The 115,343-nt window shown below is 70.8% G+C and carries 82 protein-coding genes, 3 rRNA genes and 1 other RNA gene (2 of these 86 running past the window's edge); 38 read left to right on the top strand and 48 right to left on the bottom strand.

The window, feature by feature from the left end:
• Positions 1 to 854: the 3' portion of an MFS transporter gene (locus ACT1U9_RS19365; RefSeq protein WP_444533965.1), read on the top strand. 436 nt of this gene lie to the left of the window's left edge; the window shows 854 of its 1,290 coding nt (coding positions 437-1,290); the start codon falls outside the window, past its left edge; its stop codon occupies positions 852 to 854.
• A 76-nt stretch (positions 855 to 930) separates the two neighbouring features.
• Here the strand turns inward: ACT1U9_RS19365 and ssrA are convergent.
• The 5 genes from ssrA to ftsE all read right to left on the bottom strand — a co-directional run bounded on the left by ssrA (position 931) and on the right by ftsE (position 4,805).
• Positions 931 to 1,300, bottom strand: a transfer-messenger RNA (tmRNA) gene (gene ssrA, locus ACT1U9_RS19360).
• An 83-nt stretch (positions 1,301 to 1,383) separates the two neighbouring features.
• Positions 1,384 to 1,881 carry an SsrA-binding protein SmpB gene (gene smpB / locus ACT1U9_RS19355; protein WP_101388534.1) on the bottom strand — a complete coding sequence of 166 codons (498 nt, stop codon included), beginning with the start codon at positions 1,879 to 1,881 and terminating at the stop codon, positions 1,384 to 1,386.
• 18 nt (positions 1,882 to 1,899) lie between these two features.
• Entirely contained in the window at positions 1,900 to 3,081 is a 1,182-nt protein-coding gene (locus tag ACT1U9_RS19350; RefSeq protein ID WP_444533964.1) for a S41 family peptidase, read from the bottom strand.
• 68 nt (positions 3,082 to 3,149) lie between these two features.
• Positions 3,150 to 4,067 (bottom strand): permease-like cell division protein FtsX, encoded by a 918-nt coding sequence (ftsX, locus tag ACT1U9_RS19345; RefSeq protein ID WP_444533963.1) that lies wholly within the window; start codon positions 4,065 to 4,067, stop codon positions 3,150 to 3,152.
• Between the two features lie 48 nt (positions 4,068 to 4,115).
• A complete protein-coding gene (ftsE, locus tag ACT1U9_RS19340; protein WP_101388537.1) occupies positions 4,116 to 4,805 on the bottom strand; it encodes a cell division ATP-binding protein FtsE in 690 nt (229 codons plus the stop codon).
• A gap of 280 nt (positions 4,806 to 5,085) precedes the next feature.
• Here ftsE and ACT1U9_RS19335 point away from each other — a divergent pair, with 280 nt between their 5' ends.
• Positions 5,086 to 5,277, top strand: coding sequence for a hypothetical protein (locus ACT1U9_RS19335; protein ID WP_188273879.1), 192 nt, complete (start codon positions 5,086 to 5,088; stop codon positions 5,275 to 5,277).
• Positions 5,278 to 5,372: 95 nt separating this feature from the next.
• On the opposite strand, the gene ACT1U9_RS19330 is transcribed toward ACT1U9_RS19335, so the two are convergent.
• From ACT1U9_RS19330 to ACT1U9_RS19315, 4 genes are all read right to left on the bottom strand, one after another.
• The gene (locus ACT1U9_RS19330) at positions 5,373 to 6,401 is read right to left on the bottom strand and encodes a hypothetical protein (RefSeq protein WP_444533962.1); all 1,029 of its coding nucleotides are present in this window, start codon (positions 6,399 to 6,401) and stop codon (positions 5,373 to 5,375) included.
• Positions 6,402 to 6,697: 296 nt separating this feature from the next.
• Positions 6,698 to 7,801, bottom strand: coding sequence for a peptide chain release factor 2 (prfB, locus tag ACT1U9_RS19325; protein WP_444533961.1), 1,104 nt, complete (start codon positions 7,799 to 7,801; stop codon positions 6,698 to 6,700).
• Between the two features lie 70 nt (positions 7,802 to 7,871).
• Positions 7,872 to 9,101 carry a serine/threonine-protein kinase gene (locus ACT1U9_RS19320; protein WP_444533960.1) on the bottom strand — a complete coding sequence of 410 codons (1,230 nt, stop codon included), beginning with the start codon at positions 9,099 to 9,101 and terminating at the stop codon, positions 7,872 to 7,874.
• A 175-nt stretch (positions 9,102 to 9,276) separates the two neighbouring features.
• Complete coding sequence (locus ACT1U9_RS19315) at positions 9,277 to 10,980, bottom strand: serine/threonine-protein kinase (RefSeq protein WP_444533959.1); 1,704 nt, start codon at positions 10,978 to 10,980, stop codon at positions 9,277 to 9,279.
• A 394-nt stretch (positions 10,981 to 11,374) separates the two neighbouring features.
• Between ACT1U9_RS19315 and ACT1U9_RS19310 the strand changes: the two genes are divergently transcribed.
• The 6 genes from ACT1U9_RS19310 (at position 11,375) to ACT1U9_RS19285 (ending at position 23,269) form a co-directional block, all read left to right on the top strand.
• A complete protein-coding gene (locus tag ACT1U9_RS19310; RefSeq protein WP_444533958.1) occupies positions 11,375 to 14,719 on the top strand; it encodes an FHA domain-containing protein in 3,345 nt (1,114 codons plus the stop codon).
• A 397-nt stretch (positions 14,720 to 15,116) separates the two neighbouring features.
• Positions 15,117 to 16,487, top strand: a complete 1,371-nt coding sequence (locus ACT1U9_RS19305) for an ABC transporter substrate-binding protein (RefSeq protein ID WP_444533957.1) — start codon at positions 15,117 to 15,119, stop codon at positions 16,485 to 16,487.
• 7 nt (positions 16,488 to 16,494) lie between these two features.
• Positions 16,495 to 17,829 carry a carbohydrate ABC transporter permease gene (locus ACT1U9_RS19300; protein WP_444533956.1) on the top strand — a complete coding sequence of 445 codons (1,335 nt, stop codon included), beginning with the start codon at positions 16,495 to 16,497 and terminating at the stop codon, positions 17,827 to 17,829.
• Positions 17,826 to 18,707 carry a carbohydrate ABC transporter permease gene (locus ACT1U9_RS19295; RefSeq protein WP_444533955.1) on the top strand — a complete coding sequence of 294 codons (882 nt, stop codon included), beginning with the start codon at positions 17,826 to 17,828 and terminating at the stop codon, positions 18,705 to 18,707. Before ACT1U9_RS19300 ends, ACT1U9_RS19295 begins: the two co-directional genes overlap by 4 nt.
• A gap of 69 nt (positions 18,708 to 18,776) precedes the next feature.
• Entirely contained in the window at positions 18,777 to 21,017 is a 2,241-nt protein-coding gene (locus tag ACT1U9_RS19290) for a bifunctional glycosyltransferase/CDP-glycerol:glycerophosphate glycerophosphotransferase (RefSeq protein WP_444533954.1), read from the top strand.
• A 38-nt stretch (positions 21,018 to 21,055) separates the two neighbouring features.
• Positions 21,056 to 23,269: a bifunctional glycosyltransferase/CDP-glycerol:glycerophosphate glycerophosphotransferase gene (locus ACT1U9_RS19285; protein WP_444533953.1), complete on the top strand. Its 2,214-nt coding sequence runs from the start codon at positions 21,056 to 21,058 to the stop codon at positions 23,267 to 23,269.
• Here the strand turns inward: ACT1U9_RS19285 and ACT1U9_RS19280 are convergent.
• The 3 genes from ACT1U9_RS19280 to ACT1U9_RS19270 are packed head-to-tail and all read right to left on the bottom strand — an operon-like array spanning position 23,241 to position 26,459.
• The gene (locus tag ACT1U9_RS19280) at positions 23,241 to 23,615 is read right to left on the bottom strand and encodes a hypothetical protein (RefSeq protein ID WP_444533952.1); all 375 of its coding nucleotides are present in this window, start codon (positions 23,613 to 23,615) and stop codon (positions 23,241 to 23,243) included. The two genes, ACT1U9_RS19285 and ACT1U9_RS19280, sit on opposite strands and share 29 nt — an antisense overlap.
• 46 nt (positions 23,616 to 23,661) lie before the next feature.
• Positions 23,662 to 25,200, bottom strand: a complete 1,539-nt coding sequence (locus ACT1U9_RS19275; protein ID WP_444533951.1) for a methyltransferase domain-containing protein — start codon at positions 25,198 to 25,200, stop codon at positions 23,662 to 23,664.
• A gap of 29 nt (positions 25,201 to 25,229) precedes the next feature.
• On the bottom strand, positions 25,230 to 26,459 hold the full coding sequence (locus tag ACT1U9_RS19270; RefSeq protein WP_444533950.1) for a glycosyltransferase 87 family protein: 1,230 nt from the start codon (positions 26,457 to 26,459) through the stop codon (positions 25,230 to 25,232).
• 202 nt (positions 26,460 to 26,661) lie between these two features.
• On the opposite strand from ACT1U9_RS19270, the gene ACT1U9_RS19265 reads away from it, so the two are divergent.
• Genes ACT1U9_RS19265 through rfbD form a run of 3 tightly spaced genes read left to right on the top strand, consistent with a single transcriptional unit; the run spans position 26,662 to position 29,602 of the window.
• Positions 26,662 to 27,729, top strand: a complete 1,068-nt coding sequence (locus ACT1U9_RS19265; RefSeq protein WP_444533949.1) for a glucose-1-phosphate thymidylyltransferase — start codon at positions 26,662 to 26,664, stop codon at positions 27,727 to 27,729.
• On the top strand, positions 27,726 to 28,715 hold the full coding sequence (gene rfbB, locus ACT1U9_RS19260) for a dTDP-glucose 4,6-dehydratase (RefSeq protein WP_444533948.1): 990 nt from the start codon (positions 27,726 to 27,728) through the stop codon (positions 28,713 to 28,715). Before ACT1U9_RS19265 ends, rfbB begins: the two co-directional genes overlap by 4 nt.
• Entirely contained in the window at positions 28,712 to 29,602 is an 891-nt protein-coding gene (gene rfbD, locus ACT1U9_RS19255) for a dTDP-4-dehydrorhamnose reductase (protein WP_444533947.1), read from the top strand. The genes rfbB and rfbD overlap by 4 nt, the downstream gene beginning before the upstream one ends.
• A 3-nt stretch (positions 29,603 to 29,605) precedes the next feature.
• On the opposite strand, the gene ACT1U9_RS19250 is transcribed toward rfbD, so the two are convergent.
• The 3 genes from ACT1U9_RS19250 to ACT1U9_RS19240 all read right to left on the bottom strand — a co-directional run bounded on the left by ACT1U9_RS19250 (position 29,606) and on the right by ACT1U9_RS19240 (position 34,682).
• Positions 29,606 to 30,220: a dTDP-4-dehydrorhamnose 3,5-epimerase family protein gene (locus tag ACT1U9_RS19250; RefSeq protein ID WP_444533946.1), complete on the bottom strand. Its 615-nt coding sequence runs from the start codon at positions 30,218 to 30,220 to the stop codon at positions 29,606 to 29,608.
• Positions 30,208 to 32,475, bottom strand: a complete 2,268-nt coding sequence (locus ACT1U9_RS19245; protein WP_444533945.1) for a glycosyltransferase family 2 protein — start codon at positions 32,473 to 32,475, stop codon at positions 30,208 to 30,210. The genes ACT1U9_RS19250 and ACT1U9_RS19245 overlap by 13 nt, the downstream gene beginning before the upstream one ends.
• A gap of 80 nt (positions 32,476 to 32,555) precedes the next feature.
• Entirely contained in the window at positions 32,556 to 34,682 is a 2,127-nt protein-coding gene (locus ACT1U9_RS19240) for a bifunctional glycosyltransferase/CDP-glycerol:glycerophosphate glycerophosphotransferase (protein ID WP_444533944.1), read from the bottom strand.
• 99 nt (positions 34,683 to 34,781) lie between these two features.
• Here ACT1U9_RS19240 and ACT1U9_RS19235 point away from each other — a divergent pair, with 99 nt between their 5' ends.
• Together ACT1U9_RS19235 and ACT1U9_RS19230 are read left to right on the top strand one after the other, a co-directional pair.
• The gene (locus ACT1U9_RS19235; protein ID WP_444533943.1) at positions 34,782 to 36,785 is read left to right on the top strand and encodes a glycosyltransferase family 2 protein; all 2,004 of its coding nucleotides are present in this window, start codon (positions 34,782 to 34,784) and stop codon (positions 36,783 to 36,785) included.
• Between the two features lie 73 nt (positions 36,786 to 36,858).
• The gene (locus tag ACT1U9_RS19230; RefSeq protein WP_444533942.1) at positions 36,859 to 38,469 is read left to right on the top strand and encodes a hypothetical protein; all 1,611 of its coding nucleotides are present in this window, start codon (positions 36,859 to 36,861) and stop codon (positions 38,467 to 38,469) included.
• Positions 38,470 to 38,566: 97 nt separating this feature from the next.
• Here the strand turns inward: ACT1U9_RS19230 and ACT1U9_RS19225 are convergent, their stop codons facing one another.
• Positions 38,567 to 39,196: a TetR/AcrR family transcriptional regulator gene (locus tag ACT1U9_RS19225; RefSeq protein ID WP_444533941.1), complete on the bottom strand. Its 630-nt coding sequence runs from the start codon at positions 39,194 to 39,196 to the stop codon at positions 38,567 to 38,569.
• Positions 39,197 to 39,396: 200 nt separating this feature from the next.
• Between ACT1U9_RS19225 and ACT1U9_RS19220 the strand changes: the two genes are divergently transcribed.
• Genes ACT1U9_RS19220 through ACT1U9_RS19210 form a run of 3 tightly spaced genes read left to right on the top strand, consistent with a single transcriptional unit; the run spans position 39,397 to position 42,429 of the window.
• Entirely contained in the window at positions 39,397 to 40,338 is a 942-nt protein-coding gene (locus tag ACT1U9_RS19220; RefSeq protein ID WP_444533940.1) for an ABC transporter permease, read from the top strand.
• A 55-nt stretch (positions 40,339 to 40,393) separates the two neighbouring features.
• Positions 40,394 to 41,161 carry an ABC transporter ATP-binding protein gene (locus ACT1U9_RS19215; RefSeq protein WP_444539185.1) on the top strand — a complete coding sequence of 256 codons (768 nt, stop codon included), beginning with the start codon at positions 40,394 to 40,396 and terminating at the stop codon, positions 41,159 to 41,161.
• A 26-nt stretch (positions 41,162 to 41,187) separates the two neighbouring features.
• Positions 41,188 to 42,429, top strand: coding sequence for a glycosyltransferase 87 family protein (locus ACT1U9_RS19210; protein ID WP_444533939.1), 1,242 nt, complete (start codon positions 41,188 to 41,190; stop codon positions 42,427 to 42,429).
• A 127-nt stretch (positions 42,430 to 42,556) separates the two neighbouring features.
• Here the strand turns inward: ACT1U9_RS19210 and ACT1U9_RS19205 are convergent, their stop codons facing one another.
• Positions 42,557 to 47,527, bottom strand: a complete 4,971-nt coding sequence (locus tag ACT1U9_RS19205; protein WP_444533938.1) for an NAD-glutamate dehydrogenase — start codon at positions 47,525 to 47,527, stop codon at positions 42,557 to 42,559.
• A 563-nt stretch (positions 47,528 to 48,090) separates the two neighbouring features.
• On the opposite strand from ACT1U9_RS19205, the gene ACT1U9_RS19200 reads away from it, so the two are divergent.
• Positions 48,091 to 48,657, top strand: coding sequence for a DJ-1/PfpI family protein (locus tag ACT1U9_RS19200; protein WP_188278455.1), 567 nt, complete (start codon positions 48,091 to 48,093; stop codon positions 48,655 to 48,657).
• 54 nt (positions 48,658 to 48,711) lie between these two features.
• On the opposite strand, the gene ACT1U9_RS19195 is transcribed toward ACT1U9_RS19200, so the two are convergent.
• Positions 48,712 to 49,383, bottom strand: coding sequence for an HAD family hydrolase (locus ACT1U9_RS19195; RefSeq protein ID WP_444533937.1), 672 nt, complete (start codon positions 49,381 to 49,383; stop codon positions 48,712 to 48,714).
• 69 nt (positions 49,384 to 49,452) lie between these two features.
• The gene (locus tag ACT1U9_RS19190; RefSeq protein WP_444533936.1) at positions 49,453 to 49,959 is read right to left on the bottom strand and encodes a DUF6912 family protein; all 507 of its coding nucleotides are present in this window, start codon (positions 49,957 to 49,959) and stop codon (positions 49,453 to 49,455) included.
• 267 nt (positions 49,960 to 50,226) lie between these two features.
• On the opposite strand from ACT1U9_RS19190, the gene ACT1U9_RS19185 reads away from it, so the two are divergent.
• Positions 50,227 to 50,691, top strand: coding sequence for an Rv3235 family protein (locus ACT1U9_RS19185; RefSeq protein ID WP_444533935.1), 465 nt, complete (start codon positions 50,227 to 50,229; stop codon positions 50,689 to 50,691).
• Positions 50,692 to 50,707: 16 nt separating this feature from the next.
• On the opposite strand, the gene secA is transcribed toward ACT1U9_RS19185, so the two are convergent.
• Positions 50,708 to 53,560: a preprotein translocase subunit SecA gene (gene secA, locus ACT1U9_RS19180; RefSeq protein ID WP_444533934.1), complete on the bottom strand. Its 2,853-nt coding sequence runs from the start codon at positions 53,558 to 53,560 to the stop codon at positions 50,708 to 50,710.
• 217 nt (positions 53,561 to 53,777) lie between these two features.
• Here secA and ACT1U9_RS19175 point away from each other — a divergent pair, with 217 nt between their 5' ends.
• Together ACT1U9_RS19175 and ACT1U9_RS19170 are read left to right on the top strand one after the other, a co-directional pair.
• A complete protein-coding gene (locus ACT1U9_RS19175; RefSeq protein WP_444533933.1) occupies positions 53,778 to 54,377 on the top strand; it encodes a GNAT family N-acetyltransferase in 600 nt (199 codons plus the stop codon).
• Positions 54,378 to 54,527: 150 nt separating this feature from the next.
• The gene (locus ACT1U9_RS19170; protein WP_444533932.1) at positions 54,528 to 55,703 is read left to right on the top strand and encodes a winged helix-turn-helix domain-containing protein; all 1,176 of its coding nucleotides are present in this window, start codon (positions 54,528 to 54,530) and stop codon (positions 55,701 to 55,703) included.
• Between the two features lie 51 nt (positions 55,704 to 55,754).
• Here the strand turns inward: ACT1U9_RS19170 and ACT1U9_RS19165 are convergent, their stop codons facing one another.
• From ACT1U9_RS19165 to mtnA, 7 genes are all read right to left on the bottom strand, one after another.
• Complete coding sequence (locus ACT1U9_RS19165; protein ID WP_067159746.1) at positions 55,755 to 56,507, bottom strand: response regulator; 753 nt, start codon at positions 56,505 to 56,507, stop codon at positions 55,755 to 55,757.
• A 224-nt stretch (positions 56,508 to 56,731) separates the two neighbouring features.
• Positions 56,732 to 57,421, bottom strand: coding sequence for a ribosome hibernation-promoting factor, HPF/YfiA family (gene hpf / locus ACT1U9_RS19160; RefSeq protein ID WP_444533931.1), 690 nt, complete (start codon positions 57,419 to 57,421; stop codon positions 56,732 to 56,734).
• A 313-nt stretch (positions 57,422 to 57,734) separates the two neighbouring features.
• The gene (locus ACT1U9_RS19155) at positions 57,735 to 58,496 is read right to left on the bottom strand and encodes a ComF family protein (protein ID WP_444533930.1); all 762 of its coding nucleotides are present in this window, start codon (positions 58,494 to 58,496) and stop codon (positions 57,735 to 57,737) included.
• A 132-nt stretch (positions 58,497 to 58,628) separates the two neighbouring features.
• Complete coding sequence (locus ACT1U9_RS19150; protein WP_444539184.1) at positions 58,629 to 60,428, bottom strand: LpqB family beta-propeller domain-containing protein; 1,800 nt, start codon at positions 60,426 to 60,428, stop codon at positions 58,629 to 58,631.
• A gap of 82 nt (positions 60,429 to 60,510) precedes the next feature.
• A complete protein-coding gene (gene mtrB, locus ACT1U9_RS19145) occupies positions 60,511 to 62,559 on the bottom strand; it encodes an MtrAB system histidine kinase MtrB (RefSeq protein WP_444533929.1) in 2,049 nt (682 codons plus the stop codon).
• Position 62,560: 1 nt separating this feature from the next.
• A complete protein-coding gene (gene mtrA, locus ACT1U9_RS19140; RefSeq protein WP_188278465.1) occupies positions 62,561 to 63,250 on the bottom strand; it encodes a two-component system response regulator MtrA in 690 nt (229 codons plus the stop codon).
• 4 nt (positions 63,251 to 63,254) lie between these two features.
• On the bottom strand, positions 63,255 to 64,403 hold the full coding sequence (gene mtnA, locus ACT1U9_RS19135) for an S-methyl-5-thioribose-1-phosphate isomerase (protein ID WP_444533928.1): 1,149 nt from the start codon (positions 64,401 to 64,403) through the stop codon (positions 63,255 to 63,257).
• Positions 64,404 to 64,558: 155 nt separating this feature from the next.
• Here mtnA and ACT1U9_RS19130 point away from each other — a divergent pair, with 155 nt between their 5' ends.
• The 5 genes from ACT1U9_RS19130 to ACT1U9_RS19110 are packed head-to-tail and all read left to right on the top strand — an operon-like array spanning position 64,559 to position 70,030.
• Positions 64,559 to 65,797, top strand: a complete 1,239-nt coding sequence (locus ACT1U9_RS19130; RefSeq protein WP_444533927.1) for a DUF7544 domain-containing protein — start codon at positions 64,559 to 64,561, stop codon at positions 65,795 to 65,797.
• Between the two features lie 4 nt (positions 65,798 to 65,801).
• Positions 65,802 to 66,518: a DUF4129 domain-containing protein gene (locus ACT1U9_RS19125; RefSeq protein ID WP_444533926.1), complete on the top strand. Its 717-nt coding sequence runs from the start codon at positions 65,802 to 65,804 to the stop codon at positions 66,516 to 66,518.
• Positions 66,515 to 67,729, top strand: a complete 1,215-nt coding sequence (locus ACT1U9_RS19120) for a DUF4350 domain-containing protein (protein WP_444533925.1) — start codon at positions 66,515 to 66,517, stop codon at positions 67,727 to 67,729. Before ACT1U9_RS19125 ends, ACT1U9_RS19120 begins: the two co-directional genes overlap by 4 nt.
• Positions 67,726 to 68,709, top strand: a complete 984-nt coding sequence (locus ACT1U9_RS19115) for an AAA family ATPase (RefSeq protein WP_444533924.1) — start codon at positions 67,726 to 67,728, stop codon at positions 68,707 to 68,709. Before ACT1U9_RS19120 ends, ACT1U9_RS19115 begins: the two co-directional genes overlap by 4 nt.
• A 10-nt stretch (positions 68,710 to 68,719) precedes the next feature.
• Positions 68,720 to 70,030, top strand: a complete 1,311-nt coding sequence (locus ACT1U9_RS19110; protein ID WP_444533923.1) for a DUF58 domain-containing protein — start codon at positions 68,720 to 68,722, stop codon at positions 70,028 to 70,030.
• Positions 70,031 to 70,128: 98 nt separating this feature from the next.
• On the opposite strand, the gene rrf is transcribed toward ACT1U9_RS19110, so the two are convergent.
• The 4 genes from rrf to ACT1U9_RS19090 all read right to left on the bottom strand — a co-directional run bounded on the left by rrf (position 70,129) and on the right by ACT1U9_RS19090 (position 76,827).
• Positions 70,129 to 70,245 (bottom strand): 5S ribosomal RNA (gene rrf / locus ACT1U9_RS19105).
• A gap of 76 nt (positions 70,246 to 70,321) precedes the next feature.
• A 23S ribosomal RNA gene (locus ACT1U9_RS19100) occupies positions 70,322 to 73,443 on the bottom strand.
• 280 nt (positions 73,444 to 73,723) lie between these two features.
• Positions 73,724 to 75,249: ribosomal RNA gene (locus tag ACT1U9_RS19095) — 16S ribosomal RNA — on the bottom strand.
• The 16S, 23S and 5S rRNA genes sit together here, the layout of an rRNA operon.
• 570 nt (positions 75,250 to 75,819) lie before the next feature.
• Positions 75,820 to 76,827: a stage II sporulation protein M gene (locus ACT1U9_RS19090; RefSeq protein WP_444539183.1), complete on the bottom strand. Its 1,008-nt coding sequence runs from the start codon at positions 76,825 to 76,827 to the stop codon at positions 75,820 to 75,822.
• A 142-nt stretch (positions 76,828 to 76,969) separates the two neighbouring features.
• Between ACT1U9_RS19090 and ACT1U9_RS19085 the strand changes: the two genes are divergently transcribed.
• Positions 76,970 to 78,079 carry an RDD family protein gene (locus ACT1U9_RS19085; RefSeq protein WP_444533922.1) on the top strand — a complete coding sequence of 370 codons (1,110 nt, stop codon included), beginning with the start codon at positions 76,970 to 76,972 and terminating at the stop codon, positions 78,077 to 78,079.
• Here the strand turns inward: ACT1U9_RS19085 and ACT1U9_RS19080 are convergent.
• From ACT1U9_RS19080 to ACT1U9_RS19045, 8 genes are all read right to left on the bottom strand, one after another.
• The gene (locus ACT1U9_RS19080; RefSeq protein WP_444533921.1) at positions 78,076 to 78,693 is read right to left on the bottom strand and encodes a hypothetical protein; all 618 of its coding nucleotides are present in this window, start codon (positions 78,691 to 78,693) and stop codon (positions 78,076 to 78,078) included. The genes ACT1U9_RS19085 and ACT1U9_RS19080 overlap by 4 nt on opposite strands.
• Positions 78,694 to 79,058: 365 nt before the next feature.
• Positions 79,059 to 80,516 carry an adenosylhomocysteinase gene (ahcY, locus tag ACT1U9_RS19075; protein WP_444533920.1) on the bottom strand — a complete coding sequence of 486 codons (1,458 nt, stop codon included), beginning with the start codon at positions 80,514 to 80,516 and terminating at the stop codon, positions 79,059 to 79,061.
• 348 nt (positions 80,517 to 80,864) lie between these two features.
• On the bottom strand, positions 80,865 to 81,830 hold the full coding sequence (locus ACT1U9_RS19070; RefSeq protein ID WP_444533919.1) for a cation diffusion facilitator family transporter: 966 nt from the start codon (positions 81,828 to 81,830) through the stop codon (positions 80,865 to 80,867).
• Between the two features lie 69 nt (positions 81,831 to 81,899).
• Positions 81,900 to 83,066, bottom strand: a complete 1,167-nt coding sequence (manA, locus tag ACT1U9_RS19065) for a mannose-6-phosphate isomerase, class I (protein WP_444539182.1) — start codon at positions 83,064 to 83,066, stop codon at positions 81,900 to 81,902.
• A 166-nt stretch (positions 83,067 to 83,232) separates the two neighbouring features.
• The gene (locus ACT1U9_RS19060) at positions 83,233 to 84,375 is read right to left on the bottom strand and encodes an SIS domain-containing protein (protein WP_444533918.1); all 1,143 of its coding nucleotides are present in this window, start codon (positions 84,373 to 84,375) and stop codon (positions 83,233 to 83,235) included.
• Between the two features lie 108 nt (positions 84,376 to 84,483).
• A complete protein-coding gene (locus ACT1U9_RS19055; RefSeq protein ID WP_188277401.1) occupies positions 84,484 to 84,666 on the bottom strand; it encodes a Trm112 family protein in 183 nt (60 codons plus the stop codon).
• 230 nt (positions 84,667 to 84,896) lie between these two features.
• Positions 84,897 to 86,258: a phosphomannomutase/phosphoglucomutase gene (locus tag ACT1U9_RS19050; protein WP_444533917.1), complete on the bottom strand. Its 1,362-nt coding sequence runs from the start codon at positions 86,256 to 86,258 to the stop codon at positions 84,897 to 84,899.
• A gap of 287 nt (positions 86,259 to 86,545) precedes the next feature.
• Positions 86,546 to 86,965, bottom strand: a complete 420-nt coding sequence (locus tag ACT1U9_RS19045) for a DUF3499 domain-containing protein (RefSeq protein WP_444533916.1) — start codon at positions 86,963 to 86,965, stop codon at positions 86,546 to 86,548.
• 273 nt (positions 86,966 to 87,238) lie between these two features.
• On the opposite strand from ACT1U9_RS19045, the gene ACT1U9_RS19040 reads away from it, so the two are divergent.
• A complete protein-coding gene (locus ACT1U9_RS19040; protein WP_444533915.1) occupies positions 87,239 to 87,709 on the top strand; it encodes a metallopeptidase family protein in 471 nt (156 codons plus the stop codon).
• Positions 87,710 to 87,769: 60 nt separating this feature from the next.
• Here ACT1U9_RS19040 and ACT1U9_RS19035 read toward each other — a convergent pair whose 3' ends face one another.
• From ACT1U9_RS19035 to ACT1U9_RS19025, 3 genes are all read right to left on the bottom strand, one after another.
• Positions 87,770 to 89,359, bottom strand: coding sequence for a DUF5719 family protein (locus ACT1U9_RS19035; RefSeq protein WP_444533914.1), 1,590 nt, complete (start codon positions 89,357 to 89,359; stop codon positions 87,770 to 87,772).
• Positions 89,356 to 93,081, bottom strand: a complete 3,726-nt coding sequence (locus ACT1U9_RS19030) for a glycosyltransferase family 2 protein (protein ID WP_444533913.1) — start codon at positions 93,079 to 93,081, stop codon at positions 89,356 to 89,358. The genes ACT1U9_RS19035 and ACT1U9_RS19030 overlap by 4 nt, the downstream gene beginning before the upstream one ends.
• A 198-nt stretch (positions 93,082 to 93,279) precedes the next feature.
• The gene (locus tag ACT1U9_RS19025) at positions 93,280 to 93,543 is read right to left on the bottom strand and encodes a WhiB family transcriptional regulator (RefSeq protein WP_067159810.1); all 264 of its coding nucleotides are present in this window, start codon (positions 93,541 to 93,543) and stop codon (positions 93,280 to 93,282) included.
• 720 nt (positions 93,544 to 94,263) lie between these two features.
• Here ACT1U9_RS19025 and ACT1U9_RS19020 point away from each other — a divergent pair.
• Genes ACT1U9_RS19020 through ACT1U9_RS19010 form a run of 3 tightly spaced genes read left to right on the top strand, consistent with a single transcriptional unit; the run spans position 94,264 to position 97,092 of the window.
• A complete protein-coding gene (locus ACT1U9_RS19020) occupies positions 94,264 to 94,764 on the top strand; it encodes a cysteine dioxygenase (RefSeq protein WP_444533912.1) in 501 nt (166 codons plus the stop codon).
• Between the two features lie 13 nt (positions 94,765 to 94,777).
• Positions 94,778 to 95,734 carry a 2-phospho-L-lactate transferase gene (gene cofD, locus ACT1U9_RS19015; RefSeq protein ID WP_444533911.1) on the top strand — a complete coding sequence of 319 codons (957 nt, stop codon included), beginning with the start codon at positions 94,778 to 94,780 and terminating at the stop codon, positions 95,732 to 95,734.
• Positions 95,735 to 95,784: 50 nt separating this feature from the next.
• Positions 95,785 to 97,092: a coenzyme F420-0:L-glutamate ligase gene (locus ACT1U9_RS19010; protein ID WP_444539181.1), complete on the top strand. Its 1,308-nt coding sequence runs from the start codon at positions 95,785 to 95,787 to the stop codon at positions 97,090 to 97,092.
• Positions 97,093 to 97,172: 80 nt separating this feature from the next.
• Here ACT1U9_RS19010 and ACT1U9_RS19005 read toward each other — a convergent pair whose 3' ends face one another.
• The 3 genes from ACT1U9_RS19005 to ACT1U9_RS18995 form a co-directional block, all read right to left on the bottom strand.
• Complete coding sequence (locus ACT1U9_RS19005; protein WP_444533910.1) at positions 97,173 to 98,180, bottom strand: DNA-3-methyladenine glycosylase family protein; 1,008 nt, start codon at positions 98,178 to 98,180, stop codon at positions 97,173 to 97,175.
• A 112-nt stretch (positions 98,181 to 98,292) separates the two neighbouring features.
• Positions 98,293 to 99,375: a sugar phosphate nucleotidyltransferase gene (locus ACT1U9_RS19000; RefSeq protein ID WP_444533909.1), complete on the bottom strand. Its 1,083-nt coding sequence runs from the start codon at positions 99,373 to 99,375 to the stop codon at positions 98,293 to 98,295.
• A 120-nt stretch (positions 99,376 to 99,495) separates the two neighbouring features.
• Positions 99,496 to 100,734: a peptidoglycan recognition protein family protein gene (locus tag ACT1U9_RS18995; RefSeq protein WP_444533908.1), complete on the bottom strand. Its 1,239-nt coding sequence runs from the start codon at positions 100,732 to 100,734 to the stop codon at positions 99,496 to 99,498.
• Positions 100,735 to 100,862: 128 nt separating this feature from the next.
• Here ACT1U9_RS18995 and ACT1U9_RS18990 point away from each other — a divergent pair, with 128 nt between their 5' ends.
• From ACT1U9_RS18990 to ACT1U9_RS18975, 4 genes are all read left to right on the top strand, one after another.
• Positions 100,863 to 101,615, top strand: a complete 753-nt coding sequence (locus ACT1U9_RS18990) for a TIGR03089 family protein (protein ID WP_444533907.1) — start codon at positions 100,863 to 100,865, stop codon at positions 101,613 to 101,615.
• 322 nt (positions 101,616 to 101,937) lie between these two features.
• Complete coding sequence (locus ACT1U9_RS18985; protein ID WP_444533906.1) at positions 101,938 to 103,272, top strand: LCP family glycopolymer transferase; 1,335 nt, start codon at positions 101,938 to 101,940, stop codon at positions 103,270 to 103,272.
• Positions 103,273 to 103,492: 220 nt separating this feature from the next.
• Positions 103,493 to 105,205 carry an LCP family protein gene (locus tag ACT1U9_RS18980; protein ID WP_444533905.1) on the top strand — a complete coding sequence of 571 codons (1,713 nt, stop codon included), beginning with the start codon at positions 103,493 to 103,495 and terminating at the stop codon, positions 105,203 to 105,205.
• 56 nt (positions 105,206 to 105,261) lie between these two features.
• Entirely contained in the window at positions 105,262 to 106,980 is a 1,719-nt protein-coding gene (locus tag ACT1U9_RS18975; protein WP_444533904.1) for an LCP family protein, read from the top strand.
• 85 nt (positions 106,981 to 107,065) lie between these two features.
• On the opposite strand, the gene ACT1U9_RS18970 is transcribed toward ACT1U9_RS18975, so the two are convergent.
• A complete protein-coding gene (locus ACT1U9_RS18970; protein WP_444533903.1) occupies positions 107,066 to 108,091 on the bottom strand; it encodes a glycosyltransferase family 2 protein in 1,026 nt (341 codons plus the stop codon).
• 119 nt (positions 108,092 to 108,210) lie between these two features.
• On the opposite strand from ACT1U9_RS18970, the gene ACT1U9_RS18965 reads away from it, so the two are divergent.
• Entirely contained in the window at positions 108,211 to 109,698 is a 1,488-nt protein-coding gene (locus ACT1U9_RS18965; protein WP_444533902.1) for an LCP family protein, read from the top strand.
• Between the two features lie 120 nt (positions 109,699 to 109,818).
• Here the strand turns inward: ACT1U9_RS18965 and ACT1U9_RS18960 are convergent, their stop codons facing one another.
• Positions 109,819 to 110,343 (bottom strand): acyl-CoA thioesterase, encoded by a 525-nt coding sequence (locus tag ACT1U9_RS18960; protein WP_444533901.1) that lies wholly within the window; start codon positions 110,341 to 110,343, stop codon positions 109,819 to 109,821.
• A gap of 218 nt (positions 110,344 to 110,561) precedes the next feature.
• Here ACT1U9_RS18960 and ACT1U9_RS18955 point away from each other — a divergent pair, with 218 nt between their 5' ends.
• Both ACT1U9_RS18955 and ACT1U9_RS18950 read left to right on the top strand, forming a co-directional pair.
• A complete protein-coding gene (locus ACT1U9_RS18955) occupies positions 110,562 to 111,902 on the top strand; it encodes an LCP family protein (protein ID WP_444533900.1) in 1,341 nt (446 codons plus the stop codon).
• 246 nt (positions 111,903 to 112,148) lie between these two features.
• The gene (locus tag ACT1U9_RS18950) at positions 112,149 to 113,435 is read left to right on the top strand and encodes an LAETG motif-containing sortase-dependent surface protein (protein WP_444533899.1); all 1,287 of its coding nucleotides are present in this window, start codon (positions 112,149 to 112,151) and stop codon (positions 113,433 to 113,435) included.
• 71 nt (positions 113,436 to 113,506) lie between these two features.
• Here the strand turns inward: ACT1U9_RS18950 and ACT1U9_RS18945 are convergent, their stop codons facing one another.
• Positions 113,507 to 114,664: an acyl-CoA dehydrogenase gene (locus ACT1U9_RS18945; protein WP_444533898.1), complete on the bottom strand. Its 1,158-nt coding sequence runs from the start codon at positions 114,662 to 114,664 to the stop codon at positions 113,507 to 113,509.
• A gap of 188 nt (positions 114,665 to 114,852) precedes the next feature.
• On the opposite strand from ACT1U9_RS18945, the gene ACT1U9_RS18940 reads away from it, so the two are divergent.
• Positions 114,853 to 115,343 carry the start of a UDP-glucose dehydrogenase family protein gene (locus tag ACT1U9_RS18940; protein ID WP_444533897.1) on the top strand. Its footprint extends 835 nt past the window's final position, so only the first 491 of its 1,326 coding nucleotides appear in the window; its start codon is at positions 114,853 to 114,855; its stop codon lies beyond the right edge, outside the window.

Raw genomic sequence — 115,343 nt, 5'->3', positions numbered from 1 at the left:
CGTACGCCGCCACCGCCACCACCCCCAACACCGGCGGGATGTCGCGGGCGCGCTGGGCCCATGTCCACCGGGGCGACGCGGCCGCCGTGCACACCGCCAACTCCTTCGAACAGGCCGTGGACGAGCTGTGCTTCATGCTCGGCCCGGTGGCGGCCGCGTTCCTGTGCACCGCGCTGTTCCCGGAGGCGGGCACGCTCACCGGCGTGGTCCTGTTGATGACCGGCATGCTGATCTTCGCGGCCCAGCGCTCCACCGAACCGCCGGTCGCCGCGCGCACCGACCGCGCGCCTTCCCCGCTGCGCTCCCCCGGGCTGCCCGCCCTGCTCGCCGTCTTCCTCGCCACGGGCGCGGTGTTCGGCGCGATGGAGGTGGTGACGCTGGCGTACGCGGACCGGCTCGGCCACGGTTCTGCGGGCGGCGCGGTCCTCGCGCTCCAGGCGGCCGGGTCGTGTGTGGCGGGCCTGGTCTACGGGTCGGTCCGCCCGGCGCGCGCGGTGTCCCGGCGTCTCCTCGTCTGCACGGGCGCGATGACGGCCCTGATGTGCCTGCCGCTGCTCGCGGCCCGTACGGGTTCGCTCCTCGTCCTGGCAGGCGCCCTGCTCCTCGCGGGCGCGGCCACCGCGCCGACCATGGTCACCGGGATGACCCTGGTCCAGCGGCTCACCCCCGAGGGCCGCTTGAACGAGGGCATGACCCTCGCGGTCACCGCGATCCTGGGCGGCATAGCACTGGGCTCGGCCACGGGCGGCTGGCTCGCCGACCACACGAGCACGACGACGGCCTACCTCGCCCCGGGGTGCGCGGCGGCGCTGGCGACGGTGGTGTGTGCGGCGGGTCCGGCTCGGCGCCGGTGATGGGTGCGGCTGCGTACCGTACGTACGACAAAGGCCCGGCTGCTTGATGCAGCCGGGCCTTTGCCTCACATGGGAATTGTGGAGATGGCGGGAATCGAACCCGCGTCCAACGGTGCGGAATCAGGGCTTCTCCGTGTGCAGTTCGCTGCGATTTTCTCAGCCCCGGAGATCACGCGAACAAGTCTCCGACGGGCTCAGCCACTGTTTGATTTCCTCCTGGGCCCCGTGACCGGGCTCAGAAGTTTAGATCCCTTGATGATGCCAGGATCCGGGTCGGGATCACCCCCGGGCTGACACTTCGCAAGTCGCTACTTAGGCAGCGAGGGCGAAGGAATCGCGCTTGGTGTTGGCGATTATTGGTTGCGACATATGGTTTACGAGATCATTGCCGCTTCCTCGACACGCTTCCCCTGCTTCGACATCCGCTGTCGAAACCGATCATCCCCATGTTTTGTTAACAATGTGCTCCACCCCGGGGGGCGGCGCTGAAGCCATCGTACGCGAAGCGGACGGCGGCCCGCCAGGACATTTACGCGCGCTGGCGCCGCTTGGCCGCCGCGATGGCGCGGTTCGTCTCGCGGGTGTCCTGCTTCTCCCGCAGCGTCTGGCGCTTGTCGTACTCCTTCTTGCCCTTCGCCAGCGCGATCTCGATCTTCGCCCGGCCCTCCTTGAAGTACAGGACGAGGGGCACGATCGTGTGACCCGACTCCTGCGACTTGGACTCCAGCTTGTCGATCTCGGCGCGGTGCATCAGCAGCTTCCGCTTGCGCCGCGCGCTGTGGTTGGTCCAGGTGCCCTGGGCGTACTCCGGCACGTGGACGTTGTGCAGCCAGGCCTCGCCCCCGTCGATCTGGACGAACCCGTCGACCAGCGACGCCCGTCCCTGGCGCAGCGACTTCACCTCGGTGCCCGTGAGCACGAGACCGCACTCGTAGGTGTCGATGATGGTGTAGTCGTGCCGCGCCTTCTTGTTCTGCGCGACCAGCTTGCGCCCGCTGCCCTTGTCCTTGTCTTTTGCCTTAGCCATAGTGCGGCCATTTTCGCACTACGACCGCCCCCCGAGGCCACTCAATACTGTCTCGGCCCGCTCCTTGGCCCGCTCGGTGACCGGTACGTCCGGGGTGATCCCCTTCCCGTCCACGCTGTGGCCCGCCGGGGTGCGGTAGTGGCCGACGGTCAGCTCGGCGACCGAGCCGTCCGGCAGGTCGGTCGGCATCTGGACCGAGCCCTTGCCGAAGGTGCGCGAGCCGACGGTGACCGCGCGGCCCCGGTCCTGGAGGGCCCCGGTCAGCAGCTCGGCCGCGCTCATGGTGCCGCCGTCGACCAGGACGACCAGCGGCTTCGAGGTGTCGGCGCCGTCCGCCGGGTCCGCGTAGAGGGCGCGCTGCCTGCCGTGCACGTCGTACGTGGCGACCAGGCCGCCATCGAGGAAGGCGGAGGCGGCCGAGGCGGCCTCGTCGACCAGGCCGCCGGTGTTGCCCCGCAGGTCGAGCAGGACTCCGGCGCCTTCGGGGGCCTCGCGGACCGCCGTGCGCACCCGCTCCCCCGAGCCCTTGGTGAAGGCCGCCACCTTGATCATCACGTCCCCGCCGGGCAGTTCGCTGACCGTCACGGCCTCGGTGGTGAGCAGGGCCCGGCGCAGCGACTCGGCCCAGGTGCGCCCGGCCCGCTCCATGCCGAGCACGACCCGGCTGCCGGCGGCGGCCCCGTCGCCGCGCAGCAGCGAGACGACCTCGGTGACCGGCCGCTGGTCGACCGCGCGGCCGTCGATCATACGGAGCCGGTCGCCCGCCTCGATCCCGGCGCGGGCGGCCGGTCCGCCGGGCTGGACGCGGGTCACCTCGACGCGGCCGTCGCCGGTGCGCCGGGCCCACAGGCCGACGCCGGTGTAGCGGCCGTCGAGGGCGTCCTCGAACTGCTCGTAGGCGCTCGGGTCGTAGACCGCGCCCCACCGGTCGCCGCTGCGGCTGACGACCTCGGCGGCGGCAGCCGTTGGAGACTTGCCGTCGGCCACGGCCTCGGCGGCGGCGCGGGCCACGTCCTCGCCGCCGTCGGAGGCGGGGGCCTCGGCCGAGGCGGGGCGGGCGCGCAGCGGGGTGCCGCGTTCGTCGGCCCGGGGCAGCGAGCCGGTCACGGCGGCGGTCGCGAGGACCGAGACGAAGACCAAGGTCAGAGTCGCCCCGCGGCGGACTCCGCGGGGCCTGGGACAGCGGTCCGGACCTGACATGGCGTCGAGTCTAGGACAACGCGAGGGCGCCGCAGGGGCTGTTGCCCCTACGGCGCCCGGGGCGCGTGTCACACCTTGAGGTACTTGCGGAGCGCGAAGAAGGCCGCGAGGGCGGGCATCAGCACGCTCGCCGCGAGGACCAGCGGCAGCTTGGCCAGGACCGCGTCCCAGCCGATGAAGTTGATCAGATTCAGCTTGTGCGACAGGTCGAGGCCGTGGTCGATCATGAAGTAACGGCCCACGAGCAGCATCCCGGAGGCGGCGATGCCGCCGAGCACTCCGGCGAAGGCGGCCTCCATGATGAACGGCGCCTGGATGTAGAAGCTCGAAGCACCGACCAGGCGCATGATGCCGGTCTCGCGCCGTCTGCTGAACGCGGACACCCGGACCGTGTTGACGATCAGCATCAGCGCCACGACCAGCATCACCGACATGACCAGGACGGCCGCCACGTTCATGCCGTTGAGCAGCCCGAACAGGTTCTCCAGGATGCCCTTCTGGTCCTGCACCGACTGCACGCCGTCGCGCCCGGCGAAGGCGGTGGCGACCACCTTGAACTTCTCGGGGTCCTTCAGCTTGACCCGGAACGACTCCTGCATCTGGTCCGGCGTGATCGAACCGGCCATCGGGGAGTCGCCGAACTGCTCCTTGTAGTGCTTGAACGCCTCGTCGGCCGACTCGTACGTGACGGTCTGGACGATGTCCAGCTTCTTCAGGTCGCCCTCGATGTCCTTCTTCTGCTGGGCGGTGACGGCGCCCTTGGAGCACTTGGCGACCTGTTCGGCGTCCGCCTTGTTGCAGAGGAAGATCGAGACGTTGACCTTGTCGTACCAGTAGCCCTTCATGTTGTTGACCTGGTCCCGCATCAGCAGCGAACCGCCGAACAGGGCCAGGGACAGGGCCACGGAGACGATGACGGCGAACGTCATGGTCAGATTGCGGCGGAGACCGACGCCGATCTCCGAGAGTACGAACTGCGCGCGCATGGCGACTGGTTAAGCCTTTCCGTGCTTTCGGGCTCGATGCTCAGCGCATCAGTGCTGGTAGCCGTAGACGCCGCGCGCCTGGTCACGTACGAGACGGCCCTTTTCGAGCTCGATAACACGCTTGCGCATCTGGTCGACGATGTTCTGGTCGTGGGTCGCCATGATCACGGTCGTCCCGGTCCGGTTGATCCGGTCCAGGAGCTTCATGATGCCGACCGAGGTCTGCGGGTCCAGGTTGCCGGTCGGCTCGTCCGCGATCAGCAGCATCGGCCGGTTGACGAAGGCCCGCGCGATGGCGACGCGCTGCTGCTCACCGCCGGAGAGCTCACCGGGGCGCCGGTCCTCCTTGCCGCCGAGCCCGACGAGGTCGAGCACCTGCGGCACGGCCTTGCGGATCTCGCCGCGCGGCTTGCCGATGACCTCCTGGGCGAAGGCCACGTTCTCGGCGACCGTCTTGTTCGGGAGCAGCCGGAAGTCCTGGAAGACGGTCCCCAGCTGGCGCCGCATGTGCGGCACCTTCCAGTTGGAGAGCCGGGCCAGGTCCTTGCCGAGCACGTGCACCTGGCCTTGGCTGGCGCGCTCCTCGCGCAGGATGAGTCGGAGGAAGGTCGACTTCCCGGAGCCGGACGAACCGACGAGGAAGACGAACTCACCCTTCTCGATGTCGAGGGAGACGTCCCGCAGAGCGGGGTGGCTCTGCTTGGGATAAGTCTTGGAGACGTTGTCGAATCGGATCACGGTGCACCACGGTCGCCGGGAATAGGTGTGCGTGACACTACGCGAACCCGCCTCGGCCGCGCAGGCGCCGTCCGAGGATGTTCCGGGGATGCGCCTTATGTCCCGTTGACGGATCGCTTCGGGGCGTCCTCGGGCTCCCCTGCGGGTGCAGAATCGGGCGGGGCGCGCCGAAACGCGCGGGAGCTGGCACAGTGGTAGGGGGAACGGTTGCGTTTCCCTGAGCGTTGTGCGGAGCAGTACGTGCATGCAGCGGCTCCGCCGCGCGGGAGGAGGAAAGCGCATGACCTATGACCGATTGGTGTGCGCCAACTGCGCGGCGCCCGTCAGCGAGGGCCGCTGCCCCGTGTGCCGGGCCAACCGGGAGCGGCTCCAGCAGGAAGGCCCCTGGGGCGGCCTGAGCCCGGTGGCCCTGGTGACGCTGCTCGTGGTGCTGGTGGCCGCGGTGGCCCTGCTGGCCCACCAGGGTGTGTAGCGAGCTTTAAGGCGTTTACGCAGGTGGGGCCCGGGGTGCTGGATTGCACCCCGGGCCCCATCTGCGTACTGCTTGGTGACTACCGTCCGTGACGCTTAGGCGACGGTACGGCCGCCGACCAGGCGCGGCATGATCCGGAAGCCGATGCCACCGGCGATCATCGTCGCGGCGCCGACCAGCAGGAACGTGGTCTCGCCCGCACCGGTCTCGGCGAGCTCGTCCTTGGCCTTGCCCTGCTCGACCGGCTTGGAGCCACCGCTGTCGGGGGTGGTGTTGTCCGGGCAGCTGGCGCCGTCGAGCGAGACGGTGCAGGTGCCGCCGGAGGTGGAGCCACCGGTGCTGGAGCCGCCGGTGCCGCCGGTCGCGGAGGAGCCGCCGGAGGTGGCGGAGCCACCCGTGGAGGAGCCGCCGGTCGCGGACGAGCCGCCCGTGGTGGAGGAGCCGCCGGTCGACGAGCCACCCGTGGACGACGTGCCGCCGGTGGACGAGCCACCCGTGGTGGAGCCGCCGGTCGACGAGGTGCCGCCGGTGCTCGACGTGCCGCCCGTGGACGAGGTGCCACCGGTGGACGAGCCGCCGGTCGAGCCGCCAGTGGTGCTGCCACCGGTCGTGGACGAACCGCCGGTCGAGCCGCCCGTGGTGGACGAGCCACCCGTGGTCGAGCCGCCGTCGGTGGTGCTGCCACCGGTCGTGGACGTACCACCGGTGCTCGACGAGCCGCCGGTCGACGACGAGCCGCCCGTGCTGGACGAGCCGCCGTCGGTCGTGGTGCTGCCGCCCGTGGAGGACGAACCACCGGTCGCGGACGAGCCGCCCGTGGTGGACGAACCGCCGGTCGAGCCGCCCGTGGTGCTGCCACCGGTCGTGGACGTACCACCGGTGCTCGACGAACCGCCGGTGTCGACACCGCCGATGCCGCCGACCGTGCCCGTGCCGCCGTCCGTCTCACCCTGGACGCCGACGCCGACGCCGCTCTTGTTGACCTCGGCCTTGGCGCTGAGGCCACCGATGTTCACGTCGACACCGACGGCCGAGGCCGCCCCCGCAGCGGTCAGGGACGCGCCGGCGGCGATCACCGCGCCGGCGGCTATCCGCGCGACACGCAGCCGCGTCTTCTTCGTCATATGTCTGCTACCCCCAGTAGCTGAATCGTCATGGGGCAGCGCCCGGGGGCCGCGGGACCGGGGGAGGCCGCTTGCGTCGCCCCCGTCACACGCGCCCCGGATATACGCATGCCGCGCGCCACCTTTCCGCACACCTAAGAATCACGTCAAGGTCGTTTAGGGATCGATGTCGCAAATGGCGCCAGTTGTCCGGTACATGGGGTTGCAACTGTGACGAAACAAGGGAACTGCCGCTCGGTGAGCGGCAGTTCCCTTGTCGACAAAGCCTCAAAAACGCGGCGGCACCTTCCCGCCGGTTACTTCTCCTGCTGCTTGCGCCAGCGAATTCCCGCTTCCAGGAATCCGTCGATCTCGCCGTCCAGGACGGACTGCGGGTTGCCGACCTCGAACTCGGTGCGCAGGTCCTTGACCATCTGGTACGGGTGCAGGACGTACGAACGCATCTGGTTGCCCCAGGAGCTGCCGCCGTCCTTGAGCGCGTCCATCTTCGCCTGCTCCTCCTGGCGGCGGCGCTCAAGGAGCTTGGCCTGGAGGACGTTCATGGCGCTGGCCTTGTTCTGGATCTGCGAGCGCTCGTTCTGGCAGGAGACGACGATGCCGGTCGGCAGGTGCGTGATGCGCACGGCCGAGTCGGTGGTGTTGACGCCCTGGCCGCCGGGGCCGGAGGCGCGGTACACGTCGATGCGCAGCTCGGACTCGTCGATCTCGACGTGGTCGCTGGACTCGACGACCGGCAGCACCTCGACGCCCGCGAACGAGGTCTGGCGGCGGCCCTGGTTGTCGAAGGGCGAGATGCGCACGAGGCGGTGGGTGCCCTGCTCGACGGAGAGCGTTCCGTACGCGTACGGCGCCTTCACCACGAAGGTGGTCGACTTGATGCCGGCCTCTTCCGCGTACGAGGTCTCGTACACCTCGGTCGGGTAGCCGTGGCGCTCGGCCCAGCGCAGGTACATGCGCTGGAGGCGCTCGGCGAAGTCGGAGGCGTCGACGCCGCCGGCCTCGGCGCGGATGTTGACGAGGGCCTCGCGCTCGGCGTACTCGCCGGACAGGAGGGTGCGGACCTCCATCTCGTCCAGCGCCTTGCGCACGGAGACCAGCTCGGTCTCGGCCTCGGCGAGGGTGTCCGCGTCGTCCATCTCCTGGGCGAGCTCGAACAGCACCGCGAGGTCGTCGATGCGGCCGCGCAGGCTCTCCGTCTTGCGGACCTCGGCCTGGAGGTGCGAAAGCTTGCTCGTGATCTTCTGGGCGGCCTCCGGGTCGTCCCACAGGGACGGCGCGGCGGCCTGCTCCTCAAGCACGGCAATGTCTGCCCTCAGCTTGTCGAGGTCCAGGACGGCCTCGATCGACCCCATGGTCGAGGAGAGGGACTTCAGCTCTTCGGATACATCGACGACTGCCACGGGTCCAGCGTAACGGCTGCGCGCAAGGACGTTTCCCCCTGTGCCCCGGCACGGCCGCGGGGCCCCGGGGTTACGGCGTCGTCGGCGCGGAGTGCTTGGAGTCCTGCGGGGGCTTGTCGTCGCCGCCGGAGACGGCCAGCCAGGCGCCGATGCCCAGGGCCGCGGTCAGGGCGGCCGCCGAGGCGCCCAGGACGATGCGGCGTCTGCGGAGCTGGTCCGCGCGGTGGCGGGCCGAGCCGGGGCGGGGGGTGCCGGCCGGGCGGGGGGCGCGGGCCGTGCCCAGGGGGCCGCCCGCGAGTTCGTCGGGGCCGGGCACGCGCATGCTCGTGTGGGTGTCCCGGTTGGAGTCCAGGGGCGCGCCCGGCACCAGCGGCACGGCGCCCCGGCGGGGCGAGCCGGACGGGGGCGCGGGCTCCTCGTACGGGGGCTCCTCGGGCTCCTCCGACCCCGGCTCGTCCACGTCCAGCGGGGGCATCCCCGCGACCAGGGGGAGGAGTTCGCGCAGGCGCGCGGAGAGTTCCGAGGCGCGCAGGCGCGAGGCGGGAGCCTTGGCGAGGCACTGGACGATCAGCTGCCACAGCTCGTCCGGGATGCCCGGCAGCGGCACGACCGTCTCGGTGACATGGCGGCGCAGGACCGCGCCGGGGTGGCCGCCGCCGAACGGCGTGAAGCCCGCGAGGAGCTCGTAGAGGACCGTCGCCAGGGCGTAGATGTCGACCGCCGCCCTCGGCGGCAGGCCCTCGACGATCTCCGGGGCGAGATAGTCCGGCGTACCGATGATGCGGGTCGCCTTGGTGCGGCGCGGCGTGTCGATCAGCTTGGCCACGCCGAAGTCGGTGAGCAGGGCAGGGTGCGCGCCGCCGGGGCCGAGCGGGCCCTGCATGTCCAGGAGGATGTTCTCGGGCTTCACGTCCCGGTGCACGACTCCGGCCGCGTGCGCGGCGGCCAGGCCGTCGGCGACGTCCGCGACGATCGCCACCGCCGCCTCGGGGGCCAGGCGCCGCTCGCGGTCGAGCCGGGTGCGTACGTCCGTACCCCTCACCAGGTCCATGACCAGGGCGAGGTCGTTGCCGTCGACGACGAGGTCGCGTACCCCCACGACGTTGGGGTGGTCGAGGCCGAGCAGCGCGGTGCGCTCCTGCACGAAGCGGCCGACGAGCTCCTGGTCGGCGGCCAGGTCTTCGCGCAGCAGCTTGATGGCGACGGGCCCGTCCGGCCCCTCGCCTAGCCACACCGTGCCGGCGCTGCCCCGCCCCAGGATCTGGTGGGCGGTGTACCGGCTGCCGATATTCCGTGCCAAGACTGCTCCCTCAGCGGCTGGCTGTGCACGCCGAGGCTACGCGGCCGGGACGCCAACCTTCACTTCCGAGCGGGAAATCACCCCCTGGAAGTCGACATATAGATGAAGTGGGTGTCCTGGACCGCGTACGAGGTGCGTACGAGGGGTTTTACGTACGGCCCTCGTACGCGACTCATCAGCCGCCGGACTTGCCGCCCAGCTCGCCGATCCAGCCCGTGACCTTGTCGATCGCGTCGCCGATCGCCTGCCAGTAGCTCTTGCCCTGGGCCACCCAGTCCTGGAGCGGGGTCAGCTCCCAGACCAGCCAGCCCGCGACGAACAGCAGGATGAAGGTGAACAGGCAGCCCTTGAGGCAGCCGAGCCCCGGGATGTGCATCGGGTTCGCGCTGCGGCGGCGCGGCTCGCGGGGCGCGGGGGCCTGCGGCTGCTGGGGCGGATGGGACTGCTGCGGGGGCGCGTACTGCTGGTGCTGGGGCTGCGGCGCGTACTGCTGATGCTGCGGCGGCTGGGCGTACGGCTGCGGCTGCTGGCGGTACGGCTGGGGCTGCTGCGGGGCGTACTGCTGCGGCCCGGGCCGGTGGCCCTGCGGCGGACGCTGCTGCTGGGGCTGCGGGGGCTGCTGCTGGCGGTGCGGGCGGCGGCGCAGCGGGTCCTCGGCGGGGTCCAGGTACTGGAGCTGCGTCTGCTCGTTGCGGTCGCGGGCCGCCTGGAGCTGGGACTGCCAGGGGTGCGGCTGCTCGGGCTGCTGCGGGTTGTACTGGCCCTGCGGAACGGGCTGGCCCGGCGGTACGGGGGGCATGACCGCGGTCGGGTCGGCGGCGTTCCGGTCGGGCAGGACCGACGTCGGGTCCGCCGCGCCCGTGTTCGGCAGCACCGAGGTCGGCGCGGCCGGGTCGTACGCGCGCGTGGTGCTCGGCAGGACCTGGGTGGGGTCGGCCGCGCCCGGGGTCCCGGGGACGGCGGCGGGCGCCGGGTCGGGCGCGAGCAGGGCGCCCACACCGTCGGCCGCCTCGACCTGCGCCGGGGTCGAGTGGACCCCGATGCCGGCCGCGACGACACGCAGTCCGCGCGCGAGGTTCTCGGCGCTGGGCCGCTCGTCCGGGTTCTTGCGCAGACAGCGCTCGATGACCGTCCACAGCGGGCCGGGCACGGTCGTGGGGCGGCGCGGCTCCTCGCTCAGGTGCCGGTGCAGCACCTCAAGAGCGGTCCCGCCCGCGAACGGCGGACGCCCGGTGATCAGCTCGTACAGCAGGATCCCGGCGCCGTAGATGTCGACGGCGGAGGTCTGCGGGCGGCCCTCGGCGGACTCCGGCGCCACGTACGCGGGCGTGCCGACGAACTCGTGCGTACGGGTCAGGCCCGGGGAGTCCGCCAGGCGCGCGATGCCGAAGTCGGTGAGCATCGGGTGCATCGCGCCGTCGCGCTCGTCCAGCAGGACGTTGGCGGGCTTCAGGTCGCGGTGGACGACGCCGTCGGCGTGGCTGGCGGCGAGCGCGTCGGCGATCTGCGCGGTGAGCAGGGAGGCGGCGACCGGGGTGAGCGGGCCGCTCTCGCGCAGGTAGCGGTGCAGGTCCGGGCCGTCGATCAGGTCCATGACCAGGGCAAGGAGGTCGCCCTCGACGACGAGGTCGCGGGTGCGCACGATGTTGGGGTGCGTCAGGCGCAGCAGCACCGAGCGCTCGCGCAGGAACCGCATCACGACGTCGGCGTCGTTGGCGAGCTCCTCCTTGAGGACCTTGATCGCGACGGTCTCGCCGGGCTGGCCGGCCACGGCCGCCTCGGCGCCCGCGGCCTCTCTCTGGCGGGCGCGCCAGACCGTGCCCGTGGCGCCACGTCCGAGCGGCTCCTCAAGCAAGTACTTGCTGCCTACCGGCCGCACGTCATGCGCTCCCTGCTGGTCTGGCTGTTCTGGCTGATCCGGGGTGCACCGGACGGGTGCCCCGGGCGGCCCACTGTAGTGCCGTCGGCTGTGCCGACGCGGGCTCACACGTTCTGGCTGTTCGAAGGAAAGACGTCACCGTCGCACGGAAGGTTGCCGAACGGCCGTACCGAAGCGGCGCGGTCGATTCCGGCGGGGTGCGCAACCAGCCACTTTGCGGCCACATTTGCGTCGAGAGCCGATCATTCAAGATCACTTGGAGGTGGGTGACGGGCGTGTTGTCAGTGGCAGGTGCGAGGATGCCCTCAGCACGACATGTGTGCCTGGTGGGGGGAATCACAAGGGCGTTTCCCTCCTGGCCCGGCACCCCCGCGCAGAAGGGACCGCCGAGGCGATGCAGATCCGGCTGACCGTCCTCGCGCCGCGCAGCGGCCACGCTGCGGCGCGCGCCTGCGACGTGCTCGTGACCGCGCCCGCGGGGACCACGCTCGCGGCCGTCGCCTCCGGCCTCGCCACGGCCGCGTCGGGCTCCGAGGTCTCCAGCGCGGTGGTGCTGTACGCGGGGCGCGAGCGGCTGGATCCGCAGCGCCGGGTCCTCGGCGAGCCCCCGCTGGTCGACGGCGCGGTGCTCGCGCTCTCCTCCCCCTCCTCGTCCCCGGCGGCCTCCGCCTCGTACGCGGCGTACGCGTCGGAGCACGGGGAGGCCGCCCAGGCCCGGCTCTGCGTGATCGCCGGACCCGACGCGGGCGGGGTCCATCTGCTGCACGGCGGCCAGATCCGCATCGGCCGCTCGGCGGACGCGGACGTGCCGCTGGACGATCCGGACGTGTCCCGGCTGCACTGCGCGGTGACGGTCGGCGAGGACGGCCGGGTCGCGGTGGCCGACCTTGGCTCGACGAACGGCACGCGCGTGGACGGCGCCCCGGTCGGCCCGCACCCGGTGCGGCTGCCCGCGGGCGCGCTGCTGCGGCTTGGCGAGTCGGCCCTGCGCCTGAGCCCCGGCACCCCGTCCCCGGACGCGCTGGCGACGGTGCCGGACGGGGAGGGGCATGTGCGGGTGGCCGTGCCCGGGGCGCCGGAGGCCGTGGTCGGGGGCGAGGTGTACGGGGAGGGTTCGGCTGTCGGGGCGGGCCCCGGTCCTGGAACACCTTCGGTTCCGTACGGCATGGAGGCCGGGCGCGTTCCGGGCCAGCGGGTGTCCACGGAGCCGGGTTCCGGTCCGCCTTCGGGGTACGGACCGACCACTCATGGCACGGGCACGGCGCCCGGGGCCTATGGCCAGGGAAGCGGCGATACGTACGGTCCCGGCGGCGGTGATCCGTACGCGGCGGAAGGCGGCCATCCGCACGCCCCGAGCGGCTCCACGGCGTACGGCCAGGGCCGCGCGGGCGACGGTCGCGGCTGGTACGGCGAGGAGGCGGAGGTTCCGCAGCAGCCCGGCCACGACGACGGGTACGACCCGCGAGTCGCCGAGCCGTACGGGGACACGACCGAACCGCGAGGCGGCGACGCGGGCGGTCGTCGGGGCGGGACGCCCGCGCGGGGGACGCGCGTGCCGGACGAGGTGCAGCACGCGCGCGTCGAGGACGGGGTGCCCCGGCGGCGCGGCGGGCTCGGCGCCTGGGCGCGGCGGCTGGCCGGGGGCCGGGGCGAGGCCGCGTACGAACCGGCTCCCGTGCAGGCCGAGGCCGCGCCGACCGGCGTCGCGCCCGCGCCCGAGCGGTGGCCCGACCCGGCCGCGCTGCTGCTGACCGCGCTCGGCCCCGGGCCGCGCCTGTGGGAGCGGCGGCCCGGGCACCAGGAGGCGCTGGCGGTCCGGGTCGGCACGGCGGACCGGGGCGAGCTCGCGGCCGTGCCGGTCACCGTGGGGCTGCGCGAGGCGGGCTCGCTGGGCCTGGCCGGTCCCCGCCCCCGGCTGAACGGTCTGGCGCGGGCGGTCGTGGCCCAGCTGGCCGCGCTGCATTCGCCGGGCGACCTGGAGATCGTCCTCATCAGTACGGAACGCGGCCGCAGCCTCCAGACCCGGACCGCGGAATGGGGCTGGCTGGGCTGGCTCCCGCATGTGCGGCCCGGGCACGGCCAGGACTGCCGCCTGCTGCTCGCGTACGACCGGGAGCAGGCCACGGCCCGTACGACCGAGCTCGTGCGGCGCCTCGACGACAGCCCGCTCGGCCCGACCTGGGCCTCGGCCGAGGCGTCCGCGATCGCCGACGCCACCCGCCGCTACTCGGGTCCGTACACGGTGGTGATCGTCGACGGCGACCCCGGCTCGTCGGTGCTGCGCGAGACGACCGCGCGGCTCGCGTCGGCCGGGGGCGCGGCCGGGATCCATCTGCTCTGTCTCGCCGAGGCACCGCCCGCCTCGCCGACGTCGCCGGTGGAGGCGACGTACGAGTCGGCGTGCGCGGTGTCGCTGGCGTTCCGCGAGTGCGGGGCGGCAGCACTGCTCAGCGGCGATGTGGCCACCGCCCTGCGGCTGGTGCGCACGGCGGGCGGGCGTCCGGCGGGGCACGGCACGGTGGCGGTGGTCGACGCGGTCTCGGCGGCGTGGGCCGAGCGGTTCGCGCGGGCGCTCGCGCCGTTGCGTGCGGGCGACGCTTCAGCGGTACGGGCGCGTCCTGCGGTGGCCCTGCCGCCCTCGTCCCGGCTGCTCGACGAGCTGGGCCTCGCGCGCGCCACGCCCGCGTCCCTGATGGCGCGTTGGGAGTCGGCGCCGGACGGCGCGGCCGTGCTCGGCACCGGGCCGCGCGGCCCGGTCGGCGTCGACCTCGCGTCCGACGGGCCGCATCTGCTGGTCGAGGGACCGGCGGGCAGCGGTCGTACGGAGCTGCTGCGGGCGGTCGCCGCGTCGCTCGCGGCCGGGGCGCGGCCGGACCGGCTGGGGATGATCCTGGTCGACGGGGCGGGCGGGGAGCGCGGCGACGGCCTGCGCGCCTGCACCGAACTCCCGCATGTCTCCACGTACTTGGTGGCCTCCGACCCCGTCCGCATGCGGGAGTTCGCGCAGGCGCTCGGGGCGGAGCTGAAGCGGCGGGCCGAGCTGCTCGACGGCGTCGGGTTCGCGGAGTGGGTGGCGCGGGCCGCCTCGGACGCGCAGGAGGTGGCCGGGCGATCCGTCGGTGAGCAGCACGGATCCGAGCAGCGCGGGGATGTGGACGGGCCGTCCACCAGCACGCTGCGGCTGCGCCCGCTGGCCCGTACGCGTACGGAGGCGGGGCCGCCGCCGCTGGCCCGTCTCGTCGTCCTCGTCGACGACCTGGACGCGCTGGTCGCACCCGCGCTCGGCAGCCCGGGGCGGCCCGCGGCGGGGTCCGTGGTGCGGGCGCTTGAAGCGGTGGCTCGGGACGGGGAGCGGCTGGGGGTGCATCTGGTGGCGACGTCGGCGCGGGCGGAGCGTACGGCGGATACGGAGCTGGCGCGGGGTGTACGTCAGGTGGTGCGGCTGGATGCGCCGCCCGTCGCTCCTTCGCCGGACGAGCCGTCGCCCGGGCGGGGGCGGTTGTTCGGGGCGGACGGTGTTGTCACGCCCTTCCAGGGTGGGCGGGTCACTGGGCGTATACCGCGTACGGCGACTTTGCGGCCCACGGTGGTGCCCCTGGAGTGGGAGCGCATGGGCGACCCGCCGGCCCGCCGGCCGGTACGCGAACTCGGCAACGGGCCGACGGACTTGGCGCTGCTTGCGAGTGCGCTCGACCGGGCGGCGAGGCTGGTCCACGCGACCCCGCCTGCGGCGCTTTAACCCCCACCCCACCCCTTCCCTAAACCCTGCCGGGGGCGGGTGGGGGTTGAGGGGGGTTTCCCGGGGGGCTGCGCCCCCGGACCCCGTTCGTCTGCGGATCGTGCTGGGTTGCTCGCGCAGTTCCCCGCGCCCCTAGGTAGTCAGGGGCGCGGGGAACTGCGCGACAAGCCCCCACCGGCGGCCAGCCGACGAACCCGGCCGCCCGCCCAGGCCACGCGGCGGAGCCGCAAAATGTCACAGCCGGGAAGGGGTGGGGTGGGGACCAAACCTCCCTGACGCCACGTCACGAGCCCATCACGATCGGCCCGTTGGGGGCGAGAGCGGTATTGCGGGGCCCCCGCGCCCGGCGTAGGACTGTCCGGACGGGACGACCTCGGCGGCGAGAGGCGGACAGCTCATGCGTACGGGTCGGACAGGTCGGATAGGACTGGCAGGGGTGGCCGCCATCGGCGCGCTCGCCCTCGTCGCCACCGCGTGCAGCAGCGACAAGAAGGCGAATGGTGGTGTGGGCACACTCCCGCCCTCCAAGAGCGGCGCCGCCCCCGCCCTACAACTCCCCCGGCTCGACGGCCAGAAGATCGAGGTCGCCGCCGTCTGGACCGGGCCCGAGCAGGCCAACTTCCTGAAGGTGTTGAAAGAGTTCGAGGGCCGTACCGGGGCGAGCGTCACCTTCGTCCCCGCCCAGGACCCCATCGTCAACTTCCTCGGCACCAAGATCGCCGGTGGCAGCCCCCCGGACGTCGCCATGCTCCCGCAGGTCGGCGCCATCCAGCAGGCCGCGCAGAAGAAGTGGCTCAAGCCCGTCGGCGCGGACGCCAAGGCGCAGCTCGACAAGAACTACGCCAAGGTGTGGCGCGACCTGGGGCAGGTCGACGGCACGCAGTACGCCGTGTACTTCAAGGCCGCCAACAAGTCCCTCGTCTGGTACAACACCAAGGTCTTCGAGACCGCGGGCGCCCAAGTCCCCAAGACCTGGAAGGACTTCCTCAGCACCGCCGACACCATCTCGGCCTCCGGCGTCACCCCGGTCTCCGTGGGCGCCGCCGACGGCTGGACCCTCACCGACTGGTTCGAGAACGTCTACCTGTCGCAGGCGGGGCCGGACAAGTACGACCAGCTCGCGCAGCACAAGATCAAGTGGACCGACCCGTCCGTCAAGGACGCGCTCACCACCCTCGGCCAGCTCTTCGGCAAGCCGGATCTCATCGCTGGCGGCACCACCGGCGCCCTGCAGACCGAGTTCCCGGCCTCCGTCACCCAGACCTTCACCGGCGGCGACCAGCCCAAGGCGGCCATGGTCTTCGAGGGCGACTTCGTGAGCGTCAACATCGCGCAGACCTCGGCGAAGATCGGCACCGACGCCAAGGTGTTCCCGTTCCCGGCCGTCGGCGCCAAGGCGCCCGTCGTCACCGGCGGCGACGCGGCCGTGGCGCTCAAGGACACCAAGGGCGCCCAGGCCCTGCTGACCTGGCTGGCCTCCCCGGACGCGGCGAAGATCTGGGCGGCGGCGGGCGGCTACGTCTCGCCCAACAAGGCGACCGACCTGGCCGCCTATCCCAATGACGTGCAGCGCGACATCGCCAAGGCGCTCGTCGGGGCCGGGGACGACGTCCGGTTCGACATGTCCGACCAGGCCCCGCAGTCCTTCGGCGGGACCCCGGGCAAGGGCGAGTGGAAGGACCTTCAGGACTTCCTGAAGAACCCCAAGGACGTCACCGGCGCCCAGGCCGAACTGGAGGCCGACGCGGCCGCGGCGTACAAGAACTGATCCGGCGATGACCACCGCGCCCACCGCCGGTGCCGCCGCCCCGCGTCCGCGCCGCAGCGTCACCGGCACGCGCAAGTACCTCGCCGCCGGATTCCTGCTGCCCGCGCTCGTACTGCTCGGCGCGCTCGTCGTGTATCCGATCGGCTACTCGGTCTACCGCTCGTTCTTCGACCAGTCCGGCGACGGCTTCGCCGGGTTCGACAACTACAAGACGCTCTTCACCGACGACACCATCCGTACGGCGGTCAAGAACAACGCGATCTGGGTCGTCTGCGCGCCCACCATCGCCACCGCGCTCGGCCTGATCTTCGCCGTCCTGACCGAACGGGTGCGCTGGGGAACGGCGTTCAAGCTGATCGTCTTCATGCCGATGGTGATCTCGATGCTCGCCGCCGGGATCATCTTCCGGCTGGTGTACGAGCAGGACCCGGACCGGGGCGTCGCCAACGCGGTCTGGGTGGGCGTGCACGACACGTTCGCGCAGTCCGCCGGGTTCCCGCGCGCCCATCCACTGCCCTCCGCGCCCCTGAAGGCGGGCGGCGGCGGCTCGTTCATCACGAAGGACGTGGTCCACGCCGGGCAGCCCGCGCTGCTCCCGCTCGTCGGAGTGGCCGCCGACAAGATGCCGTCCTCGGCCAAGCCCGCGAAGGCCGCACAGCCGGAGCCCGGCCAGATCACCGGTACGGCCTGGCTGGACTTCACCAGGGGAGGCGGCGGCACCCCCAACGTCGTCGACCCCAAGGAGCTCGGCCTCAAGGGCCTCAAGATCGAGGCCGTGAAGGACGGCTCGGTCGTCGCCACCGCCACCGCCCGCTCGGACGGCACGTTCACACTCCCCGCCAAGGCCGACGGGGCCCGACTCCGGCTTCCGCAGAGCAACTTCCACGAGCCGTACAACGGCGTCAACTGGCTCGGCCCGAACCTCGTCACCCCGGCCATCATCGGCTCGTACATCTGGATGTGGGCCGGTTTCGCGATGGTGCTGATCGCGGCCGGGCTCGCGGGGCTTCCGCGTGAGCTGCTTGAGGCGGCGCGGGTGGACGGCGCCAACGAGTGGCAGGTGTTCCGGCGCGTGACGGTGCCGCTGCTCGCGCCCGTCCTCGCGGTCGTCCTGGTCACGCTGGTGATCAACGTACTGAAGATCTTCGACCTGATCTTCATCATCGCCCCGGGCTCCAGCCAGGCCGACGCCAATGTGCTGGCGCTCCAGCTCTACCGCTCCTCGTTCGGCACGGACGCGGACCTCGGCATCGGCAGCGCCATCGCCGTACTGCTGCTGATCCTGGTCCTGCCGGTGATGCTCTTCAATATCCGCAGGATGCGGCGGGAGGCGCGGCGATGACGGCTGTCGACGGAATCGTCCGGGCCAAGCAGTCGCTGCCCGCCAGGATCGCCGCCCGCGCCGGCGGCGGGGCGATGCGGGTCTTCCTCATCCTGGTCGGGCTGTTCTGGCTGATGCCGACCGTCGGGCTGCTGCTCTCCTCGCTGCGCGGCCCCTCCGACATCGCCTCCAGCGGCTGGTGGAAGATCTTCAGCCACCCCTCCCAGCTCACCTTCCACAACTACTCCACCCTGCTCGACAACAAGACCGTCACCGACTCGCTGCTCTCCACGGTGATCATCACCGTCCCGGCCACCGTCCTGGTCGTCGTGATCGGCTCGCTCGCCGGATACGCCTTCGCCTGGATGGAGTTCCCCGGCCGCGACTGGTGGTTCATGGTCGTCGTGAGCCTGCTCGTCGTCCCGGTCCAGATCGCCCTCGTACCGGTCGCCAAGCTCTTCGGCAAGATCGGGATCTTCGAGACGACGGTCGGCGTGATCACCTTCCACGTCGCCTTCGGACTGCCGTTCGCGATCTTCCTCTTACGGAACTTCTTCGCGGAGATCCCGCGCGAGCTCCTGGAGGCCGCGCGGCTCGACGGGGCGGGCGAGATACGGCTGTTCACCCGGGTCGTGCTCCCGCTGGGCGGCCCGGCCATCGCCTCGCTCGGCATCTTCCAGTTCCTGTGGGTCTGGAACGACATGCTGGTCGCACTGATCTTCGCGGACTCCAAGCACCCGCCGATCACGGTCGCCCTCCAGCAGCAGGTACGGCAGTTCGGCAACAACATCGACGTCCTCGCGCCCGGCGCCTTCGTCTCGATGGTCATCCCGCTGGCCGTCTTCTTCGCCTTCCAGCGCCAGTTCGTCTCCGGGGTGATGGCGGGCGCCGTCAAATAGCCGCCGCGGCTTTACCCCGTCTGCCGCGAGCGGCGTAACCCGCTCGCGGCATTCGCCGTTCTACGGGCCATGCCCCGGTTCAGCGTGATCGTTCCCGTGTACAAGGTCCAGGCGTATCTCCACGACTGCCTGGGTTCGGTACTCAGTCAGTCCTACGACGACCTGGAACTGATCGCGGTGGACGACTGCTCACCGGACGCGTGCGGGGCGGTCATCGACGAACTCGCCGCCCGCGACCGCCGCGTCACCGCCGTCCACCTAGACGTCAACACCGGTCTCGGCCCCGCCCGCAACGCCGGACTCGCCCACGCCACCGGCGACTACATCGTCTTCCTCGACGGCGACGACACCCTCACCCCCGGCGCCCTCCAGGCCATCGCCGACCGCCTCAAGGAGACCGGCGACCCGGACGTGCTGGTCTACGACTACGCGCGTACGTACTGGAACGGCGAGCGGGTCCGCAACAAGTCGGCCGCCCAGCTCGCCGAGACCGGGCCCGCCACCTGCACGCTCGCCGACCGGCCGGGGCTGCTCAAGCTGCTCAGCGTGGTCTGGAACAAGGCGTACCGGCGCGAGTTCGTCGAGGAGCAGGGCTTCCGCTTCGCGCCCGGCTTCTACGAGGACGCGCCGTGGACGTATCCGGCGCTGATGGCGGCCGGTTCGCTCACCACGCTCGACCGCGTCTGCGTCCACTACCACCAGCGCCGCCAGGGCAGCATCCTCTCGACCACCAGCCACCGCCACTTCGACCTCTTCGACCAGTACGACCGGGTCTTCGCGTTCATCGACTCCCGCCCGGAGCTGGCCTGCTGGCGGCCGCTGATCTTCCGGAAGATGGCCGACCACGTCCTGACCGTGTTCACCACCCGGGTGCGGCTGCCGCGCGGCAGCCGGGCCGAGTTCTTCCGCCGCGCCCGCGCCCAGTACCGCCGCCACCGCTCCCCCGGTGCGGGCCCGCGCACCCTGCGCGTACGGGTGCGGCACGGGCTCGTCCGGCTCGGCGCCCACCGTACGTATCGCAGCCTGGGGGCGCTGGGGGCACTGCGCGCCCGCGTGGTGCGGCACACCCCGGCGCTCGGACGAATGCTGCGCGCCGCCGTGCTGCGGCTGCACTACCGCGTCCAACTGCGCCTGCCGCTGCGGGAGGAGGCGGTCTTCGCCGCGTACGGAAACCGGGGGTACGCCTGCAACCCGGCGGCGATCGAGGCGAAGGTGCGCGAGCTGGTGCCCCGGGTGCGGACCGCCTGGATCGCGGCGCCCGAGCATGTGCACACCGTGCCGCCCGCCACCCGCAAGCTGCGGCCGGCCACCTTCGCGTACTGGACGGCGCTGGCCCGCGCCAAGTACCTGGTCAGCAATGCCGACTTCGAGCACCGGCTGGTCAAGCGGGACGGCCAGACGCTGCTCCAGACCCATCACGGCACCCCGCTGAAGACGATGGGCCTGGATCTGATGGACCGCCCGGCCGCCGCCCGCGACACGGACTTCGCCGCCCTGGTCGCCCGCGCCGACCAGTGGGACTACAGCCTCTCCGCCAATGTGCACTCCACCCTCACCTGGGAGCGCACCTACCCCTCGGGCTACACCACGCTCGAATACGGCTACCCGCGCAACGACGTCTTCCAGGAGGCGAACGCCGCCGATGTGGCCCGGCTGCGCGAGCTGATCGGCATCCCCGCCGACGCCACCGCCGTGCTCTACGCCCCGACCCCGCGCGACTACCGGCGCAGCCAGCACCTCCCGCTCGACCTGGAGCGCGTGGCCCGCCGGCTCGGCCCCGGCTTCGTCCTGCTCACCCGCGCCCACTTCTCCTACGGCGCCCCGCTGACCGGCGACGACACCCACCCCCGGGTCATCGACGTCAGCGCCCACCCGTCGGTCGAGCAGCTCTGCCTCGCCGCCGACGCGCTGCTCACCGACTACTCGTCCCTGATGTTCGACTACGCCAACCTGGACCGCCCGATCGTCGTCCACTGCGACGACTGGGAGGCGTACGAGGCGGCCCGCGGCACCTACTTCGACCTGCGCGCCTTCCCGCCGGGCGCGGTCGCCAGGACCGAGGACGAGCTGATCGACATCTTCTCCACCGGCCACTGGCGCGGCTCCCGCTCGGCCCAGCTGCGGGCCGCGTTCCGGGCCCGCTTCTGTCCGTACGACGACGGGCACGCGGCCGAGCGGGTGGTGCGCCGGGTCTTCCTCGGGCAGAGCGCGAACCTGCCCGCGTTCGTCCCCGTCGAGGACCGCCGCCCGGCCCCCTCGGCCGTCCTGCGCTCGGCCGCGGCCCAGCGCGAACTCGCGGGCCTGGTCTGACCCCCCTGTCATCCCCCGACCCCGGAAGAGGTCCCTCCTTGCCCCGTTTCACCGTCATCGTGCCCGTCCACGACGTCCGCGGACAGCTGCGGGAGTGCCTGGAGTCGGTGCTTGGCCAGTCGTACGGGGATGTCGAGGTCATCGGCGTCGACGACGGCTCGACGGACGGCTCGGGGCGCCTGCTCGACGAACTGGCCGCCGCCGACCGCCGGGTGCGGGCAGTACACCTGCCGCTGACGGTGAGCGCCGGGGAGCGTCGGGACGCGGGGGCGGGGCAGGCGCAGGGCGACTATCTGCTCTTCCTGGAGCCGGGTCTCGTCCAGCTCCCGGGCGCGCTCGCCGCGCTCGCGGACCGGCTGAAGGAGGCCGGTGAGCCGGATGTGCTGCTGTTCGGCCACCTCCGTACGCCGTTCCTCGGCACCCCCGAACCCAGCCGCTCCCTGGACGTGCTGCGGGCGGCCGGGGACGCGGTGACCTCGGCGGCCGCGCGACCGGGCCTGCTCGATGTGGCCCCGGTGAGCTGGAACCGGACGGTGCGCCGCACGTTCTGGCGCGCCGAGGGCCTGTCGTTCGGCTCCGGCGAGCGGGCCGAGGCAAGGTGCGCGCTGACGACGCTGATGGCGGCCGAGTCGGTGGCGTGCCTGCCGACGCCGTGCGTGGACCACCGGGGGCAGCGGGCCGTGGCGCGCCCCCGCGTCGACCGCCGTGACATCGTCGCCGAGTACGCGCGGCTGCTCACCGAGACCGCCGAGCGCCCCGGCACCGAGAAGCTGCGCGGACCGCTGTACGCCCTGGCGGTACGGGAGTTGCTCAAGCTGTACCCGGGCGGGCGCCGGGGCCGGGCCGCGTATGTGCGGGCGGTGGCCGCGTTCTGCCGGACCCACCGCCCGGCCGGACACCGCACCCCCGGCGGCCGCGCCGGGCTCCGCGCCCGCCTCTTCACCGAGGGCCGGCCGTGGGCGCTGGCCGCCTTGGACGGGGCCCTGGCGGGCCGTCGCAGGCTGCGCTCACGCGCGCGTGGCCTGCGAAAGTCCGTACTGCGCACGGCATTTCGTCACTACTACCGCTTCCAGCGGCTGCTCCCGCTCGACCCTCGGCTCGCGGTGTACGCCGCGTACTGGAACCGGGGCGTCAGCTGCAATCCGGCCGCCATCCACAGCGCGGCCGCCCGGCTCGCCCCGCACATCAAGGGCGTATGGGTGGTCGGCAAGGCGGAGGCGGCCGCCGGGCACGCGTTCGTGGTGCCGGACACGAGCGCGTACTGGCGGCTCATGGCCCGTGCCACGTACTTCGTGAACAACGTCAACTTCCCCGACCACCTGGTCAAGCGGCCCGGCCAGATCCATCTCCAGACCCACCACGGCACCCCGCTCAAGCGCATGGGCCTGGACCAGCTCGCCCACCCGGCCGCCGCCAAGGGATTCAGCTTCCGCCGGTTCCTGACCCGGGTGGACCGCTGGGACTACTCCCTCTCGGCCAACGCGCACACCACCGAGACCTGGTCGCGCGCATACCCCAGCGCGGTGAAGCACCTGGAGACGGGCTACCCCCGCAACGACGTGTACGCCACGGCCACCGCCGAGGACATCGCCGCCGTCCGCCGCACCCTCGGCATCGCGCCGGGCCGCCGCGCGATCCTCTACGCGCCGACGCACCGCGACTACGAGCGCGGCTTCCACAGCGCGCTCGACCTGGCCCGGGTCGCCGACGCGCTCGGCCCGGACACCGTACTGCTCGTCCGCGCCCACTACTTCTACACGTCGGCCGCCCTGCCCGAGCACCCCGGGCTGCTCGACGTCTCCGACCACCCGCGCGTCGAGGACCTGTGCCTGGCCGCGGACGCGCTGGTCACCGACTACTCCTCGGTGATGTTCGACTACGCCAACCTGGACCGCCCGATCGTGGTGCACGCCCCCGACTGGGAGGTCTACCGCACGGTCCGGGGCGTCTGCTTCGACCTGCTGTCGGGCCGCCCCGGGGACACTCCCGGAGCGGTCACCACCAGTGCGGACGAGCTCATCTCCTGCTTCCGGAGCGGGAGTTGGAGCAGCGACGCCAACGCGGTGCTGCGGGCCGCCTTCCGGGAGCGGTTCTGCGCGTACGACGACGGGCGCGCCGCCGAGCGGGTGGTGCGCACGGTCTTCCTCGGCGAGGAGGCCGACGCGCCGACACCGATGGAGCGAGCCGTGGCGCCACTGCCCGGCCAGAGCGGCGCCCGGCGGGTCACCCCTGCTGGCCGGCCATCACCGTGACGAGCCCGACCACCACGAGCAGCGAGCCCGCCCACGTCCACACCGACGTCCGCTCATGCAGCACGGTGGAGCTGGCCAGCACGATCAGCAGATAGCCCAGCGCGTTGAACGGGTAGGCGATCGACAGCGGCACCCGGGCCAGCGTCGACATCCAGGCGACCGCCGACACCGCGAAGACCACCAGGCCGATCACGATCCACGGGCTGGTGGCCGCCCGCAGCGCGATCGAGCCGCCGCCCCGCTCCACGGCGGCGGCCGCCGTGCGCATCCCGTGCTTGAGCATGATCTGGCCGCCCGCCGAGGAGAACACCGCGAACAGCAGCAGGGCAAGGCTGGGCAGGTTCAACAGCGGTCTCCTGACCGGGACTTCGGACACAGGCGGCGACGCGGGCTCAGACGCCCACGCGGTCGGCGGGGGTGTACTGACGGTTGAGGATGTCCTGTACATCGACGTGCTCCCCGGCGATGATCGTCTCGGCCGCGTGCGGCGTGAGAACGGCGACGTGCTGATAGCCGAACAGGGTGGGCCGCAGCCGGGTCAGCAGCCGCGAGATCCCGCCGAGCGCCGAGGCGAGGACCCCCTTGAGACCGCGCCCGCCGAGCAGGGCCCAGAAGGGCGCGCCGGTCGAGGTCAGATGGAGGACGTCGTACCCCGCGTCGCGGACCGTGCGGCGCAGGCTGGCCCGGGTGAAGAAGCGCAGATGCGTCTCGTCGAGGATGCCGCGCCGGTCGTACCCGAACACCCCGAGGACGACGCGAAGGCGCGCGTACCAGTGCCCGAAGTTCGGTACGGAGAGCAGCACTTGGCCGCCCGGCCGCAGCACACCGGCCATCTCGGCGAGGACGCGCTCGGGCCGGGAGAGGTGTTCGACGACGTCCCCGGCCACCACATAGTCGTAACCGCGCCCGACGCCCTCCGGCAGCCCCTCCTCCAGGTCGGCGAGGAAGAACCGCGAGCACTTCTCGCGCACCCCCGCCACCTCGACGCAGTCGACGCCGGTAACCTCGTGCCCCATCGCCTCAAGCCGCTCGGCGAACAGGCCGCCGGAGCAGCCGAGATCGAGGACGCGGCCCGGCGGCAGGCCCCGCATGCGCTCCAGAATGACGGAGTGCGAGGAGCCGTCGCCCTCCTTGAAGGCGTATCCGTCGGGCTTCGGAATCCACGGGCAGGTGCCGAACCCCTTGACCGCGAGCCGGTATTCGAGGACGTCCTTCACCACGTCCTTGGCGTACTTCAGACCGTTCACATAGCAGATCTCGTCGCCGTAATAGGTGGGGATGGGGATCTCCTGGATCCGCATCCCCGAGTCGAGGAGCTGGACGATGATCTGGGTGTCGAAGTCGAACGCGTCGGTGTTGCGCTCGATGGGGAGCCCCCGCAGCGCGGCCATGCTGTAGGCGCGGTAGCCGGAGTGGAATTCAGTGAGCCGGGAGCCGAGGAGCGAGTTCTCCAGACGGGTGAGAATCCGGTTCCCCAGCCATTTGTAGAACGGCATTCCGCCGCGCAGCGCCCCGCCCTTGTGCATCATGCGGGAGCCGAACACGGCGTCGGCGTCGCCGTTCACGAGGGGCGCGACCATCTCGGGCAGCAATTCGGGGGCGTACTGCCCGTCGCCGTGCAGCAGGACGACGATGTCGAGCCCGCGTTCCGCCGCGAGCGCGTATCCCGCTTTCTGGTTCCCGCCGTATCCGAGGTTCTTGGTGTGCCGCATGACGACGGTCTGCGGCATTCCCTCGGCCTGGGACCAGCGGCATCCGGCGGTGAAGGTCCCGTCGTGGCTGGCGTCGTCGAGGATCAGGATTTCCGCGATACGGGAGCGGAAGTCGACCGGAATGCGGTCGAGGGTCTTCTCCAAAGTGGTCTCGGCGTTGTACGCGACGACGAGGATGCCGATCCGGGGGCTGCGGGCGGGGGCGGGGATTTCCTGCACGGGCGTCTCCAGGGACCTTTGCGGGGCGGTCAGTTGACGGAGGTGGGGGTCTGCTCGGCGCGCGGCGCCGGGGCGAGGGGGGTCGTCCCGGCGGGCTGTGCCCTGTGGTCGGCGAAGATCGCCCGGTACCCGGAGGCGATCCCGAGGAGCAGCGCCGCCCAGGCGTACGCCCCCAGGACCTGCTGGTCGTACGTCCAGCGGGTGGGCTTCTGGATCGTGTAGACCCAGGACGCGAGCACCCCGGCGAGCACGCTGTACGCCAGGCCCTCCCAGACGCCCACGGCGAAGAGCGCGGCGACCGGCCAGGCCAGGTACTGCACGCCGGACGCGGTGCTGAGCAGCAGCAATACGCTCAGGGTGACCGCGACCGCCAGCGGCAGCCGGTCCGGGCGGCGCCAGGCCGGCCAGACGCCCGCCGCCACACAGATCAGGACCACCACGAAGTGGCCGGGGCCGCGCAGCGTGGCGATCGACTCATTGGTGAAGCCCAGCCAGTCGGCGAACTTGACGATCCCCCACAACCGGAAGTTGCCGCCCTTGTATTCGAGGACGTTGGCCCGCAGCGCGCCCGGCACGGTCAGCAGAACCGGCCCCCACAGCACGAGCAGCACCGAGCCGAGCCCCGCCGCAAAGCGCGCGAACTCCCGCCGCCCACCGCGCCAGGCCGCGACCGCGAGCGCGGGCAGCGCCACCACGGGCACGAACTTGATGCTCACGGCGACCGCCGCGCACACCCCGGCGGCGAGCGGTGACTTGCGGTCCGCGAGCAGCCAGGCGGCGGCCAGCGCCAAGGTCACCGCCACCGAATCGGTGTTCCCGTGATATCCCGAGGCGGGAATCAGAACGGGCGAAAGGGTCACGCCGATTCCGCAGGCGACAGCCATCCGTACGGACCGCCGCCGCCGTACGATTTCGAACACCAGCAGCGCGGCGGCGAAGTCGGCCAGGCACGCGGGCGTACGAATGAGGGTGCCGAACTCGACGCCGAGCCGGGCGATGCGGTCGAGCCCGAGGAGCATCCAGCCCGCCAGCGGCGGATGGTTGTAGACCGGCAGCCCCCGCATCGGATGGGCGTAGATGCGGATCGGCCCGACTTTCTCGATGTGCCGTGCGAACTGCGAGAAGAAGTAGACGTCGGCGGGCCCCCGGGTGTTCGCCGCGAGCACCATTTTGGCGAGAAACCCGACCGCGGCGACGGCCCCGACCAGGACCCTGCCCCGCCGTACGTCCCAGTTCATCCCGAATGTCTGCGCGCTCATGGCGGCCGAACGTATCAACCACCGGACGGTACGCGCCGGAGCGATCAAAGCACTTTCACCCCGGGGCAGTTGCTCCGCCTGCGGATCTTGGGCAAAAGCACCATGCGGTGAATCACCCGTATGGTTCACCACCAGGCGTAATCCCCGGCTTCAGCCGTCGTTCACTACCTGTCCCTCGCCTCTCGGAATCCGGTGGTCTGAAGTGAAAGCACTCGTACTCTCCGGCGGCGCCGGCACCCGGCTGCGGCCGATCACCCACACCTCGGCCAAACAGCTGGTGCCGGTCGCCAACAAGCCGGTGCTCTTCTACGGCCTTGAGGCGATCGCGGCCGCCGGGATCACGGACGTCGGCATCATCGTCGGGGACACCGCGGGCGAGATCCGGGCCGCCGTCGGCGACGGCTCGCGGTTCGGGCTCCGTGTCACCTACATCCCGCAGCACGCCCCGCTCGGCCTCGCGCACGCGGTGCTCATCGCCCGGGAGTTCCTGGGCGACGAGGACTTCGTGATGTATCTGGGCGACAACTTCGTGGTCGGTGGGATCACCGATCTGGTCGACGAGTTCCGGGCCGAGCGGCCGGACGCGCAGATCCTGCTCACCAAGGTGCCCGACCCGCGCTCGTTCGGCGTCGCCGAGCTGGACACCGACGGGCGGGTCGCGCGCCTGGAGGAGAAGCCGCTGAACCCGAAGAGCGACCTCGCGCTGGTCGGCGTCTATCTCTTCACCCCGGCCGTGCACCGGGCCGTACGCGCGATCAACCCGTCGGAGCGCGGCGAGCTGGAGATCACGCACGCGCTGCAGTGGCTCATCGACCAGCGCCTGAAGGTGAGTTCGACGGTGATCTCCGGCTACTGGAAGGACACCGGGAACGTCGAGGACATGCTGGAGGTCAACCGCTCGGTCCTGGAGCTGCTCACCCCTGAGGACGAGGGCTCGGTCGACGACGCCACCGAGATCATCGGCCGGGTGCGGATCGGCAAGGGCGCCACCGTGCGGGGCTCGCGGATCGTCGGCCCGGCGATCATCGGGCCGCACACCGTGGTGGAGAACTCCTACATCGGCCCGTCCACCTCGATCGCCGAGAACTGCCGGGTGACCGACAGCGAGATCGAGTACTCCATCGTCCTCAGCGGCTCGTCGCTGCACGGCGTCGGCCGTATCGAAGCATCCCTCATCGGCCGCGACGTGGAGATCACCCCGGCCCCGCACATCCCCGCCGCCCACCGGCTCGTCCTCGGTGACCACAGCAAGGTGCAGATCTCGGCATGACGACCACATCCCGCATCCTCGTCACCGGCGGCGCCGGGTTCATCGGCTCGCACTACGTCCGTACGCTGCTCGGCCCGGCGGGGCCCGGCGGCGTCGCCGTGACGGTCCTCGACAAGCTCACCTACGCCGGCTGCCCGGCCAACCTCGACGCGGTCCGCGCCCACCCCCGCTTCGCCTTCGTCGAGGGCGACATCTGTGACGCACGCCTGGTGGACAAGCTGGTGGGCGAGCACGACCAGCTGGTGCACTTCGCCGCCGAGTCGCACGTCGACCGCTCGATCCTGGGCGCCGCCGAGTTCGTGACGACGAACGTGCTCGGCACCCAGACGCTCCTCGACGCCGCACTGCGCCACCGGCTCGGCCCGTTCGTCCAGGTCTCCACGGACGAGGTGTACGGCTCGATCGCCTCCGGCTCCTGGCCCGAGGAGCACCCGCTGCGGCCGAGCTCCCCGTACGCGGCCTCCAAGGCGTCCGCCGACCTGGTGGCGCTCTCGTACCACCGCACCCACGGCCTGGACGTACGGGTGACGCGCTGCTCCAACAACTACGGGCACCACCAGTTCCCGGAGAAGGTGATCCCGCTCTTCATCACCCGGCTGCTCGACGGCGGCACGGTGCCGCTGTTCGGGGACGGGCTGAACGTCCGCGACTGGCTGCACATCGACGACCACGTCCAGGGCGTCGAGCTGGTGCGGACCGGCGGGCGCCCCGGCGAGATCTACAACATCGGCGGCGGCACCGAGCTCACCAACAAGGAGCTGACCGGACTGCTGCTCACGGCGTGCGGGGCGGACTGGGACCGGGTCGAGTACGTCGAGGACCGCAAGGGCCACGACCGGCGCTACTCGGTCGACTGCGCCAAGATCCGCGCCGAGCTCGGCTACGCGCCCCGCCGGAACTTCACCGAAGGGCTCGCCGAGACCGTCGCCTGGTACCGCGACAACCGCTCCTGGTGGGAGCCGCTGCGCGCGAAGGCCGCCCTGTGAGCGGGAGTTGGCTGGTCACGGGCGCGGGCGGGATGCTCGGCCGGGACGTGGTGGCCCGGCTCGCGGACCGCCCCACGCACGCCGCCGACCGCTCGGCGCTCGATCTCACCGACGCCACGGCGGTACGGGACGCGGTCGCGGCGGCCCGCCCGGCCGTCGTCGTCAACTGCGCCGCCTGGACGGCCGTCGACGACGCCGAGACCCGCGAGCCGGAGGCGCTGCGGATCAACGGCGAGGGCGCGGAACATCTGGCGCGCGCCTGCGCCGAGACGGGCGCGCTCCTGCTGCATGTCTCCACGGACTACGTCTTCGCGGGGGACGCCACCAGCCCGTACCCGGAGTCCGCGCCGACCGCCCCGCGCACCGCGTACGGGCGGACCAAGCTGGCGGGCGAGCGTGCGGTGCGCGCGCTGCTGCCGCACTCCGGCCATGTGGTGCGCACGGCCTGGCTGTACGGGGCGGGCGGCGCCAATTTCGTACGGACCATGATCCGGCTGGAGTCGGCGCGCGAGCACCTGGACGTGGTCGACGACCAGCGCGGCCAGCCCACCTGGACGGCGGACCTGGCCGACCGGCTCGTACGGCTCGGCGAGGCGGCGCTCGCGGGCACCGCGCCCGCCGGGTACTGGCACGGCACCAGCGGCGGCCACGGCACCTGGTGCGAGCTGGCCCGCGAGACGTTCCGGCTGCTCGGCGCGGACCCGGCGCGGGTGCGGCCCACCACGAGCGCGGCCTACGCGCGCCCGGCGCCGCGCCCCGCGTACAGCGTCCTGGGCCACGACCGCTGGCGCGAGGCGGGCCTCGCGCCGATCAGGCACTGGCGGGAGGCGCTGGCCGAGGCGCTGCCCGCGCTCGTGGCGGCCGAGCGCGTGGGCTCGGCCGCCTGAACGTCACTGCTGGGCCGGGATCAGGGCCGCCCGCTGCCGCGCGTACCAGGCCGTGCAGGCCGCGTACGAGGGCAGCAGGCCCCGGTCCAACGCCTCGGCCAGGCTCGGCGCCCCCGCGTCCTTGGGCGAGAGCAGCGGGGTGAGATGGGTCGGCCACTCGATCGCGAGGTCGGGGTCGAGCGGATGGATGCCGTGTTCACGGGTGGGCGCGTACCCCTGGGAGCAGAGGTAGACGACCGTGGCGCCCTCGGTCAGCGCCATGAAGGCGTGGCCCAGGCCCTCGGCGAGATGGACGGACCGGTGGTCGCGGTCGTCGAGCAGGACCGGCTCCCACTGCTGGAAGGTGGGCGAGCCGGTGCGCAGGTCCACGACGACGTCGAGGACCGCTCCCCGTACGCACTTCACGTATTTCGCCTGGCCAGGGGGCACATCGGCGAAGTGGACGCCGCGCAGGGTGCCGCGCGCGGAGACCGAGCAGTTGGCCTGCGCGAGGCCCAGCGCGTGGCCGGTCGCGGAGTGGAAGTCGCCCTCCTTGAACCACTCGTGGAAGCTGCCCCGGCTGTCCAGGAAGACCTGCGGTTCGCTGACCCAGGCGCCCTCGATGCTCAACTCGCGCACGCCGACGCCCCCTTGGAGACGACGAGGACCAGCTGGTCGTGGCTGCGGCGCTCGACGGAGAAGTCCCGTCCGCCGATCCTTCGCGCTGCGGGCAGACCGGGGTGCGCGGCGACCGGGACCCGGACCGGCGCGTCCCCGACGTACAGCTGCCAGGTGCCGTCCGTGAGCAGCGTCAGCGCCTCGTACGCGGACTCGACCCGCAGCCGATCGCCCGCGTGCCGCACCGGCAGCTCGGCCTCTTCCTCGGTGGCGGCGTGACAGAGCCGGAGTGGCAGATCCTCGCCGCCGCCGTAACACCCCTCGACGACCAGCGAGTTGTCGGTCCAGACGATGCTTTCCGCGAACGCGTGCGGGAGCTGGTCGGTGACGAGCGCGTTGCCCCAGGCGCTGACGGTGACGGCGAGTTCGCGGCCGCCGGGGGCCTTGTGGCGGCCCAGCGGGAGCCCTGGGGGTGCGGCGACGGCGAGGCGTTTGCCGTCGGGTCTGACCAGCTGGACGCTGTACGAGTCGGCGGGCCGCGCCTCGCCGTGCGGGGCCCTGACCGGGCCCCGGCCGCGCACCTGGGCGAGTTCGTCGAGCGGCACCTCGGCGGTGAAACGGCCGCCGTCGCGCGCCAGTGGCACCTGGATCGCCGCGTCCGAGTGCCAGTGGCCGAGCCGCAGGGCCACCGCCCGGGTGGTCGTCTCGCCGGTGAGCGTGAGGCGGTCGTCGTGGCTGTCGTGGCCGGTCAGCCAGGTGTGGACGCGCTCGGCGGTCAGCTGGAACCGGCCGTTCACGAAGACCGGGACGACACGGGTGTGCTCGTCGAGGTAGTGCACGCCGAGGTGCGCGCCCTCGTCCGCGACCCCGCCCCGGCGCGCGACGCCATGGCCGAGCACCCCGAGGACGAGCTTCCAGGTGGTGGAGGCGGCCTCGGTGAGCAGCCGCGCCGGATCGACGGTGATCTCGAATCCCGCCCAGTCGTAACCGTGCAGTTCCTGGCCCGAACGGGCCGTGATGGACGGGTCGTTGACGCGCCGCAGGCGCAACGGGAGCGCGCGCCGGTCGGGGGTGCGCAGCCAGGCCGCCTTCAGCGCGTGCCGCCGCACCTGCGCCGGGACATTGCGGACGTAACCGTACCCGGTCAGCTTGAGCGTGCCCTCGTGCCACCCGGCGCCGGTCAGCCGGGCCTCCAGCGGCAGGTCCCCGGGCGCGAGCGCGAGGACGTCGCGCGGGACGGGCGCGGTGAGCGCCGGGTACTCGGCGCTGCGCCGCCGCACCCCGCGCACCCGGTGCGTACGGGGGCTGCGGCGCTCGAACTCAAGCAGCGCGACGAGCTCTTCGAGCCGCTTCTCGCAGGCCAGATGCCACTTCACCCGGTGGTGCAGCGGCAGCCCGGCGAGTACCTCGGGATCCACCTGATCGGTGAATTCACCCGCGTACCGCAGAAACGCTTCCTGATACGCCGGGTCGCCGTCGGGCAGGACCTGCATGAAGTACCAGAGGTCCTCGCGCAGCACGGACTCGTCGTAACGTTTCTTGTGCCCCGGTGTCCCCATGAGCCCCCGGCTCACCCCGAGCACCGCCGCCGTCCGGTCCGCCACCCCGCGGACGACCGCCCGCTTGTTGGTGATCGAACTGTCCCGGAAACGCCAGTAGTAGACGGCGTCCTGGAGCACGTCGACCGAGCGGGCGGCGAAGTGCGCGGGCAGGATGACCGGGATGTCCTCGTAAAGGACACCCTCCGGGAACGAGCGCGCGTCCCAGAACTCCCGGCGGAACACCTTGTTGCAGGCGATCCGGTCGAGCAGCAGCGGCCAGTAGTCGGTCACATGGGTGGCGCGGCGCGTCGAGCGCATCGGCTCGGTGAACAGCGGATGCTGGCGCAGCCGTCCGCCCGCGCCCAGACGCAGCACATTGCCGGACGCGAAGTCGGAGCCGGACTTGTCGAGCGAGCCGACCAGCAACTCGAAGGCGCGCGAGGGCAGTACGTCGTCGCTGTCGACGAAGGCGAGGTATTCGGCGCCGGGCGCGGTGTGCCGCACGCCCGTGTTGCGGGCGGCGCCGAGGCCGCCGTTCTCCCTGCCGACCACGGTGAACCGCTCGTCCCGCGCGGCGAACTCACGGGCGACGGCGGCGCTGGCGTCCGTGGAGCCGTCGTCCACCAGGACCACTTCGAGGTCGTCGAGACTCTGCCGGGCCAGCGACTCCAGACACGCGCCCAGATACTCCTCGACGTTGTGGACGGGGACGACGACGCTGAGGCGGGGCGTCATACGGGGAGTACCTTCCTGCCGACGGGCGGGGCGCTTCCCGCCCCACGCGTGCTCAACCCCCCAGCCCGGGGCCGGTCACCTCAGCCCGTCCATCCGGGTGACGGGGGCGCGGAGCCAGGGGGCGGGGCGGGGCTCGGCATGGGGGCGGGCGCGGGCTGGGGCGGTTCCTCGTCGAGGAAGACGCGGCGCACGACCCGCTCCGCCGCGCGCCCGTCGTCGTACGGACAGAACCGCACCCGGAACGCTGTACGCAGCTTGTCCGTCGCATCCGTGTCCCACGCCCCTTCGCGGAACAGCCCGATCAGCTCGTCGTCGCTGGTGGCGACCGCGCCCGGGGTCTCGCCGGGGCACCCCGAGAGCAGATCGAAGTAGGTGCCCCGGGTGGCCCGGTAGGCGGCCCAGTCGGGGGCGTGCACCACGATCGGCCGGTCCAGGCAGGCGTAGTCGAACATCAGCGACGAGTAGTCGGTGATCAGCGCGTCCGCCGCCAGGCACAGGTCCTCGACGCGGGGGTGGCCGGTGACATCGAGCAGCCTCGGGTCCTCGGGCAGAGCGGCCGACGTCCCGTGGAAGTAGTGCGCCCGCACCAGCAGGACGTACTCGTCCCCGAGCTCCCGTACGAAAGCGGCCAGGTCGAGCGGGGATGCGAACCCGTCCGTCCGCCCGTCGCGGTGAGTGGGCGCGTACAGGATCGCCCGCCTTCCTGGCTCGATGCCGAGCGAGGCGCGGATAGCGGCGATCTCGTCCGAAGTAGCCGTGAAATAGCGGTCGTTGCGCGGGTAGCCGAGGTTGAGATGCGTGTACGAGGACGACGGGTAGACGCGGTCCCAGATCTCGGTGGAGTGGGGGTTGGCGGAGAGGCTGAAATCCCATTGGTCGACGTGGGCGAGGATCTTGTCGAAGTCCATGGTGGCCGCGAGCGCCGGGTAACGCCGCTGGTCAAGCCCCATCGACTTGAGCGGCGTGCCGTGATGCGTCTGGAGATACACCTGTCCGGGCCGCTTGGTGAACCCGCCCGGAAAGCTGGAGTTGTTCACGAGATACGCGGCCGTCGCCATGGCCCGCCAGTACGCCCGCGACCCCGCCACCACGTAATCGATCCCGGGCGGCAGCCGCTCGGCGTACCTCGCCCCCACCACCCACAAGTGCCGCAGCTGAGGCGTGAGTTCGCGCGCCTTGGCATGGATGGCTGCGGGGTTGCAGGTGACACCCCGGTTCCAGTACGCGCCGTGGACGACGAGATGCGGATCGAGCGGCCGGTGGAGATCGGCGCGATAGGCGGTACGCAGAATGCGGGCGCGCGCACTCTTCTTGGCGCGCCCGACCAACTCCCCTGCCGCTCCTTTCCGTTGATCGATTACCTGCTGTGCTCGATGAACGGTGTACGGGCCGAGGGCGCCGTCGAGGAGGCGGTCGGCCGCGTGGTGGAAGGCGCGGCGGCCGGCCGGGGGGATGCGGCCCGGGTCGTCCCGGACGGCCCGCAGGTGCGCGGCCGCCGTCGGGCGCAGCCCGGGGTCGGCGGCGAGCAGCGGCGCGTACGCGTCCAGGACCCGGAAGTGCCCGCGCCCCGGCGTGGCCGCGAAGCCCCCGGCGCGCCGCTCCCGTACGCGCACGCAGACCCGGTCGAGCGAGGCCGCGCGCCCGTAGGCGACCAGCCGCTCGGCCCGTACGACCGGGGCGATCTCCTCGTACGGCCCGTCGGCGAAGGCGAGTTGGTGCCGCAGCCAGAACTCACGCCGGAACAGCCGGTTCCAGGCAACCGGCGGGCTCGGCGCGTCCGGGAACGGCGGGGCGCCCGGAGTGACCCGCTCCCACCAGTCGCTCCGCTCGTGCCCGAACCGCAGCACGTCCAAGGCGTCGTCGCCGCTTTCCCGCAGCCTGGTGGCGAGCGCCCCGAGCGCTCCGGGCAGGAGCAGGTCGTCGCCGTCGAGGAAGAGCAGATGGTCCCCGCACGCGTGCGCCGCCCCGGCGTTGCGGGCCGGGCCCGGACCCTGGTGGACGGACAGGGCCAGGGGCAGCACGCGCGCGTCGGCCTCGGCGCACTCGGCGATGATCGCGCCGCAGCCGTCCGGCGAGCGGTCGTCGACGACGATCAGCTCCAGGTCCCCGTACGACTGGTCGAGCACCGACTCCAGGGTCGCGCGCAGAAAGCCCTGCACGCGGTGGACCGGGACGACGACGCTGAAGAGGGGGCGCGAGCGCGACATGGCAGCCGAGCGTAACCACCGGTCACGGCCCTCCATACGCCCTCTCACCCGATCGGGTCAGCATCGGTAACCAGTACGGTGAGGCCGGGTTGACCTGGCGTGAACCCACCGCACGCCGTTCCCCCGAAGGCGCTTGTGTCCCCCGAGGCGCCCGCTGCGACGAACGCGCTCGCCGCGACGGCCACCGCGCCGAGGCTGAGCGTGGTCGTGCCCGTCCACAACGTGGCCGCGTATCTGGAGGAGTGCCTGGCGTCGCTGGCCACGCAGACGATGGGCGCCCTCGATGTGGTGGTGGTCGACGACGGCTCGACCGACGACAGCCCGCGCATCGCCGAGGAGTTCACCCGCCGCGACGCCCGCTTCCGCTGGCTGAGCCAACCGCACGCCGGACTGAGCGCCGCCCGCAACACGGGCGTCGCGCACACCGCCCCCGGCACCGAATATCTCGCCTTCGCCGACAGCGACGACGTGCTCGCGCCCGACGCGTATGCCCGCCTGACCTCCTCCCTCGACGCGTCCGGCTCGGACTTCGCCTCCGGCAATGTGTGGCGCCTGGACGCCGGGGGCCGCCGCCAGGCCTGGCAGTACCGCTGGCTGACCGCCGACCGGCCGCGCACCCACATCACCCGCGACCCCCGGCTGCTCACCGACCGGGTCGCCTGGAACAAGGTGTTCCGCCGTTCGTTCTGGGACCGTCACGCCTTCTCCTTTCCGGTGGGCAGGCTGTACGAGGACACGCCGGTGGTGATCCCGGCGCACTTCCTCGCTGACGCCGTCGACGTCGTCAGCGAGCACGTCTACTACTGGCGGGTGCGCGAGGGCTCGATCACCCAGCGGCGCACGGACCCGCAGGGCGTCCGGGACCGGATCGCGGGCTGCGAGGACGTCAGCCGCTTCCTGGCCGGGGCCCTGCCCGAGCAGCGCCGCCGCTACGACACCTCCTGTCTGGGGGACGACTTCGGTTACTTCCTCCAGGGCCTGCCGCTGGGCGGCCCGGACTACCGGGAGGCGTTCATGACCGGCGCGCGGGCCTTCCTGGAGCGCGCGGGCACGGACGCCACCCGCTGTCTCTCCCCCGACCTGCGGGTCAAGTGGCAGCTCGTACGCGAGAACCGGCTCGACGAGCTGGTCGAGGTGCTGACCTTCGACCAGGCCAACGGGGTGGGCGTCTTCCCGGTGCGGGCGGGCCGGGTGACGTATCCGGGAGTGGGGCCGCTTACCGGGCGCGCCGCGCGGGTGCGACGCGGCGAACTGCCGGTGGTGGCCCGGCTGTCGGGAGTTCAGCGGCGGCCGGACGGAACCCTGCGGCTGACCGGCTTCGCGTACGTACGCAACGCAGGCCCGGGCAGGTTGTTGCTGGCACTGGGCCAGGAGCGCGGCGGCCGCCGACTTCACCGCTTCCCGGTCCGTGCAATCAGCTTGCCACCCACCACTGACAACGCACCCTCGCAGCCCGCTGACCAGGCCCGATCGGGCTTCGAGCTGACCCTCGACCCGGCCCGCCTCGGCGACGGCGAGTGGCTGGTGGGCGTGGTGCTCGCCGGTGCCGGGGGCGGCGCCGGGACGATCCGACGAGCCGCGCTGCGCCCGCTGGAGCGGTGCGGTGACCCGGCTCTGGTGCAGGAACTGACGGATGGGAGGCGGCTGTTGATCGGGGCGCGGGAGGGGCGGGTCGTGGTGTCCGTGCGGCGGTACGGGGCTGTGGTCGACACGCATCGGCCTGTGGACGCGGACACGGTCGAGCTCGGGGGACCGGTGTACGGGCCGGGGCCGCATCCCACGCAACTGGCGGTGCGGCATGCGCGGTCGGGGGCGGAGTTCGTCTGTGGGGTGCGGGTGGACGGGGGCCGGTTCGCGGTGCGGGTCGCGCTGTCCGGGCTGACCGGTGTGCCGCGTGCGCCGTACGCCGTTCCCCGGGGCGTGCGGGCGCCGGACGCGGACCGGTGGGAGGCCTGGCTGGTCCACCCCGACGGCGCTCGGCACGAGGTCCCGGCGGCGCTGGACCTCGCCCCCGGGCACTACCCCGGCGGCCTGAGCGTGCGGGCGGACGCGTCCGGCCGCCTGGCCCTCGAAGTCGAGGACCGCCGACTCGCCGGCTCCTGACGCACCGACTGCTGATCGGGTGATCGGCGCGGGATGCCGGGACAGAAGCGCGGCCCCAAGGAACCGATGACCTGTGCGCACGTTTCCTCCCACCGGCCCCGCCCGCCTTCCGGCGCCCCGGCGCGCCCCCGCCCGGCCCGCCGACGAGCCCCCGGCCGGGCCGAACTGGCGCATCACGCCGTACCTCGTCCTCGGCGGGCTGTTCTGGGTGGTGGTGTCGGTGGCGGCCTGGCGGGTGCCGATGTGCTGCGACTTCGGGACGCACGCCGCCGTGGTCGAACGGTTGCGGGCGGACCTGCTGCACCCCGCCCACCCGATGGCCGACCTGCCGGGCGCGGGCAGCCCGTACTACTCGCCGTACTCGCTGGTCCAGGGGCTGTTCGCCCGGCTCACCGAGCTGCCGGGCCGGGTGGTGGTGCGGCTGTGGGGGCCGCTCAATCTGCTGGTCCTGATCACCGGGCTCGGCCGCTTCACCCGGCTGTTCTCCAGCCGCCCATGGGCGCCGGTGTTCGCGCTGGCCTTCTCGGTGGTGCTGTGGGGCACCGATGTGACGTGGTGGAGCGGGTTCCTCGGGCTGCTGTCGATGACGGGGAACCTGTCGTACCCGAGCACGTTCGCCATCGGGCTGACCTTCCACATCTGGGCGATGGCGGGTCGTATGACGGGTCGCGTGACGGGTCGCGTGACGGCGACGGAACGTTCATCCCCGACCGCCGCCCGGTCCGCCGGGCCCGCCCGCCCGCTGGAGTACGCGGCGCTCGGCGTGCTCACCGGTGTGGTCGTCCTCGTCCACCCGATCACTTCGATCGGCGCGGTGCTCGGCATGGCCGGGCTCGCCGTCGCGCGGCGCGGGGCGTGGCATCGCGCGGCGGCCGCCCGCTGGGCGCTGACGGGCGCGGCCGCGCTCGTGGTGGCGGTGAGCTGGCCGTACTGCGACATCTTCACACTCGTCGGCGACACCGGCATCGATTCCATGCACAGGGCCCTGTACGAAAATCCGACCGGCCGCTACTGGCTGATCGTCCTGCTGGGCGTGCCCGCGCTACTGCTGCGCCTGCGCCGCGACCGCCGCGACCCGCTGGCGCCGATGACCGTGCTGTTCCTGCTGGTCGTCCTGTACGGCTGGGCCAGCGGCCACTACACGTACGGGCGGCTGCTCGCCCTCGCCCCGGTCCCGGCGCAGGTCGCGCTCGCCGTCGAGCTGGCCCGGCCGCGTCCGTGGTCGACGGCCCGCCGCGTGCTGGCCCCGCTCGCGGCGGCGGGGGCGTGTCTGGGGTTCTTCTGGGCGCAGGCGGGGGCGCTCGCGCCGGGCCTGGGTGTGCGGGGCGTGGAGCGGCCGCCGCGCTGGGACACGTACGGGTGGGCGGCTCGGCACATTCCGCCGGGTTCGACGGTGCTTGCGGACGACTACTACGTAGTCCGTTCGTTGCCGGGTTACGGGCCGTTCCTGGTCGCGCCCGTGTGGCCCGATCCGGCGCTGGCGGAGTCCGAACGCGTCCGTCGCAAGGCGGACGTGACGACGTATCTGGCGACGTCGACGTCTCGTGCCACGCGCGCGTGGATCGCGCGGCGGTATGGGGTGCACTGGCTGTTGCTCACTGCCGCTGAGCGGTTGCCGAGGGAGGCCGTGGTGGTTGCGTTCAATCCGCGCAGCGGAGAAGTGCTGGCTCGCGTGGCGTATTGACCTGGGAGCGGTGTGTTTCGTCTGCGGGCCGGTGGGGGCTTGTCGCGCAGTTCCCCGCGCCCCTTGATGTGCGGGCCGATGTAAGCGCTGGCCGCCCCTACGCGCGCGCCGTCGCCCCCAGTGCCGCCACCGCCGACTTCGCCAGGTCGTCCAGGTAGCCCTTCGGGAGATCCCCACGTACGACCACTAGGCGCCAGTACAGGGGGCCGACGATCAGGTCGAGGGCTCGGTCGGGGTCGGCGCCCTCGGGGAGTTCGCCGCGTTCGACGGCCTCGCGGACCACGACCGCCGCGACGCCCTTCTGGCCGTCGAGCAGCGCTTCCTTGATGGCGTCGGCGATCTCCGGGTGGCGTACGGACTCGACGAGGAGGTCGGGGATCACCTGGGAGGCGACCGGGTGGCGCAGGGCCAGTGAGGCCACCGCGAGCAGCGCCCGGATGTCCCCGTAGAGCGAGCCCGTGTGGGGCACCGGAAGCCCCTGTGCGGCGAACGCGGACACCAGGTCGAGGACCAGGCTCAGCTTGGACTTCCAGCGCCGGTAGACGGCCGTCTTGCCGACTCCGGCCCGCCGCGCGATGCCCTCGATCGACATCCGGGCGAACCCGACCGCCGCCAGCTCCTCGAACACGGCCTTGCGGATGGCCTCCGTCACGTCCGAGCGGAGCACGGCGGCTCCGGCGGGCGTGCGACGTGGGGTTTCCGTTCCGGCGGCGTCCGAGTTGGTCATGTCTTGAGCATAGCGATACGACGAGACGGTTGCGTTGCGACGTGATCACGCCCTACTCTCACCGTTACGACGATACGGACCCGTCCCGTCGTAAGGCGCCGCAAGAGCTCGTACGAACCCGTACGAACTTCTCGTAACACTCGTAAAGCCCGTCGCCCGCGAAGCCCCCCGTCCGCGAAGCCACGTCGAAAGCGACCGTTGTGAGTCAGACCGCAGCACCGCCGGCCCCGCCGGCCTCCGCGCAGGACACCCGGCCGGCCGACCCCGACCAGGGCCTGACCGGCGCCGAACTGGCCGTCAAGTACGGCCTCACCGTCAGCGGCGCCCGTCCGTCGCTGCGCGACTACCTGCACCAGCTCTGGGAGCGGCGCCACTTCATCTCGGCGTTCGCCACCGCCAAGCTCACCGCGCAGTACAGCGAGGCGAAGCTGGGCCAGATCTGGCAGCTGATGACCCCGCTGCTGAACGCGACGGTCTACTACTTCATCTTCGGCATCCTGATGGGCACCAAGCAGGGCGTCCCGGACTACATCCCGTTCCTGGTCACCGGCGTCTTCATCTGGACCTTCACCGCCCAGTCGATCATGACGGGCACCCGTGCGATCAGCGGCAACCTGGGCCTGGTCCGCGCGCTGCACTTCCCGCGCGCCTCACTGCCCATCGCGCTCGCGCTCCAGCAGCTCCAGCAGCTGCTGTTCTCGATGGCCGCGCTTGCGATCATCATGGTCTGCGTCGGTGTGTACCCGTCGGCGTCCTGGCTGCTCGCGGTCCCGGTCCTGGCCTTCCAGGCGATGTTCAACACCGGCTGTTCGCTGGCCATGGCCCGGGTCGCCGCCAAGACCCCGGACATCTCCCAGCTGATGCCGTTCATCCTGCGCACCTGGATGTACGTCTCAGGCGTCATGTGGAGCCTGCCGCTCCTGATGACCCGCAGCTCGCTGCCGCACGGCGTGGTGAAGGTCCTGGAGTACAACCCGGCCGCCGTCTACATCGACCTGATGCGGTTCGCGCTGATCCACAGCTTCAAGGCCAAGCAGCTCCCTGCGCACATCTGGGTCGCCGCGGGCGGCTGGGCGATCGTCGCCCTGGTCGCCGGGTTCATCTACTTCTGGAAGGCAGAGGAGCAGTACGGCCGTGGCTGAGAACACCACCTCCACCGACACCCTTGAAGCACCCGAAGCACCGAGCGAGCCGCGTGTGCTCGGCGCCCCCACCGTGATCGCCGAGGACGTGCACATCGTCTACAAGGTCAACGGCGGCTCCAGCAAGGGCAAGGGCAGCGCCACCTCCGCGCTCAGCCGGATCGCCTCCCGCCGGGCCACCCCGGGCATCCGCGAGGTGCACGCCGTCAAGGGCGTCAGCTTCGTCGCCCGCAAGGGTGAGGCGATCGGCCTCATCGGCTCCAACGGCTCGGGCAAGTCGACCCTGCTCAAGGCGATCGCGGGCCTGCTCCCCACCGCCCAGGGCAAGATCTTCACCCAGGGCCAGCCGTCCCTGCTCGGCGTCAACGCGGCCCTGATGAACGACCTGACCGGCGAGCGGAACGTCACCCTCGGCGGCCTCGCCATGGGCATGTCCCGCGAGGAGGTCCGGGACCGCTACGACGACATCGTCGAGTTCTCCGGGATCAACGAGAAGGGCGACTTCATCTCGCTCCCGATGCGTACGTACTCCTCGGGCATGGGCGCCCGGCTGCGCTTCTCCATCGCCGCCGCCAAGTCCCACGACGTCCTCCTGATCGACGAGGCCCTGTCCACCGGCGACGCCCGCTTCCAGCGGCGCAGCCAGGAGCGGATCGAGGAGCTGCGCGCCGAGGCGGGCACGGTCTTCCTGGTCAGCCACGGCAACGGCACCATCAAGCAGACCTGCGACCGGGCGATCTGGCTGGAGTCGGGCGTGCTGCGGATGGACGGCCCGGCGGACGAGGTCGTCGACGCGTACGAGGAGTACACCAAGAAGAAATAGGGCAAATCTGCCTAAACTGCTGATCGATGACGATCCAGCAGCTGCGCATCCCCGCCCCGTCCGCCGCCCCCGACCCGGGCGCCGCAGGCCGCCGCACCCGGTACGCCGCCGTCGCCGCCGCCTGGCTCGCCACGCGCGCGCTGATGCTCTACCTCCTCGTCGACGACTCGATCGGCGTCGGCGGGGTCACCGGCGAGGTGTACGTCCTCTACCGCCAGTGGTACGACCAGCTGATCACGGGCCACTTCCCGTACGGCGACTCCACCTGGCAGTACCCGCCGGGCGCGGGCGCGGTCATCCTCTCCCCCGCCCTGCTGCCGTTCCTCACCTTCTTCCAGGCGTTCGTCGCCATCACCCTGGCCGCCGACGCGCTCATCGCCTTCGCGCTGGTACGGGCCGGAGCCCGCGCGGGCGGCAGCCCCGCCGGAGCCTGGACGTGGGTCGGCGGCCTGCCGCTGCTGCTGCACCTCCCGTACGGCCGCTACGACGTCCAGGTGACCGCCCTGGCCGTGGGCTCGCTGCTCTGTGTACGGCGTCGGCCCCGGCTCGGCGGGGCGCTCGCGGGGATCGGCGCGCTGGTGAAGGTCTGGCCCGCCCTCACCCTGCTCGGCACCCCGCGCGGCCGCACTACGCGCGCGTCCTGGACGGCGGCTCTCACTTCGGCCACCGCCCTGCTCGCCGTGCTCGCCCTCGGCTTCAGCAACAGCCTGGACTTCCTGCGCCAGCAGGGAAACCGGGGCGTGCAGATCGAATCCGTCGGCGGCACCGCCCTCCAGCTCGCCCGGCTGCTGCTGCACTGGCCCGGCAGGGTCGTCTACCGGTACGGGGCCATGGAGTTCATCGGCCCGTATGTGTCGAGCGTGGCCGCCCTCGCGCTCTCCCTGACCACCGCCGCGTTCTGCTGGCTGCTGCTGTGGCGGGTCAGGGCGTGGCGCTGGACGGCGGCGACCCCGGCGGACGCGGCGCTCTGCGCGGTCCTGCTGTTCACCGTGACCAGCCGCGTGATCAGCCCCCAGTACCTGATCTGGCTGCTCGGCCTCTCGGCCGTCTGCCTCACCTCCCGCCACACGACCCAACGCCCGGTAGCACTCCTCCTACTCCCCACAACGGCCCTGAGCGCGCTGGCGTTCCCGACGCTGTACGGGGAGGTGATGGCGGGAACGGCGCTGGGGACGGCCCTGATGGCGACGCGCAATGCGTTGCTGCTGACAGCGGCAGCACTGTCCTGCCGCCGTCTGTGGCGAGCGACGGCATCCCGCCCGGCTTGAGGGGCGCGGGGAACTGCGCGACAGGCCCCCACCGGCCCGCAGACGAACAACAGGTCCCCGCGTAAGCGGAAGGGGGCACCCACAAAAGTGGACGCCCCCACGCACGTACGCGCGCGTACAGCTCGTACTAGCTGTGCGACCGCAGCAACGTCCGCATGGTCCGCATGGCGACGGACAGATTCGCCAAGTCGAACGCGTCCGAGCCCTGGATCTCCTCCAGCGTGGTGCGGGCACGGCCCAGGATCGCCGCGTTCTTCTCCTCCCACGCCTTGAACCGCTGCTCGGGCGACGACTTGCCGTTGCCGACCGAGAGCACGTCCTGGGTGAGACCCGCGTGCGCCGCGTACAGGTCCTCGCGGATGGAGGCTCGGGCCATCGACTGCCAGCGGTCGGCCCGCGGCAGCTCGATGATCCGGTCCATCAGCTGGGTGATCCGCAGCCGGTCGCCGAGGTCGTAGTACACCTCGGCGACGGCCAGCGGCTGCTTGCCGGTGCGGGCCGCGATCGCCACGATGTCGAGCGTCGGGAAGGCCGAGGAGAACCCGGCGACCCTGCGCGCGAGCTCATCGGGCACCCCGGCGGCGGTCAGCTCGTCCAGGATCGACTGGTACCACTCCAGGTCCGCGCCCTTGAGCAGCTTCGCCAGCTCCGACCAGACCTTCTCGACGCCCTCGCCGAAGTCGGCGATGGTCTCGGCGATCTGGAGCGGCTGCGGCCGGTTGTTGAGCAGCCAGCGCGTGCCGCGCTCGACGAGGCGGCGCGAGTGCAGCCGGATCCGGGTCTGGACGCCGGCGTCGACCTTGTTGTCCAGGGCCTCGACCGCGTCCCACACCCCGTTCAGGCCGAAGATCGCGCGGGCCGCGGTCTGCGCCCGGACGATCTCCTCCAGGGACGCGCCGGTCTCTTCCCGCAGCCGGTGCAGGAAGGTCGAACCACCGGTGTTGACCGTGTCGTTGACCAGGACCGTGGTGACGATCTCGCGGCGCAGCGCGTGCCCGTCGATGGCCTCGGGGAACTTCTCGCGCAGCTGCTGCGGGAAGTACGCGTGCAGCAGCCCCTGCAGATACGGGTCGTCCGGCAGGTCCGTGTGGACCAGCTCGTCGGCCACCGTGATCTTGGTGTACGCGAGCAGGACGGCGAGCTCCGGCTGGCTCAGACCCTTGCCGCTGTTCAGCAGCTCACGGATCTGGCGGTCGCTCGGCAGGAACTCCAGGCCCCGGTCAAGGTGCCCGTCGCGGCCGAGGCGCCGCATGAACCTCTGGTGCGCGTGGAGCAGCGACGGCGACTGCGCGACCGCGTTGGCGAGGGCCACGTTCTGCGCGTAGTTGTTGCGCAGCACCAGCTTGCCGACCTCGTCGGTCATCTGGGCGAGGATCTTGTTGCGCTGCTTGACGGTCATGTCGCCGTCGGCGACCAGGCCGTTGAGCAGGATCTTGATGTTCACCTCGTGGTCGGAGGTGTCCACGCCCGCGCTGTTGTCGATCGCGTCGGTGTTGACCTTGCCGCCGTTGCGGTCGAACTCGATCCGGCCGAGCTGGGTCAGGCCCAGGTTGCCGCCCTCGCCGACGACCTTGACCCGCAGGTCCTCGCCGTTGACGCGGATCGCGTCGTTGGCCTTGTCGCCGACGTCGGCGTTCGACTCGGCGCTCGACTTCACGTACGTACCGATGCCGCCGTTCCACAGCAGGTCCACCGGCGCCTTGAGGATCGCCTTCATCAGGTCGGCCGGGGTCAGCTTGGTGACGCCCTGCTCGATGCCGAGGGCCGCGCGCATGTGCGCGTTGACCGGGATCGACTTGGCGGTACGCGGGTGGATGCCGCCGCCCGCGGACAGCAGCTCCTTGTTGTAGTCGGCCCAGGAGCTGCGGGGCAGGTCGAACAGCCGGCGGCGCTCGGCGTACGAGATCGCCGCGTCCGGGTTCGGGTCGATGAAGATGTGGCGGTGGTCGAAGGCCGCGACCAGCCGGATGTGCTCCGACAGGAGCATGCCGTTGCCGAACACGTCACCGGACATGTCGCCGACGCCGACGACCGTGAAGTCCTCGGTCTGGGTGTCGTGGCCGAGCTCGCGGAAGTGCCGCTCGACGGACTCCCAGGCACCGCGCGCGGTGATGCCCATGCCCTTGTGGTCGTATCCGGCGGAGCCGCCGGAGGCGAACGCGTCGCCGAGCCAGAAGCCGTAGGAGACGGCCACCTCGTTGGCGATGTCCGAGAACGTCGCGGTGCCCTTGTCGGCGGCGACCACCAGGTAGGTGTCGTCCTCGTCGTGGCGCACCACGTCGGCCGGCGGGACGACCTCGCCCGCGACCAGGTTGTCGGTGATGTCGAGCAGCGCCGAGATGAACGTCTTGTACGAGGCGATGCCCTCGGCCAGCCACGCGTCGCGGTCGACGGACGGGTCCGGGAGCTGCTTGGCGACGAAGCCGCCCTTGGCGCCGACCGGCACGATGACGGTGTTCTTCACCATCTGCGCCTTGACCAGGCCGAGGATCTCCGTACGGAAGTCCTCACGGCGGTCGGACCAGCGCAGGCCACCGCGCGCGACCTTGCCGAAGCGCAGGTGCACACCCTCGACGCGCGGCGAGTACACCCAGATCTCGAAGGCCGGGCGGGGCGCCGGCAGGTCCGGGATCGCCTGCGGGTCGAACTTCATCGAGACGTACGCGTGGGGGTTGCCCTCGGCGGTCTTCTGGAAGTAGTTCGTCCGCAGCGTCGCCTTGATGACGGTGAGGAAGGAGCGCAGGATGCGGTCCTCGTCGAGCGAGGCGACCTGGTCGAGCGCCCCGTCCAGCTCCTCCAGGAGGCCGTCGATGAGCTCGGTGCCGGCGCGCTGGCGGTCCGGCGACATCCGCGCCTCGAAGAGCGAGACCAGCAGCCGGGTGGTGTGGACGTTGTCGCGGAGGGTGTCCTCCATGTAGTCCTGGCTGAAGGTCGAGCCGGCCTGGCGCAGGTACTTGGCGTACGCGCGCAGCACCATCGCCTGGCGCCAGCTCAGCCCGGCGCGCAGCACCAGGGAGTTGAAGCCGTCGTTCTCGGCGGCCCCGGTCCAGGTCGCGGCGAACGCCTCCTGGAAGCGCTCGCGGGCGTCGTCGGCGAGGTAGTCGCCGTTGCCGTTGATCTTCTTGGGCAGCCGCAGACCGAAGTCGTAGATCCACGCGTGCGTACGGTCCGCACAGCGCAGCTCGTACGGGCGCTCGTCGGTGACCTCGACGCCGAGCCGCTGGAGCACCGGCAGCACGGCCGACAGGGAGACCTGCTCGCCGATGCGGTAGATCTTGAACCGGCGCTCGCCGGGGGCCGCGTTGACCGGCTCGTACAGCGAGAGCGCGAAGTCCCTGCGGCCGTGGGTGAGCTGCTCAAGGTGGACCAGGTCGGCCACTGCCGCGCGCGGCGAGTGGTCGGCCTTGTAGCCCTCGGGGAAGGCGTGTCCGTAGCGGCGCAGCAACTCGGCGGCGCGCTCCTCGCCGCACTCGGCGTTCAGCGCGTCCGAGAAGCCGTCGGCCCAGGAGCGGGCGGCCTCGACGAGGCGGGCCTCGATGCGGTCGGTGTCCGCGTCGGTGAGGTCGGGCAGCTCGGTGCCGGCCGGCACCCGCACCACGAAGTGGAGGCGGGAGAGGATCGACTCGGTGTTCCAGGCGGTGAAGTCGACGCTGGTGCCGCCGAGTTCTTCCTTGAGGATGTCGATGAGCCGCAGCCGCACGCCCGTGGTGTAGCGGTCGCGGGGCAGGTAGATCAGCGCCGAGTAGTAGCGCCCGTACTCGTCCTGGCGCAGGTAGAGGCGCAGACGGCGCCGCTCCTGGAGGTAGAGCACCGAGGTGACGATGGCGCGCAGCTGGTCGGCGGGGGTCTGGAACAGCTCGTCGCGCGGGTAGGTCTCCAGGATCTGGAGCAGGTCGCGGCCGTCGTGGCTGTTGGGCGAGAAGCCCGCGCCGCGCAGCACCTCGGCGACCTTGCGGCGCACGACCGGGACGCGGCGGACCGACTCGGTGTACGCGGCGGACGAGAAGAGGCCGAGGAAGCGGCGCTCACCGACGACGTTGCCGTTCTCGTCGAACTTCTTCACCCCGACGTAGTCGAGGTAGGAGGGCCGGTGCACGGTGGCGCGGCTGTTGGCCTTGGTGAGCACCAGGAGCTTGTGCTCGCGGGCCTTGGCGCGCGCGTCGGCGGGCAGCCGCTCGAAGGACGGGCTGACCGGGTGGCTGTCGTCGCCCGCGTGGACCGGGTCGGAGCGCAGGATTCCGAGACCGGTGCCGGGCACGGCCGCCAGCGAGTCGTCCTCGCGCAGCTCGTACTCGCGGAAGCCCAGGAAGGTGAAGTGGTCGTCGGAGAGCCAGCGCAGCAGCTCCCGGGCCTCGTCCACCTCCTCGTCCCGCAGGTCCCCGGCCTTGGGCTCCTTGGGCAGCTCTTCGGCGATGCGCAGCGCCGCGTCGCGCATCTTCTCCCAGTCCTCGACGGCCTCGCGGACGTCGGAGAGCACCCGCAGCAGATCGGCGGTGATCTGCTTGAGGTCGGCGCGGTCGGTCTCACGGTCGATCTCGACGTGGATCCAGGACTCGACGAGCGCGTCGTGCGGCAGAGAGCCGGTCTGGGCGCCGGTCTCCAGGATCTCGATCAGCTTGCCGGTGACATCACGGCGGACGACGACCTGGGGGTGGATGACCACGTGGATACCGCGGCCCTGGCGGGACAGCTCGTTGGTGACCGAGTCCACCAGGAAGGGCATGTCGTCGGTGACGACCTCCACGACCGAGTGGCTGCACGTCCAGCCGTTCTCCTCGACCGTCGGGGTGTGCACCCGGACGTTCGCCGTGCCCTGGGGGCGGTTCTCGGCCAGCCGGTAGTGCGAGAGAGCAGCGCCGAAGACATCGACCGGGTCGCGGTCGGCCAGGTCCTCCGGAGCGGTGTGCAGGTAGTAGCGCTGGAGGAACCCGAGAACGGCGTCCTGGCCCGGACCTTCCTCCCCCGTGGACCCGGTAGTGGCTGCCCGGTCCTGGGGGGCGCCCCCCAGACCGCCGGGACCCCCCACCGGGCTGTTCTCAGCTACCCGGGCGGCCCGTGCGAGCAGCTCGGCCTTGGCTTCGTCCAGCTTGGTCTGCATGTCCTCTGGCTCCTGTCGCGCGCCGTTGCGTGACGTAGGTATGCGAAGCGACGCAACGCCTCGACGCGGGGTGTCCGGTCGGAGTCGACGTTATGCCGCGATGAGAGATGCCCGGGTCGTTATTGGCCATCTTCGGCGAAGGGCCCGGGTAGCGGGAATCAGCGAGAGCCCGGGCACTGTGGCACTCCGGGCGCAGGGCAGGGGCGTCAGTGCCCCTGCGGGATATCGCGCTGATCACGGGTCAAGGCTATCGCCCCGCCCCCCCGACCCGTCATGAGCCGTATGTGTACAAAAGCAGGCCCCGAAGTTTGACACTCTGGACAGCGACGCGGAGGCCGGGTCCGCACTCTTGGCAAACAGGCCGGACAGGGGCACGTTTGCGGCGTACGCACCGTGCGCGGAGCGGCACGGTGGGCAGCGCCGTGGGCCCCCCGCCGGACAGGGGATTTCGCGCCAAGCGAAGCCCCGCGCGCGGGACGGCGCACAGAACGTCTTGGAGCATGTCGCACAGCACGACGATTCCCGTACGCATCAGGTACGCACGGTCGACCCCGGGAGCACCCATGGCAGCCAAGATCCTGATCGTGACCGGCGACGCGGCGGAGTCGCTGGAGGTCCTGTACCCCTACCAGCGGCTGCGCGAGGAGGGCTACGAGGTCCATATCGCCGCCCCCGCCCGCAAGAAGCTCCAGTTCGTCGTCCACGACTTCGAGCCGGGCTTCGACACGTACACCGAGAAGCCCGGCTACACCTGGCCGGCCGACCTGGCCTTCTCCGAAGTCGACCCCGGCCAGTACGCCGCACTGGTGATTCCGGGCGGCCGGGCCCCCGAATACCTCCGCAACGACCCCGAGCTCCGCAAGATCCTCAAGGCCTTCTTCGACACGGACAAGCCGGTCGCACAGATCTGCCACGGTCCCCTCCTGACCGCGGCGATCGGCGGCCTCACCGGCCGCCGGGTCACCGCGTACCCCGCCCTCGAACTCGACATGCAGGCCGCAGGCGCCACCTTCCGCGACACGGAGACGGTCGTCGACGGCACCCTGGTCTCCGCCCGCGCCTGGCCGGACCACTCCACGTGGATGCGGGAGTTCCTCACGGTGCTGCGGGCGAAGGCGCCGGTGACGTAGGCGTCGGGGGCGGGCCGGACGGCCCGGGCCCCGGGCGTGGGATGCCTGGCGGCGTCAGCCCGCCAGGCGCTCCGCCACGGCCACCGCTTCCGCGAGCGTGTCCACGACCGGCACGCCCGCCTCCGCGAGGCTGTCGCGGCTGTGCGATCCCCCGGTGTACAGCACCGCGCGCGCCCCGATGTGCGCGGCGGCCACGGCGTCGTCCACCGCGTCCCCGATCACCACGATCCGGTCGGCGGATATCGCCTCGTCCGCCGCCCGCAGCGCCGTCAGATGCCGCACCATGTGCTCGGCCTTGCTGCCGTGGGAGGGGCCGGTGCGCCCGTCCACCCGCAGGAAGTGCTCCGTGATGCCGTGCCGTCGCACGATCGGCACCAGATGCTCGTGCGGTGCCATCGACAGCAGCGACTGGCCGAGCCCGGACGCCGAACGGTCGGCGAGTAGTTCGGCCGCGCCCTGGGTGAGCGCGCAGGCGTCCGCGCGCAGCCAGTAGTGCTTGTGGAAGGCCTCGTCCATGACCAGCCACTCCGCCTCGGACGGCAGCCGCCCCATCAGCCGCTGGTAGAAGCGGGGGATCGGCACGCAGTACAGCTCGCGGTAGCGCTCCAGCGTGATCGGCTCCAGGCCGAGCTCCGCGAAGGCGGCGTTGGTCGCCTCGATGACCGCCCCGATGTCGTCGAGCAGTGTGCCGTTCCAGTCCCAGACCAGATGCGTGCGCTTCCCCATGCCAGAAACGGTACCCACCCCCACTGACAACGGACCGCGCGGCCGCCGCCCGCAGATGGAAACCGCAGGTCAGCCGATCAGGTTGGGAATCTCCTGCACCCCGAACCACAGCAGTTCGTGGTCCTCGGCCCCGTCGACGGTGAACTGGGCGTCGTCGTCGCCCTGGTCGGCCGCGCCCAGCGCGTCGGCCGCAGCGGTCACGTCCGCCACCGCGTCGTCGGAGTCCACGTGCACCGCGGCGGCCTTGGCCAGCGCCACCGGCCCGGCGATCCGCACCTCGCCCAGCGCACTCGCGTCCAGTCCCCGGTCCGGGTCGGCCGAGGCGGCCCCGTCGGGCACGTCGAGGGCGACCACGACCCGGCGCCGGGCGGCCTGCGGGTCCCCGGCGAGCAGCCGCAGCGAGGCCGCGGCGGCCCGGCTGAGCGCCGCGTACTCCAGCTCCTCGATGTCGTCCGAGACGTACCACTCGCGCAGTCCGGGCGTGACGGCGTAGGCGGTCAGCGGCCCGGAGCCGAGCTCTCCCGCCGTGTGCGCCGTCGCGAGACCAGGGAGGGTCAGGGGGAGGTACACGCGCATGACAGGCCGCTCTTTTCTCGTCGGAAGACGCACTCAGGATACGTGCGGGAGTCCCCCTTCGGGTTGCCCGTACGGGGTTGCAGGTATCGGAGGGCCGACGGCCGCTTCCCCGGCCCCCACCGGCCCTCCTGGGCCCTCCATCACCCAGATAGGTGAATCTCCGGAGGCCCCGGGCGCCCGCCCCGCCGCCCTTGCGACCCGCGTCGCCGCCCCCGTACAAGATCCCCAACAGAAAGCTACTCGCCGGTATCAAAGGGGGCGACGGAGATGAACAGGACCGACAGGACGCGAGCGGGCGCGGCGCGGACGGACCGGACCAGGCCCGCGGGGCGCCACGGCAGGGTCGGCCCCGCCAGGCCCGGGGACGTCACCAGCGTCTACGCACGGCGCCAGCGGCTGCCCCGCTACTGGTTCGCCGAGCGCCTGCTCGCCGTGCTCAGCGGCCGACGGCCCGTGCACTGGATGCTGGGCCACACCGTCGGCGAGGCCTACGAGCAGCTGGTGCTCCTCGCCCCGGCGATCCCCCTGGGGGCCGTCTCGCAGCCGGTGGTGCGGCACTGCGACGAGTACGTGCCCCAGGCAGGCGTCATCGAGGCGTTCGCCCGTATCGGCGCGGGCGACCGCGTCCGCGCCATGGCCTTCCGCCTGGAGCAGGGCGCCGATCTGCGCTGGCGCTGCGCGGCAGTAGAAGTGGGGCCGGGCACCCATGCGGTGCCCGGCCCCACCCGGTGACTCTCAGGCCTTACGGCTACTTCTTGCGGCGGCGGCCGGCGCCCTTCTGGGCCTTGCGGCGCTCGGCGCGGGTCATCCCGTCCGCCTCGGAGCGGGACGGCTCGTCGTCGCCGTTGTCGAAGTCGCCCTCGACGACCCCGCCCTCGCCGTCCACCGTCGGCGCCGAGAAGTGCAGCCGGTCCGGACGCTGCGGGGCGTCCAGGCCCTTCGCCCGGATCTCGGGACGCGCGACCCCGGCGGGCACCGCGTCCTCCTTCTCCAGCGAGGCCTTCACCTCGGCGTCCTCGACCGGGACCTCCTCGACCTGCTGCTCGACCTGGACCTCCAGGTTGAACAGGTAGCCGACGGACTCCTCCTTGATGCCGTCCATCATGGCGTTGAACATGTCGAAGCCCTCGCGCTGGTACTCGACCAGCGGGTCCTTCTGCGCCATCGCCCGCAGGCCGATGCCCTCCTGGAGGTAGTCCATCTCGTAGAGGTGCTCGCGCCACTTGCGGTCGAGCACCGAGAGGACCACGCGCCGCTCCAGCTCACGCATGATGTCGGAGCCCAACTGCTCCTCGCGCGCCGCGTACTGCTCGTGGATGTCGTCCTTGATGGACTCGGCGATGAACTCGGCGGTGATGCCCGCGCGGTCGCCCGCCGCGTCCTCCAGCTCCTCCACGGTGACCTTCACCGGGTAGAGCTGCTTGAAGGCGCCCCACAGCCGGTCCAGGTCCCACTCCTCGGCGAAGCCCTCGACGGTCTCCGCCTGGATGTAGGCGTCGATGGTGTCGTCCATGAAGTGCTGCACCTGCTCGTGCAGGTCCTCGCCCTCCAGGACGCGGCGGCGCTCGCCGTAGATGACCTCGCGCTGACGGTTCAGCACCTCGTCGTACTTCAGAACGTTCTTACGCGTTTCGAAGTTCTGCTGCTCGACCTGGGACTGGGCCGACGCGATCGCGCGCGTGACCATCTTGTTCTCGATCGGCACGTCGTCCGGCACGTTGGCCATCGACATGACGCGCTCGACCATCTGGGCCTTGAACAGGCGCATCAGGTCGTCGCCGAGCGACAGGTAGAAGCGGGACTCGCCCGGGTCGCCCTGGCGGCCGGAGCGGCCGCGCAGCTGGTTGTCGATACGGCGCGACTCGTGCCGCTCGGTGCCCAGCACGTAGAGGCCGCCGAGTTCCTTGACCTCTTCGAACTCGGCCTTGACGGCCTGCTCGGCCTTCTCCAGGGCGGCGGGCAGCGCGTGCGCCCACTCCTCGACGTGCTCCACCGGGTCCAGGCCCTGCTGGCGCAGCTCGGCCTCGGCGAGGTCGTCCGGGTTGCCGCCGAGCTTGATGTCTGTGCCTCGGCCGGCCATGTTCGTGGCGACCGTGACGGCGCCCTTGCGGCCCGCCTGGGCGACGATCGTCGCCTCCCGGTCGTGCTGCTTCGCGTTCAGCACTTCGTGCTGGATGCCGCGCTTGGAGAGCTGCTGCGAGAGGTACTCGGACTTCTCGACCGAGGTGGTGCCGACCAGGATCGGCTGGCCCTTCTCGTGCTTCTCGGCGATGTCGTCGACGACCGCCTCGAACTTCGCGACCTCGGTGCGGTAGATCAGGTCGGACTGGTCCTTGCGGACCATCGGGCGGTTGGTCGGGATCGGGACGACACCGAGCTTGTAGATCTGGTGGAACTCGGCGGCCTCGGTCATCGCCGTACCGGTCATGCCGGACAGGCCGGGCTCTTCCTTGCCCTCCTGGTCGTGGCGCTTGTAGAGGCGGAAGAAGTTCTGCAGGGTGATCGTGGCGAGCGTCTGGTTCTCGTCCTTGATGTCCACCCCTTCCTTCGCCTCGATCGCCTGGTGCATGCCCTCGTTGTAGCGGCGGCCGGCGAGGATACGGCCGGTGTGCTCGTCGACGATCATGACCTCGCCGTCCATGACGACGTAGTCCTTGTCCTTCTTGAACAGTTCCTTCGCCTTGATGGCGTTGTTCAAGTAGCCGACGAGGGGGGTGTTGACCGACTCGTAGAGGTTGTCGATGCCCAGCCAGTCCTCCACCTTGGCGACGCCGGGCTCGTGGATGGCGACGGTGCGCTTCTTCTCGTCGACCTCGTAGTCGCCGGTCTCCTCGATGCCCTTGAGCGGGTTCCCCGCCTCACCCTTGGTGAGGCGCGTGACCAGCTTGGCGAAGTCGCCGTACCACTTGGTGGCCTGGTCGGCCGGGCCGGAGATGATCAGCGGCGTACGCGCCTCGTCGACCAGGATCGAGTCGACCTCGTCGACGATCGCGAAGTTGTGGCCGCGCTGGACGAGCTCGTCCTGGGACCACGCCATGTTGTCGCGCAGGTAGTCGAAGCCGAACTCGTTGTTCGTTCCGTACGTGATGTCGCAGGCGTACTGCGCGCGGCGCTCGGCGGGCGACATGTTGGCGAGGATGCAGCCGACCTCAAGACCGAGGAAGCGGTGCACCCGGCCCATCATCTCGGAGTCGCGCTCGGCCAGGTAGTCGTTCACCGTGATCAGGTGGACGCCCTTGCCGGAGAGCGCGTTGAGGTACGCCGGCAGCGTGCCGACGAGGGTCTTGCCCTCACCGGTCTTCATCTCGGCGACATAGCCGAGGTGCAGGGCCGCGCCACCCATCATCTGCACGTCGTAGTGACGCTGGCCGAGGACGCGCTTGGCGGCCTCGCGGACGGTGGCGAAGGCTTCCGGGAGCAGGTCGTCCAGGCTCTCCCCGTTCGCGTACCGCTCCTTGTACTCGTCGGTGAGGGCACGGAGCTCGGCGTCGGAGAGGTTCACGAAGTCCTCTTCGATGGAGTTGACCTGGTCCGCGATGCGGTGCAGCTTGCGCAGGATCTTGCCTTCGCCTGCACGCATGAGCTTTGAAAGGACGGACACGGGGGTTGGTCTCCTTGCCGGTCGGGCCTGGCGCGGTCGAGTACGGTTGATTACTTCTGAGCAACGGCCATCGTATGCGAGGACCCGCCCGCGCCGGGAGGTCTGCCATTACGACAACGGACAGCGGGCCCGGAAGGTGCCGGGAACCTGCCCGGAAGTGTCGGGAACGTGTGAAAAGCCCTGGCGCCCGTTCCGCCCTCGCACGGAGAATCGGCCGATGGAACCAGTCACCCTCAGCACCGAGCGCATGATCCTGCGACCCGTCGGCCCGCAGGACGCGGACGAGGTGTACGCGGCCTGTCAGGACCCCGACATCCAGCGCTGGACCACCGTCCCCTCGCCCTACCTGCGCGAGCACGCGGTCTCCTTCACCGAGACCTTCGGCCCGGGCGGCTGGCGGGACGACTCCGACTACACCTTCGCGGTGCGCCTACGGGACACGTCCGAGGGGGAGGCCGGCACTCGCGAGGGCGCTCTGGTGGCGATGGCCGGCGTGATGCGGCGCGGCGAGGGCGTCGCCGAGCTGGGCTTCTGGGCGACGAAGGAGCACCGGGGCCGGGGCTATATGACCGAGGCCTCGCTGGCGGCGGCCCGCTGGGCCTTCGAGTCGGCCGGGGTCGAACGCCTGGAGTGGCGCGCGGAGGTCGGCAACGCGGCCTCGCGCGCGGTGGCCGAGAAGACGGGCTTCACCATGGAGGGCACCCTGCGCGCCGCCCTCGTCCACGGCGGCACCCGCCGCGACTGCTGGGTGGGCGGCCTGCTCCCCGGCGACCTCGGCCTGCCCACCACGCGCGCGTACCTGCCGTCTCGGGGGTGACGCGCGCGTAGGTGTCGGCACGGGGGTGAGCGGAGGGTGCGCACGGGCCGGGGCCGGGTCGGACGGGCGCGCGGGCGGAGTCAGGGGTTCCGTGCCGTGGGCGGCCTGCGCCAGGGCCCGTTGTCAGTGCCGCCGTCTATCGTGCGGAACATGACCAGCCTGCCGCGCCCCACCGCCGAACTCTCCGCCGACGAGGCCCGCCGCATCGCCCTGCGCGCCCAGGGTTTCCTCGGCGCCCCCGACCGCCGGGGCGGAGTGCGCGGCGTGCTGCGGCACCTGGGCGCGGTGCAGCTCGACACCATCTCCGTGCTCGCCCGGTCGCACGAGCTGATTCCGTACGCCCGCCTCGGCGCCGTCGGCCGCAAGGCGGTGGACGAGGCGTACTGGAGGGACGGCCACGCCTTCGAGTACTGGTCGCACGCGGCCTGCATCCTGCCCGTCGAGGAGTGGCCGCACTTCGCCTTCCGCCGCCGCGCCTACCGCTCTCGCCCGCACTGGAACCACGAGCTGCCGGACGGCTCGTACGAGCAGGTGATCAAGCAGCTCCAGGCCGAAGGCCCACTGACGGCAACGGACTTGGGCGGCGCCAAGAACAAGGGCGAGTGGTGGGACTGGTCGGCCTCCAAAGTCGCCGTCGAACGCGCGCTGATGTACGGCGAGGTGGTCTGCACCGAACGGCGCGGCTGGAAGCGGGTGTACGACCTGGCCGAGCGCGCCATCCCGGAGGCCTTCCTCCACGATGAGCTGGACGACGCCGAGTGCCTGCGCAGGCTCGTACGGCTGGCGGGCCGGTCCCTGGGCGTCGGCACGCGCGCGGACATCGCCGACTACCACCGCCTGAAGGGCGAGCAGGTGGACGCGGTGATCGCCGAGTCGGGCCTGGTGCCGGTCACGGTGCAGGGCTGGGACAAGGCCGCCTGGGCGGATCCGGAGGCGCTGGCCGCCGAGCCGCGCGGCCGCCACCGTACGACGCTGCTGTCGCCGTTCGACTCGCTCATCTGGGACCGCGCGCGCACCGAGCGCATCTTCGGCTTCAGCCACCGCCTGGAGGCCTACACACCCAAGCCCAAGCGGGTGTACGGCTACTTCGCGATGCCGCTGCTGGCGGGCGGCCGGCTGCTGGGCCGAATCGACCCCGCCCGCGAGGGCCGCACCCTGGTGGCCAAGCAGGTCTCCCTGGAATCCCCGAAGGGGATAGAACCCATGGCGCAGGCGCTGTTGGAGGCGGCGAGCTGGGTGGGCTGCGACGCCGTACGCATCGAGCGCACCGACACCCCGGAAATAGCCCGGGCGCTGACGGCGGCGGTCGCGGTTGCGGCGGGCTGACCGGAAGGCCGTGAGGGGGCGGTGGCCAGCAGCGATGGCTAACGGTGTCGGCTAGCGGATCTCCAGGATCTTCTCGCGCATCGCGTACACCACCGCCTCCATCCTGGAGTGCAGTTGGAGCTTCTCCAGGATGTTGCGGACATGGTTCTTCACGGTGTTCTCGGAGATGAACAGCTCTTTGGCGATGTCCCGGTTGTTCATCCCCGTGGCCACCAGCTTCAGCACCTCCAGCTCACGGTCGGTGAGCCGCGGCGCGGGCACCAGCCGACGCTCGTCGGTGCGCTGGATCATCGACTTGAACTCGGTGAGCAGCTTCGACGCCATCGACGGACTGATCTGGGACTGGCCGTCCGCCACCGCCCTGATCGCGGTCGCCACCTCGTCCGTGGAGATCTCCTTGAGGAGGTAGCCCGTCGCCCCCGCCTTGATCGCGTCGTAGAGGTCGGCCTCCTCGTCGCTGATCGTGAGCATGATGATCTTCGCGCTGGGGGCCACCTCCTTGATGGAGGTGCAGGCCTCGATGCCGCCGCGCCGGGGCATCCGTACGTCCATCAGGACGATGTCGGGCAGCAGGTCCGCCGCCTTGTCCACGGCCTCCGCACCGTCGCCCGCCTCGCCGACGACCTGGATGTCCTCCTCGGCGGCCAGCACGATCTCCAGTCCCCGGCGGAAGAGCGCGTGGTCGTCGACGACCAGGACACGGATCGGTTCCTTGCGCGACCCGGCCGCTTCCATGCCGGTGGGAGCCCCGTCAGAACCGTCCGGGGCCGACCCGTCGTGCACCGGCCCGAAGCTGTCCGCCATCGTTCCTCCCCCTGAAGGCCATGGCCCGAGTTGGTGTGGCTGCACCAACCCCGCTCCACGGAGCAGCGGTTGGCGTGCGACGCCATGATTTCATGCCCGGCCGACAGAGCGGTGGTCCAGTGGTCGCACAGTGATGCCCCTGGGGGCGCACAAGCACTCCCGGGGCACCACCACACTGTCGTACGGCGCGCCGCACTCGTCCGTTCAGCGCGCCGCCCACCTGGTCATCCGCCTAGCGCACCGCCGGCGCCGCTCGCGTCCTCACCGGCGAGCGGGTCACTTTCCAGATGAATGACGCCGTAGTCGTAGGCGTGCCGTCGGTAGACGACACTGGGCTGCTTCGTCTCGGAGTCGACGAAGAGGTAGAAGTCGTGCCCGACCAGCTCCATCTCGTAGAGCGCCTGGTCGAGCGTCATCGGGGCTGCCAGGTGGGTCTTCTCGCGGACCACCAGCGGGCCTTCGCCCTGTACTTCGAGCGAGCCCATCCGAGTGGTGGGAACGCGCTCCTCCAGCGAACCGCCCACCGGCTCACCGCTTCCGTTCAACTGAGCCACGCCCGGCACGACGTCGGCCACTTCGGCGGCCGACAGCCGTCCATTGCCCCGGCGGGTGTGGCGCTTGTCGTGCTGCTTGCGCAGCCGCGCCTCCAGCTTGCCGGTGGCCAGGTCGAGGGCTGCGTACGGGTCGCCTGCCGCCGCTTCCGCCCGGATCACGGGGCCACGCGAGTGCAGCGTGATCTCCACTCGGTCGGAACGGTCGGCCTGCCGCGGGTTGTGTTCCTTGGACACCTCGACGTCGAGGCTGATTACCTTGCCGTCGAGCTTCTGGATCTTCTCCAGCTTCAGCTTCTCGGCCACGTGCTTGCGGAACCGCTCGGGCACCTCGGTCTTGCGGCCCTTGACGACGATGTCCACGCAGAACTCCGTTCCCGGATCACTCCGCCTTCACTGCGGAGCATCTCCCTCTTGCACCAGACTCCGGTGGCACCGGAGCCTCGGACTGGGCGACTTTCACCTCCTCCTCCCCCGTCGGGAAGATCGCCACCCCACCAACCTCGGGGCCGGGGACCTACCCGGACGCGAGGCAGTGCATTCAGCGAGGCCGGCTCTCGCCATTCCTCACAACCGAACATAGCTCGGTCGGACGGATGTCGGCACCCGCTACCCGCACGTACCTCCGTTCAGGTGTTTTTCCCCTCTCACTACCTGCAACGATGCAAGTTCGCTGTCAGTTCCGGTTTATTTCGAAAGACGCCGGCGTCGAGGCCACGACAGCAGCCGCCGCCGACCGCCGCACGCGTCCCCCAACGGCGTACGCCGAGCCGCCGTCCGCCGCCCCGGGCACAGTCGCCGCACCCGCCACGGCCACCGCGCGCGCCGCCTCCACCAACGACGCCCCGGTCGTCATGAGGTCGTCCACCAGGACCACCCGACCGCCCTCCAGGAGCCTGTCACCACCCGCCGACACCTCCAGTGCTCCGGTCAGATTCGCCAGCCGCTGCGGGGCGCTCAGCCCCGACTGGTCCAGCACCGCGCGCCGCTGCCGCAGCACGGCCGCCACGCGCGCGTCCGTCCCCGTGCGCCGCAGTTCGCGCGCCGCCGCCAGGGCGATCCGCCGCGCCGCGTCATGCCCGCGCGCCCGCACCGCCCTGCGCGCCGAGGGAACCGGCACGAGCAGCAGCGGCCCGTCCCGAGACACCCCGGCGACCGCGCGCACCACGCCCGCCAGCGCCTGCCCGAGGACCCCGGCCAGCCCCAGGGCCCCGCGCTCCTTGTGCGCGAGCAGCACCGCCCGTACGGCGTCCTCGTACTCGGCCGCCGCGTACACCACCGGCAGCCCCGCGGGTTCGGGGGCCGGCCGGACCCGCCGCGCCCGCACGCCGAGCAGCGCCGCCGTGCACCGCTCGCACAGCGCCGTACGGGGACTGCCGCAGCCACCGCAGGCAACAGGCAGCACCAGCCCGGAGATCTCCTGCCACCATCCCCGCATGGCACCCACTCTGCCAACAGGAAGGCGACCCGGCCACCCCTGTGGAAAACCCGCCCCGCCGTCCTGTGGACAGCGGGGCGGGTTTCGGTTTCCCTGCGCCAACGCGCGTTCCCGGCGCGAGAGGCGCGCTCGTCAGCCCGGGTAGACCGGCGAGGAGCCCGTCTTGACCGCGGTCTTCCAGTTCGCACCGGGCGGCAGCCGGACGATGCCGTCCTCCTTCGAGTGCGCCACCAGCGGCAGCCGCTCGTCGTCCGCGGCGGCGATCTCCGTCACCCGGTTGGCCCCCGGCACATTGCCCGCGGCCGACGTCGAGCCGTCCGTCTGCATATAGCGCAGCTGCTGCTGGAGCCCGCCGGACTCCTTGCCGACCACGACGAGGCGGCTGCGTCCGGCCCACGACACGGCCGTCACGTCTTCCATCTGCGGTGCGCCGGGGCGCAGTTCCACGACGGAGACCTGCGGGTGCTCCGGGTCGCCGATCCGCTCCACGCGCCCGATCCGCAGCGTGGTGTGGCCGCCCTCGGCCACCAGGAGCGCGATCCGCACGCCGTCCGCCGACATCCGCACCTGCTCGATGCGCGCACCGTTCAGACCCGCGACATCGACCTCCTGAGGCTGGCCCGCGCCCTTCTCCAGCCGCAGCAGCCGGGAGTGGTCCGGGTCCCGGTCGGCCACCCACAGATCGCCGCGCCCGTCCCAACTCGGCGCCGAGAGCCCGTCCTTCGCGGGGTCCTTGCTCTGGCTGGTGACCAGCGTCTTGACCAGCTCGCCGTCGGACACGATCGACGCCACGTACAGCGAACGGCCGTCCGTGCCCACACCCGCCGCTTGCCGCTCGTCCCGCGCCACCGCGACCGTACGCAGCTTCTGCTCGCCCCTGCCGAGCGGCCCCGCCACCTGCTGGGTGACGACGTCGCCGTCCGTACCGCCGCTGGTGTCGGTGCTGTCCGTGCTGTCGCGCACGGTGTCCCGCATCCGCGCGAGGCGCCCCTGCGAGTCCAGGAAGTACTGCCCGGGATTGGGGGAGATGTGGTCCGGCGCGTAGTCGGCCTGGTCGCCGCTGAGCACGCACAGCTGCGAGCCGTTGGCCCGGTCCAGTTCCACCTGGCTGACCCGGGTCGCCGTCAGATCCCGCAGCGTGAACAGCAGTTGGGCCGCCATCTTGCGGCACTGCGCACCGCCGACATTGGACGCCCGCTCGTTGAGCGGCACCTTCAGCGCGTTGCGGTCGTCGAACGACAGCGCCGTGGTGCCCTCCTTCAGCTCCGTACCGCTCGGGAAGCGTGAACTCACCACCGGCCGCAGCCAGTTGGTCGGACCCTCCAGGACGGTCATGACCGTCTGGGTGACCAGGTTCATCTGCGTCTCGGGATCATTGCGCTGTCGTACATACACCGGATCGGCGACCAGCAGCCGTTCCTGACCGGACGCGAAGTAGTACTTGTTGACGGAGCGGTAGATGCGCTGGAAGTCCGACTGCCCTAGGAGCAGCCCCTCGGGCAGCGAGTCGATGCGCCACTCCTTGCCGCCGGGCCCGCTCTCCCGTACGAGATGGATCGTCTCGTTGTACGTCGTCTTGGGCCGGGCCGGCTGGTAGGCGTGCTGCTTGTCCACCACGGCCACCGGCTTTCCTGTGACCGTGAAGGTGAAACTCGAACTGTCGCCCTTGTCGTTGGTCCGGTTCGGCTCCGGGTTCGGCCCGTCGGCCAGCACCGTGGTGGCCAGATCCGGCTTCCACGCGCGCGCGGCCTGCGGCGTCAGATACTTGCGGGCCGTCGCGAACTGCGGGTCGTCACTGGTCATCGCCTCCAGGAATCCGGCGACGATCTCGTCGGCCGCCGCCCCCTCGCGCGGCGGCACCGCGTACACCTGCACCTGCGAGTCGGCCCGCTGCGAGGCCTGCACCGCGTGCACGTCCCCGCTGTCGGGCATCGACGCACAGCCCGCCACCAGCACACCGCCACAGCCGAGCAGCGCGGCGGACCGCAGCCGACGGCCGAGCCCCCTCCCCGGATCAGCGCCCACGAGCCGTTTCCTCCTGGTCCGCGACTGCCGGGGCAGCCGCTGCGTCAGCAGCCTGCGATGGTACGGATTCGCCTTCCGCGCGCCCGTCCGCGACCCGGGGCACCACCCGGGCCCCGCCGCCACCGGGCAGCGCGGTCGGATCGGCGGCCGGACCCGAAGTCCTGGGCGGTATCGGGGGCCGGGGCGGCACGGGCAGCGAAGAACGGTCGGCGACCGGCTGGACCGGCACACTCGTCAGCCGCAGCCCGTTGCCCTGCCCGGCGGCCGCACCCTGGCGGGCCCGCTCGCGGGCGGAACGCGAGTCCTCCGGCTCCAGGGGTATGGGCGATCCGCGCAGCGGCTCGTCGGCCGTACGCGGCAGCGTCAGCCGGAACTGGGAGCCGCCACCGGGTTCGCCCCAGGCCTGCAGCCAGCCGCCGTGCAGCCGCGCGTCCTCGACCGCGATCGACAGCCCGAGTCCGGTGCCGCCGGTCGTCCTGGCCCGTGCCGGGTCGGCCCGCCAGAAGCGGTTGAACACCCGGGTCGCCTCGCCGGGCTTCAGGCCCACGCCGTAGTCGCGCACGGCGACCGCCACGGCGCCGCCGGCCGTCGCCATCCGCACCACCACGTCCCGGCCCTCGCCGTGCTCCACGGCGTTGACGACCAGGTTGCGCAGCACCCGCTCGACGCGCCGGGCGTCCGCCTCGGCGACCACCGGCTGGTCGTCGCCGACCACCCGTATCCGGGTGCCCTTGCGCTCGGCCAGCGGCTCGGCGCCCTCGATCACCCGTCGTACGACGTCCCGCAGGTCTATCGGCTCGGCCTCCAGCGCCGCCGCACCCGCGTCGAAGCGGCTGATCTCCAGGAGATCGGCGAGCAGCGACTCGAACCGGTCCAGCTGCCCGGCGAGCAGCTCGGCGGACCGCGCCGTCACCGGATCGAAGTCGACCCGCGCGTCATGGATGACGTCTGCGGCCATCCGTACGGTCGTCAGCGGCGTACGCAGCTCGTGCGAGACGTCCGAGACGAACCGGCGCTGCATCCGCGACAGCTCCTCCAGCTGCTGGATCTTGATCTGGAGGTTCTGCGCCATCTTGTTGAAGGCCTCGCCGAGCCGCGCGATGTCGTCCTCGCCGGTGACCTTCATGCGTTCCTGGAGCTTGGCGGCGGAGAGCCGCTCGGCGATCTGCGCCGCCATCCGCACCGGTGTCACGACCTGTCGCACCACCAGCCAGGCGATCGCCCCGAGCAGCACCACCAGGAACAGCCCCGCGGTCGCGAGGGTGCCCTTGACCAGGCTCAGCGTCTTCTCCTCCTGCGCCAGCGGGAAGAGGTAGTACAGCTGGTACGCCTGTCCGTCGACGTCCTTGAGCCGGGTGCCGATGACCAGACCCGGCTTCGGCTCCTGCCCGTCGAGGTACTTGATCGAGGCGTACGTCTTGTACGCGCCCGTCCCCACGTCGACCGAGTTCCGCAGGCTCTGCGGCACACTCGCGACCGGGTCCACCCCGCCCGAGGCGCGCGGCCCGCGGTTACTGGACCACGAGTCCTCGGAGTCGGCGCTCAGGGCCACCACGTAGAACGCGCCCTGACCGCCACTCGCGAGCTGGGTCACCAGCTCACTGCGCCAGGTCACCGAACTGCCGGCCCGTCCGTCCGAGCTGCCGTCGTCCTGCCCGCCCGGCGCCGCCGGAGCACTCGCCTTGTCCTTGGCCACGGCGAAGCCGCCCGCCGACTGGCTCTCGGCCGCCTTCTCCTTGGTGACCAGAAGTCCGTTGCGCACCTGACCGATGACAACGAACCCGAGCAGCAGCACCACACCCAGCGACATCAGCAGGGTGGAGGCGACCACCCGCAGCTGGATGTTGCGCCGCCACAGCCGCAGCGCGGGCAGCAGCGGACGCCGCACCCAGCGCACGAAAAGGCGCAGCACAGGGCTGCCGGGCGTCCCCTCCTGGAGGATCCGCCCGCCCCAAGACGTCTTCCGTCCCTCACCAGCAGCCCGCCCCCCACGGACCCCGGGCTTCCCGGGCTTCGGAGCAGCACCGCCGCGGGACATGTCAGCTCGGTCCGGCCTTGTAACCGACACCACGGACGGTCACCACGATCTCCGGGCGCTCGGGGTCCTTCTCGACCTTCGAGCGCAGCCGCTGGACATGCACGTTGACGAGCCGCGTGTCCGCCGCGTGCCGGTACCCCCACACCTGCTCCAGGAGCACCTCACGGGTGAACACCTGCCACGGCTTACGGGCGAGCGCGACCAGCAGGTCGAACTCCAGCGGGGTCAGGGCGATGGACTGCCCGTCCCGCTTCACGGAGTGACCCGCCACGTCGATCACCAGATCGCCGATCGCCAACTGCTCCGGCGCCGGCTCCTCCGACCTCCGCAGCCGCGCCCGGATACGGGCGACGAGCTCCTTCGGCTTGAACGGCTTCACGATGTAGTCGTCCGCCCCGGATTCCAGGCCGACCACCACATCCACGGTGTCGCTCTTGGCGGTGAGCATCACGATCGGCACACCGGACTCGGCCCTGATCAGCCTGCAGACCTCGATGCCGTCCCGTCCGGGCAGCATGAGGTCCAGCAGCACCAGGTCCGGCTTGGCCTCACGGAATGCCGCCAGTGCCTTGTCGCCGTCCGCTACGAACGACGGCTCAAAACCTTCTCCACGCAGCACAATGCCGAGCATCTCGGCCAGCGCGGTGTCGTCGTCGACGACAAGGACGCGTCCCTTCATAAACGTCATCATCCCATTAGCTAATCGTTACCTGGCGTGACCTGGCACACAGCACTCTCAGCCCGCCCCCGGTCACAGGGGAGAGCACACCTTCCTCGGTGACGATCGCCGTCACCAACTCGGGGGGTGTCACATCGAAGGCGGGGTTGTACGCCTGCGTCCCGAGCGGCGCCACGGGCAGTCCGCCGCCGGTCCCCCACCCGGCCGCCGAAATCTGCGGTCCGGTGAGCTCCGTCACCTCTTGCCCGGGCCGCTGCTCGACCTCGATCGCCGCCCCGTCGGGCGTCTGAAGATCCACCGTCGTCACGGGCGCCACCACGATGAACGGCACATGGTGGTACTTGGCGAGTACGGCGAGCGGATAGCTTCCCACCTTGTTCGCCACCGAGCCGTCGGCAGCGATCCGGTCCGCCCCGATCAGAACAGCGTCCACCTCTCCCGCCGCGAACAGTGAACCCGCGGCATTATCAGTCAGCAAGCTGTACGCCATTCCACTGCGAGCCGCTTCGTACGCGGTCAGTCTGGCCCCTTGCAGCAGCGGCCGTGTCTCGTCCACCCACAGCCGCCGCAGCCGACCTGCCCGGTGCGCGGCCAGCGCGACCGCGAACGCGGTGCCCTCGCCACCCGACACCAGCCGCCCGGTGTTGCAGTGCGTGAGCACGCTGTGGCTGCCGCCGGGCAGCAGCTCGTCGAGCAGCGCCAGACCGTGGGCCGCCATCCGGGCACTGGCCTCCGCGTCCGCCCGGTGCAGTGCCCGCGCGGCCGCCAGCGCCGCCGCCCCGGCCTCCTGCGGGCCCGCGCCCTTCTCGGCAGCTGCCTGGTACGCCCCGAGGGCCAGCCGCACCCCGTACCCGAGGTTCACCGCGGTGGGCCGCGCCCCCGCCAGCAGCACAGCGGCCTCCTGTACGTCGAAGCCGCGCACCCCGGCCAGCGCCACTCCGTAGGCCCCGGCGATCCCGAGCAGCGGCGCCCCGCGCACCGCCAGCGTCTGGATCGCCCGCACCAGCCCCGGCACATCCGTACAGACCAGCTCGACCTCCTCCGCCGGGAGCCGGGTCTGGTCGAGGAGCACCAGCACCGGCCCTTCGGGCGGCTCGTCCCAACGCAGCTGGGGCAGTCCCTGCGGCTCTGCACCCACGGTGGATCGCACGTCCTGATCAGCCATCCGCCCAGTCTGCCCGGTGAGCCGCCGACAATTGAAGGTGCCAACGAGATACAGGGCCCGGTCCACTGCCCCGAACCGCATGGCACGATGGCTGCCAACCCGAAGGAGCCGGCTCGCCGAGCCGGTCCCGCGACCAAGCCACGAGGTGGACGACCGTGAACGACTCTCCGGGCTGGGCTTCGCCCGGATCGGCCCCCTCCGACGGCGAGGACTCCGGCGCGCCCCGCCCGCCCGAGCCCTCCGACCGGGCCCGCGCGACGTCGCAGTGGTCCCGGAACCAGCCTCCGGCGGGCCAGTGGTCGCCTCCGGCCGGCGCACCGGGCCAGGGTCCTCCGCTGCCTCCGCCGGGCCGTCCAGGGCCCCACCAGGGCGGCGGATGGGGTCAGCCTCCCGCTCCCGGCGGCTGGAACTCCGGCTGGGGCCGGCCGCCGGCCGCCAAGCCCGGCGTCATCCCGCTCCGCCCGCTCGGCGTCGGCGAGATCCTCGACGGCGCGGTGTCGACGATGCGCGCCCACTGGCGCACGGTCCTCGGCCTCACGCTCACCGTCGCCGTGATCACCGAGTTCGGGAACATCCTCGCCCAGCACTACCTGCTCCCGGCCGCGCCGGAGATCGATCCCAACGCCACGGGCACCGAAGCCATCAACCAGGCCTTCGACTCCCTGCGATCGAGCATGCTCGGCCTGCTGCCCATCGCGGTCCTGGGCCTGGTCGGCACCCTGTTCGTCACGGCCGTGCTCACCGTGGTGATCAGCCGCTCCGTGCTGGGCCGCCCCGTGACCCTGCGGGAAGCCTGGGCCGAGGCGAGCCCCCGCCTGCTGACGCTGCTCGGCCTCCTCGTCCTGATGCCGCTCATGGCCGGTGCGATCGTGGGGATCGGCATCCTCCCCGGCCTGCTCATCGGGTCCGACGCGGGTGTGGGCCTGGCCGCACTCGGGGGGCTGGGAGCTTTCGTGGTCGTCGTCTGGCTGATGATCCAGTTCAGTCTCGCCGCCCCCGCGCTGATGCTGGAGCGGCAGGGTCTCGTGAAGTCCCTGCGCCGGTCGGCCAAGCTGGTGCGCGGGGCCTGGTGGCGGATCTTCGGCATCACGCTGCTGACGCTGCTCCTCACCTTCATCGTCTCGATGATCATCGCGATCCCGTTCACCGTGATCGGCACCGTGGTGGACGACGGCGGCGCCAACAGCCTCTTCGGCGGCGCCACTTCCGACTACGGCTGGCCCTTCCTGATCATCACCGGGATCGGCGCGGTCATCGGCGCGGCCATCACCTACCCGATCTCCGCCGGCGTCACCGCGCTGCTCTACATCGACCAGCGCATCCGCCGCGAGGCGCTCGACCTCGACCTCGCCCGCGCCGCGAACCTGCCGGGCTACGAGACTCCCGGGAGCTGATGCGGTGTCCGCAACGGGGGGCACAACCATGGTGCGGCTACTGCTCCATGGGGGCGGCGAGCCACCGGTGGACACTCCGCGCGTGCCGGCCCGCGAGGCGGCGCAGCGCGAACTGTCCAAGCCGATGTACCACGAGAACGACCCCAACCTCCTGCAACGCGCCCTCAACCGCTTCTGGGACTGGGTCGGCGGCCTCTTCGACGCCGCTTCGGGCGCGGCACCCGGCGGCGCGCTCGGCCTGGTCGTCATAGTGTTCCTCGTCCTGGCCCTCGTCGCGGCCCTGTGGTGGCGGCTCGGCACCCCGCAGCGCACCGCGTCGGCCGGTGGCTCGGTCTTCGAGGACGGCCCGCGCAGCGCCGCCGAGCACCGCGCGGCAGCCGAGGCCCATGCGGACGCCCACCGCTGGACGCAAGCCGTCCAGGAACGGATGCGGGCCGTCGTCCGCTCCCTGGAGGAGCGCGCCCTCCTCGACCCGCGCCCCGGTCGTACCGCCGACGAAGCGGCCGCCGAGGCAGCCCGCCCGCTGCCCGCCCACGCCGACCGACTCCGCACCGCGGCCCGCGAGTTCGACGACGTCACATACGGAGGCCGTACGGCGAACGAGGCCGCGTACCACCGTCTGCGTGACCTCGACACTGATCTCGAACGCACCAAACCGGAGCTGAGCGCCCTCGCCCAGGGCCACGCCGCGCAGGGGGCCACTCGGGGAGCCGCAGAGTGACCCACGCACAGGCCTCCGCAGCCGTTCCTCCCCTCTCCCCCTCCGACCGCACGTCCACTGCCGCGACACCCCGTCAGATCTGGACACGCACGCGCGGACTGCTCCTCGCCGCGGTCATCCTCCTCGCCGCCGGCATCGCACTCGCCGCCGCCCGCTCCGGTGACCAGCACGGCCGCCTCGACCCCCGCTCCGCGGACCGCTACGGCAGCCGCGCAGTCGCCGAACTCCTCAAGAACCAGGGCGTCTCCACCCGCGTGGTCACCACCCTCGACGAGGCCACCCGCGCCACCGGCCCAGACACCACGCTCCTGGTCGCCGTCCCCGACCTGCTCACCGAGCCCCAGCAACGCCAACTCCACGCCGCCACCGCCGAGTCCGGCGGCCGCACACTCCTGGTGTCGCCAAGGTCGGCCTCCCTCCTCGTACTCGCCCCCGGCGTGCACGAGGAGGAATCGGCCTCCGTGAGCGCCCGCGAGCCAGCCTGCTCCCTGGCACCGGCCGTACGCGCCGGCAGCGCCGACACCGGCGGCGTCCGCTACTCGGCCAACGGGCAGGCAAGCGACGCCTGTTACCCGGCCGCCGGGCTGCCCACTCTGCTCCGGATGGAGACACCCGCCAACGGTGACACCGTTCTGCTCGGCGCCCCGGACATCCTCTACAACCACCGTCTCGACAAGCAGGGCAACGCCTCGCTCGCCCTCCAGCTCCTCGGTTCCCGTCCTCATCTGGTCTGGTACCTCCCCTCGCTCGCCGATGTCTCGGCCACCGATGGCGGCGGCCGCAGCTTCTTCGACCTCATCCCGTCCGGCTGGCTCTGGGCCACCCTCCAACTCGCCCTCGCGGCAGTCCTCGCCGCCATCTGGCGCGCCCGGCGCCTCGGCCCTCTGGTGACCGAGCAACTGCCGGTCGCCGTCCGAGCGTCCGAGGCGACCGAGGGCCGCGCCCGTCTCTACCGCAAGGCCAACGCCCGCGACCGCGCGGCCGACGCCCTGCGCTCGGCCACCCGCATGCGTCTGGCCCCCCTTCTCGGCGTGCCCGCCTCGGCGGCGCACGCGCCCGAACTCTTCGTCCCCGCCGTCTCCGCCCGCCTCCCCGCCACCGAACGGGACCTTCAGGTCCTGCTGTTCGGCCCGGCGCCGGCAGACGATGCCGCACTTGTCCGCCTCGCGGACGAACTCGACGCCCTCGAAAGAGAGGTACGCACCTCATGAGCGACCGAACCCCGGCGACCGCAGCGAACCCGGACAGCGCCCGCGCCTCCCTGGAGGCCCTGCGCACCGAGATCGCCAAGGCCGTGGTCGGCCAGGACTCCGCCGTCACGGGCCTTGTCGTGGCCCTGCTCTGCCGCGGTCATGTGCTGCTCGAAGGAGTCCCCGGCGTCGCCAAGACGCTCCTCGTGCGCTCGCTCGCCGCCTCTCTCGAACTCGACACCAAGCGCGTACAGTTCACCCCCGATCTGATGCCCAGTGATGTCACGGGCTCGCTCATCTACGACGCCCGCACCGCCGAGTTCTCTTTCCAGGCCGGCCCGGTGTTCACCAACCTCCTGCTCGCGGACGAGATCAACCGCACCCCGCCGAAGACACAGTCCTCTCTCCTGGAGGCCATGGAGGAGCGTCAGGTCACCGTCGACGGCACGCCGCGACCGCTCCCCGAACCGTTCCTGGTCGCGGCGACGCAGAACCCGGTCGAGTACGAGGGCACCTATCCCCTGCCGGAAGCCCAGCTGGACCGCTTCCTGCTGAAGTTGACGGTGCCTCTCCCCTCCCGCGCGGACGAGATCAATGTCCTCACCCGCCACGCGGAGGGCTTCAATCCCCGCGACCTCCAAGCCGCCGGAGTCCGCCCTGTCGCGGGCGCCGCGGATCTGGAAGCGGCGCGCGCTGCCGTCGCCAAGACCTCGGTCTCCGCCGAGATCACCGGCTATGTCGTCGATATCTGTCGTGCCACGCGTGAATCCCCCTCGCTCAGCCTCGGTGTCTCCCCCCGAGGCGCCACCGCTCTGCTCTCCACCGCTCGCGCCTGGGCCTGGCTCACGGGCCGGGACTACGTCATCCCCGACGACGTAAAGGCCTTGGCCCTCCCCACACTTCGCCATCGCATCCAGCTGCGGCCCGAGGCGGAGATGGAGGGCGTCACCGCCGACTCCGTCATCACCTCGGTCCTCGCTCACGTACCCGTCCCCCGCTGAGGCGGCGGCCGTGGCTCTCACCGGACGCACCGCTCTGCTCGCCGCACTCGGCTCTGTCCCCGTTGGCGTACTGGCCCCGAGCTGGGCGGGAATGCTCGCGGTCAACGCCCCCCTCACACTCGCAATGATGTGCGACTACGCCCTCGCCGCGCCAGTGCGAAAGCTGCAATTCACCCGAAACGGTGATACGTCAGTTCGATTGGGTGACGCCGCCGAAGTCGTCCTCACCATCACCAATCCCTCGGGCCGCCCCCTGCGCGCCGAGCTCCGCGACGCCTGGCTGCCCAGCAGCTGGCCGTCCGGCGCCGAACAGGCCGCCTCCCGGCATACGTTGAAGATCCCGGCCGGCGAACGCCGCCGTCTCACCACGACCCTGCGCCCGACCCGGCGAGGCGACCGCCACTCCGAGCGGATCACCATCCGGTCGTACGGCCCACTCGGCCTAGCCTCCCGGCAAGGCGGCCACCGCGTCCCCTGGACCGTGCGCGTCCTGCCGCCTTTCACCAGCCGCAAACACCTCCCGTCCCGGCTGGCACGGCTCCGCGAACTCGACGGCCGCACGAGCGTGTTGACCCGAGGTGAGGGAACCGAGTTCGACAGCCTGCGCCCCTACGTCCCCGGCGACGACACCCGCTCCATCGATTGGCGCGCCACCGCCCGCCAGAACACCGTCGCCGTACGCACCTGGCGCCCCGAGCGCGACCGCCACATTCTTGTCGTCCTCGACACCGGACGAACGTCGGCGGGCCGCGTCGGAGACGTGCCCCGGCTCGACGCGGCCATGGACGCGACGCTGCTCCTCGCCACGCTCGCCTCCCGCGCGGGCGACCGCGTCGACCTCCTGGCGTACGACCGCCGCGTGCGCGCCCAGGTCCAGGGCCGCGCCGCCGGCGAGCTCCTGCCCGCTCTGGTCAACGCGCTCGCACCGCTCGAACCCGAGCTGGTGGAGACGGATGCCCTCGGCCTGAGCGCCGCCGCACTGGCCAATGCGCCTCGGCGTTCACTGATCGTGCTCCTGACAAGCCTGGACGCTGCGCCCGTCGAGGAGGGCCTGCTCCCTGTACTCCCGCAGCTCACCAAGCGCCACACGGTCCTGGTCGCCGCTGTCGCCGACCCCCACATCAAGAAGATGGCAGAGGCCCGCGGCACCGTGGACGCCGTTTACGATGCCGCCTCGGCCAGCAGGACCCAGGAACAGCGTCGTCGTACAGCCGAACAGCTGACGCGCCACGGCGTCACCGTCGTGGACGCCACCCCGGACGAACTCGCACCGGCCCTGGCCGACGCGTATCTGGAACTGAAGGCGGCGGGCCGGCTCTGACAGCGGAGGGCAGACCATAGGGCTCAAAGGAAAAGGGTCCTGAACACAAAAATGCCTCAGTCCCCGACCGGAACGGTCGGGGACTGAGGCTAAAATTTGTTCGGCGGCGTCCTACTCTCCCACAGGGTCCCCCCTGCAGTACCATCGGCGCTGAAAGGCTTAGCTTCCGGGTTCGGAATGTAACCGGGCGTTTCCCTAACGCTATGACCACCGAAACACTATGAAATTTGAACGCTGGCACTGACACAGCTGTTCGTTATTTCAGAACAAACACAGTGGACGCGAGCAACTGAGGACAAGCCCTCGGCCTATTAGTACCAGTCAGCTCCACCCCTTACGAGGCTTCCACATCTGGCCTATCAACCCAGTCGTCTACTGGGAGCCTTACCCTCTCAAGGAGGTGGGAATACTCATCTCGAAGCAGGCTTCCCGCTTAGATGCTTTCAGCGGTTATCCCTCCCGAACGTAGCCAACCAGCCATGCCCTTGGCAGGACAACTGGCACACCAGAGGTTCGTCCGTCCCGGTCCTCTCGTACTAGGGACAGCCCTTCTCAATATTCCTACGCGCACAGCGGATAGGGACCGAACTGTCTCACGACGTTCTAAACCCAGCTCGCGTACCGCTTTAATGGGCGAACAGCCCAACCCTTGGGACCGACTCCAGCCCCAGGATGCGACGAGCCGACATCGAGGTGCCAAACCATCCCGTCGATATGGACTCTTGGGGAAGATCAGCCTGTTATCCCCGGGGTACCTTTTATCCGTTGAGCGACGGCGCTTCCACAAGCCACCGCCGGATCACTAGTCCCGACTTTCGTCCCTGCTCGACCCGTCGGTCTCACAGTCAAGCTCCCTTGTGCACTTACACTCAACACCTGATTGCCAACCAGGCTGAGGGAACCTTTGGGCGCCTCCGTTACTCTTTAGGAGGCAACCGCCCCAGTTAAACTACCCATCAGACACTGTCCCTGATCCGGATCACGGACCCAGGTTAGACATCCAGCACGACCAGAGTGGTATTTCAACGACGACTCCACAACCACTGGCGTGGCTGCTTCACAGTCTCCCACCTATCCTACACAAGCCGAACCGAACACCAATATCAAACTGTAGTAAAGGTCCCGGGGTCTTTCCGTCCTGCTGCGCGAAACGAGCATCTTTACTCGTAGTGCAATTTCACCGGGCCTATGGTTGAGACAGTCGAGAAGTCGTTACGCCATTCGTGCAGGTCGGAACTTACCCGACAAGGAATTTCGCTACCTTAGGATGGTTATAGTTACCACCGCCGTTTACTGGCGCTTAAGTTCTCAGCTTCGCCACACCGAAATGTGACTAACCGGTCCCCTTAACGTTCCAGCACCGGGCAGGCGTCAGTCCGTATACATCGCCTTACGGCTTCGCACGGACCTGTGTTTTTAGTAAACAGTCGCTTCTCGCTGGTCTCTGCGGCCACCCCCAGCTCAGAGTGCAAGACTCATCACCGGTGATGGCCCCCCTTCTCCCGAAGTTACGGGGGCATTTTGCCGAGTTCCTTAACCATAGTTCACCCGAACGCCTCGGTATTCTCTACCTGACCACCTGAGTCGGTTTAGGGTACGGGCCGCCATGAAACTCGCTAGAGGCTTTTCTCGACAGCATAGGATCATCCACTTCACCACAATCGGCTCGGCATCAGGTCTCAGGCTTCATGCTGTCCGGATTTGCCTAGACAGCGCCCTACACCCTTACCCCGGGACTACCACCGCCCGGGCTGGACTACCTTCCTGCGTCACCCCATCGCTTACCTACTACCACCTTGGATCAGCGGCTCCACCACTCCCCTTTGTCCGAAGACTCCAGGGCGGCTTCACGGCCTTAGCATTAATGGATTCGATATTGGGCGTTTCAAAGCGGGTACCGGAATATCAACCGGTTGTCCATCGACTACGCCTGTCGGCCTCGCCTTAGGTCCCGACTTACCCTGGGCAGATCAGCTTGACCCAGGAACCCTTAGTCAATCGGCGCACACGTTTCTCACGTGTGTATCGCTACTCATGCCTGCATTCTCACTCGTGAACCGTCCACAACTAGCTTCCGCTGCTGCTTCACCCGGCACACGACGCTCCCCTACCCATCACAGTCCCCGTTGGGGGTATGTACTGCAATGACACGACTTCGGCGGTACGCTTGAGCCCCGCTACATTGTCGGCGCGGAATCACTTGACCAGTGAGCTATTACGCACTCTTTCAAGGGTGGCTGCTTCTAAGCCAACCTCCTGGTTGTCTCTGCGACTCCACATCCTTTCCCACTTAGCGTACGCTTAGGGGCCTTAGTCGATGCTCTGGGCTGTTTCCCTCTCGACCATGGAGCTTATCCCCCACAGTCTCACTGCCGCGCTCTCACTTACCGGCATTCGGAGTTTGGCTAAGGTCAGTAACCCGGTAGGGCCCATCGCCTATCCAGTGCTCTACCTCCGGCAAGAAACACACGACGCTGCACCTAAATGCATTTCGGGGAGAACCAGCTATCACGGAGTTTGATTGGCCTTTCACCCCTAACCACAGGTCATCCCCCAGGTTTTCAACCCTGGTGGGTTCGGTCCTCCACGAAGTCTTACCTCCGCTTCAACCTGCCCATGGCTAGATCACTCCGCTTCGGGTCTAGAGCGTGCAACTCAAACGCCCTGTTCGGACTCGCTTTCGCTACGGCTTCCCCACACGGGTTAACCTCGCTACACACCGCTAACTCGCAGGCTCATTCTTCAAAAGGCACGCAGTCACGACATACGTGCAAGCACGTATGCGACGCTCCCACGGCTTGTAGGCACACGGTTTCAGGTACTATTTCACTCCGCTCCCGCGGTACTTTTCACCATTCCCTCACGGTACTATCCGCTATCGGTCACCAGGGAATATTTAGGCTTAGCGGGTGGTCCCGCCAGATTCACACGGGATTTCTCGGGCCCCGTGCTACTTGGGTGTCTCTCAAACGAGCCGTCAATGTTTCAGCTACGGGGGTCTTACCCTCTACGCCGGACCTTTCGCATGTCCTTCGCCTACATCAACGGTTTCTGACTCGTCTCACAGCCGGCAGACTGTGAAAGAGAGATCCCACAACCCCCACGACGCAACCCCTGCCGGGTCTCACACGTCATAGGTTTGGCCTCATCCGGTTTCGCTCGCCACTACTCCCGGAATCACGGTTGTTTTCTCTTCCTGAGGGTACTGAGATGTTTCACTTCCCCTCGTTCCCTCCACATGCCCTATGTGTTCAGGCATGGGTGACAGCCCATGACGACTGCCGGGTTTCCCCATTCGGAAACCCCCGGATCAAAGCCTGGTTGACGGCTCCCCGGGGACTATCGTGGCCTCCCACGTCCTTCATCGGTTCCTGGTGCCAAGGCATCCACCGTGCGCCCTTAAAAACTTGGCCACAGATGCTCGCGTCCACTGTGCAGTTCTCAAACAACGACCAGCCACCCATCACCCCACCAACAAGTAGTGAGTGCACTGGGGCCGGCAACTGAAGACTTTGGCCTTACCGGCCGCACCTTCAGACACCCAACAGCGTGCCCGGCCCTCCCAGATCGTCTCTCACGTTCCACGCCGAAGCAGTACTAGTGAAATCTTTCCGGAAGTGCCGAATAGTCAACGTTCCACCCATGAGCTGACCGTGCAGAACATTTGCCTGCAATCGGTACTGTGCTCCTTAGAAAGGAGGTGATCCAGCCGCACCTTCCGGTACGGCTACCTTGTTACGACTTCGTCCCAATCGCCAGTCCCACCTTCGACAGCTCCCTCCCACAAGGGGTTGGGCCACCGGCTTCGGGTGTTACCGACTTTCGTGACGTGACGGGCGGTGTGTACAAGGCCCGGGAACGTATTCACCGCAGCAATGCTGATCTGCGATTACTAGCAACTCCGACTTCATGGGGTCGAGTTGCAGACCCCAATCCGAACTGAGACCGGCTTTTTGAGATTCGCTCCGCCTCACGGCATCGCAGCTCATTGTACCGGCCATTGTAGCACGTGTGCAGCCCAAGACATAAGGGGCATGATGACTTGACGTCGTCCCCACCTTCCTCCGAGTTGACCCCGGCAGTCTCCTGTGAGTCCCCATCACCCCGAAGGGCATGCTGGCAACACAGAACAAGGGTTGCGCTCGTTGCGGGACTTAACCCAACATCTCACGACACGAGCTGACGACAGCCATGCACCACCTGTATACCGACCACAAGGGGGGCACTATCTCTAATGCTTTCCGGTATATGTCAAGCCTTGGTAAGGTTCTTCGCGTTGCGTCGAATTAAGCCACATGCTCCGCTGCTTGTGCGGGCCCCCGTCAATTCCTTTGAGTTTTAGCCTTGCGGCCGTACTCCCCAGGCGGGGAACTTAATGCGTTAGCTGCGGCACCGACGACGTGGAATGTCGCCAACACCTAGTTCCCAACGTTTACGGCGTGGACTACCAGGGTATCTAATCCTGTTCGCTCCCCACGCTTTCGCTCCTCAGCGTCAGTAATGGCCCAGAGATCCGCCTTCGCCACCGGTGTTCCTCCTGATATCTGCGCATTTCACCGCTACACCAGGAATTCCGATCTCCCCTACCACACTCTAGCTAGCCCGTATCGAATGCAGACCCGGGGTTAAGCCCCGGGCTTTCACATCCGACGTGACAAGCCGCCTACGAGCTCTTTACGCCCAATAATTCCGGACAACGCTTGCGCCCTACGTATTACCGCGGCTGCTGGCACGTAGTTAGCCGGCGCTTCTTCTGCAGGTACCGTCACTTGCGCTTCTTCCCTGCTGAAAGAGGTTTACAACCCGAAGGCCGTCATCCCTCACGCGGCGTCGCTGCATCAGGCTTTCGCCCATTGTGCAATATTCCCCACTGCTGCCTCCCGTAGGAGTCTGGGCCGTGTCTCAGTCCCAGTGTGGCCGGTCGCCCTCTCAGGCCGGCTACCCGTCGTCGCCTTGGTAGGCCATTACCCCACCAACAAGCTGATAGGCCGCGGGCTCATCCTTCACCGCCGGAGCTTTCCACCCGGAAGCATGCGCTTCCAGGTCGTATCCGGTATTAGACCCCGTTTCCAGGGCTTGTCCCAGAGTGAAGGGCAGATTGCCCACGTGTTACTCACCCGTTCGCCACTAATCCACCCCGAAGGGCTTCATCGTTCGACTTGCATGTGTTAAGCACGCCGCCAGCGTTCGTCCTGAGCCAGGATCAAACTCTCCATGAATGTTTACCGGTAATCCGGTGCACACACACGAAAGAGCGGAACAACCCGGTCGGAATATGACCAGTTGTCCTCAGCGTCCTCGCTGTGTTGTTGCCACCCGCAAGCGGATGGACTTTTCAAAGGAACCTCCAACCCACCATCACTGGCAGGCCGGGGTTGTCAATCTGGCGTTGACTTTTGGCACGCTGTTGAGTTCTCAAGGTACGGACGCTTCCTTTGTTCCCGTTTCCGGGCCCTCCGGGCGCTTCCTTCGTTTCCGACTCTATCAGACCGTTTCCGTTCCGATTTCCTCGGCGCTTTCCAGGTTCTTCGCTCTCGCGTTTTCCCTTTCCGGCGGTTCCGACTCTATCAGAATCATTTCGGCCGAGCGAATCGGCTTCTTGATTCGAATCAAATCGGGGGTGGCTCTTCGGAAATTCAATTTCCGGTGAGAGCGAGAGAGATGTTAGCCAGTGCGCTTGAGCTTGTCCAGCTCCGCGCAACCGTTTGAATCTACCTCCCCACTCCGACCGTGTCAACGGTTTTTGTGGGCGAAGAGGACAGTACCAGGTCAGAGGGGTCGTACGCACATCACGCGGCGGTGGGGAGCGCGGCGCTTCGGCCCGGTGCCTCGACGTCACCCGTCTCGCCCGCGCGTGCCGCTCTGCCGCCGAGTACGTAGACGTATGCAAGGAATGCCGCCTCCGCGGCGATGCCGATCGTGATGCGGACCCAGGTCGGCAGGCTCGACGGGGTGACGAAGGCTTCGATGACGCCGGAGACGAAGAGGACCAGGGCGAGGCCGATGGCCATGCCCAGGGCCGCGCGACCCTCCTCGGCGAGTGCGTCGCGGCGGCTCCGGGGGCCCGGGTCGATGACGGTCCAGCCAAGGCGTAGCCCTGTACCGGCCGCTACGAAGACGGCGGTCAGTTCCAGGAGGCCATGCGGGAGGACCAGGCCCAGAAACGTATCCAGGCGGCCAGCCGACGACATGAGGCCGATGCCGACGCCCAGGTTCAGCATGTTCGAGAACAGGACCCACAGGACGGGAAGGCCCAGGAAGGCGCCGAGGACCAGGCACATCGCTGTGGCCTGCGCGTTGTTCGTCCAGACCTGGGCGGCGAAGGACGCAGCGGGGTGGCTTGAGTAGTACGTCTCGTACTCACCACCAGGGCGCGTCATGTCCCGGAGCGTCCCTGGGGCGGCGATGGAGGACTGCACCTCGGGGTGGGTGCCGATCCACCAGCCGATGATCGCGGCAAGAGCCGTCGAGACGAGGGCCGCCGGAATCCACCATCTACGCGCGCGATAGACGGCGGCAGGGAAACCGGCCGCCAAGAAGACGGCGGCATCGCGCCAGGTGGCCCGTCGTGTGCCCGTGACGGTGGCGCGGGCGCGAGCGACGAGTTGAGTGAGGCGGGCTGTGAGCTGCGGGTCCGGGGCCGAAGACTGTATCTGCGACAAGTGCGTCGAGGTGCGCTGATAGAGGGCGACGAGTTCGTCGGCCTCTGCGCCGGTCAGGCGGCGGCCGCGGCGCAGGAGGTGTTCCAGTCGGTCCCACTCGGGGTGGTGGGCGGTGACGAAGACATCGAGGTCCATGGTCGGCTGCTGCTCCAGGCACTGGGTGCGTACGGTCCGTACTACTACTGCGGCGCGCTGCTGGTCAGCTTGGCAGACTGATGCTTCCAGGGGGCCGGGAAGGTCGTCGCTCAGGGTCACGTGCGGTGAAGGGTGGATGCCGGTGAGTGCGCTGGTCACGGGGGATGCGGTCGTGTTGGGGCTGCGTCCCGCGCGGTTGCCCAGTCGCGCGCTCGCGCTGGTGATCGACATGGCCGTGGCCTGGACCGCCTACCTGGTGGTCTCGTTCGCGCTGCTACTGGCGACCGCTTCGCTCGACGACGCTGCGCGCGCGGCGATATCCGTCGCCATGTTCGTCCTCGTACTGGTGGGCGCGCCCATAGCGGTCGAGACCCTCTCGCACGGGCGGTCGCTGGGGAAGGTCGCGTGTGGGCTGCGGGTGGTGCGGGACGACGGCGGGCCGATCCGGTTCCGGCACGCGCTCGTGCGCGGGGCGATGGGGGTCGTGGAGATCCTGCTGACGTTCGGGGTCGTCGCCTGTATCGCGTCGCTGGTGTCGGAGCGGGGGCGGCGGATCGGGGACGTGTTCGCGGGGACGCTGGTCGTACGGGAGAGGGTGCCTGCCGGGCGGGCCTCGACCCTGCCTCCTCCCCCGCCCTGGCTGATGGGACGTTTCGCCGGGCTCGATCTGTCCGGGGTGCCGGACTCGCTGTGGCTGGCCTTGCGGCAGTACCTGACGCGCATGGGGCAGCTGGACGCGCAGGTGAGCTGGACGATGGCGGTCCGGCTGGCCGACGACTTGGTGGCGCGTACGGGGGTGCCCGCTCCGGAAGGCGTGCCTCCGGCCGCGTATCTCGCCGCGGTGATGAGCGAGCGGCAGACGCGGGACGCGCGGCGGGCGTTCGGGGCGGCACGGGCGAATGGTGTCGGCGGTGCCGAAGCGGTCGGCGGTTGGGGCGGCACTGCGGCTGGTTGGGGCGCGCACGGCGTGGCTCAGGGGGCCGCGCAACGAGCCTTTGTCGAGCGTGGCACACGTGCCGGAGGCGGAGCCCCTGGCTGGGCCGCGCCGAGTGCAGCTGCGGCTCCCGGGGAGCAGGGCGTGCCACCCGTCGTGGCCGCACCCGCGATGCCGGGGGTCGGGCAGGCGAGGGAGTCTGGGCAGGGGTCGGAGTCAGGACCGGAGTCGACCCCCGCGCCGTGGCCGAAGCCCGTGCAAGAGACCGGGACGGCGGCTGGCGCGGCGCCCGTCACCGGGTTCGTACCGCCTGCCTAGGGTGCCCAGGCCGACGGCGGGGTTTCGAGGGATTCGAGCTCGATTCCCGGCGCTGCGAGGACCACGTCGCCGGAGATGTGGACAGTGTGCTGCTCCCCCGTGTCCAGGGCGCTGACCTGGTATTCGTCCACGGTCAGGGGGCCGTTGTCAGTGGGGTGCGCTTCACTGTTCAGCAAGGCCCAGGACTGGTCGAGGGTGCGGGGGGCCAGGACCGGGTCGGTGAAGGCGACGAGGCGGACGCGTGTCGCGGGGGAACCGGGGGTGAGGCGGAGCAGACGTGACGTGGCGATGAGGAATGCCGGGGACGTGCCGGTGAAGGCGTGGGCGGGGACATTGCCTTCGGTTGCGTGAGCGCCGGTGGGGTCGGTGCGGACCCAGGTGACGCCGTCGAGGGCGGCACCCCGCACCTGCCAGCCGCCGGCGTGGAGTTCGAGACGGATCGGGCGGCCGAGGTCGTCGAGGGCCAGGTCGACGGAGCCCGCGGGCTCGCCGGAAGGGGTGGTGATCTGGGAGACGTAGCGCCAGCCGGAGGGGCCGGGTGCGCAGTGGAAGTGTTCTTCGCCGAGGGGGGTGTGGTCGTGCGGATCGTGGAGCGAATACCGGCCGCGGGGCATGGGGTCTCGTGGTCCTCGGGGGCGTAGGGGTGGACCGTTGTCCTCAGCGCGCGGAGCAGACGTACAAGTCAGGCCCCCGGCACGGGGGTCCGGGGGCCTGACTTGTACGTCTGCTCCGCGCGCTGAGGCTGTGCAGCTGCTCTGGTGCGCTGAGGCTGTACGGCCGGGGCTTGTCACCAAGTCACGGTTGCGGACTCAGGGCGGCCCAAGTGGCCGTGCCCAAGCGTCCGTACCCGTACGAGGTGGTCCGACCGAGCCGGCCCGGCAGCCGAAGAGCCGAGTCGGCCGAGCAGCCGAACCGACCGGTCCCGGCGGGCACATCGGACCCTCACTGAGGGTCCGACAGGCTCCGCCGGGGTGGTGGCTCAGTAGCGGTAGTGGTCCGACTTGAACGGGCCGTCGACCTCGACGCCGATGTACGCGGCCTGCTCGGGGCGGAGCGTCGTGAGCTTCACGCCGAGCGCGTCCAGGTGGAGGCGGGCGACCTTCTCGTCGAGGTGCTTGGGCAGCACGTAGACGTCGGTCGGGTACTCCTCGGGCTTGGTGAACAGCTCGATCTGGGCCAGGGTCTGGTCCGCGAACGAGTTGGACATCACGAACGACGGGTGGCCGGTCGCGTTGCCCAGGTTCAGCAGGCGGCCCTCGGAGAGGACGATGAGGACCTTGCCGTCGGCGAACGTCCACGTGTGGACCTGCGGCTTGACCTCGTCCTTGACGATGCCGGGGATCTGCGCGAGGCCGGCCATGTCGATCTCGTTGTCGAAGTGACCGATGTTGCCGACGATCGCCTGGTGCTTCATCTTGGCCATGTCCGCGGCCATGATGATGTCCTTGTTGCCCGTCGTGGTGACGAAGATGTCGGCCTTGTCGATCACCTCGTCGAGCGTGGTGACCTGGTAGCCGTCCATCGCCGCCTGCAGGGCGCAGATCGGGTCGATCTCGGTGACGATGACCCGGGCGCCCTGGCCGCGCAGGGACTCCGCGCAGCCCTTGCCGACGTCGCCGTAGCCGCAGACGACCGCGGTCTTGCCGCCGATGAGGACGTCGGTGGCGCGGTTGATGCCGTCGATCAGGGAGTGGCGGCAGCCGTACTTGTTGTCGAACTTCGACTTGGTGACCGCGTCGTTGACGTTGATCGCCGGGAACAGGAGGGTGCCGTCGCGGTGCATCTCGTAGAGACGGTGGACACCGGTGGTGGTCTCTTCGGTGACGCCGCGGATCTCGGACGCCAGCTGCGTCCACTTCTTCGGGTTCTCGGAGAGGGTGCGGTTCAGCAGGGTGAGGATGAAGCCATACTCCTCGCTGTCCGCGGTGGACGGGTCCGGGGCCGCGCCGGCCTTCTCGAACTCGACGCCCTTGTGGACCAGGAGCGTGGCGTCACCGCCGTCGTCCAGGATCATGTTCGGGCCGCCGGTCGGGGTGTTCGGCCAGGTGAGGGCCTGCTCCGTGCACCACCAGTACTCCTCCAGGGTCTCGCCCTTCCAGGCGAAGACCGGGACGCCCTGGGGGTTCTCGGGGGTGCCGTTCGGGCCGACCGCGATGGCGGCGGCGGCGTGGTCCTGGGTGGAGAAGATGTTGCAGGACGCCCAGCGGACCTCGGCGCCGAGGGCGACGAGGGTCTCGATGAGGACGGCGGTCTGCACCGTCATGTGCAGGGAGCCGGTGACCCGGGCGCCGGCGAGCGGCTGGGTGGCGGCGTACTCCTTGCGGATCGACATCAGGCCGGGCATCTCGTGCTCGGCGAGGGTGATCTCCTTGCGCCCGAAGGCGGCGAGGGAGAGGTCGGCGACCTTGAAGTCCTGGCCGGCGGCGACAGTCGTCATGGCGAGCTGCTCCTCGTGGGTGGGTCGAGGGTGGGTACGGAAGGTCTGCGGGCGCACCTGGGCACACGGAGTGCCACGTCGGCACCAGCGGGTACCTGACGCGGACAACGGAATGCCCGGGTGGACACTCCGGCGTACACCTGAGTATCCGTGGGCACCCTGGGGTGCCCGGTCGCGCTCGCAGCGCAGTCCGTCGGAGGCCCTCTCTCCCTCGGCCGGTGCGCGTGGCGTACCGACCAACCGCCATCAGCAGCGACGTCTGGCTCTGGTCACGAATCTACACCGATCGGCCCAGCCGCCCCCAGCCCGTCCCGGGCGACAGATTGGGGAATTTTGCGGTCGAGCGCCTCAGTGGCCCGTGCCGCCGGGCGTCGCCGCCGGGTCCGGGCCCGCGGCCGCTTCGGCGGCGCTGTAGATGTCGGGCTCCAGGTAGATCACCCGGGCGATCGGGACGGCCTCGCGGATCCGGGCCTCCGCCGCGTTGATGGCCTGGGCGACCTCTGCCGCCGTGTCGTCGTGCTGGACCGCGATCTTGGCAGCGATCAGCAGTTCCTCCGGGCCCAGGTGGAGCGTCCGCATGTGGATGACGGAGGTGACGGTGTCGCCGTCGACGATCGCCGTGCGGATCTTCTCGACCTCCTCCGTGCCAGCCGCCTCGCCGAGCAGGAGGGACTTCGTCTCGACCGCCAGGATGAGGGCGATGAGGATCAGCAGCGTGCCGATGCAGAGCGTGCCGATGCCGTCCCAGACGCCGTCGTCGGTGGCCAGCGCGAGACCCACGCCGCCGAGGGCGAGGACGAGTCCGATGAGAGCGCCGAAGTCCTCAAGGAGGACCACGGGGAGTTCGGGGGCCTTCGCCCGGCGGATGAACTGCGACCAGGAAAGCGAGCCCCGCGTCTCGTTGGACTCCTTGATGGCCGTACGGAAGGAGAAGCCCTCCGCGACGATCGCGAAGACCAGGACGCCGACGGGCCAGTACCAGGCGTCGATCTGGTGGGGGTGCTTGACCTTCTCGTACCCCTCGTAGATGGCGAACATGCCACCCACCGAGAACAGGACGATCGAGACGAGGAACGCGTAGATGTAGCGCTCCCGGCCGTAACCGAAGGGGTGTTGAGGCGTTGCCTCACGCTGCGCCTTCTTGCCGCCGAGCAGCAGCAGGCCCTGGTTTCCCGAGTCGGCCAGCGAGTGCACGCTCTCCGCGAGCATCGACGAGGAGCCGCTGAAGAGGAACGCCACGAACTTGGCTACCGCGATCGCCACGTTGGCGCCGAGCGCCGCCACGATCGCCTTGGTTCCGCCTGACGCACTCATGGGTGCACGTGTTCCCTTCGTCGGTGTCGCGGCTGCCCAGGTGCCGCCATACGGCGGCACATTGTTGCATCAGGCCACGACAGTGGCCCGAAATGCCGTACCCGTACCGGACAGTTCGACCTTTTCGCCCGCCGGGACGAAGGCCGACCGGCCGGGGGTCAGCCGTACGTCGCCGATCTCCACCGCGCCCGCCGTGCAGAGCACGATCTGCGGAGTGGGCGCCGACAGGTCCGTCGGAGCGGCGCCCTGCGCGCGTACGAAACGGGACAAGCGGAACTCGTCGATGGGGGTCTCGTACACCTCCTCGCCGATCACCGACGCCTCCGGGCGCAGCACACCCGGGTCGGCCGCCTCGAAGCTGACGACGCCCAGGAGTTCGGGGACGTCCACGTGCTTCGGGGTCAGGCCGCAGCGCAGCACGTTGTCCGAATTGGCCATGATCTCCACGCCCATGCCGCTCAGATACGCGTGCGGGACGCCGGCGCCGAGGAACAGGGCCTCGCCGGGCTGGAGCCGTACGTAGTTCAGGAGCATCGCCGCGATGACGCCCGGGTCGCCCGGGAAGTGGTGGGCGAGCGAGACGTACGCGTCGTACGCGTCGCCGCCCAGGCGCGCGCAGGCGGCCGCCGCCTCGGTCACCGTCGCCGCCATGTCCCGCGGGTCCGCGGTCAGTACGGCCGTCAGGACCTCGCGCAGCGCCGCGTCCTCGGGGTGGGCGCGCAGGAGATCCACATACGGCTTGAGGGAGTCCACATCGAGCGCGGCGAGAAGGTCCGCGGATTCCTGCGGAGCGCGGAACCCGCACAAGCCCTCGAACGTTGTCAGAGCACAGATCAGTTCGGGCTTGTGGTTGGCGTCCTTGTAGTTGCGGTGCGGGGCGTCGAGCGGAACGCCCGCGCTCTCCTCGGCGACATAACCCCGCTGTGCCTGGCCGAGGTTGGGGTGGACCTGAAGGGAAAGGGGGGCGCCTGCCGCCAGCACTTTGAGAAGGAACGGAAGACGGGGGCCGAACTTGGCAACGGCCGCGTCGCCGAGCTCCGCCGCCGGATCGGCCGCGATCACGTCGGAGAGCGGGACCTCGCCCGTGCCACGGTCGACGCGGGACGGTGCGCCCGGGTGCGCGCCCATCCACATCTCTGCCTGGGGCTCGCCGGTGGGAGCGGTGCCGAGCAGTTCTGGAATGAGGGTGGTGGAGCCCCAGGCGTAGGGGCGCACGGTGTTGGCGAGGCGGTCCATGGTTCGCGTGGTCTCTTTCACGTGATCGCTTGTGATCGCTTACGGATTCCGGTGTGCCGTCGGCCGACGGCACGTGACGCCGCCCGACGCCGACTCCTGTACGGCTTCCCGCATGGGCTCGGTCACGACCTCCGAGATCGGCTGGTACACGGCTTCGGGCGCCGGGTCACGTCGGGAGCGGTGTCGATGCCAGGGCCAGGTAGGCGGTCGCGAAGTCCGTGACGGCCAGGAGCTCCGCCAGGCACTCCAGCTCGGTGCCCTCCTCGGGCTCCAGCTCGCTGATCTGCGCCTCGTGGCTGAGGGCGAGTTCGCGCGCGGCCGGGGCGGCGGAAAGTCCGCCTGCCGGGCGGTCCCGCAGGAGTACGACACGGGCGTGCAGCGCGGCGGGTTCCTCCACGCGGTCGCGGAAGAAGTCGTCCGGGTCGGCTCCGGCCGCGAGCGACCCCGCGAGCAGGATGCCGTGCGAGGCCAGGGTCTCGGGCAGCTCACCGGCCAGTGCGGGACGGCCCGCGAGCTCGGCCAGTACGGTCGCGAAGCGGCGGCCCGCCGGGACGGCGACTTCGCCCTCCGTCCAGATGAGGGGGAGCGAGTCGGCGAGCTGCGTCGCGAGGGTCTTCGCCGGATTGCTGTACGTGGCGATGGCCGGGCCGCAGCGCTCCGCCGTGCGGTCCAGGCGGTCGGCGATCTTCTCCAGCGTCTCCGGCGGCGCGGAGATCAGCCCGAGGCGGTCCAGCAGCGCCAGGATCGGGGTGAACAGGGCCCACAGCGCGCTGGGGGCGGCGGCCGGGGTCGTCCCGTCCTCGTACAGCTCGTGCGGGGCCGTGGCCAGCGGCACGACCAGGCCGTGCACACCGTCGACGGCCTCGGCGAGCGGGGAGCTCTTCGGGGCGACGGCCACGACCGTGCAGCCCCGGCGGTACGCCTGCTCGGCCAGGACCGCCAGGCCCGGCTCGCTGCCGTCCGTCGTCGTGATGAGGAGGAGGTCGACCGAGCCCGCCCAGCCGGGGAGGTTCCAGCGCAGCGCGCCCGCGGCTGCCGCCACGCCGGTCGAGGCGAGGTGGGTGACGGGGGCGGAGGCGCCCGCCAGCGCCGTCACCAGATCCGCCACACCTGCGGCGGCGGTGCCGGGGCCCGCGACGAGTACGGCTCGAGGGCGGCCCTCGGGCTGCAGCTCCGTGATGCCCGCCTCCACGGCGTGCCGGGCGGCGGTGCGGACGCGGGCGCCGGCCTCGGCGGCGCCGCGCAGCAGGCCGCGGCGGTCGGCGCGGGCCAGGGCTTCCGGCGCGTCGAGGAGCGACTCATCGAGCATGTTCGGCGGCCTCCGGGGTGGGATCGGGGTTCCGGGTCACTCGGTTGTGGGCTCAGGCGCCGCGCCGGGCAGAGCCCGTGCGGGCCGTGCGCGAGGTACGGGCCGGCGTCACGCCGGGCGGCGGGCCTCGTCCACGAGGAGCACGGGGATGCCGTCGCGGACCGGGTACGCCAGGCCGCAGTCCTTGCCGGTGCAGACCAGCTCGGGCGTCTCCTCGGCCGTCGCGTCCTTCAGCGGCGCGTGGCAGGCGGGGCAGGCGAGGATGTCGAGAAGGCCGGCTTCGAGCGGCATGGGGGTCCTTCCGGGACGTCTTCGTATACGTGGACGCGTGCGCGGACGCGTCGGTGGATCAGGCCTCGTCAGCCTACCGCCGGGGGGACGCCCGGGCTCCCCGGGTGGCGTCATCGGCCGGGGCGGGGCGGCCTCGCGCAGACCGTCCTGCGACGGTGCCCGGGGCCGGGCACGCGCGCTTAGGCGTCGCCAGGCAGCATCGCCCAGCCCCGTACCGATGCGGTGCAGTTCTAGCCCCGTACGAGCGCGAGAACCTCGTCGCGCAGCTTCGCCATGGTGGGTTCGTCGCGGGCTTCGACGTTGAGGCGGAGGAGGGGTTCGGTGTTGGAGGGGCGGAGGTTGAACCACCAGTCGGCCGTGGTGACGGTGAGGCCGTCCATGTCGTCCATGGTGACGCCCTGCCTGCCGGCGAAGGCCTCGCGGACGGCCTGGGTGCGGGCGGCCTGGTCGGTGACGGTGGAGTTGATCTCGCCGGAGCCCGTGTAGCGGTCGTAGGCGGCCACCAGGCGGGACAGCGGGGCCTTCTGGGTGCCCAGGGCGGCCAGGACGTGGAGGGCGGCCAGCATGCCCGTGTCGGCGTTCCAGAAGTCCTTGAAGTAGTAGTGGGCGGAGTGTTCGCCGCCGAAGATCGCGCCGGTGTTGGCCATCTCCTGCTTGATGAAGGAGTGGCCGACGCGGGTGCGGACGGGGGTGCCGCCGTGTTCGCGGACCACCTCCGGGACCGACCAGGAGGTGATCAGGTTGTGGATGACCGTGCCGCCGGGGTGCTTGGCCAGTTCGCGGGCGGCGACCAGGGCGGTGACGGCGGACGGGGAGACGCCTTCGCCGCGCTCGTCGACGAAGAAGCAGCGGTCCGCGTCGCCGTCGAAGGCGATGCCGAGATCCGCGCCCTCGGCTTGCACGCGTTCCTGGAGGTCGACGATGTTGGCCGGATCGAGGGGGTTGGCCTCGTGGTTGGGGAAGGTGCCGTCCAGCTCGAAGTACATCGGGACGACGGTCAGCGGCAGGCCGTCGAAGACCGTGGGGACGGTGTGGCCGCCCATGCCGTTGCCCGCGTCCACCACGACCTTCAGCGGGCGGATGGCGGCGAGGTCGACCAGGGACTTGAGGTGGGCCGCGTAGTCGGTGAGCGTGTCGCGCTCGCTCACCGTGCCCATCCGCCCGGCCGCCTCCGGTACGCCCGACTCGGTCCAGGTCTCGACGAGGGTACGGATCTCGGCCAGACCCGTGTCCTGGCCGACCGGGGCCGCGCCCGCGCGGCAGAGCTTGATGCCGTTGTACTGGGCGGGGTTGTGGGACGCGGTGAACATCGCGCCCGGCAGGTTCAGCATCCCCGACGCGTAATACAGCTGGTCCGTGGAGCACAGGCCGATCAGGGTGACATCCGCGCCCTGACCAGCGGCACCGCGCGCGAAGGCGGCGGACAGGCCAGGCGACGACGGGCGCATGTCGTGGCCGATCACGATCGCGTCGGCGCCGACCACCTGCACGAAGGCCGCCCCGAACAACTCCGCGAGGGACTCGTCCCACTGATCCGGCACCACCCCGCGGACGTCGTACGCCTTCACGATCTGCGACAGATCAGCAGCCACGGTCCAACCCTTCTGAAGTCACCTGGGGAGGCATGCGGCCCCCTGGACCGAGGCTACCGGCTGGGACTGTCGGGGCCGCGACCCCTGTGGAGGACGGCTCGGAAACCTGTGGAAAACGCGGGGGTGCGCAGGGGGTCGGGGTCGTCCGAAGCCCTGTCCGCGTGGGGTCGGGGTCATCCGGAAGCCCTGCCACACAGGGTCGCGGTCGACCGAAAGCCCGTCACACGAGTCCGGAGCCGCCAGCGCCCCACGTCCGCAACCCGCAACCCGTACTCCGTACGGAAGGCTCAGGGTTCCGGTGACCGCAGAACGCGCAGGTGGCCCCGGCGGGTGACTTCCATCGGGTCGGCGGAGCGGCCGCCACCGGCCTCGGCGGCGCGTTCGTGCGGGCGGGCCGCCTCGCGTACCGCGTTGGCAAGCGCTTCCAGGTCGTCGCCGCTGGGGCGGCTCGGCGCGGAGGAGTCGGTCAGGCGGACGACCTCCCAGCCGCGTGGCGCGGTGAGGCGTTCGCTGTGCTCGGCGCACAGGTCGTAGCAGTGGGGCTCGGCGTAGGTGGCGAGCGGGCCGAGGACTGCGGTCGAGTCCGCGTAGACGTACGTCAGTGTCGCGACGGCAGGGCGGCCGCACGCAGTGCGCGAACAGCGACGTACAGGGCTCACGACGTTGGACGGTACCGCACTCTTGAGCGGGCCGCGACGACTCTCCACCGGGTCACTCCACCGTGTCGCGGTGTGAGCCCGGGCACAGCGGCTCTTGGAGCAACTGGGCTGACCTGCACGGGAAGAGAGCGACACGGTGTGTGACGGGACCGATTACGTTCCGCACTTGAGAATCTTCCGGTCAAACGGCGTGAAATCCGCTGTCTTGTATGGGCCGGTAATCGCTCTCAAGCGGGAGCGAAATGGTCATCTCACGACATGGCCTTCCACGGGCCGCCGCCGCGATCGCAGGGAGCCCCGGAGGGCTACGCTGCGTCAGTGATGGACAGTTCCCGTTCCGACATCGGCTCCGGCCCCGACTCCGTACCGGCGGGCCCGCGACCGCGCCGCCGAGACCGCCACGGCCGCGGGATGCGCGGACCCGTGGCGCCGCCCCAGGTACCGCTCTCGGCGAGCCGGTCGGAGACCTTCCGCGACCTCGTACGGGACTCGGTGGAGCGGCTGGAGCGGCGCTGGCCGCAACTCGCCGACGTCGACTTCCTCGTCTCCGACGTGCCGCTCCCCGAGAGCGACGACGACAGCTGGAGCGACGAGGCCGTGCCGCTCGGACGCGCGCTGCCCGCCGCGAAAGGGTCGCCCGCGCGGATCATCGTCTACCGGCGGCCGGTCGAGATCCGCACCAAGAGCCGTGACGAGCGGGCCCTGCTCGTCCACGAGGTCGTGGTCGAGCAGGTCGCCGAACTCCTCGGCCTCGCACCGGAATCGGTCGATCCGCGCTACGGACAGGACTGACCCGTTCACGGACGGGCGGCCCCGAGCGGGGGCACGCACCACAGCGCCCGCCCCCGCCCCTCAGTCGTCCAGTACCGACAAGTCCTGCTTGGCCGCCGGGACCGCGACCGTGGCCTTGTCGTCCGGGAGCGTCTGCACGGTGAACATCGGGATGCCGTCCTGCGGCAGCGCCAGCGTGCGGGAGGCGTAGACCGGGCCGCTGCCCGGCTGGGTCTCGACGGTCAGCGCGTATGAGCCCTTGAGCCCGGCCGGGACCGGCGGGTCCACCGCGAGCGTCGTGCCGGCCTTGACGGTGTACGTCTTGGTCTGCGGCTCGCCGCCCTCGGTGCCGGGCGACGCGGTGACCTTGACCGTGGCGGCGGCGGTCGGCGCGGTGAGCGCCAGCGTCGAGCCCTTGGCCCGGTTGTCGGCCGCGGTCGACCGGTCGCCGACCGGCGCGGTGGCCGGAATGTATGCGGTCTCCTGCTTGTCACCCGTTCCGCGCACTACGCGCAGCGCCGCCACGATGGGCGTTTTTCCGCCATCCGAAGTCGGGGTGAGAAACAGGGAACCCGCCTCACCCCGTGTGACGTTCTTCAGATCAAAGGACGCCGTCATCCCCGATTTCACATGGACGGTGTCCAGACCCGCCGGGGTGAAGCTGCCGGACCCGCCCGCCAGCCGCACCTTGAGATCGGCGTCGTCCGTGCCCTTGGCGTGCACCACCAGGCGCACATCGGTGGCGTCGGCCGGGATGCCCGGCAGGACCTGGCTCGCGGCCGGGTCCGCCGACGCGGGCAGCCAGTCCGCTCCGGCCTTCGCGTCGGACGCCTGGATGACCGCGCCGACCCGCCCGGAGCGGGTCGCCACGTGAACGGTCAGGTCATCGGCCGCGGCCGTGGTCAACGTTGACAACAGAACAGGGACGCTGGATTTGGCGGGGACCGTGATCCCCTCCCCCACCTCGGTCTTGACCGGGCCGTCCTTGCCGAACAACTCGATGTCGACGACTGCCGCGTTGTCGTCGGGGTTGGTGAGGTGGACGTAGTCCTGGCGGGTCTTGGCGGTGGACGCACCCGGGAACCAGAAGTCGGTGTCCGGTGCGGTGCAGCGGGTGCCGAGCACCGCGCGCGTGTCGCCCCCCGACACCACCGTGGTCTGCTGCGCGGCCCAGCCGGGCGCGAGCAGGCCGTCGGCGGAGCCGGTGAGCGCGGGTGCGTCGGAGCCGCTGGCCGTGGCGGACGCGGGCTTTCCGGGCTCCTTGAGGGTGACGACCGCCTTGTTGGGGTCGGGCTTCTCCGAAGGCTTGTCCTTCTTGCCCTTCTTGTCGCCCTTCCCGCTCTTGTCGCCCTTATCGGCGGGCGGCTTGGTCGCCGTGTCGTCGGTGAGCGGCGTGCCGGCGGGCTTCAGCGCGGCCGTGCCGGGCGTGGCCGTCCTGCCGCCGGTGTCGTCACCGCTGCCCTTGGGGGTGTACGTGGTGTACGTCGTCTCGGCGAGCTCGGAGAGGCTGGGCGCCGGGCACAGCAGGCTGGAGCGCTCCACGGGCAGCCGGGCAGGACCCTTGGCGCCGGCCTTCACCGAGCCGCCGCCGGGGGCTGTGACGGCCGCGAAGCCGGTGACGGCGGCGAGGGCCACCGCGGCCGCGATCAGGGAGAGAGTGCTGCGGTTCACTGGTTGCTCCCGTCGGGGCGGTGCGGCTGCTCGGTCTCGTGCCCCCGGTCCTGGCCGGGGATGCGTCCGGCCTCGCCCTGCGCCGGGTCGGGGTGCTCGCCGCCGTAGCCATATCCGTAGGGGTCGTACGCCGCGTTCTGCTGCGGGTACTGCTGCTGTTGGTACGGGTCGTACTGCTGGTACTGGTGCTGCTGGTACGGGTCGTACTGCTGCTGCGGGTACTCGGCGCCCGCGTAGGTCGCGGAATCCCACTCGCCGCCGTACGGCTGCTGTTGGGGGATCTCGGGGGCGTACGGGGGCGCGGCGTACGGGTCGGGCTCGGGGGTCGTCTGCGGGGCCTCGGCGGGCGGGGGCGGGAAGTCGTGGCCGCCCGCGTCGGCGGGGTCGCCCGCGTCGGCAAGGTCGGCTGCGGCCGCGTCAGCCTCGGCCTGGGCGCGCAGGCGGCGGGCGCGGCGGCCCTCTCCCTCCATGGCGGGGGGCAGTACCGGCTGCTCCTCCTCCGGCAGGTCGTCGTCGATCTTGGTCCGGCGGCCCGGCAGGGCGAGCACGACGAGCACCAGGGCGAGCAGCGACTGCGCCCAGATCCACGCGGTGTGGGTGAAGGGGGCGGCGTAGGTGATGTCCAACCGGCCGCCTTCGGCGGGGAGTTGGAAGCCCTGGGCCCAGCCGTCGACGGTGGTCTTCTTGAGCGGCCTGCCGTCGAGGCTCGCCGTCCAGCCGGGGGCGGCCCGGTCGGCGATCCGCAGGACGCGGCCGTCGGCGCCGGACGGGATCTTGGTGTGGACGTCGACCGGGTCGGCGGCGACGGCCACCGGCTCGGCGGCGCCCGCCTGGGCCGATCCGGCCGAGGAGGCCGAGGCGGCGGCACCCGAGGCGGGCGGCATGATCACCGCGCGGGCGACCTGGCGGTCGACCCGCCACAGGGCGCTGCCGTCGAGCTGGCTGAGGCGGCTGAGGCCGGGGGTGGTGTCGAGGACGCGGCCGAACTCGCGGGGAGCTCCGTCGCGTACCAGGACGTAGCGCACGGCGAAGCCGCTGAGCTGGGAGGACTGGTCGGCGCCGGAGCCCGCGACCAGGTTGGCGACGACCTTGTCCAGGCGCGGGTCACTGCCCCCGGAGGCGGCGAGTTCGGCGTCGCCGAGGCGGCCGCCGGAGCCGCGGACCAGGGTGTAGGAGACCTTGGCGGGCGAGGTGCCGCCGAGGACGAGGGTGCGGGCCTGGTCGCGGGTGCCGCTCTCCTCCGCGACGAACGCGGGCACCTGCACCGGGTCGCGGCGCTCCAGCGGGCCGTCGGCGCCGCTCAGCATCCAGCCGACGGCGGCGATCAGCGGTGCGGCCAGGGCGGCCAGGGCGATCAGTGCGGCGACCGGCTGGCGCCAGCCGAAGCCATGGGCGGCGACGCGCTCCTTGGCGCCCTCCGCGCCGAGCACGGCGGCGGCGATCAGGGCCAGGCCGTAGACGAGGGTGGCCGGGCCGGCCCAGCCGTTGTTGTTGGACAGGGCGGCGAACAGGAAGCCGGTCAGGGCGACCGCCCAGGCCGTACGGACGGCGAACTCGCGCTCCCCGCGCAGCAGTGCCGCGAGCGCGGCCAGCACGAAGCCGATGAGCAGCAGGCCGCCGACCGTCTTGGGGCCGCCAGGGCTGGCGCCGAGCAGGTCGAGTCCGGAGGCCGCGCCCTTGCCGTACTCCAGACCGGCCTCGCGGAAGAAGCCGGACGGGCCGGTCAGCAGGGTCAGCGACCAGGGGGCGAGGACCAGGAGCGGGGTGCCGACGGCGGCGAGGAAGCGCAGTCCGTACGCGGTGATGTCGTCGCGGCGCAGCGCGAGGACCACCAGGCCCAGGAGCACCGCGAGCGGCCAGACGACCGGGGTGAACGCCATGGCGGCGGTGAGCAGCAGCGCGTACGTCCAGGTCGCGCGCCAGGAGCCGCGGCCCTCGCCGCGGAAGCCCGCGGCCGTGACGCCCGCGCGGGCGATCAGCGGCAGCAGGACGGCCAGGACGGCGGTGCCCAGACGGCCGGTGGCGAGCGCGCCGGTGGCGGCGGGCAGGAAGGCGTAGGCGACGGCGGCCCAGGCGCGCAGCAGCCGGGACTCGACGAGCGGGCGCGAGGCGAAGTAGGCGGTGAGTCCGGCCAGCGGGACCGAGCAGACGAGCAGCAGGGTCAGTGCGAAGCCGGTCGAGCCGAAGCAGAGGGCGGCGAACGCGGCGATCACCGCGAGGTAGGGCGGCGCGCTCTGGGTGCCGCCGGTTCCGACGGGGTGCCAGGCGTCCGCGTACCGGCCCCACAGGTCGCCGACGCCCGAGGGCGCGGGCAGCAGGGCGCCGCCGGTGAGGGCGTTGCCGCCGAGCAGTTGGCGGCAGGCGACCAGCGAGATCAGCAGGAGCAGCGCGAACAGCACGGGCGCGGGCTTGCGGGCGATCTTCTTCAGCCGCGCGAACTGCTCGATCTCCAGGAAGTCCGCGTCGTCGCCGCCCGGCCCGGACTCGACGGCGCCGTGCCGCGAGCCGCCGGTGTCCTCGGTGCCCGCGCCGAGACTGGAGGCGACCTGTTCGACCGTGGCGCGCACGGTGGCGCCGGGCGGCGGGAACAGCGGCCGCAGCTCGCTCGCCTCCACCGAACTCTTGGCGCGCCTGCGCCGCCCGGCGAGGATCCGTTCGGGCCGCAAGAGGGTCGCGGACAGGCCCATGATCTCGTCGACCGCCTGGCCGGGCGCCTTGCCGACCAGATACGCGAGGGTGCGCAGCAGGGTGCCGACGACGATCCGCAGGAAGACGTACGGGAGCGCGGCCGGGCGGGAGTTGACGAGCATCGTGTAGACGGCGCCCGCCTTGTCGACCCGGTGCGGGTCGACGGCGGAGCGGCCCGCACAGTCGACGGTCCGGCGCTCGCGGGCCGAAGCCTCGGCGTGCCGTACGACGGCTTCGGGGGCGACGAGGACGGAGTGCCCGGCGGCGTGCGCGCGCCAGCACAGGTCGACGTCGTCGCGCATCAGCGGCAGCCGCCGGTCGAAGCCGCCCAGCTCCTCCCACACATCGCGGCGGATCAGCATGCCGGCGGAGGAGACGGACAGGACCGGGCGGACCTGGTCGTGCTGGCCCTGGTCCTGCTCGCGCCGGTCCAGGCCCGTCCAGCGGCGGCCGCTGCGGGCGATGGAGACGCCGACTTCGAGCAGCTGCTTGCGGTCGTACCAGCCGCGCAGTTTGGGGCCGACGACCGCGGCGTACGCGTCGGAGTCGGCGACGCGCAGCAGTTCGGCGAGCGCGTCCGGCTCCGGGGCGCAGTCGTCGTGCAGCAGCCACAGCCACTGCACGGGCTCGCCGTGCGGCAGCTCGGGCAGGTCGTAGGTGTCGTCGCGCCAGCTGCGCGAGACGGGGTCCCAGCCGCTGGGGCGCTTCAGATACGGCAGTTCCTCAGGGCCAAGGACCCCCGCGGAGCGGACGGCCTCGTCGACGGCGGCGCCGAAGCCGGTGCGGCGGGCCAGATGCAGGACGCGTTCGGCGCCCAGGGCCTCGGTGACCAGGCGGGCGGAGTCGTCGGCGCTGCCGGTGTCGGCCGCGTACACGTTCTGTACGGGTCGTTCCTGGCCGAGCAGCCCGGCGAGGGCGTCGGGCAGCCAGCGGGCGCCGTCGTGCGAGACGAGCACGGCGGTGACGACGTGTCTGGGGAACTCGGGAGTCGCGGCCTCGGCATACGGGGCCGTCGACTGGCTGTGCACGGACATCGAGGTACGGGCCCCTCCGGCCGGGGTCCGGGGGTTGGGCCCCGGAGGCTGCTGTGCTGACTGGCAGCGCCCCACACTAATGGCTGAGGAACGCGGCAGTCCGCCGCCTGTGGAGGCCGGGTGGGACCGGAGGGGGTCCGGAGCAGGTCCGGACAGGTGCCGGACGGGTTCCGGAGAGGGCTTGGCCCCCGGAAAAAACTAGACCGCCGCCTTCTTCAGGCGGCGGCGCTCGCGTTCGGACAGTCCGCCCCAGATGCCGAAGCGTTCGTCGTTCGCGAGGGCGTATTCGAGGCACTCGGAGCGGACTTCGCAGGCGAGGCAGACCTTCTTCGCCTCCCTGGTGGAGCCGCCCTTCTCGGGGAAGAAGGACTCGGGGTCGGTCTGGGCGCACAACGCGCGCTCCTGCCAGCCGAGTTCTTCGTCCACATCGTCGACCAGCAGCTCCTGGAACACCTCGGTCATGTGCACCCCTCGTCTGTCTTTGCTGCCCCGTGATGCTGCCGTTACCGATTTCGGGCGAACGACACGAGTGAAATTACAAGTGCGCCGATCCGGGCCAGTCAAGCCGAGATCTGCTATTGGGCCCGGTATTCACTCTGCGGAACCAAGGCCATACAGAAAGTGTTCAAATCGGCAAAAACCATGACACATGCCATTGGCCCAATCACACCTCGTCCACCTGCACTGAGGGACGAGCCAAATATCGATCTTGTTGCACCCGAGCGGAGGAAGCGACTCGGATCACAGTCCGATCACAAGAACACAACGGCGTTTGTGCGCACAGTCGCAGCGCCACATCTCCGGCGGCGGTTGTGCACAAACCTTTCTCCGTGCGCAGTAACCGGATGAGGTGAAACATTACGGCCAAATCGGGTATTGGGTTGACAGCCGGGCCCTTCTTGGTCACCTTTGAGGACATGCCAGCGACCACAGCGCTCTTCGCGACCCACGTCCGTGGGTTCCGCAGCGCTGTCCAGGCGCGCTGTTGCTGTTCCAGCTGTTGATGCCGTAGCGCTCCAGCTCCGCGTTTCCGGCGCTTCCCGCGCCCACGCCCCGACGGGCCCCGCGATCCCTTGCGATCCCCCGCGACACGACATCGCGACACGGACACGCCATTGACCGCGACACGCCTTGCGACCCCCGCACTGCTTCCCAAGTCTCTGCCGAGGAACCACCGCACCCATGAACAGCGACAGCGACCTTCAGATCGCCGGCGACATCCTTGAGGTCCTGCACCTCCTCCAGCCCGCCCGCGAGCACCCCACGACCGTCGCCGACTTCGTCGGCCTGGCCCGCTCGATCGCGGCGGACCGTACGCAGTGGGCCCCGCTCGTCCAGTACGACGCCACCAGCCGCTGGTACCACCGGCTGCGTACGGGACCCGGTTACGAGGTCTGGCTGCTGTCCTGGGTGCCCGGGCAGAGCAGCGGGCTGCACGACCACGGACAGTCGTCCGGCGTACTGACCGTCCTTGAGGGCGAGTTGAGCGAGCGCACCGAGCGCGGCACCCGCGCCCTCTCCCCCGGCGCGCAGCGCGTCTTCGCGCCCGGCTACGCCCACGACGTGGTCAACGACTCCCTGGAACCGGCCATCAGCCTGCACATTTATTACCCCGGCCTGACCGAAATGCCCATGCACGCGAGTCAGTCCACAGCCGCCGCCCAGAATGTCGTACCCGCCTGACAAACTACTTCGTATGCGCATTGTGGTTCTGGCCGGCGGCATCGGCGGTGCCCGTTTTCTGCGTGGCCTCAAGCAGGCCGCGCCCGACGCGGACATCACGGTGATCGGCAACACCGGTGACGACATCCATCTGTTCGGACTGAAGGTCTGCCCCGACCTCGACACGGTGATGTACACCCTGGGCGGTGGCATCAACGAGGAGCAGGGCTGGGGGCGTACCGAGGAGTCCTTCCACGTCAAGGAGGAGCTCGCGGCGTACGGGGTGGGCCCGGAGTGGTTCGGTCTCGGCGACCGCGACTTCGCGACCCACATCGTCCGTACGCAGATGCTCGGCGCGGGCTACCCGCTGAGCGCGGTGACCGAGGCGCTCTGCGCCCGCTGGCAGCCCGGCGTGCGGCTGATCCCGATGTCCGACGACCGGGTCGAGACGCATGTCGCCATCGAGGAAGACGGCGGGCGCAAGGTCGTCCACTTCCAGGAGTACTGGGTCAAGATGCGGGCGTCCGTGGACGCGACGGCCGTGGTGCCGGTCGGCGCGGAGGCCGCGAAGCCCGCGCCGGGCGTCCTGGAGGCGATCGCCGCCGCCGACGTGATCCTCTTCCCGCCGTCCAACCCGGTCGTCAGCGTCGGCACGATCCTGGCCGTGCCCGGCATCCGCGGGGCGATCGCGGACGCGGGCGTGCCGGTGGTCGGGCTCTCGCCGATCGTCGGGGGCGCGCCGGTGCGGGGCATGGCGGACAAGGTGCTGGCCGCGGTCGGCGTCGAGTCCACGGCCTCGGCGGTCGCCGAGCACTACGGGTCGGGGCTGCTCGACGGCTGGCTGGTCGACACCGCCGACGCGGCGGCCGTCGCCCCCGTCGAGGCGGCCGGCATCCGCTGCCGCGCGGTCCCGCTGCTGATGACGGACCTGGACGCGACGGCCGCGATGGCGCGCGAGGCGCTGACCCTGGCCGAGGAGGTACGGGCGTGAGCGCGGACGCGGACAACGGGACAGGCGCGGGCCTTGGCGCGGACAACGAGATCGCGGCTGTGCCGCCCTCGTACCGGGTACGGGCCGTGGCCGGGATTCCCGAGGTGCGGGCGGGCGACGACCTCGCCAAGCTGATCGCCGCCGCCGCGCCGGACCTGGCAGACGGCGACGTCCTGATCGTCACGTCGAAGATCGTCTCCAAGGCGGAGGGCCGGATCGTACGGGCCGACGACCGCGAGGCCGCGATCGACGCCGAGACGGTACGGGTGGTGGCCCGGCGCGGCACCCTGCGCATCGTCGAGAACCGGCAGGGGCTCGTCATGGCCGCCGCCGGGGTCGACGCCTCCAACACCCCCGCCGGGACCATCCTGTTGCTCCCCGAGGACCCCGACGCCTCGGCCGAGGCGATCCGGGCCGGGCTGCGGGCCGCGCTCGGCGTCGAGGTGGGCGTCGTGGTGACGGACACGTTCGGGCGGCCGTGGCGCAGCGGGCTCACCGATGTGGCGATCGGCGCCGCGGGCGTGCGGGTCCTCGACGACCTGCGCGGCGGCACGGACGCGTACGGCAATCCACTGGTCGCGACCATCGTGGCGCACGCCGACGAACTGGCCGCCGCGGGCGACCTGGTGAAGGGCAAGGCCGACGGGTTCCCGGTCGCGGTGGTCAGCGGCCTTTCCCACCTCGTCTCGGCGTCCGCCGAGGGCGGCGCCCGCGCGCTGGTCCGCTCGGCGCCCGACGACATGTTCCGCCTCGGTACGTCGGAGGCGATACGGGAGGCGGTCACCCAGCGGCGTACGGTCCGGGCGTTCACCGACGACCCGGTCGACCCCGGCGCGGTCCGCCGCGCGGTGGCGGCGGCCGTGACGGCTCCCGCGCCGCACCACACCACGCCCTGGCGCTTCGTGCTGCTGGAGTCCGCCGAGGCGCGGACCCGGCTGCTCGACGCGATGCGGGACGCGTGGATCGCGGACCTGCGGCGCGACGGCAAGTCCGAGGCGTCGATAGCCAAGCGGGTGCGCCGGGGCGAAGTCCTGCGCAACGCGCCGTACTTGGTGGTGCCCTGCCTGGTGATGGACGGCTCGCACACCTACGGCGACGAGCGCCGGGAAACGGCCGAGCGCGAGATGTTCGTGGTCGCGACGGGCGCGGGCGTGCAGAACTTCCTGGTGGCGCTGGCCGGTGAGCGGCTGGGGTCGGCGTGGGTGTCGTCGACGATGTTCTGCCGCGATGTCGTACGCGAGGTCCTCGACCTGCCCGCGAACTGGGACCCGATGGGCGCGGTCGCGGTCGGGCGCGCGGCGGAGCCGCCGAAGGAACGGCCCGCGCGGGACGCGGGGGCGTTCATCGAGGTGCGCTGAGCACCGCGTCGACCGGTCCCCCGTGGATCCGGCCGCTTCGGCGCGGGGCGCGTTTTCGGTGCGGCCCGGCCGGACAGGCCCTAGAGCGCCCCGATGTCGCGCGGTGACATCCGGGGCGCTCGGCGGGGCGGGGTGCGGCCGCTGAGGAGGATCAGGCGGGTGGCGCGGTGGCGCTGGCCGACGTACGGGGCGAGGAGTTCCAGCATCGCCGCGTCGTCGGCGGTGCGGTCGCCCGCCAGGGCGTAGCCGACGATGCCCGGCAGATGGAGGTCCCCGACGCTGACCAGGTCGGGGGCGCCCATCGCGCGTTGCAGCGTCTCGGCGCTGGTCCACGGGCCGATGCCCGGGACCAGGTGCAGCCGGGCCGCCGCCTCCTCCTGGGGCAGCGCGACGGCCTCCTCCAGGCGGCGGGCGACGCGTACCGCGCGCAGGATCGTCGAGGAGCGCTTGGCGTCGACGCCCGCGCGGTGCCACTCCCAGGACGGGATCAGCGCCCATGTGCGGGCGTCCGGCATCACGTACATCCCGTCGGGGGCCGGGCCCGGGGCGGGCTCGCCGTACTTGCGTACGAGCAGCCGCCACGCGCGGTACGCCTCGTCCGTGGTGACCTTCTGCTCCAGGATCGACGGGATCAGCGACTCCAGTACGAGGCCGGTACGGCTCAGGCGCAGGCCGGGGCGGCGGCGGGCGGACTCGGCGACGAGGCGGTGTCTCGGGGCGAACGCCTCGGGGTCGTCCCCGTCCCCGAGGAGCCCGGGGAGGTGGCTCAGCAGCCAATCCGCGCCCTCGCCCCACGCCTCGGCCTCGATGGCGCCGGCCTGCTCGGTCACGCGGAGGGTGCCGGGCCCTTCGGGTGTCCGGGACGCCCTCCACACCCCGTCCCGGGCGGCCCGGAAGGTGGGGTCGGCGGGGCCGCGGCGTAGGGGGCCGAGGGTTAGGCCGAGGTCCAGGGGTCCGGGTGGTGCGTACCGCCGACTGCGTCCGGGTGCGACGGCCGGCCGGGGCGTCGGCACGGCCGGGGGTACGCGGACTTCTCCGCCGCGCACGGTGGTGCGGGTGGGAGTACGGGGAGCAAAGCGACCGGCCACGCTCCCGAGGTTACTGTTCCGGGGCTCCGCCCCGGTCTGGCTTTCCCCACCCCACCCCTTCCCGAAAGCCTCCGGCGGTTGTCGGTCGGCTGGCCGCCGGTGGGGGTTGGGGCTACTCGTCCGAGGAGAAGCGGATCGCTCCCGCCGGAAGCACCGCGTCGCACCACACCCGTACCCCGTCCCGGAGCTCGTTGTCCGGGCCGATCGACGCGCCGTCGCCCACCACCGCACCCGACAGCACGCACCGCGCCCCCACCACGGCCCCCGCCCCGATCAGCGAGTCCGTGATCACCGCGCCCGGCTCGACCACCGCGTCCGCGAGCACCGTGCTGCCGCTCACCCGCGCGCCCTCGCCGATACGGGCCCCTGAGCCCACCACCGTCCCGCCCGTCAGCTTCGCGTCGGGCGCCACCACCGCGCCCGGAAGCACCAGGCGGTCGCCGCAGCGGCCGGGGACCGCCGGGGACGGGGCGCGGCCCAGGACCAGGTCGGCCGAACCCCGTACGAAGGCCTGGGGGGTGCCCAGGTCCAGCCAGTAGGTGGAATCGACCATGCCCTGCAAATGCGCGCCCGCCGCCAGCAGACCCGGGAACGTCTCCCGCTCCACCGACACCACCCGCCTCGCCGGGATCGAATCGATCACCGAGCGGCGGAACACATACGCCCCCGCGTTGATCTGATCCGTGACGATCTCCTCCGGCGTCTGCGGTTTTTCGAGGAACGCCTGGACCCGGCCGTCCGCATCCGTCGGGACCAGGCCGAACGCCCTCGGGTCCGCCACCCGCGTCAGGTGGAGGGACACGTCCGCCCCGGACGAGGAGTGCGTGTCGACCAGGGCCCCGATGTCCAGGCCCGTCAGGATGTCGCCGTTGAAGATCAGGACCGGGTCGTCGGGGCCCGAGTGCAGCCGCGACGCCACGTTGCGGATCGCGCCGCCGGTGCCCAGCGGCTCGACCTCCGTCACGTACTCCAGGTGCAGCCCGAGCGCCGAGCCGTCGCCGAAGTACGGCTCGAAGACCTCCGCCAGGTACGACGTCGCCAGGACGATGTGCTCCACGCCCGCCGCCCGCGCGCGGGCCAGCTGGTGGGTGAGGAACGGGACGCCCGCCGCCGGGATCATGGGCTTCGGTGTGTTCACCGTGAGCGGGCGCAGCCTCGTTCCCTTGCCGCCGACCAGGAGGATCGCTTCAGTCACCTGTCGTCTCTGCTTCCTGCTGGGGCCGGGCGGAATCATGCGTTCAACTACGGCCGGCCAGTTTATGCAGACGGTTCACCGAGCCCCTGCCCCGGGCGGCGCCGGCCGGGCCGGCCCCCCTCAGCGGCCCTGGAGGCGGGCCGAGGACGAGCGGGCCTTGCCGAGCTTCTTGTAGAGGCGCGTGCCGGGGCACTCGGTGGCGAAGCCGTCGCGGTGTCCGGAGATGACGTTGAGTCTGACACTGCGCCCCTTCCGGTAGAGGTTGCCGCCGCCCGAGGTCAGATGGGTCGTGCCGGTCGGGTTCACCCCGTACATGCCGAGCTTCCAGGCCGTGAGCTTGGCGATCGCGTCGAGCGCGGCGGAGGACGGGTTGGTCGACGTGTAGGTACCGAGGACGGCGATGCCCATGGAGTCGGTGTTGAAACCGAGAGTGTGCGCCCCGAGGACGGGCTTGGCCACACCACCGGCGCGGCCTTCGTAGATGTTCCCGCACTTGTCGATGGCGAAGTTGTAGCCGATGTCCCGCCAGCCGCTGCTCTTGACGTGGTAGCGGTAGATACTGCGCAGGACGGAGGCGGCCTGCGAGCAGCGGTAGTTGTTGCCGGACGCGGTGTGGTGGACGAAGGCCGCCTTGACCCGGTCGGTGTAGACGTAACCGGACTCGCGCAGGCTCTCGTCGGCGCCCCAGCCCCGGCGCGTGATGATGCGCGGGCGCGGGCCGATGTACGGACGCGCCGCCGCGCGCGTCCCCGCAGCGCCTTCGGCGAAGGCCTCGGGCGCCAACGCGCGGTCCTGGCCCCCGCCGTCGCCGAGGTCCGGGTCCGCGCCCGGGTCGACCAGGTCGATGTGGAGCCCCCGGGGCAGCGAGCCCGCCGGTGCGCTCCCGCCGGGCGCCTCGGGACGTACGCGCACCTCGACGCCGTCGGAGTCGCCGACCCACAGCGGGGCGGTGGCGCCGTGGATACGGGCGGCGTCGTCCTCGGGGCTGCCGGGGTCGGGGGCGTGCTCCTGGTTGTGGGTGTCGACGTCCTGCCAGCCGGACCAGGTACGCGAGGCGGCGGCGCGGGCACGGACCTGGACCGTGCCGTGGAGTTCGGTCTTCGCGTCGTCCCACACGACGCCGACCAGGGAGAAGGGTTCGGTGTCGCGCTCCGGCAGACCCTGGGCGCGAGCGGCGCCCAGGGTCCGGTCGGTGGCGCCGATCGGGACGAGCGGCAGCGACTGGGTGGAGCCGAGCGGTTCGGCGGCCGGGGACGCGGCGGACGCGGGCCGGGCGGCGGCGTCGGCGGGGACGGCGAGCGGCAGGGCGAGTGCGGTGGCGCACGCGACCCCGATCGAGGAGGCAAGGAGAGCACGCATGGTGACGATCCTGAACATAACCGTACAAATCTGTCCATCCCAGAACTGACGGACCGTCGGCCGAACCGGTGTACGCGGACGGCGGCGCCCCCCGGCGCGGGCCCCGCCCGCACCCGTACGCTTGCCGCGTGAACGCCAGCGACCGCACCCCCGCCGACCTGCTGCGATCCGCGCTCGCCGCGGACCCGGCCCGCCCCCTGGTCACCTTCTACGACGACGCCACCGGCGAGCGCGTGGAACTGTCGGTGGCCACCTTCGCCAATTGGGTGGCCAAGACCGCCAATCTGCTCCAGGGCGACCTCGCCGCCGAGCCCGGCGACCGGCTCGCGCTGCTGCTGCCCGCGCACTGGCAGAGCGCGGTGTGGCTGCTCGCCGCCCACTCGGTGGGCGTGGCCGTCGAGATCGGCGGCGACCCGGCGGGCGCGGACCTCGTGGTGGCCGGGCCGGACGCGCTTGAGGCGGCCCGCGCCTGCTCCGGCGAGCGGGTCGCGCTCGCGCTGCGCCCGCTCGGCGGCCGCTTCCCGCAGGCGCCCGCCGGGTTCCAGGACTACGCGGTCGAGGTGCCGGGCCAGGGCGACCGGTTCGCGCCGTACGCCCCCGTCGACCCGGCCGGGCCCGCGCTCGCGATCGGCCCCGTCGAACTGAGCGCCGCCGGACTCGTCGAGCGCGCCCGCGCCGACGCGGCCGAGCTCCGCCTTGAGCCCGGTTCGCGGCTGCTTTCGGCGCTCCCGTACGACAGCTGGGAGGGCCTGGCACGCGGCCTGTACGCGCCGCTGGCCTCGGGCGGCTCGGTGGTGCTCTGCCGCAATCTGGACCAACTGGCCGACGGCGGCCTGGAGAAGCGGATCGAGAGCGAGCGGGTCACGCACCGGGCGGTGTGAGGCAGGGCAGCACCCGGTGGGCCTTCGGGGCTCGCCCCGGTGTGTCTCCAAGGCTCGCCTGATGGACCGGCCGGGCAGATCGACCTGTCCGGCCGGGCACATCTGACGGACCGTCCGATGGGCCGCCCGCTCGCGCACACGCCGACGCCCCGATGGGAAAAGCAGTTCGGCGCCACCCTTGTGGCTCACAGGGGGCCGAGTCCCCCGGGCCCCGGCCCGGCCCTCGGTACATGATCGGCGGTGAGCACACAACCAAGCGCGGGTGACGGCCGTCTACCGGGGTGCCCCGGCGGCATCCCGCGCGCCGCCGACCCCGTGAAGGATGGACGCCGACGTGACCGACAGTGCCGGCACTCCGCCCGGGCCCGACCACCGGGCCGAGGACGAGCCGAAGCCGGACACGCCGACACAGCCTGAACACGCGCCGGAAGCGAGCGCCACGGACACCGGGCCGACGCCCGCCGACGAAGACGGCGAAAGCACCGAAGGCTCCAACCGCCGCTCCCACTGGCTGCGTTGGACCGCCGTGGGCGTCTCCTGCCTCGTGCTCGCCGCCGCCGGTACCGGCTGGTGGTTCTACAACAAGCTCGACCACAACATCCGCACCGACACCACGGCCGCCGCCGAGCTGGAGCGCTACGAGAAGGAGCGCCCGCCGCCGGGCAACGGCGACGCGCAGAACCTGCTGCTCATCGGCTCGGACTCGCGCGCGGGCAACAACAGCGCGTACGGCCGTGACGACGGCGGCAGTCAGCGCTCGGACACCACGATCCTGCTGCACCTGGCGGCGGACCGGAGGTCCGCCACCGCCGTGTCGCTGCCGCGCGACCTGATGGCCGACATCCCCGACTGCCTCAAGCCGGACGGCACCCGCACCAAGGCCCAATTCGCCCAGTTCAACTGGGCGTTCGAGTTCGGCGGCGCCGCCTGCACCATTCGTACGGTGGAGAAGTTCAGCGGAATCCGGGTCGACCACCACATGGTCGTCGACTTCAGCGGGTTCAAGGACATGGTGGACGCGGTCGACGGGGTCGAGGTGTGTCTGAAGCAGCCCGTCGACGACCGTCTGGCGCATCTGAAACTCCCCGCGGGCCGTCAGACACTCCACGGTGAGCAGGCGCTGGGATTCGTGCGCTCCCGGCATGGATTCGGTGACGGCAGCGACACCGAACGCATGGACCGCCAGCAGCAGTTCCTCGGTTCGCTGGTGCGCAAGGTGCAGAGCAATGGCGTACTGCTCAATCCGACCCGGCTCTATCCGGTGCTCGATGCGATGACGAAGTCGCTCACCACCGACCCGGGGCTGAATTCACTGCGGGATCTGTACGACCTTGTGCGCGGGATGCGGGGAATCCCGACGGACAAGGTGCAGTTTCTGACCGTGCCGCGCCAGCCGTACGCGTACGACTCGAACCGCGACGAACTGGTGCAGCCGGACGCCCGGGTGCTCTTCCAGCAACTGCGCGACGACCGGCCGCTGAACGTGGCGCCGGGGACCGCGCGGAGGAACAGCAAGGGGGACGGCGATGAGCACGGCGCCCGTACTTCCGAAGGCGCCGACGGCTCCTCGACGGACGACAAGCCCGACGATCCGCCGTCCGCGAGCCCCGCGCCCACGTACCCCGGTTCGAATGCCGCCGTAGGCATGTGCGGGTAAAACGTGGGCCAACGGAGAACGAGCGGGGATGCGGATTGGGCGGATTGCCCGGTTGTAAGGGGCGTGGAATTTGTCACGGCCGTCGCTCTTCGCTCAACTGGGCAGATAGTGTGACGCGACCCGGTGCTTGTGGCCCCCGGGGCCGCGCACTGCACGATCGAACGACAGAGCGCTTTGGGGGAAGTGTCTCGCGTGGCACCGACGGAGGACTAAGGCAACCGTGGATGCGCAGAGCCGTGGGCGGGCGGATGAAGTCGACCCGGCAGACCAGTGGGTACTCAACCCGCAGACGGGCAATTACGAATTGCGACTGAGTCCTTCCGGACCGGAGTCGTCCCCGTCGGCCGGCGCTTCTTCCCGTAGATCCTCGGCCCCCGGCAGAAGCGGTTCCGCCAAGCGCGACGTCCCCGGCCAGCGCGACAACCGGCGCGGCCACAAGGCCCCCGAGGACGGCGCGCCCGGCGAGGGCCGCCGCAAGCGCAAGCCCAAGGCGTCCCGCAAGAAGAAGGTGCTGCTGTGGACCGGCGGCGTGATGGGGTTCGTCCTCGTCGCGGGCTCGGCCGGCGCGTACCTGCTCTACCAGCACTTCAACAACAACCTGAACACGGTGGACGTCGGTGACGCGGGCAACAAGAACGCCACGTCCGACGGGCCGGTCAACATCCTGATCATCGGCACGGACAAGCGCACCGGAAAAGGCAACGAGGGGTACGGCGACCAGGGCAGCGAGGGCCACGCCGACACCAACATCCTCTTCCACGTCTCCAAGGACCGGACGAACGCGACCGCGCTCTCCATCCCCCGTGACCTGGTGACGAACATCCCCGAGTGCCCGACGAAGCAGAAGGACGGCTCCACCAAGAACGTCCCGGGCGAGTCGAACGTCCGGTTCAACACCAGCCTCGGCCAGGAGGGCCGCGACCCGGGCTGCACCATGCGTACGGTCAAGGCGCTCACCGGGCTCGACGTCGACCACTTCATGATGGCCGACTTCAACGCGGTCAAGGAGCTGTCGACGGCGGTCGGCGGCGTGAAGGTGTGCCTGGCCAAGCCGGTGAACGACCCCAAGTCGCATCTGAAGCTCCCGGCCGGCGTCAGCAAGATCGAGGGCGAGCAGGCGCTCGCGTTCGTACGGACGCGGCACAGCTTCGGCAACGAGAGCGACCTCGACCGGATCAAGCAGCAGCAGCAGTTCCTCGGCTCGATGATGCGGCAGATGAAGTCGGACTCGACGCTGAGCAGCCCGACCAAGGTGTTCAGCCTGGCCAACGCGGCGACGAAGGCGCTCACGGTCGACTCCGGGATAGGGTCGATCAAGAAGCTGACCAGCCTCGCGCAGGACCTCAGCAAGGTCGATCTGAAGAACGTCACCTTCGCGACCCTCCCGGTCATCGACAACCCGGCCGACGGCAAGGTGCGCAAGACCGTGGTCGTCGACCCGACCAAGGCGCCGCAGGTGTTCAGCATGATGAAGTCCGACATCTCCTTCACCGAGGTGAAGAAGAAGGAGAACGCGGCCAAGGACGCCCAGGCGGCGCTCCTCAAGGGCACCCGCGCCCCGGCGTCCGCCGTGCGCGTGCAGGTGCTCAACGGCGGTGCCCAGCCGGGCTCCGCCTCCAAGACACTGCTCTGGCTGCAGAACAGCAAGGGCGTACTCAAGTCCGACAACGGCGGGAACGCTCCCGCCAAACTGGCCGACACCACCCTGGTGTACGCGCCGAACCAGGCCGACCAGGCCCGCGAGCTCGCCGATCTGATGGGTCTGCCCGCGAGTGCGCTGAAGCCCGGCACCAAGGACGCGGTGGGGCGTGCTCCCATGGAGCTCACCCTCGGCGCGGACTTCAAGGGCGCCGGGATTCCCATCGCGGCGCCCTCCAAGGCGCCCGAGGGCATCCAGAAGGTCGAAGCCGACAAGTCGGTCTGCGCAAAGTGACAACGGGTTCCCGGCCCACGAGGCCACGGGGACTCTCTGAGACAGGGGGTATTGGGGTGGGGCAGAAGAGCGTGCGTGGGGAGGGGACGCGACCGCGCGTCCAGCACGCCGGCCAGCTCGGCTGGGACGAGTCGCTGTACGGCGAGGAGGCCGACGGCGAGAAGTCGTCCGGTCAACAGCCGTCCGGGGACGGCCCGTCGGGGCCGGAGAAGTCGGGGCCGCAGCAGCAGACGTCGCCCGACGGCGGCGGGCACCGGCGCGGCAGACCGCGCAAGCGTGTGAAGAAGAAGGGCAAGCGCCGCATACTGCGGTGGGTCGCCTCGACGCTCGCGCTGCTCATACTCGGGACGGCCGGCGCCGGATACCTGTACTACCAGCACCTCAGCGACAACATCCGCAAGGGTGACCGCAGCGCGGGCGGCTCCAACGCCAAGAAGTCCGCGGCCAACGCCGACGGCCAGACCCCGCTCAACATCCTGCTGATCGGCTCCGACAGCCGTAACACGGCGGAGAACCTGAAGCTGGGCGGCTCCAAGGACAGCGTCGGCGCCCCGCCGCTCGCCGACGTCCAGATGCTGCTGCACCTCTCGGCGGACCGCAAGAGCGCCGCGGTGGTCAGCATTCCGCGCGACACCCGGGTGGACATCCCCGAGTGCACGGACGAGAAGACCAAGAAGAAGGTGCCGGCCACCAACACCGTCATCAACGAGTCGCTGGGGCGCGGCGGCGCGGGCTGTGTCCTGGACACCTGGGAGAAGCTCACCGGGGTCTACATCGACCACTGGATCATGGTCGACTTCGCGGGCGTGGTGTCGATGTCGGACGCGGTCGGCGGCGCCGACGTGTGCGTCAAGGAGAACGTGTACGACGGGCCCAAGCCCAACGTGCCCGGCGGCTCGCATCTGCGGCTGAAGGCGGGCACCACCACCGTCAAGGGCGAGCAGGCGCTGCAGTGGCTGCGCACCCGGCACGCCTTCGAGAGCGACCTGGGCCGCGCCAAGGCGCAGCACATGTACCTCAACTCGGTGATCCGCAACCTGAAGAAGCAGAACGCGTTCAGCAACCCCGGGCGCATCATGGGGCTGGCCGAGACGGCCACCAAGGCGCTCCAGGTCTCCCGGGAGATCGGCACGCCCAAGAAGCTCTACGACCTCGGCATGGAGCTCAAGGGCGTGTCGATGGACCGGATGAACATGCTGACCATGCCGCGCATCGAGGACCCCAAGGACAAGGACCACGTGCTGCCGCAGCCCGGCGCCGCCGACGCGCTGTGGTCGATGCTGCGCGACGACAAGCCGCTGGACAAGAAGGACGACGCCCCGGCCAAGACCGAGGACAAGGGCCCGGCGGCGACGCCGGCCGGCTCGCTCGCGGTCACGGTCGTCAACGGCACCAGCGGTGACGGCGCGGCGCCCACTCCCAAGCGGGCGACCACGGTCAAGGACACCCTGAAGAACAAGGGCTTCTTCAAGGCGGAGGCCTCGGACACCCGTGGCTCGGCGACCACCACCACGCTGACCTACCCGAAGAGCGCGGGCGCGCAGGGCAAGGCGGACGCGCTGTCGGTGGCCAAGGCGATGGAGCTGCCCTCCAGCGCGGTGAAGGTCTCCGCCGACGTCTCCACGCTGACCCTCACCGTCGGTTCGGACTGGCGCACCGGCGCCACGTACCCGAAGAAGGCCGAGGACAACGCCGATCCGCTGAAGGACGTGGAGAACGTCAACGGCGCGAACGACAAGGAGTGCATGGACGTGTACAAGCCCTACCGCTGGTAGGCGCGGCGCACGGAACGGAAAGGGGGCGCCCGGTGCTTTTCAGCACCGGGCGCCCCCTTTTTTCACGTCGTACGCGTGTGTCGCCTCAGACCCGCACCGACGGGCGGCGGCTCGCGATGACCTTCTTGGCGAGCGCCTTCGGGCTGGTCAGGAAGCCGTAGCCCCAGGACATGTGCATGGTGGCGAGGGCCACCGGGATCTGCAGGCGGGCCTTGAGCGGCAGACCCTTGCCCGCCGGGAGCGAGCCCGCCGCGATCGCGGCGAGGTACCCGGCCGGGATCACGAAGCCGAACGGCGTGAGCACCGCGCCCACCACGACACCGGCCGCGATCGCGCAGACGGCGGTCGGCGGGGCGAGGTAGCGCAGGTTGATGGAGCCCTCGTGGTAGCGGGCCACGACATGGCGCCAGCGGCCGTAGTCCTTGTACTGCTTGGCGAGCGCGCGCACGCTGGGGCGCGGCCGGTACTGGACCTTCAGCTCGGGCGAGAACCAGATGAGACCGCCGGCCTCGCGGATACGGAAGTTCAGCTCCCAGTCCTGGGCGCGGATGAACTCCTCGTTGTAGCCGCCCTGTTGCTCCAGCGCCTCGCGCCGGAAGACACCCAGGTACACGGTTTCGGCGGGGCCCGCCGAGCCGCCGGTGTGGAAGGCCGCGTTGCCGACACCGATCTTCGACGTCATGGCGGCGGCGACCGCGTCCTCCCAGGCGTTCTCGCCCTCGGCGTGCATGATGCCGCCGACGTTCTGCGCACCGGTCTCCCCGAGGAGGCGGACGGCGGTGGCGATGTAGTTCGGGGAGAGCATGCCGTGCCCGTCGACCCGTACCACGATCGGGTGACGCGAGGCCTTGATGGCCGCGTTCAGGGCCGCCGGCGTACGCCCGGTGGGGTTGGGGACGGTGTGGACGCGGGCCCGGGGGTGGGACGCTGTCTCGCGGACCAGCTCGGCGGCGATCTCGTCGGTACGGTCCGTGGACGGGCCGAGCGCGATCACCACCTCCAGCTCGCCCTCGTACTCCTGCTCCAGGATGTGGCGGACCGAGTTGCGCAGATGCCGCTCCTCGTTGAGGACCGGCATGATCACGGAAACGGCGGGGTGCGTGGCGTTCATCGTGGTTCACGTTACCGCGAACGGGGGACACGGTTGCGCGCGGCCGGGGCGGCGGCCGTTGTCGCAGATCGTATGGGCTTACGGTGCCACATATCCCCCTTTCGCCCGCGGAGGTCCCCGTGCCCACGCCGCCCCCCTCCCGCTCCCCCCGCCCCGCTCCGCGCACCGACCGGCCCCGCAGCAGACAGCAGGACGAGCGGCCCCGCTGGGGCATGCGGATGGCGACGACCCTCTCGGTCCTGGTGCTCGGCGCGGGCGGGGTCGGCCACGCCGTGGTGACCAGCCTGGACGGCGGGATCGGCCGGGTGGACCCGTTCAAGGACATGAAGAACCGGCCGCAGGGGGGCCACGGCACCAACATCCTGCTGGTCGGCACGGACGGCCGGGACAAGATCACGCCGGAGGAGAAGGAGAAGTACCGCCTGGGCGGGGCGGCCTGCCACTGCACGGACACGATGATGATCGTGCACATCTCGGCGGACCATGACCACGCGAGCGTGGTGAGCATCCCGCGCGACAGTTACGCGGAGGTCCCCGAGCACATCGACCAGAACACCGGCGAGCACCACAACCAGCATCCCATCAAGATCAACGCGGCGTACGCGGAGGGCGGGCCCGCGCTGACGGTGCGCACGGTCGAGCACATGACCGGCCTCAAGATGGACCACTATCTGGAGGTCGACTTCACCAGCTTCATGAAGACGGTGGACGTGATCGGCGGGGTACGCATCTGCACGGCCCGCCCGATGAAGGACTCGTACACGGGCCTGGACCTGAGCGCGGGCACGCATCAGCTCGACGGCGGGCAGGCGCTCCAGTACGTACGCTCCCGGCACACCGACGGGTCGGCGGACCTCGGCCGGATGCAGCGCCAGCAGAAGTTCATGGCGGCGCTGATCCACAAGGCGACGGGCTCGGGCGTGCTGATGAACCCGGTGAAGTTCCGCGAGGTCGCCACCACGCTGCTCTCCTCGGTCCGGGCCGACCAGGGCTTCGGCGCCGAGGAGATCCTGTCCCTGGGCCGCACGATGCGGGGCTTCTCCCCGGCGTCGTCGGAGTTCACGACCGTGCCGATCGGGCAGATGAGCTTCCCGGTGAAGGGCATCGGGTCGACGGTGAAGTGGGACCCGGCGAAGGCGCAGAAGCTGTTCGCGGGGTTGCGCGACGACCGCCCCCTGACGCCCCCGCACAAGCCCAAGCAGGACGGCCCGGGGCAGCCGCAGCCGACCGCGTCCGGCGCGATGGTCGAGGTGTCCCCCGACCACATCCGGGTCCAGATCTACAACGGCACCCGCACGGACGGCCTCGGCCGCCGAGTGGACGACGCATTGCGCGCCACGGGCTTCAAAACAACAGGCACCCCGATGTCCGGCGGCACCCGCGACCTCCAGCACACCGTCATCGAATACGACCCCCGCTGGGACCGCTCGGCAAAAACCCTCGCAGCGGCCCTCCCCGGCAGCGACCTCCACCCGGTAAAGGGCCTGGGCCAAATGCTGAAGGTAACGGCAGGCACAGACTTCAAGGGCGCGACGCCGGTCCGAGCAGAACCGACGCCCACGGGCGAATTCGAGGCGGTAACGGGGGACGAGGTGGTGTGCCCGTAAGGCTTGCAGGGCTTTGAGGCCCGCAGGCGCTCAGTGGCCGAGCAATCTAGGGGCGCGGGGAACTGCGCGACCAGCCCACGACGGCCCGCAGCCAAGCGACAACCGCAACCAGCAACGGCGCTAGTCGTCCAGGCCTTCGGCAGCCCGCTTCTCCCGCAGCTCCAAAATCGCCCGCCGCCGAGCAAGCCGATGCGTACGACGGATCTGAGCCTCCTGATACCGCCGCTCATCCCGCTCCGTCTCGGGCAGCACGGGCGGAACAGACCGAGGCTTCCCGTCCGCGTCGACCGCGGCGAACACCAGATACGCCGACCCCACCTGCTGCGCCGGAGTGGACTCGTTCCAGCGCTCGGCGAGGACCCGTACACCGACCTCCATCGACGACCGCCCGGTCCAGTTGACCTGGGCCTTCACATGGACGAGGTCGCCGACCCGGACGGGCATCAGGAACGCCATCTCGTCCATGGACGCGGTGACCGCCGGACCGCCGGAGTGGCGGCCCGCGACCGCACCCGCCGCGTCGTCCACCAGCTTCATGATCACGCCGCCGTGCACGGTACCGAGAAGGTTCGTGTCATGGCCGGTCATGATGTGGCTCAGGGTGGTTCGGGACGCCGAGGTCGGCTTGCCCGGAAGATCAGTCATACCGCCCAGCTTATGCGGGCCCGTACGGACTCTCACCGCGTGCACTCAGCGCACGCACCGCTCACACTCCGCACGGTCATCGCGCGCTCGAACCGCGGTCACCCCACGGGCACCGCGCCCGCGCATGCCGCGCACATTGCATCAGCTGTGCAACAGCCCGGTCCCGGATCCCCACCCGCCCTGTCAGACACGCGGCGCACCCGTGCATGCTTGACGGCATGAACGACGGATGGTCCGACGACGACCGCGGCGAGCGCTACGGCCGCGGCAGCTCCTCCGCGCAGCCGGAGGGCCCGCGTGTCATGCGCCATGTGCAGCGGCCCGTGGGCTCCACACCCGTGCGCCCGCAGCGCCCGGTCCCGCCGCAGCAGCCCCCGTACGACGACGGCCAGGGCTACGGCCAGGATCACGGACAGCAGCAGTACGGCAGCACTGTGCCCGCGCCCGGTTCGTACGACGGCTACAGCGAGGGCCAGGTCTACGGCTCCCCGTCCGGACGCGGCCCGGGCGGTCCCGGCGGGGGCGGCCCCGGCGGCCAGGGCCCCGGCGTGCCCGGCGGCGCCTCCGCCAAGCCGCGCCCCAACTGGAAGCGCCGGATCAAGATCGGCTCGCTGGTCCTCGTCGTCACCATCATCGGCGTGAGCGCCGGCACGTACTTCTGGGCCGACGGCAAGGTGCGCCGCGAGGTGGACCTGTCCAAGGTCATCGACCGGCCCGCCGACGGCAAGGGCACGAACTACCTGATCGTCGGTTCGGACTCGCGCGAGGGTCTGTCCCAGGACCAGAAGCAGAAGCTGCACACCGGCTCCGCCGAGGGCAAGCGGACCGACTCGATGATGATCCTGCACACCGGCGACAACGGGAACACGATGGTCTCGCTGCCGCGTGACTCCTGGGTCGCGATCCCCAGCTTCAAGGGCTCGCAGTCCGGCAAGCTGTTCCCGGCCAAGGGCCACAACAAGCTGAACGCGACGTACGCGATGGACGGCCCCGAGCTCCTGGTGCGCACCATCGAGGCCAACACCGGACTGCATATCGACCACTACGCCGAGATCGGCTTCGCGGGCTTCGCGAACATCGTGGACGCGGTCGGCGGCGTCGAGCTCGACATCCCGCAGGACATCAAGGACAAGGACTCCGGCGCCGACTTCAAGAAGGGCAAGCAGACCCTCGACGGCCAGCAGGCCCTGGCGTTCGTCCGCAACCGGCACGGTTACGCGGCCGGTGACCTGGAGCGGACGAAGAACCAGCAGCGGTTCCTGTCGGCGCTGGCGGCGCAGACCGCGACCCCGACGACGCTGCTCAACCCGTTCAAGTTCTACCCCGTGGTGGGCGCGGGCCTGGACACGCTGATCGTCGACAAGGACATGGGCCTCACCGACCTGGGCGAGATGTTCTGGGCCATGAAGGGCATCACCAGCGGCGGCGGCACGTCCCTGAACATGCCGATCTCCGGCGACGGCCCGCAGACGTCCCTGCTCTGGGACACCACCAAGGTCAAGCAGCTGGTGAACGAGCTCAACAACGACCAGAAGGTCACGGTGACGGCGTCCCGGTAGCGCCCGGCCAAACGGACTCCTCGCCCCCGCGCGACAAGACTCACAGAGAAAACACAGGCACTCTGCACAACTGCCCGCCATTGCCCCGCTTTGCCCGCCACTCCGGTCGGCCAGGCGGGGCTTTTGGCGTAAAGAAACCCCTATCTGACCCCCTTGTCGCGGTCATACGATCACGCGCATTCACGCATTCATATTCTGGGTCGGCCCTTGCCTAGTACCCGGAATCGGACCCAGAAAAGGGCACAAGTGAAGATTCGCCGTGTTCTCGCGACGGCCGTCGCGGCCGCTGTGACCGCGCCCGTGGTGATCCTCTCGGCCGGTACCGCGCTCGCCGACGCACAGCCGGCCGCGCAGACGCAGGCCCAGAAGAAGCCGACCATCGAGGAGTTGGAGAAGGCCGCCGCCGAGGCGAAGAAGGCGTACGACGACGCGCTCGCCGCGCAGGACGTCGCCCAGAAGGCCTTCGACGCGACGACGGCCGCCACCTCGCCCCTGCATGTGAAGGCCAAGGCCGCCGACAAGGAGGCGGGCGCCGCGACCGCCGCGAAGACCGCCGCCGACAAGGCCGTGACGGACGCGGCCGACATTCTCGCCGCGCTGCCCGCCGACGCGAAGCCCGAGGACCGGGCCGCCGCGCAGAAGGTCCTCGAAGAGGCCGCGAAGGACGCCGAGAAGGCGGACGCCGCCAAGAAGGCCGCCGACGCCAAGGCGAAGGCGGCCGCCAAGGAGGCCGATGACGCGGACGTCGCCGCGGCGCAGGCGCTGGACAAGGCCCAGAAGGCCACCGCGAAGGCCCTGTCGGCCAAGGAGACCGCCGACCAGGCGCTCGCAGACGCCAAGAAGGCCGCCGAGAACCCGTCGTGCGAGCCCGACCCCAAGCTCACCACGGTCGTCACCGGTCTGCCGTCGAAGATCGTCGCCGGTACCACCGCGAACTTCTCGCTGCGGGTCACCAACGGCACCGGCAAGAACATCGACAAGCTCTGGCCGTTCACGTACCTCCACGCGACCGACAAGAGCGGCTACCAGGTCACCGACGACCTGCTGCACCTGCAGTGGTCGACGGCCGCGTCCGGCGGCTGGAAGGACGTCGACAGCCTGCACCGCGCGGGCGTGATCAACGGCCTCAAGGACGGCACGCACTACGACATGAAGCTGCGCCTCAAGGTCGACGCCAAGGCCCCGGCGGGCCCGGGCATCGCCTTCGTCGCCGGTGACTACGTCAACAAGGACAAGTCCTGCGGCGGCACGCCGGACCTCACGGAGTACTCCTTCGAGATCCTGCCCGCCGGCACCAAGCCGGGCGACGTCGACCCGGCCAAGCCCACCACGGGCAAGGCGAACACCCCGGACACCAAGACGCAGTCCAGCGCCACGTCCACGACCCCGCTGAACACCACGAACACCGGCACCCTCGCGGCCACCGGCACGTCCTCCGCGACCCCGCAGCTGGCGCTGGCGGGCGGCGCGGCCGTGGTCGTCGGCGCGGGCGCGGTCTTCGTGGCCCGCCGCCGCCGTTCCGGCACCAACTGACGTACGCGTAAAGCGAGTTGGGCCCACATCCGAATGCCGGATGCGGGCCCGACTCGTATGACAGGGTGTGCTTACGGCAGGTTGCGCGCCATGACGATGCGCTGGACCTGGTTCGTGCCCTCGTAGATCTGGGTGATCTTCGCGTCGCGCATCATGCGCTCGCACGGGTAGTCGCGGGTGTAGCCGTAGCCGCCGAGGAGCTGGACGGCGTCGGTGGTGACCTCCATCGCGATGTCGGAGGCGAAGCACTTGGCCGCGGCGCCGAGGTAGGTGAGGTCGGCGTCGCCGCGCTCGGAGGCGGCGGCGGCCTGGTAGGTCAGGGCGCGGGCGGCCGAGACCTTCATCGCCATGTCGGCCAGCATGAACTGGACGCCCTGGAAGTCGCCGATCGGCTTGCCGAACTGCTTGCGCTCGCGGACGTAGCCCTTGGCGTAGTCGAGGGCGCCCTGGGCGATGCCGAGCGCCTGGGCCGCGATGGTGATGCGGGTGTGGTCCAGGGTCTTCATCGCCGTGGCGAAGCCGGTGCCCTCCTCGCCGATCATGCGGTCGGCGGGGATGCGGACGTTGTCGAGGTAGACCTCGCGGGTCGGGGAGCCCTTGATGCCGAGCTTCTTCTCCGGGGCGCCGAAGGAGACGCCCTCGTCCGACTTCTCGACGACGAAGGCGGAGATGCCCTTCGAGCGCTTGTCGGGGTCGGTGACGGCCATCACCGTGTAGTACTCGCTGACGCCCGCGTTGGTGATCCAGCGCTTCACGCCGTTGAGGACCCAGTAGTCGCCGTCGCGCACCGCGCGGGTCTTCATGCCCGCCGCGTCCGAACCCGCGTCCGGCTCGGAGAGGCAGTACGAGAACATCCCGTCGCCCTTGGCGAGCGGCGTCATGTACTTCTTCTTGAGGTCCTCGGAGCCCGAGAGGATCACCGGGAGCGAGCCCAGCTTGTTCACGGCCGGGATCAGCGAGGAGGACGCGCAGACGCGGGCCACCTCCTCGATCACGATGACCGTGGCGAGCGCGTCGGCACCGGCGCCGCCGTACTCCTCGGGGACGTGGACCGCGTGCAGGTCGTTGGCGACCAGCGAGTCCAGCGCCTCCTGCGGGAAGCGGGCCTGCTCGTCGACCTCGGCCGCGTACGGCGCGATCTTCGCCTCGGCGAGCGAGCGGATCGCGTCGCGGAGCATGTCGTGCTCTTCGGACGGGCGGTACAGGTCGAAATCAGCCGTTCCGGCCAAGGTGACTCACTCCCCAAGACGCTAACTACCGTTAAGTAACCTCAATTTTAGTGGGGTGTACGCCTCGGGGCATACGTGAGTTTGACGACAGACCGCGATCGCCGGTGATCAGTGCGGATCACAGGCGCCGCAGGGCCCCGACTATGCTCGGGCAGCGCCCTCAAGCCCGTACTTTCCAGGAGCACCGCATGGCCCTCAAGATCACTGTGATCGGCACCGGATATCTCGGGGCCACCCACTCCGCGGCCATGGCGGAGCTGGGGTTCGAGGTGCTCGGCCTGGATGTGGTCCCCGAGAAGATCGAGATGCTGGGGCAGGGCCGCGTGCCCATGTACGAGCCCGGCCTTGAGGAACTGCTCCAGCGGCATGTCGCGGGCATCGAGGGCTCCAGCGGGCGGCTGCGGTTCACAACCTCCTGGGAGGAGGTCGGCGCCTGGGGCGACGTCCACTTCGTCTGTGTGAACACTCCGCAGAAGCACGGCGAGTACGCCTGCGACATGTCGTACGTCGACGCCGCCTTCGGCTCGCTCGTGCCGCATCTGCGCCGGGACGCGCTCGTCGTCGGCAAGTCGACGGTGCCGGTGGGCTCGGCCGCCCGGCTCGCCGAGACGCTGCCGGAGGGTGTGGAGCTGGCCTGGAACCCGGAGTTCCTGCGCGAGGGCTTCGCCGTGAACGACAC

Origin of the sequence: Streptomyces sp. BR1, from assembly GCF_052373795.1 — a bacterium.
In the GTDB taxonomy this organism is placed as follows: Bacteria; Actinomycetota; Actinomycetes; order Streptomycetales; family Streptomycetaceae; genus Streptomyces.
This window is presented reverse-complemented; position numbering and strand designations above follow the sequence as displayed.

Bases quoted from the DNA above. Each gene is read 5' to 3' on its own strand.
- smpB (WP_101388534.1), bottom strand. From the start codon at position 1,881: ATGGCTAAGGCAAAAGACAAGGACAAGGGCAGCGGGCGCAAGCTGGTC.
- ACT1U9_RS19350 (WP_444533964.1), bottom strand. From the start codon at position 3,081: ATGTCAGGTCCGGACCGCTGTCCCAGGCCCCGCGGAGTCCGCCGCGGG.
- ftsX (WP_444533963.1), bottom strand. From the start codon at position 4,067: ATGCGCGCGCAGTTCGTACTCTCGGAGATCGGCGTCGGTCTCCGCCGC.
- ACT1U9_RS19335 (WP_188273879.1), top strand. From the start codon at position 5,086: ATGACCTATGACCGATTGGTGTGCGCCAACTGCGCGGCGCCCGTCAGC.
- ACT1U9_RS19330 (WP_444533962.1), bottom strand. From the start codon at position 6,401: ATGACGAAGAAGACGCGGCTGCGTGTCGCGCGGATAGCCGCCGGCGCG.
- ACT1U9_RS19310 (WP_444533958.1), top strand. From the start codon at position 11,375: ATGCAGATCCGGCTGACCGTCCTCGCGCCGCGCAGCGGCCACGCTGCG.
- ACT1U9_RS19305 (WP_444533957.1), top strand. From the start codon at position 15,117: ATGCGTACGGGTCGGACAGGTCGGATAGGACTGGCAGGGGTGGCCGCC.
- ACT1U9_RS19300 (WP_444533956.1), top strand. From the start codon at position 16,495: ATGACCACCGCGCCCACCGCCGGTGCCGCCGCCCCGCGTCCGCGCCGC.
- ACT1U9_RS19295 (WP_444533955.1), top strand. From the start codon at position 17,826: ATGACGGCTGTCGACGGAATCGTCCGGGCCAAGCAGTCGCTGCCCGCC.
- ACT1U9_RS19290 (WP_444533954.1), top strand. From the start codon at position 18,777: ATGCCCCGGTTCAGCGTGATCGTTCCCGTGTACAAGGTCCAGGCGTAT.
- ACT1U9_RS19270 (WP_444533950.1), bottom strand. From the start codon at position 26,459: ATGAGCGCGCAGACATTCGGGATGAACTGGGACGTACGGCGGGGCAGG.
- rfbB (WP_444533948.1), top strand. From the start codon at position 27,726: ATGACGACCACATCCCGCATCCTCGTCACCGGCGGCGCCGGGTTCATC.
- ACT1U9_RS19245 (WP_444533945.1), bottom strand. From the start codon at position 32,475: ATGACGCCCCGCCTCAGCGTCGTCGTCCCCGTCCACAACGTCGAGGAG.
- ACT1U9_RS19240 (WP_444533944.1), bottom strand. From the start codon at position 34,682: ATGTCGCGCTCGCGCCCCCTCTTCAGCGTCGTCGTCCCGGTCCACCGC.
- ACT1U9_RS19225 (WP_444533941.1), bottom strand. From the start codon at position 39,196: ATGACCAACTCGGACGCCGCCGGAACGGAAACCCCACGTCGCACGCCC.
- ACT1U9_RS19210 (WP_444533939.1), top strand. From the start codon at position 41,188: ATGACGATCCAGCAGCTGCGCATCCCCGCCCCGTCCGCCGCCCCCGAC.
- ACT1U9_RS19205 (WP_444533938.1), bottom strand. From the start codon at position 47,527: ATGCAGACCAAGCTGGACGAAGCCAAGGCCGAGCTGCTCGCACGGGCC.
- ACT1U9_RS19200 (WP_188278455.1), top strand. From the start codon at position 48,091: ATGGCAGCCAAGATCCTGATCGTGACCGGCGACGCGGCGGAGTCGCTG.
- ACT1U9_RS19195 (WP_444533937.1), bottom strand. From the start codon at position 49,383: ATGGGGAAGCGCACGCATCTGGTCTGGGACTGGAACGGCACACTGCTC.
- ACT1U9_RS19190 (WP_444533936.1), bottom strand. From the start codon at position 49,959: ATGCGCGTGTACCTCCCCCTGACCCTCCCTGGTCTCGCGACGGCGCAC.
- ACT1U9_RS19185 (WP_444533935.1), top strand. From the start codon at position 50,227: ATGAACAGGACCGACAGGACGCGAGCGGGCGCGGCGCGGACGGACCGG.
- ACT1U9_RS19175 (WP_444533933.1), top strand. From the start codon at position 53,778: ATGGAACCAGTCACCCTCAGCACCGAGCGCATGATCCTGCGACCCGTC.
- ACT1U9_RS19170 (WP_444533932.1), top strand. From the start codon at position 54,528: ATGACCAGCCTGCCGCGCCCCACCGCCGAACTCTCCGCCGACGAGGCC.
- ACT1U9_RS19165 (WP_067159746.1), bottom strand. From the start codon at position 56,507: ATGGCGGACAGCTTCGGGCCGGTGCACGACGGGTCGGCCCCGGACGGT.
- ACT1U9_RS19155 (WP_444533930.1), bottom strand. From the start codon at position 58,496: ATGCGGGGATGGTGGCAGGAGATCTCCGGGCTGGTGCTGCCTGTTGCC.
- ACT1U9_RS19150 (WP_444539184.1), bottom strand. From the start codon at position 60,428: ATGCCCGACAGCGGGGACGTGCACGCGGTGCAGGCCTCGCAGCGGGCC.
- mtrB (WP_444533929.1), bottom strand. From the start codon at position 62,559: ATGTCCCGCGGCGGTGCTGCTCCGAAGCCCGGGAAGCCCGGGGTCCGT.
- mtrA (WP_188278465.1), bottom strand. From the start codon at position 63,250: ATGATGACGTTTATGAAGGGACGCGTCCTTGTCGTCGACGACGACACC.
- mtnA (WP_444533928.1), bottom strand. From the start codon at position 64,403: ATGGCTGATCAGGACGTGCGATCCACCGTGGGTGCAGAGCCGCAGGGA.
- ACT1U9_RS19115 (WP_444533924.1), top strand. From the start codon at position 67,726: ATGAGCGACCGAACCCCGGCGACCGCAGCGAACCCGGACAGCGCCCGC.
- ACT1U9_RS19090 (WP_444539183.1), bottom strand. From the start codon at position 76,827: ATGGACCTCGATGTCTTCGTCACCGCCCACCACCCCGAGTGGGACCGA.
- ACT1U9_RS19080 (WP_444533921.1), bottom strand. From the start codon at position 78,693: ATGCCCCGCGGCCGGTATTCGCTCCACGATCCGCACGACCACACCCCC.
- ahcY (WP_444533920.1), bottom strand. From the start codon at position 80,516: ATGACGACTGTCGCCGCCGGCCAGGACTTCAAGGTCGCCGACCTCTCC.
- ACT1U9_RS19070 (WP_444533919.1), bottom strand. From the start codon at position 81,830: ATGAGTGCGTCAGGCGGAACCAAGGCGATCGTGGCGGCGCTCGGCGCC.
- manA (WP_444539182.1), bottom strand. From the start codon at position 83,066: ATGGACCGCCTCGCCAACACCGTGCGCCCCTACGCCTGGGGCTCCACC.
- ACT1U9_RS19060 (WP_444533918.1), bottom strand. From the start codon at position 84,375: ATGCTCGATGAGTCGCTCCTCGACGCGCCGGAAGCCCTGGCCCGCGCC.
- ACT1U9_RS19055 (WP_188277401.1), bottom strand. From the start codon at position 84,666: ATGCCGCTCGAAGCCGGCCTTCTCGACATCCTCGCCTGCCCCGCCTGC.
- ACT1U9_RS19040 (WP_444533915.1), top strand. From the start codon at position 87,239: ATGGACAGTTCCCGTTCCGACATCGGCTCCGGCCCCGACTCCGTACCG.
- ACT1U9_RS19030 (WP_444533913.1), bottom strand. From the start codon at position 93,081: ATGTCCGTGCACAGCCAGTCGACGGCCCCGTATGCCGAGGCCGCGACT.
- ACT1U9_RS19025 (WP_067159810.1), bottom strand. From the start codon at position 93,543: ATGACCGAGGTGTTCCAGGAGCTGCTGGTCGACGATGTGGACGAAGAA.
- ACT1U9_RS19020 (WP_444533912.1), top strand. From the start codon at position 94,264: ATGAACAGCGACAGCGACCTTCAGATCGCCGGCGACATCCTTGAGGTC.
- cofD (WP_444533911.1), top strand. From the start codon at position 94,778: ATGCGCATTGTGGTTCTGGCCGGCGGCATCGGCGGTGCCCGTTTTCTG.
- ACT1U9_RS18995 (WP_444533908.1), bottom strand. From the start codon at position 100,734: ATGCGTGCTCTCCTTGCCTCCTCGATCGGGGTCGCGTGCGCCACCGCA.
- ACT1U9_RS18985 (WP_444533906.1), top strand. From the start codon at position 101,938: ATGGACGCCGACGTGACCGACAGTGCCGGCACTCCGCCCGGGCCCGAC.
- ACT1U9_RS18970 (WP_444533903.1), bottom strand. From the start codon at position 108,091: ATGAACGCCACGCACCCCGCCGTTTCCGTGATCATGCCGGTCCTCAAC.
- ACT1U9_RS18960 (WP_444533901.1), bottom strand. From the start codon at position 110,343: ATGACTGATCTTCCGGGCAAGCCGACCTCGGCGTCCCGAACCACCCTG.
- ACT1U9_RS18955 (WP_444533900.1), top strand. From the start codon at position 110,562: ATGAACGACGGATGGTCCGACGACGACCGCGGCGAGCGCTACGGCCGC.